The sequence below is a fragment of the Amycolatopsis sp. NPDC104819 genome (assembly GCF_055583145.1).
Map to the genome: position 1 here is coordinate 403,785 of NZ_JBVJON010000008.1, position 109,368 is coordinate 513,152.

Below are 109,368 nucleotides of genomic sequence, written 5' to 3' on the forward strand. Positions count from 1 at the left end.
CCTTTCTGCGCCCCCTCCCCCCCCTCCCCCTCCCCCCCCCCCCCCCCCCCCCCCCCCCCCCCCCCCCCCCCCCCCCCCCGCAACGTGGTCTCGATCAGTGCCGCGATGTCGTCTTCGGACATCCCGGCGGCTTCCGCGCGCCCCAGCCAGGCCACCAGCTCGTCCCGCAGCCGGCCCTGGTGGCCCAGCGACGGGCCGGCCAGGCTGCCGGTGACGAACGTGCCCACCCCCGGCCGGCCTTCGGCCAGCCCCTCCAGCACCAGTTCGCGGTAGGCCTTGAGCACGGTGTTCGGGTTGATCGCCAGCGACTGGGCCACGTCCCGCACCTTCGGCAGCTGGTCGCCGGGGCGCAGCAGGCCGACCCGCAGCGCCTGCTTCACCTGCACGACGAGCTGCATGTACGTGGCGACCCGGGAGCGGCCGTCCAGGACGAACTCGATCACCCCACACCCTCCTATTGTCCTACGACATTAAGACAACACCCGGAAACATCGTGCTGTCAAGGCGGACCCTCCGGGCATAGGGTTCCGGACGGGACGCACACCGGCACCGGGAGGCAGGCATGTCGTTGTTGGACGGGCTGAGCAAGGCGATCACGGACGGGTCGGTCGAGATCGTCGACCTCACCGCTCCCCTGAGCTCGAGCACGCCGATCCTGCAGCTGCCGGAGCCGTTCGCCAACACCATCCCGTTCCGCCTCGAGGAGATCAGCCGCTACGACGAGCGCGGCCCGCGGTGGTACTGGAACGACATCCACACCGGCGAGCACACCGGCACCCACCTCGACGCGCCCGTGCACTGGGTGTCCGGAAAGGACGGTCACGACGTCTCGGCGGTGCCGCTGAAGACGCTGGTCGCGCCCGCGGTCGTGCTGGACTTCTCCGCGAAGGCGGCGCAGGACCCCGACTTCCTGCTCTCGATCGACGACGTCCGCGCGTGGACGGCCGAGCACGGCCCGCTGCCCGACGGCGGCTGGCTGCTCTACCGCACCGGCTGGGACGCGCGCAGCGCCGACCAGGCCGAGTTCCTCAACGCCGACGAGGCCGGCTCGCACTCCCCCGGCGTCTCCCCCGAGTGCGCGCGGTGGCTCGCCGAAGAAACCCCGATCACCGGGCTCGGGGTCGAGACCGTCGGCACCGACGCGGGCCAGGCGCCCGGCCTCGACCCGATGTTCCCGTGCCACGAGCTGCTGCTGGGCGCCGGCAAGCACGGCCTCACACAGCTGCAGAACCTGGCTTCCCTGCCGCCGACCGGCGTGCTGCTGGTCGTCTCGCCGCTGCCGATCGTCGGCGGGTCCGGCAGCCCTGCCCGCGTGCTGGCCCTGGTGGAACGGTGAACGTCGCCGAGCTGGTCGGCCGGACCCTGGCCGGCCTCGGCGCCGGCACCGCGTTCGGGGTGGTCGGCAGCGGGAACTTCGAGGTGACGAACGCGCTGCGGGCGGCAGGCGTCCGGTTCGTCGCCGCCCGCCACGAGGGCGGCGCGGCGAGCATGGCCGACGCCTACGCCCGGATGAGCGGGAAGGTCTCGCTGCTGTCGCTGCACCAGGGCTGCGGGCTCACCAACGCGGTCACCGGGATCACCGAGGCGGCCAAGAGCCGGACGCCGATGATCGTGCTGACCGCCGACTCCGCGGGCGCGTCCGTGCTGTCCAACTTCCGCATCGACCAGGACGGCCTGGCCACGGCGGTCGGCGCGGTCCCGGAGCGGGTGCACTCCGCCGCGAGCGCCGTCGCCGACACCGTGCGGGCCTTCCGGACCGCGCGGCAGCAGCGCCGGACGGTGGTGCTGAACCTGCCGCTGGACGTCCAGGCCCAGCCCGCACCGGAGTCCCCGGAACGGTTGCCGGCGGTGGTCGGACCGGCCCCGATGCGCCCCGACATCGGCGCGGCCTCGGAGCTGGCCGACCTCCTGATGGCCGCCGAACGACCGGTGTTCATCGCCGGCCGGGGCGCCCGCGGCAGCCGGGAACCGTTGCGGGAGCTGGCTTCGCGCAGCGGCGCGCTCCTGGCGACATCCGCGGTCGCGCACGGGCTCTTCCACGGCGACGAGTTCGCGCTGGGCATCTCCGGCGGGTTCGCCTCGCCGACGGCCGCCGAGCTGATCGTCGGCGCGGACCTGGTGGTCGGGTGGGGCTGCGCGCTGAACATGTGGACCACGCGGCACGGCAAGCTGCTCAGCCCGCACGCGAAGCTCGTCCAGGTCGACCTCGAGCAGAGCGCGCTCGGAGCGCACCGCCCGATCGAGCTCGGGGTGGTCGGCGACGTCGGGTGCACGGCCGAAGACGTCCTGAGCGAGCTCGGTGACCACAAGGCGGTGGGGTACCGGACCGAAGAGGTCGCCACGCGGATCGCGTCCGGCCGCTGGACCGACGTCGAGCACGAGTCGCTGTCCCGCGGCGGCCGGATCGACCCGCGGACGCTCAGCCGGCTCCTGGACGAGATGCTGCCCGCCGAGCGGATCGTGTCGATCGACTCGGGCAACTTCATGGGGTACCCGAGCGCGTACCTCTCGGTGCCCGACGAGCAGGGGTTCTGCTTCACCCAGGCGTTCCAGAGCATCGGACTGGGCCTCGGCACGGCGATCGGCGCCGCGCTCGCCCACCCGGACCGGCTGCCGGTGCTGGGCACCGGCGACGGCGGGTTCCACATGGCGGTGTCCGAACTGGACACGGCGGTCCGGCTCGGCCTGCCCTTGGTGGTGATCGTCTACAACGACGCGGCGTACGGCGCGGAGGTCCACCACTTCGGCGACGCGGACATGACCACGGTCCGCTTCCCGGACTCCGACCTCGCCGCCATCGCCCGCGGCTTCGGCTGCGACGGCGTCACGGTGCGCTCGGCGGAGGATCTTTTCGCGGTGCGCGAGTGGCTCGCGGGCCCGCGGTCGGCGCCCCTGGTGATCGACGCGAAGATCGCCGACGACGGCGGCTCCTGGTGGCTCGCGGAGGCGTTCCGGCACTGACCCGTCCTTGACAGCGGACCGAGTGCGCTGGATCCTGGCCGAATTGTCTTACAGTCGTAAGACAGTAGGTATTTGCGCTGGGGAGCCATCATGCGCTTGTTCCGTTTTGTTCTGGCCGCGCTCGCGGCGGCGGCCCTGCTGGCCGCCCCCGCCGCCGCGGGCCAGTCCCGACCGTCCGACCCGGCCGGCGCCCTGCTGGCCGCGTTCGACTCGCACAAGATCGTCGCGAAGTCCAGCCCGGACGTCGGGGCGTTCCTGTTCGACCTGATCCGCGACCCGAGGTTCCCGGGCCGCGTGAACGACATCGCCGTGGAGTGCGGCAACTCGCGCCTCCAGCCCCTGCTGGACGCCTACATCGCGGGCGCCGACGTCCCGGACGTCAGCCGGGTGTGGCGTGACACAACGCAGCCGAGCTGCGGCTTCTCGACGTTCTACGAGCAGCTCTTCGCCCTGGTCCGGCAGGTCAACACCACACTGCCGGCAGCACGCAAGATCCGCGTGCTGGCCAGCGACCCCCCGGTCGACTGGAGCCGGATCCACAGCCCGGCGGACATGGAGCCGTTCCACGACCGGGACACGACGATCGTGTCGGTGGTGAAGACGCAGGTGCTGCAGAAGAATCGACATGCGTTGATGCTGTTCGGCCTGGGCCACCTGACCCACAACGGCGGCAGCGGAGCGGTGGCACAGCTGGAGCGCGAGTACCCGGGCGCGGCTTACGTCGTCGCCGATCACTTCGGGTTCACTTCGGACAACACGCGGCTGGAGCAGCGGCTGGGCGCGTGGCCTTCGTTGGTGCAGGTGCAGGGTTCGTGGCTGAGCACCCTCGACACGAAGTACTTCCCGACAAATCGCGAGTACCCGCCGGGCACGCGTGGTTATCCGGGCGTGGATGCGTACCTATATGAAGGTCCCGCTGATCTGTTGCTGCGAGAGCCGCTGTCGGCCAGGGCGGTGTTGGACACGGATTACCTGAACGAGCTGCGCCGGCGGGCGACTGTGTTGGAGACACCGCCGGGTGGGCTCGAGTGGCCGGAAACGTTCTTCGAGCGGGAGCGCCAGTCGGGGGTTCTGCTGCGCGGCAACTGAGAACGCGTGGGTGTAGGCCCGTAGCCGGTTGGCTGCGGGCCTTTCCCGTGTTCGGTTGTCTCAGGCCGCGAACGGCAAGGGTTGGTGGAGGTTGTTGCGCCGGGGTTTTCGGCGGTTGTCGAGGAAGGCGGGTGGGAGGAATTCCGGGAGGCCGTCGGCGGCCATGCGGACTTCCCAGCCCGAGCGGTGCAGCAGCCGGTGGTGGTGGGAACACAGCAGCACCAGGTTGTTCAGGTCCGTCGGGCCGCCCTCGGCCCAGTGGCGGACGTGGTGACCCTGGCAGTGGCGAGGTGGGCGGTGACAGCCGGGGAAGGCACACCCGCGGTCGCGGAGGTAAAGAGCCCGGCGCAGCCCCGCGGAGATCAGGCGGCGGAGCCGGCCCAGGTTCAGCGGTTCGCTTTTCTCACCCAGGACCGCGGGGATGATCATGCTGTCACAGGCATGGACGCGGGCCTCGGCAGCGCTCATGGTGCCGGTGTCGCCGAGGGTGGCCTTGCCGACACCGGACTTCAGGTCGGCCAGCGACACGGCGACCATGACGTGGGCCCGTTCACCCGCCTGCATCGGCAGGTCCGGGGAGTTGAGCGCAAGGTCGATCGCATCGGAAAGGGCATCACCGTAGCGTTCCTGCGGAGAGCGGAAGTCGTCCGCGGCGCGGCGTTCGGCCAGCGAGTCGAGTAATGCGCTGGCGCGGGTACCGGTTTCGTCGTCAAGACGGCCGGAGAGTTCCCAGACGCCGGATCTCTTGCGCCGCAGCGAAAGTTCCCGACGAGGAGTGCCAGGTTCGGCATCGTCGGGTTCGGCACCATCGGGGTCCAGGTGAGCAACGATCCGCGCCCCCAAGGCACCAACCTGCTTGTACCCGGCTTCGGCGGCAAAGGCGAGCAGGTCAGATTCGGCACCATCACGATGTTCGGACGGGACCTGCGCGAGCACCTCGACAATCGTATCGATCATCGGATTGCTCAAGGAACCCGCCGAAGCAGCAACCCCGGTGGCAGGAGCAAGAGCGGCAACCGAAGTGCCATCAAGAGCCCGACCAGGATTAAGAGCCCCGAGCCCGCTTCACAACACGCTCGGCAGCAGCCCGAGGAACATCAGCAAGGTGTTCAAAAAGCCGACCAACAGACCGATACCCAAAGAGCTCCTGAACACCACGCGCCTCAATCTCCACAAGAAGCGCACCGATCTCAGCCTCAGCAGACCGAACAACGCCGAGCAAGGCCCCAACACGCTCAGCCAGGGCCCCCGCATCAGCCCGCCGCACAAAGTTCCCGTCCACACATGAAGAATATCGAAGAACGAACAAGTGTTCATCACACAACGGGGTGGCAAGAGAGCAAGCTGTCCGCACCCCAGAACACCAACCACACGAAAACCCGGAGGAGGAGATCCGTAGCGTGGGGAATCGGCGCTACCGACCACAGCAGAAAGCAACCAGAGCAAGCGCCGATTCCCCACGCCCCGGCGAAGCCGAATCTTTAAACCCGCACCGACGGGGGAAACTCACCGAGCCCAGGATTCCAGAGCAATCAGAGTCTTGGTCCCAGTAACCTGATGATGCCGCCGAATCTCATCAATAGTGGTCTGCAGATGAGCCATATCCCGAACCCGCAGCCAAACAAGAGCATCCGGATCCCCGGCAATGGTGAAAACGGCTTGAGCCTCCGGCATCCGAGTGGTAGTCCGCAGGATCTCGGCAACCTTCGTATTCCCGACAAACCGCAACTCGGTGAACGCCTCGATCCCCCACCCGAGCTTCGCGTGGTCGACCTGAACGGTGAACCCCGTGATCACCCCGGTCTCCCGCAGCCGGTCGATCCGCCTCTTGACCGCGGCGGTCGAGAGGGTGACCCGCCCGGCGATGTCGGAGAGCGTACGGCGAGCGTCCTCGCGCAGCAGGCCGAGGATCTCGTGGTCGGTCGCGTCGAGCAGCTCGTCGGTCATGCGCCCGAGCCTAACTTCGCGCAAAAATCCGAGCCAGCCGACGCGGATGCCCGCCGAAATTTGCGTGTGAGACCTTGATCCGGCGACGCCTGTTGCGCAAGGGTGACGCGCGCCGCACTGTGCCCCGAAGCACACCCGGACGAGAGGACCGCGTCGTGGAGACGTTCACGCTGGAGGACCGCTATCTGCGGGAGGCGGGGACCGTGCACCTGACCGGGGTGCAGGCCCTGGTCCGGCTGCTGTTCGACCGCGTCCGCCACGACCGCGCCCACGGCGGCGACCCCGCCGTCTTCGTCTCCGGGTACGAGGGCTCGCCGCTGGCCGGCTACGACCTCGAGCTCGGCCGCCGCGCGAAGCTGCTCGAGAAGCACGACGTCGTCCACCGGCCAGGTCTCAACGAGGAGCTGGCCGCGACGTCGGTGATGGGCAGCCAGCTGGTCGCGGGCGCCGGCGGGCGGCGCGGGGTCACCGGGTTCTGGTACGGCAAGGCGCCCGGCCTCGACCGCGCCTCCGACGCCCTCCGTCATGCGAACCTCGCCGGCACCGACCCCCGCGGCGGCGCGGTCGCGCTGGTCGGTGACGACCCGAACGCCAAGTCGTCGACGGTCCCGTGCGCGTCCGAGCTCGCCCTCGCCGACCTGGCGATCCCGATCTTCTACCCGGTCGACTCCCAGGACGTCCTCGACCTCGGGATGCACGCGGTCGAGCTGTCGCGGGCCAGCGGGCTGTGGACGTCGCTCAAGGTCGTGGCCAACGTCGCCGACGCGTCCGGCACGGCGGTCGTGAGTCCACAGTGGACCGCACCGGAGATCGCCAAGGCCTACCGGCACGCGCCGACGTCCCGGCTGCTCGGCACCAGCCTCGCCGAGCTGGAGCGCAGCCTCTTCACCGTCCGGCTGCCACTCGCGCTGGAGTACCTGCGCGCGAGCGGGGTCAACCGGATCACGCACCGGGGACCGGCCGACCGGATCGGCATCGTGTCCGCCGGCAAGTCCTACCTGGACCTGCAGCAGGCGCTGCGCGCGCTGGGCCTCGACGAGGAAGGCCTGGCGAAGCACGGCATCCGTGTGCTCAAGCTCGGCGCGATCCACCCGCTCGAACCCGGGATCGTCCGCGAGTTCGCCGACGGCCTCGACGAGATCGTCGTGGTCGAGGAGAAGCGGGCATTCATCGAAACCGCGCTCAAGGAAGTCCTCTACGGCGTTCCCGGCGCGCCCGCCATCACCGGCAAGAAGGACCGCGACGGCCGGACGCTGTTCACCGAGCTCGGCGAGCTGGACCCGGACGGCGTCGCGACCGGCCTGGCCCGCCGGCTGCCCGACGGCATCCCGTCGGTGGACGCCTTCAAGGCGCGCCGTCGCCGTGAGCGCATCTCGGTGCCGCTGCTCGCCCGGACGCCGTACTTCTGCTCCGGCTGCCCGCACAACTCGTCGACGAAGGTCCCGGAAGGCACGCTGGTCGGTGGTGGCATCGGCTGCCACACGATGGCCCTGTTCATGGAACCCGACCAGGTCGGCACCGTCCTCGGCGTGACGCAGATGGGCGGCGAGGGCACGCAGTGGATCGGGATGGCGCCGTTCGTCGAGGCCGAGCACTTCGTGCAGAACATCGGCGACGGCACGTTCACCCACTCCGGCAGCCTCGCCGTGCGCGCGGCGGTCGCCGCCGGCGTGAACATCACCTACAAGCTGCTCTACAACTCCGCCGTGGCGATGACCGGCGGCCAGGACGCCGTCGGCGGGCTGCCCGTCGAGAAGGTCGCCGAGCTGCTGCTCGTCGAAGGCGCGAAGCGGGTCGTGATCACCAGTGACGCGCCGGGCAAGCTGCGCCGCCGCAAGCTGCCCGGTGGCGTCGACGTCCGCGACCGCACGGAACTGCTGGCCACCCAAGAGGAGCTGGCCGCCGTCAAGGGCGTCACCGTGCTCATCCACGAGCAGGAGTGCGCGGCCGAGAAGCGGCGGAAACGCCGTCGGGGCAAGCAGGAGACGCCCGCGACGCGCGTCGTCATCAACGAGCGCGTCTGCGAAGGCTGCGGCGACTGCGGCACCAAGTCGAACTGCCTGTCGGTGCAGCCGGTGGCGACCGAGTTCGGCCGCAAGACCACGATCCACCAGTCGTCGTGCAACGTCGACTACTCGTGCCTCGCCGGGGACTGCCCGTCGTTCGTCACCGTGGTGCCGACCGGGAAGAAGCAGCGCCGCAAGCTCGGTGAGCTGGCCGCCGACGCCGTCCCCGCGCCGGCGATGGCGGCCACGAAGGACTTCACGGTCCGGATCACCGGGATCGGCGGCACCGGTGTGGTCACGGTGACGCAGATCCTCGCCACCGCCGCGGTGCTCGACGGGCGGCACGTCCGCACGCTCGACCAGACCGGGCTCGCGCAGAAGGGCGGCGCGGTGGTGTCCGACCTGAAGGTGACGGCGGAGCCGGTCGAGCAGGCCCCGAAGCTGGCCACCGGCGAATGCGACCTCTACCTGGCGTGCGACGCGCTGGTCGGCGCCGACCAGACGAATCTCGGGGTCGCCGACCCGGCCCGCACGACCGCCGTCGTCTCCACCACGGAGGTCCCGACCGGCCGGATGGTCGTCGACACGACGGTGTCCTTCCCGGACCCCGGCAGTGTCCTGGCCCCCCTTGAGGCCGCGGCGGCGCGCACGGTTTCGCTCGACGCGCGCGGCCTGGCCGAGACGCTCTTCGACGACGACCAGTTCGCCAACGTGCTGCAGCTCGGCGCCGCCTACCAGACCGGCGTGATCCCGCTGCCCGCCACGGTGATCGAGCGCGCGATCGAGCTCAACGGAACCGCGGTCGCCGCGAACGTCCAGGCGTTCCGCCGCGGCCGCCAGCTGGTCGCCGACCCGGACGCGCTGACGACGTCGACTGCTCTCACCGTCACGGTCGCTCAGCCGGCGGCGCGGGCGCTGGTGCACGCGGCGCCCGGGTCCGAGCTGGCGCGGGTGCTCGACATCCGGGTCCCGGACCTGGTCGCCTACCAGGACGAGGCCTACGCCCGCGCGTACGCCGAGTTCGTCGAGCGGGTGCGGGTGCTGGAGGACGGGCCGACCGAGGTCACCGAAGCGGTCGCGAAGCACCTGTACAAGCTGATGGCCTACAAGGACGAGTACGAGGTCGCCCGGCTTTCGCTCGACCCGGCGTTCGCGACCGGGCTGGCCGAGCAGTTCGGCGAGGGCACGCGGTTCGCCTACCGGCTGCACCCGCCGGTGCTGCGCGCGCTCGGGATGAAGCGCAAGATCAGCCTGGGCCCGTGGTTCCGGCCGGCGTTCCGGCTGCTGCACGCGCTGCGGCGGCTGCGCGGCACCCGGTTCGACCCGTTCGGCCGCGCCGAGGTCCGGCGGGTGGAGCGCGAGCTGGTCGAGGACTACCGCGGCACCGTGCTGGAGGCGTTCCGGGCCGCCGACGTCGACCGGGCGCGGGTGCTGGCCCTGGCCGAGCTGCCGGACCTGGTCCGCGGGTACGAAGACGTCAAGCTCGCCAACGTCGCCCGCTACCGGGAGAAGAAGGCCGAGCTGCTCACGCTCGTAAGTAGCTGAGCATCGCCTGGGCCTCGTCGGGGACGCGCAGCTTCGCGCTGACGTCCCCGGCGTGCTGCCGGGCCGCCGCGGTGCCGATGCCGAGCAGCCGGCCGATCGCCGGCACCGAATGGCCTTCGGCCAGCAGCGCCACGACCTCGCGCTCACGGGCCGTCAACGACGTCACCGGGTCACCGGGGCGGCGGCGGGCCAGCTGGACGGCGACGACGTCGCGGTCCAGCACCGTGCCGCCCGCCGCGACCCGGCGCAGGGCGTCCAGGAACTCGCCGGGCCGGCCCACGCGCTCCTTGAGCAGGTACCCCGCGCCGCCGCCGTCCGCGGCCAGGAGGTCACCCGCGTAGCCGTCTTCGACGAAGGCGGACAGCGCGAGGATCGCCAGGCCCGGGGCGCGCCGCCGGGCTTCCAGCGCCGCGCGGAGCCCTTCGTCGGTGAACGTCGGCGGCAGCCGGACGTCGACGACCGCCAGGTCCGGGGCCTCCGTCTCGACCGACGCCACCAGGTCCTCCGGGTGGTCGACGGCCGCGACGACGGCAAAACCCTCGCTGCGCAGGAGCAGCACCAGCCCCTCGCGCAACAGGGCGTCGTCCTCCGCGATCACGATCCGCACGGCGGCTGCCTCCTCGCTCCACGCCTCTCCCTGCCTGGATGCACGGATGGGCGGGTGCGTCCGGTTCAGCCGACGCCGGTGGTCCGGAAGCGGGCCCGGTAGTCGCTCGGGGTCACGCCCAGGCCGCGCGCGAAGGCGCGACGCAGCGTCTCCGTGGATCCGAAGCCCGACCGCCGCGCCACGACGTCGAGCGGGTCGGTCGTGGTCTCCAGCTGCTGCTGGGCGAACTCCAGCCGCACCCGCTCGACGAACCGCGCCGGGGTCAGGCCGAGCTCCTCGTGGAACAGGCGGGTCAGGTGCCGCGTGCTGACCCCGGCGCGGGCCGCCAGGTCGTCGAGCGTGTGCGGGGCCGACGGGTCGGCCGCGACGGCGTCGAGCACCGCCCGCAGCAGCTCGGTGCGCGGGCGGCCGGTCTCCAGCCGGACGCTGAACTGCGACTGGCCGCCCGGCCGCTGCAGGAAGACGACCAGGTGCTTGGCCACCAGCCGGGCGGTCTCGGCGCCGAGGTCCGCCTCGACCAGCGCGAGCGCCAGGTCGATGCCGGAGGTGACGCCGGCCGAGGTGATGACCGGGCCGTCCTGGACGAAGATCGCGTCGGCGTCGACGCGGACGAGCGGGAAGCGGCGGGCGAGCTGGTCGGTGAGGTCCCAGTGGGTGGTGGCGCGCCGCCCGTCGAGGACCCCGGCGGCGGCCAGGGCGAACGCGCCCGCGCACACCGAGGCTGTGCGGCTCGCGCCGTCGGCGAGCCGGCGGATCTGCGCGACCAGCTCGGTGTCGGCGATCGTGCGGACCCATTCCGGGCCGCCGGGCACCAGGACGGTCGCGCCGCGCGGGTCGGCCGTCGTGAGGTCGAGGTCGGCGCCCAGCCGGGTGCCGGTGTTGGCGCGGACGTCCGCGCCGCCGGGCGACGCCGTCCGCAGCACGTACTGCCCGCCGTGCGCGTTGGCCTCGGCGAAGACCTCCAGCGGGCCCGAGACGTCGAGCAGGCGGACGCCGTCGTAGAGGACGACGAGGACGGTCCGGGCGCGCACCTCAGCCCGTGCCGGACCAGCCGCTCAGGCGGTTGAGCAGCCGCTCCAGCACCTCGGGGTCGGCGGCGACCGGAGCGCCGGTGACCGGCTCGTCGACGAGGGTCCGGCGGTCCTGGCGCCGCGGCAGGCGCACCTGCCGCGCGTTCATCCCGCCGGGCAGCTCGAGCTCGCACCACGTGGTGCGGGCCCCGCCCACGCCCGGGGTGACGCCGACGCGCTCGCCCGGTCCGGCGACCTTCGGCTCCGGCAGCCCGGGCACGTCGTCGTCGACCTCGACGGACAGCACTTCGGCGCGGAGCCGCAGCCGGAGCGTGACGAAGGCGGGCGACCGGGGGTCGCCGGCGTCGATCACGGTCTCGACCAGCCGTTTCGCGGTCGCGGTCACCTGCTCCAGCATCGGCAGCAGGGACCAGTCGGTGAGAATCAGGCGGACGAACAGTTCCGTGACCGGCAGCGCGCTGGGCTGCGCGACCAGCCGGATATCGTCCATCTGGGAGGTGTGCGCGCTCAAGCCTGACCTTCCTCGCCCAGGTCGACTGCCGGGTCCCGCATCTTGCCACCCGGCCTCCGGCGGCACGGTACCGGCTGTGCTCGCGTTGCTACCGTCGGGGCCATGGGTGAGCTGGTGGAGGACGAGGCGCAGCGCGCCGCACGGCTGCTGGACGCGCAGGCGAAGGCCGTCGAACTGTTCGCGGCCGTCGAGGAACGCGGGATCCTGGCGCCCGGCGTCCGGGAGACCGAGGCGAGCAACGCGATCCGCGACCTGGCCGGTGACCTGCTGGGGATCCACCGCTACTGGCACAAGCGGATCGTCCGCGCGGGCGTCAACACGCTGCGGCCCTACCGCGAGAACCCGCCGGACCGGGTGCTCGCGGAGGACGACATCGTGTTCGCCGACTTCGGCCCGATCTTCGAGGACTGGGAAGCGGACTTCGGCCGGACGTTCGTGCTGGGCGACGACCCGGTCAAGCACCGCCTCTGTGCCGCGCTGGGTCCGGTCTTCGACGCCGGACGCGCGTACTTCGCCGCCCGGCCGGACATCACCGGCGCGCAGCTGTACGCGCACATGGTCGAGCTGGCGCGGGAAGCGGGCTGGGAGTTCGGCGGCGCGATCGCGGGGCACCTGGTCGGCCAGTTCCCGCACGAGACGATCGACGGCGACCGCATCGACTCCTACATCGCGCCGGGCAGCGACGGCCCGATGCGGCGGCCGGACCGCAACGGGCAGACGTCGCACTGGATCCTGGAGGTCCACCTCGTGGACCGGGACCTGGGGATCGGCGGGTTCTTCGAGCAGCTGCTGACGCTGGGCCCGAGCGCCGCGGAGTCCTGAGCGCCCCGAGGTGGCCTCGGGGCGCTCGGGCCGGGCTTCAGACCCGCGCCGGGACCCACAGCTCGTCGATGAGCTTCTCCGCGGTCGCCAGGCTGGCGTCCGCCAGCGGGATGAGCTCCGCCATCGCCGGGTTCACCGGGGCCAGCGTCAGCTCCGCCGTGATGAACCGCGGCTCCAGGCCGGTCAGCGCGACGCCGTGCGGGAGCCACTGCTCGGCGTGGTCCCAGCCCTCGCGGGGCGTTCCCTCGCCGTACCCGCCGCCGCGGGAGGCCAGCACGATGAACTCGCGGCCGCCCAGCAGGCCCGTCATGGTCTCGTGGTCGACCGAGAGCCCGGGCGCGATGAGGTGGTCGACCCACGCCTTGACGCTGCTCGGCGCGCCGTAGTTGTAGACCGGCAGGCCCAGCAGCACGGTGTCGGCCGCCTTGATCTCGGCGATCAGCTCCTGGGTCAGCGCCCACGACGCGGCCTGGGCCGGCGTGTGCTGCTCGGGCGGGATCGCGCGGGCCGGCCCGCTCGCGGCGTCGAGGTGCGGGAGCGGGTGTTCGCCCAGGTCGCGGTAGGTGACCGTGCCGCCGGAGTGCGCGGCGCGCCACGCGGCCGCGGCCCGGGCGCTGAGCCGCCGGCTCACCGAGCGCTCACCCTGGATGCTCGAGTCGATGTGGAGGAGATGCGCCATGTCGTTAGCCGCCCATAGATCGTTGGTGTTGGACAAATCATTAATAGCACATGCACCATCGATGTGCCCATATACTGGACCGATGACCTCGTTGCCGGTCGTCAACCAGCCGCCCCACCGGTGCGGCGCGCTGCTCGACCACCTCTGGCGCCGGATCCGGCTGCGCAGCGAGTCGGTGCTGGCCCCGCTCGGCCTGCGGCCGCGGCACGTGCTCGCGCTCACCGTGCTGCGCGACCGCGGCGGCAGCTCACAGCAGGACCTGGCGAAGATCCTCGAGATGGACGGCACGAACATCGTCGGGCTGCTCAACGACCTCGAAGCCGAGAACCTGGTCGAACGCCGCCGCTCCCCCGTCGACCGGCGGCGCCACGTCGTCGAGCTCACCGACGTCGGCGCGAAGCTGCTGGCCCGCGCCGAGTTCGCGCTCGCGGCGGTCGAGGATGAGGTGTTCGGCGCGCTCAGCCACGACCAGCGCGAGACGCTCTACGAACTGCTCCACCAGGCCACGAGCCTGTCCGACACCGAAGCCTGCGCGGGCGGCGTCTCGGACTGCTGAGGCTCAGCCCCCGGCGATGTCGCGGGCCAGCTGCCGGGCCTCGGGCAGCGTGAACTTCCCGGTGATCTGCGTTTCGCCGCCGGTGATGGCGGACTGGACGGCCGGTGCGGTCAGCACCCGGCTCTTGAGCACCATGGCAACCTGCGAACCGACGTTCTGCCCGGTCCACTCGGCCCAGATCTTCGCGCCCTTGGTCGTGAAGCTGAGGTTGACGACCGAACCACCCGTCTGCGGATCCACGGTGGCGTCCACCCGGCTCACGTCCGCGCCGCCGAGGAAGCTGGGCCCGAGGACGTATTTCGTGCCCAGCGTGCGGTCGCAGCTGATCAGGGGCAACGCGGGATCGTCGCAACCGTCGAGCGGGTCGGGCTTCCCCTGGGCGCAGTCGAACCCCCGCGCGGCAGCCTGCTGGACGGCGGGATCGGTGCTCTGCCGCTCGGCGGCCGGGCCCGTCGGCGGCCCGGCCGGCACCTCGGTCAGGACCGGGCGGAACCGCAGCACCGTCCCGTCCTTGACGACGAACCCGGTGGGCCAGGCGTGCCCCGCGACCGGGGACTGGCACCCGGCGACCACAACGAGGGCGGCGACGGCCGCGAGCAGTTTCCGCACGCCGCCATTCTCGCGTGCGGGCCTACCCGGCCGCCAGGACCGCTTCGAGGCCGGACGCCTGGGTCCGCCAGTCGGTCACGTTCGGCGTGGTCCCGGTCCAGCGCTGGCCGATCCGGTTCAGCGGGTCCCGGTCGCCCGTCCACAGCGCGTCCGCCTGCCGCTGCGCGAAGGCGCGGTAGGTCGCCGAGCCCGTCGCCGCGGCAAGGTCGCCGAAGTACCGCATGAAGATGCCCTTGAACTGCTTCTGGTTGTCGTCACACGAGCCCGCGCCGGTGTCGCAGGACTCGACGAGCACCCCACCCGAGGTGAGCCGGGCCATCGCCGCGTCGGCCAGCCGCCGCGCGGCGTCCAAATAGGACCCGACACCGGTGGCGCGCCAGAGTTCGACCAGGCCGCCGATGCCGAGGCCCTGGTTGTAGGTCCAGACCGTCTGACCGTTGTTCGCGCAGGACCCCGTCAGGCCGTCGTTCACCAGTCCGGACGGGTTGACCAGACCACTGTTCAGGTACCAGTCGCCCGCGGTCCTGGCCCGCTGTCCCCACACGGTGTCACCCGCGACGCGCGTGTGCAGAGACGCCGTCAGCCGCAGGTACAACCCGGCCGTAACGGCGTTCTTGTAGGTCCGCTCGCGGTCCCACCAGACCCCGCCACCGCACGTGCCGGTGTCCCAGAACCCGTTGACGTAGCCGGCGATCGTCGTCGCTTCGGTCAGGTAGCGGGCGTCGTGGGTGCGGTCGTAGACGGCGATCCAGGCCAAGCCCCACCACGCGCTGTCGTCGATCGCCCGGCTGACGAAGTGCCCGTCGATCGGGTCGGAACTGCGGGCCCCGGCGGGGAACGCGGCCCGGTTGACGTCGAAGGTGCGGGCCAGCGCGCCGTCGAAACCACCGGCGTCCGCGACGGCCGTCACCGCGACCGCCGAGTTCCACCAGCTCGAAGGCCACCACGCGGTGTACGGGTCGTAGGACCACATCAGCGCGTCGAGCGCCCCGGCGGCGCGGGTCGTGGCCGGGCGCGCCCAAGCGGTGCAGCTTCCCTGCGCGTGCGCGGCTTCCCGGCCGCACGCCCGCACGGCGCCGCCGAACAGCCGGCCGCGGGGATCGCGCGTCGCGAACGCCGTGGTGCTGCGGCCGGTCGCGCCCGCGGCGACGCCGGCGCGGCCCAGCGACGAGCCGTCCGGCCAGCTCGCGCCCGCGTCCCAGGAGCGGTCGAGCCAGATCTCGTCCCCGGCGCCGCCCGCCTCGATGCTCCCCCACGCCAGGCCACGGCCGTCGAAGTGCAGGCGGATGGTGCGCCCGAACAGGGTTGTCGGCGCCACCGGCTGGCTGTCGCCGGCGCCGGGTGCGCTGCCGTCACAGGCGGCGTCGCACACCGCCGGGTAGATCCACGCGGTGCAGCCGACCCCCTGCGCGTCACCGCAGGCCCGGACCAGGCCACGGCGGTGGTGCGCCGGATCGGTGAGGTTGTACATGAGCGTGCGCGTGCCGGTCCACGAGCCGGGGACGGTCGCCTTGCCCAGCAGGCCTTCCCAGGTGGCGCCGCCGTCCCACGAGCGGTCGAGCCAGACACCGTCGCCGGCGACGCCGTTGTCGATGCTCGCCCAGGCCATGCCGTCCGGGTCGGAGGCGTGCAGCCGCAACACCCGGTTGTTGATCACCTTGTCCGGCAAGGGAAAGCTCTCCCGCGCGGCCTTCGACGGATCGAGCGTGTCACACGAGGTGACACACACCGCCGTCGCCGCCGCGGCGGGGATCGGGGTCAGGGAACCGAGGACGAGCAGCACCACGAGCAATGTCCGCATCGACATCCCTCTCCACGCACCGGGGGTGGCTCCAGGGTAGGGAACGGCGGCGCGAACCTGAAGGAATCCGCCCGGTTCTGGCTCGTTCCGGACAGTGTTTACCCGTTCAGGCGGGATTCTGGTACATCGCCAGGATTCGCCGCAGCTGGGACAGCTGGTCTTGCGCCTCCTTCAGCTGCCGTTCGAGGTCCTCCCGCTTCCGGCGCTCGTACTCAGCGCGCGTGAAGTGCAGCTCCATGAAGTCGATGACCCGGTTGAGCTGCAGCTCGTGCTCGCGTTCCCGTGCGTGGAGCGCGCGCAGCTCCTGCTCGTACTCGACGTCGCCGGGCGAGAGGACCGCTCCCCCGGCCGTGCAGCCGGCCCGCAGCCGCGCGAAGTCGTCTTCGAGCTGACGGCACTTGATCTCTTCGCGGGCCAGCCGGGCCGCGAGGTCCTGGGAGAAGTCGTTGAGGTCGTTCTTGATGACCAAGCCGAGCTCGGACGAAGCGGTGCTCGTCTCGAGCTGGTGTTCGCGCGGCAGCCGGGCCCCGGCGAACAGGGCGGTCATCGTCGAGCGGGCCAGGGACTTCGGCTGGTTGGCCGACGACTTGGCCAGCTCGTCGTAGGTCCTCCCGGCCGGTTCGCAGTTGTCCGGGCTCGTTCCGTTCGCTGGGAATCCCGCGCCGGAGACGGTCTCCTGGAGGCATGAAGACATCAAGAACGACGACGTCCGCCGAGCTGTTCACGTTCCTGCGGTGGGTGATGAGCTCCCGGGCCCGCGCGAGCCACATGCGCAGGCTGCTGTACGTCGTGGGTGGGATCACCACCCTGATCGTCGGTGAGCTCGTCCTCGTCTTCGCCACCGCCGGGGTGTCACCCGTCGCGGCCGGAGCGGCTTCGTGCGCCGCGGCCGGCTTCGGCTACCGGGCACGCCGCAGCCGGGCGCGCCGGTGCCGTTAGGTGCCCTCCGGCGGGAAGAGGCGCGGCATGAACGCCAGCATCAGCGCCGACCAGACGACGTGGGTCAGCAGCGGCGCCTGCACCCCGCCGGACCGGCTTCGCTGCACCGCGAAAAGCGTCCCCATGGCCGCCGATGCCAGTACCAGCGCGGGATTCCGGGTCGCCGTCGTGGACAGCACGTACACCGCCGTCGAGCCGCGCGCGCCGAACGCGTCGTAGACCGCGCCGCGGAAGAAGACCTCCTCGGCCGCGCCCGTCACCAAAGTCGTCACCGCCACCGAAGGGGTCGAGCCGCGATGCGCGTGGTCGAGCACGCCGGCGATCGCCCGGCGCAGCAGCGGGATGTGCCGGGCCACCAGGGCACCGCCGTAGAACACCGCGAACGCGGCCGCGCCCGCCAGGACCGGCTGGACGACGTCGGGGCGCCCGCGCCGGATCGGGCCGGCCGCCGCCGCGCCGCTCAGCCAGGTCGCGGCGACCGACGCCGTGAGCGTGTGGAAGCGGCGCGAACCCGAGCGGCTGGCCAGTGACGCGCCGAGCAGCCCGGACCCGCCGGCCGTCACCGCGGCCAGGAACCCCTTCGTCACGCCGGCCGCCGGTTCTTCGCCCGCTCGCCCAGCGCCTGCAGCACGGCTTCGTCGTAGCCCAGTGGCTCGAACTCGACGATCCGGCGGATCGCGTCGTCGCGGACGACCACCTCGTTGGTCATCGAGTCGATCAGCGCCCGCCCGGTCGTGACGTCGATGTCGGTCACCAGCGAAAGCCAGTACGAGGACAGCTTCGGCGACAGCAGCGGCACCGGCACGATCAGCAGCGGCCGGCCCTCGATCGCCGCCACCCGCTGCAGCATGTCGCGGTAGGCCAGCACCTCGGGGCCGCCGATGTCGAACGTCCGGCCCTCGGCCTCCGGGTGGTCGAGCACGCCGGCGAGGTAGCGGACGACGTCGGCGATCGCGATCGGCTGGGTGCGGGTGCCGACCCAGCGCGGGGTGACCATCGCCGGCAGGTGCTCCACCAGCTGGCGGGTCAGCTCCCACGACGTGCCGCCGTGCCCGATCACGATCCCGGCGCGCAGCACCGTCACCGGCACGCCGGTCTCCCCCAGCAGCCGCTCGACCTCACGCCGGCTGGCCAGGTGCTCGGACAGCGAGTCGTCGTCGTCCCCGAGCCCGCCGAGGTAGACGATCCGGCGCACGCCCGCGTCGGCCGCCGCGCGGGCGAAGGCGCGGGCCGCGTCGGCGTCCCGGCGCTGGAAGTCCGCGCTGTCGAGCGAGTGCACGAGGTAGTAGGCGGCGTCGGCGCCCTTCAGTGCGTCACGCAACGACCCGACGTCGGCGACGTCGCCGCGCACGGCCTTCCCGGCGCCTTCGTACTTCGCGGGGTGCCGCGTCATCGCGAGCACCTCGTGTCCCGCGTCTTCCAGCGCCGGGCACAACCGGCTGCCGACGAACCCCGAAGCCCCGGCCACCAGTACTCGCATGCCCGCGACGTTAACCGGGGTCCCGCCGGCCCGCAGAACGCCCGGTGCCGGCGAAGCAGACCGCGGCGACCACTCCCGCGCAGCCGACGAGCTGCAGCACCCCGGGCGACTCGCCGAGCAGGCCGATCCCCAGCAGCACCGCGCCGACCGGTTGCAGCAGCATGAGCGTCGCCCCGGCGGTGGCCGACATCCGCGGCAGCGCGGCCGAGATCAGCAGCCAGCCGACCAGCTGGCCGAGGACGGCGAGCGCGGCGAGCCACCCGAACGTGGGCCACCCGGGCGCGAAGTCGAGCGTGCCGGACGGGACGCCGAGCACCACCGCGACCACGCCGGCGGAGAGCGTCGCCAGCAGCAGGGACCACGACTGTGTCCCGTGGCCGCCGCTGAGCCGGATCAGGAAGAGGTACCCGGCGTACCCGGCCCCGGCCAGCAGCGCCGCGACCGCGCCGGTGACCGGATCCGGGCCGAACGCGCCGGTCCCGGCGAACCCGCCGGCCAGGACGACCCCGCCGAGCAGCACGGGCACGGCGACCAGAAACCGCTTCGCCGGCCGTTCGGACAGGAACACGAACGCCAGCACCGGCACGATGATCACCTGCACGGCGAGCAGCACCGTCGCGATGCCGGCGCCGACCCGCGGGATCGCCTCGCCCCAGAGCACGAAGTCCAGGCCGAGGCCGACCCCGGCCAGCAGCGGGAAGAGCACCCGGCGGCGGGTCCCCGGGGCGGCCTTCCGCCGTTCCCGCGCGGCCAGCGCGACCAGCACCGGCAGCGCGAGCAGGCACCGCCAGAACGCGCTCGTGGCGCCGCTGGCGTGCGAGACCTTGATGAAGACCGACGACAGCGAGATGCAGAAGCCGCCGAGCGCGGCGAGCAGGCGCGGGTCGATGCGCTGGGTCAGCGGCAGGGCGGGCGTGGGGCGGGTCGCGGTCGTGGTCACGTCCTCCAGCGTGCGGTCTTCGACTGTCAAGGACAAGCGAATGTTTCTGCGGAGAATCCGGTAGCATTTCTACTGTGTTCGGACTGGATCGGATGCGTGCGCTGCACGCCGTCGCCACCCAGGGCTCGGTCGCCTCGGCGGCCGCGTCGTTGCACGTCACGCCGTCCGGGGTGTCCCAGCAGCTGGCGAAGCTGGAGCGGGAGGCGGGCCAGCCGCTGCTGGAGCCGCGCGGCCGCGGGGTCCGGCTGACCAAGGCGGGCCAGGTGCTCGCCGGGCACGCCGAGCGGATCCTCGCGCAGGTCGCCGAGGCGAAGGCGGACCTGGAGCTGCTGCGCGAGGACGTCATCGGGCCGCTGCGGGTCGGCGCGATCCCGACGACGGTGCACGCGCTCCTGCCGCCCGCGCTGGCCACGCTCGCCGCGCAGCACCCGCGCCTCGCGGTGACGCTAAACGAGGGTGAGGCGGAGCAGACCATGCCGCGGGTGCTGGCCGGCGACCTCGACGTCGCGGTGGTGGAGAGCTGGACCGACCGCCCGACGGTGATCCCGCCGTCGACGACGCGGATCGAGCTGTTCGCCGACGTCGCCGACCTCGTGCTGCCCGCCGGGCACCGGCTGGCCCACCGCAAGGCCGTCGAACTGTCCGAAGTGGACGATCTGCCGTGGATCGGCTGGAGCGCCGGGTCCGGGTGCCACGAATGGCTCGTGCAGGTGCTGCGGAAGCAGCGGCTGGAGCCGCGGATCACCTGCACGGTCGGCAGTTACCCGACGCAGCTGGCCCTGGTGGCGGGCAACGTCGGCGCGGCGCTGGTCCCCCGGCTGGCCCGCGAGCGGCTGCCCGACGGCGTCCGCGTCCTGACCACGCGCCCGCCCCTGACCCGCACGATCTACGCGATCTGCCGCACGGGCGAGGAAGACCACGGCGCGGTGCGCGCCTGCCTGGACGCACTGCGCGCCGCCTCGGCTCGTTACGAAGGCCCGCGCTGAGACTGCGCCGGTTCGGCAGCCCAGCTAGCCAGCAGCCGCAACGCCTCCTCCGACGGTGAGCCCGGTTCGACCGTGTGCACCCCGAGCACCTGGTCCCGGTCGCCGGTCGGGGTCAGCGCCTCGTAGCCGAGGACCAGGTCGCCCACCACCGGGTGGCGGTAGTGCTTGGTGCCGTGGGTGCGCTGGTAGACGTCGTGCTCGGCCCACCAGCCGCGGAAGTCCTGGTCCCGCACCGAAAGCTCGCCGACCAGCGCGGCCAGCGCCGGGTCGTGCGGGTTGCGGCCCGCGTACAGGTGCAGGGTCGCCACCACGCTGCGGGCGGCCGACGCCCAGTCCGCGTACAGGTCGCGGGCGAGGGGGTCCAGGAAGACGAACCGGGCCATGTTCCGCTCCCGCGGCGGGAGCGCGTCGAAGTCCCGGTAGAGCGCCTTGGCCAGCGGGTTGCTGCCCAGGACGTCCAGCCGGCGCCCGGTGACGATCGCCGGGACGTCGGACAGGGTCTCCAGCACGCGCAGCAGCCCGGGCCGGATCCGCTGCGGCGGCAGGGGCCGCGGGCGGCGGCTCGGCTTGGCCACCGCGAACAGGTGGCGCCGCTCGGTCTCGTCGAGCCGCAGCGCCCGGGCGATCGCGTCCAGCACCGACTCCGAGACGTTCAGGTTCCGCCCGCGCTCGAGCCGGACGTAGTAGTCGACGCTCACCCCGGCCAGCCGCGCGACCTCCTCGCGCCGCAGGCCCGGGACGCGCCGGACCCCGGGTTCCGGGGCGAGCCCGGCGTCTTCGGGGGTGACCCGGGCCCGCCTCGCCCGCAGGAAGTCCCGCAGTTCGGAGTTGCCCTCGCTCATGTCCCCAGCCTAGGTCGGCGGCCGGGCTCGTGCGGGGGTCTGCTGGACCCCCGGTAGCAGCGGGCCTCCTTCGCGACCATCAACCGGCCGTGTCCGGCGGTTACCTGGGAGCAGACCAGTTCCCGAGACGAGGAAGAACCGAGATGGAACGCGAAATCCTGGGCGGCACCGGCATGTCCGTGAGCCGCTTCGCCTTCGGCGCCATGATGCTGGGCGCGCTGGGCAACACCGACCGCGCCGAGTCGGTGCGGATGATCCACGCGGCGCTCGACGCCGGGATCAACTTCGTCGACACCGCCGACGTCTACTCCCACGGCGAGTCCGAAGAGATCGTGGGCGAGGCCCTCAAGGGCCGCCGCGACGACGTGGTGCTCGCCACGAAGTTCTCCATGCCGATGGGCCCCGACGCCAACCAGGCCGGCGGCTCGCCGCGGTGGGTCAAGCGCGCCGTGGAAGCCAGCCTGCGCCGGCTCGGCACCGACCACCTCGACCTCTACCAGATGCACCGGCCGGACCACGCCACCGACATCGACGAGACGCTCGGCGCGCTGTCGGAGCTCGTCCGGGCGGGCAAGGTGCGCGCGATCGGGTCGTCGACGTTCCCGGCCGAGCTGATGGTCGAGGCGCAGTGGGCCGCCCGGCGGGCTGGGCACCACCGCTTCCGCACCGAGCAGCCGCGGTACTCGATCCTGACCCGGATCATCGAGAACGACGTCCTGCCGACGGCCCAGCGCCACGGCATGGGCGTGCTGACCTACGGCCCGCTCTCCAGCGGCTGGCTGACCGGCCGTGACCCGGCGCAAAGCCACCGCGCCGGGCTCATGCCCGAGGTGTTCGATCTGGCGATCCCGGAGAACCGGGCGCGGGTGGACGCCGTCGACCGGCTGGGGAAGCTCGCCGGCGAGGCCGGGATGCCGCTGACGCACCTGGCGGTGCGGTTCGTGCTGAGCCACCCGGCCGTGACGTCGGTGCTGATCGGCCCGCGCACGCCCGAGCAGCTCGACGACCTGCTGACCGCGGCGGGACCGCTGCCCGGTGACGTGCTGGACCGCATCGACGAGATCGTCCCGCCCGGCACCGAGGTCAACCGGCACGACAACTACCGGGCGGCGGCCCCGGCGATCGAGGACCCGCGGCTGCGGCGGCGCTGAGGCCCGGTGCTGGCGTGCCCGCGCGGCCACGCGCATGCTGGAGCCGTGATCAGCACTTCGGATGTCGAACGGGCGGCCGCGCGCATTCACGGCCGGGTCCGCCGCACGCCGGTCCTCGCGGGGGACGACGGCCTGTGGTTCAAGCTCGAGCAGCTCCAGCACACCGGGTCGTTCAAGGCCCGCGGCGCCTTCAACCGGATCCTCGCCGCGGGTGAGCTCGCGGCGGCCGGCGTGGTGGCGGCGTCCGGCGGGAACGCCGGGCTCGCCGTCGCCCACGCCGCGCGGGAGTTCGGGGTGGCCGCGCGGGTCTACGTCCCGGAGACGGCCCCCGCGGTGAAGGTCGCGAAGCTGCGGAAGCTGGGCGCGGCCGTCGAGCTGGTCGGCGACAAGTACGCGGACGCCTACGACGCGGCCGTGAAGCACGCGGCGGACTCCGGTGCGCTCTTCTGCCACGCCTACGACCAGCCCGAGATCTGCGCCGGGCAGGGCACCGTCGGGCTGGAGCTGCTGGAGCAGGTCGAGGGGCTCGACACGATCCTGGTCGCGGTCGGCGGCGGCGGGCTGCTGGCCGGCATCACCGCCGCGGTCGAGGGCCGGGCGCGGGTGGTCGGCGTCGAACCGCGCACGGCGCCGACGCTGAACGCGGCGCTGGCCGCCGGGGCGCCGGTCTCGGTCGAGGTGTCCGGCGTCGCCGCCGACTCCCTCGGCGCGACCCGCCTCGGTGACATCGCCTTCGCCGTCGCCACCCGCGCGAACGTGGGCTCGGTGCTCGTGGACGACACCACGATCCTCGACGCCCGGGCCGCGTTGTGGGACCAGTACCGCCTGGCCGTCGAGCCCGGCGGGGCGACGGCGTTCGCCGCGCTACTCGCCGGCGCCTACCGCCCGGCGCCCGGCGAGCGCGTCGCCGTCCTGCTCTGCGGGGCCAACACCGACCCCGCGACGCTCACTTCCCCGACAGCCGTGCCACCAGCGGCGCGAACTCTTCGATGAACGCGGAGTTGACGCTGACGTAGGAGACGCCCAGCTCTTCGCGACGCCGTTCGAGCTCCTCGGCCATGTCGTCGAGGCTGCCGCGGATCATGGTCAGCGAGTCGTGCTCGATGAGCGTTTCCGCGTCGACGCCGATGAACCCGCGGATCCACGGCGGCACCTGCTCGCCGACAACGAAGAGGTTGAGCGCCAGCTCGAGGTCGCGGTCGCCGGCCGCGGCGCGGATCTCCTCGACGTACCCGGCCATCTCCTCGCGGGTGGTCAGCACCCCGCCGGCGAGGGTGACGATGTCCGCTTTCGCCCCGGCGAGCCGACGCGCCTTCGGGCCGCCGGCGGCGACCATCACCGGCGTGTGCGCGTCGCCGTCGAGGCGCCGCACGTGGTCGATCGTCTCGGAGATCGAGTCGAGGCGCTCCTGGCCCGAGCCGTAGGGCAGGCCGAGCTCTTCGGCCTGCTGGCGCATCGTCGGCAGCCCGGTGCCGAGGCCGAGCTCGAACCGGCCGCCGGTCACCACATTGAGGCTGTGCGACTCCCACGCCGCGGCGCGGGCCGTGCGCAGCGGGCTGGCCAGCACGAACGAGCCGACGCGCAGCTCGGTCGTCACCGCGGCGGCGGCCGCGAGCGCGGCGGTCGGGGTGGGCAGGTTCAGGTTGTCCGGGCAGAGCAGGGTCGAGTACCCGAGCTCTTCGGCGCGCTTCGCGGTCGCGAGCCATTTCGCGCCGCCTTCGGTCGCGGCCGCGACCACACCGAACCGGAACGCCTTCTGCGGCATCGGAACACCCCCGTGGTTGTCAGGTACCCCGATCCAACCACCGGTGCGCCCGGCCGTGCCACCACGGCCGGGCGCGCCGGAGCGTCAGCCGCGCTGGTACTCCTCCCACGTCACCTTCGTGACCGCGGGGCCGTCGTCGGCGCCGCCGCCGGCGAGGCCGTTCTTGCCCAGGTAGTAGTCGCCCGTTTGGTGCTGCGCGCCCGAGGAAAGGTCCGGGTCGGAGATCGCCTCGGCGTGGACGTGGTAGGCGAACCCCTGCGCCGGCGTGCGGTACCAGGCCGCGAAGCCGACCTGGCGCAGCGCCTTGATGAAGTTCGTCCGGGTCGTCGACGACATGCCGGACACCGAGATGTCCATCGCGCCGCCGCCGTCGTGCGTCCCGGCCGAAGCGTCGACACCACCCGGGTTGTACGAACCCTGCGTCAGGCCGACCGTGGTGCCGGAAAGCCGTTCGGCCTCCAGCAGCATCGCCTTGGTGCGGGTGTTGATCGTGACCCCGCGGTAGGAGACGCGGCTGCCCGCCGAAACCGGTGAGGTCACCGTGTACCGGCCGTCGCCCAGCTTCTCCAGCGACGTCTTGCCCGGCAGGCCGGAGGCGTCGATCCCGGTGTAGCCCAACGACTTCTGGTACTGCGAGTACGCCGTGATCGTCGTGGTGCCGAAGTACCCGTCGACGTACTTGCTCTCGAGCAGGCCCTTCGCCTGCAGCGCCTGCTCGACGAGCAGGACGCTGTCGTGCGCGCCCGGCGTCTGGGTGTCGTCGGCGCGGCGCGGGTCGATCTGGGCCGCCTTCAGCACGGCCTCCATGTTCGCCGCGGGCAGCGCCGTCGTGACCGCGGGCGCGGCCTGAGCCGGTGCGGCCACGGCGAACGCCGCTCCGATCATCGCCGTCAGGACGGCGGCCTTCGTGAACATCCCTGTCCTCCACTGGTCGGATTCCGTTACCGCCCAGAGGATCACCCCACCGGATACAAGGGACGTACAAAACGGGCGGTCACCCCGCCCGGAACCCCCGCAGGCGCAGGCTGTTCGTGACGACGAAGACCGAGCTGACCGCCATTGCCGCGCCGGCGAGCATCGGGTTCAGCAGGCCGGCGGCGGCCAGCGGCAGCGCGGCGACGTTGTAGGCGAACGCCCAGAAAAGGTTGCCCTTGATCGTGGCCAGCGTCCGGCGGGAGAGCCGGATCGCGTCGGCCGCCGCGCGCAGGTCGCCGCGCACCAGCGTCAGGTCGGCCGCCTCGATCGCGACGTCGGTGCCGGTGCCCATGGCCAGGCCCAGGTCGGCCTGCGCGAGCGCGGCCGCGTCGTTGACGCCGTCCCCGGCCATCGCGACGACTTTGCCCTCTTCCTGCAGCCGCTTGACGACGTCGGCCTTGTCCTTCGGCAGCACCTCGGCGATCACGTGCTCGATCCCGACCTCGGCGGCCACGGCGTGGGCGACGGCGGCGCTGTCGCCGGTGAGCAGCACCGGGGTCAGCCCGAGCCCGCGCAGCCGCCGGACCGCCTCGGCGGACGTCGGCTTGACGGTGTCGGCCACCGCGAGCGTGCCGCGGACCTCGCCGTCCCACGTCACGGCGACCGTGGTCACCTCGGCTCCCGGGGCGTCCGCCCGGCCGACGCTCACCGTGCGGCCCTCCACCGTGCCGGTCACGCCGAGCCCGGGCGTGCTGCGGAAGTCCACAACGGACGGCAGCGTCCCGAAGCGTTCCCGGGCGGCGTCGGTGATCGCGCGGGCGATCGGGTGCTCGGACGCGGCCTCGACGGCGCCCGCGAGCCGCAGCACCTCGCCGTCCCCCTCGACCAGGGACATCCGGCCGGTGGTCACGGTGCCGGTCTTGTCGAGCACCACGGTGTCGACCCGGCGGGTCGACTCGAGCACCTCGGGGCCCTTGATCAGGATGCCGAGCTGCGCGCCGCGGCCGGTGCCGACCAGCAACGCAGTCGGCGTGGCCAGGCCCAGCGCGCACGGGCAGGCGATGATCAGCACGGCCACCGCGGCGGTGAACGCGGCCGAGGGCGAGCCGCCCGCGCCGAGCCAGAAGGCGAGCGTCGCCACGGCCAGCGCGATGACCGCCGGGACGAAGACCGCCGAGACGCGGTCCGCGAGCCGCTGGACCCGGGCTTTGCCCGTCTGCGCCTCCTCGACCAGCCGCGCGGTCTGCGCCAGCTGCGTGTCGGCGCCGACACGGGTGGCGCGGACGACGAGCCGCCCGCCGACGTTGACCGTCGCGCCGGCCACGGTGTCGCCCGGGGCGACCTCGACCGGCACGCTTTCGCCGGTGAGCAGGCTCGCGTCGATCGCGGACCCGCCGTCCTCGACGACACCGTCGGTCGCGACCTTCTCCCCCGGCCGCACCACGAACCGGTCGCCGACGGCCAGGTCGGCGACCGGGACCCGCAGCTCACGCCCGTCGCGCAGGACGGCGACGTCCTTGGCGCCGAGGTCGAGCAGCGCCCGCAAGGCGGCGCCGGCGCGACGCTTGGAGCGGGCCTCGAAGTAGCGCCCGGCCAGGATGAACGTTGTGACGCCGGCGGCGACCTCGAGGTAGATCGCGCCGTCGCCGGCCATCCGCTCGATGGTGAATTCGAACGGGTGCTTCAGGCCGGGAGTGCCCGCGGCGCCGAAGAACAGCGCGTACAGCGACCAGCCGAAGGCGGCAATCGTGCCGATCGAGATCAGCGTGTCCATCGTGGCGGCGCCGTGGCGGAGGTTGGCGAACGCGGCCCGGTGGAACGGCCACGCGCCCCACACCAGCACCGGCGCGGCCAGGGTCAGCGACAGCCACTGCCAGTACGTGAACTGCCACGCGGGCACCATCGTCAGGACCACGACCGGGACGCTGAGCACCGCGGAGCCGAGCAGCCGCTGCCGCAATACCCGGGTGGGGTTTTCCCCCGGGGCCTCCTCCGGTTCGGCGGCGGGCAGGGTCGCGCCGTAGCCCGCCGCTTCGACCTGCGCCACGAGATCCTGCGGGGTGACGTCTCCGCCGTAGGAGACCTTCGCCTTTTCGGTGGCGTAGTTGACCGTCGCGGTGACGCCGTCCAGCTTGCCGAGCTTGCGTTCGATCCGCGCGGCGCAGGACGCGCAGGTCATGCCGGTGATCGTGAGCTCGACGCTCTGGGCTTCCAGCTGCAGTGTCATGGCCGGTCCCCTTCCCCGGTGGCCGTGGTGAACTCGGCGGTGCGGACGACGCCGTTGTGGCGGAAGTCCAGGAACAGCCGGTAGGTCCCGGCCGAGGGCACCTCGGCGAAGAACGTCACCGCGGGCCCGGCCGGTGTCCTGCCGTCGCCGGGCTCGCCGTCCGGGTGGACGTGGAGGTACCCGAGGTCACCGCCGCGGAGCGCGACGAGGTGGCCGAACGCGCCGAGGTAGGGCTGCAGGTCGGTGACCGGGCGGCCGTCCCGGGTGACGGTCGCGGTGAGCCGGAACGAGCGGCCGGGGACGAGGTCGCCGTCGAGCCGGACGCGGTAGCCGTCGACGTCGGCGACCCGCGACTCGGGGTGCTCGACCGGCTGGAACAGCCCCGGCGCGACGAGGTCGACCCCGAGCGTCTGTCCCTGGCCGCCGGCGGGCGTGAAGTCGGCGAAGGCGCGGTAGCTGCCCGCCTCGGCGACCGTGACCGGCACCGTCCACGTGCCGCCGGCGCCGAGTTCGGGGTGCAGGTGCTGGTAACCGGTGGTGTCGCGGCGGACGACGATGAAGTGCATCCGCTTCTCGTGCTCGACGTCGTAGGCGGTCACGGCGGCGCCGTCGGGGCCGGTGATGGTGAAGGTGAACTTCGTGGTGGCGCCGGGGGTGAGCGTCGTGCCGGTGGGCGTGAGGGTGTACCCGCCCGCGGCCGAGGCCAGGCCGCCGGGCTGGTGGTCCGCGGCCGAAGTGGCGGTGCCGCCGTGGCCGTCGCCGTGCGCGGTGTCCTCGCCGCCGTGCGCCCCGGCCGGGCCGGGGAAGGGACCGATGGCCGTGCCGGCCGTCCAGCCGCCCCCGGCGACCAGGGCGAGAGCCGCGCCGTAGGCGGAGAGCTTCGCTGCGGTGTTCATGTCAGCCGGTATCCCGCTTCTTCGACGGCTTCGCGCACGGCCGAGACGGCGAGCGCACCGGTGCTGTGGACGGTCACCGAGCCGGTGACCGGGTCCACCGCGACGTCGGTGACGCCGCCGAGCTCGCGGATCTCCTCTTCGACCGACCGGGCGCAGTGGCCGCAGGTCATCCCGGTGACGGTGTACGTCGTGGCTGTCATGACTCCTGGATACCCTAGGGGGGTACTGTATGCAAGGGCGGTCACGGCTTGTAACCCACGCCACACTCGGTCCCCGCGCCGCTGGTCCAAGCGTGTTTCTTGTCGTCACGCACAGTTGCTTTCCCGCAGCCCTGGACGCTGCCGTGTTCTTTTCGTAACCTGTTCGAGATCTCGCGGCCCCCGGTCGTCGATGGACGGCGACGCGAGATCGCCGCCGATACCCCCTGCCGGGGACCGGACCCCATTCGCGGCTTCACCAGATGCGGTGAAGCGCGGCCGATGCCGGGTCAGCGCGGACGAGGCCCCCGACTCGCCCGCCCGGTGCCCGACGGCGGCCGAACAGCAAAGGAGACCCGCGCGAGAATGCGTTCGCATCCCGTCAAGCGCGTGGTGTCAGGTGCCCTCGCCGCCGCCGCGGTGATCACCGTGATCACCGTGGCCCAGCCGACGGCCACCGCCGCCCCCATCCCCACCCTCCAGGCTCCGCCCACCGGGTCGGAAGCACTGGCCAAGTACCGCGACCTCGCGGCGCAGGCCGAAAAGCTCAACGAAGACCTGCTCAAGGCCCAGGACGACCTGGCCGCGAAGCAGGGGCAGCTCGACAAGGCCAACGCCGACGTCACCGCCGCCAAGGACTCCGGCGCCCAGGCCATCGAGGCCAAGCAGAAGTACCAGTCCCAGGTGGACAAGTTCGCCGGCGCGTCGTTCACCAGCGGCGTCGCGATGAACAAGCTGTCGGCGCTGCTGGCCGGCACGTCGACGCAGGACTTCCTGGACCGCTCGGCGGCCCTCGAGGTCATCGCGACCGACAAGAACGCCGCGATGGACAACCTCAGCGGCGCCGCCGACAAGGCCGCGGCCGCCGAGAAGACGGCGACCGACGCGGCGAAGCGGGCGTCCGACGCCCGCGACGCGGCGGCGAAGCTGGCGTCGGACATCGAGGGCAAGAAGAAGGGCCTCCAGGCCCAGATCGACCAGCTCGAGGCGACCAGCCGGACGCTCAGCACGTCCGACAAGGCCGCGCAGAAGGACACGGGCGGCGCGGCGCCGACCGTGAAGGCCCCCACCGCGGCGGCGCAGAAGGCCGTCAACGCGGCGCTGAGCAAGCTCGGCAGCGCGTACGTCTGGGGCGCTACCGGGCCCTCCACGTTCGACTGCTCGGGCCTGATGCAGTGGGCGTACAAGCAGGCGGGCATCAACCTCCCGCGCACGTCCTCGGCGCAGGCCGGGTTCGGCACGCCGGTGTCGCGGGACCAGCTCCAGCCGGGTGACCTGGTCGCGTACTACTCCCCGGTGTCCCACATCGGGATGTACCTCGGCGACGGCAAGATGGTCCACGCGCCGACCAGCGGTGACGTCGTCAAGATCTCGCCGCTGCAGAGCCAGTACGCGGGCGCCACGCGGCCCACGGCCTGACGCGGATGCCCCGTTCGGGATGTGTAGAACTCCCGGAACGGGGCATCTTCCGCGCATGGTCGACGAACACGACGCCGCCAGTCACGACGCGATCGGCAAGGTCACCGAAGCCTTCGAGACGATCGAACGGGCGCACGGGCACCTCTATTCGTTCCACCAGCTCACCGGCTGGGCGGACCTCACGTTCGGCGACGCCGTCAAGCAGCTGGAAGAAGCCGGCCACGGCGAGTGGGCGCGGCGGAGCTCGGAAGAGCTCATCGGGCTCAACGTGCTCCCCGAAGCACGCCGGGTCGGCCGGGGCACGAGGCCGGTCCGCCGAGCACTCCCGCTCCGTGAGCGGTTGTCGGACCCTTGCGCTAAGGTCGAATCAAAACGAACAAGTGTTCGATAGGAGGCGTCATGACAGACGCAGTGGAGCCCAACCCGGAGAAGGACCCCAGCGACTGGACCACCGGCGACGAGCCGATGACCGGGCCGCAGAAGTCGTACCTGCAGACGCTGGCCCAGGAGGCCGGTGAAGAGGTTCCGGACGGTCTCACGAAGGCTGAGGCGTCGGAGCGGATCGACGCGCTGCAGCGGACCACCGGGCGGGGCGCCTGAGGCTGCTCGGTGGGCGGCGCCGGGGCGTGGGTACCACCCGAGGATGTCCCAGCCGAACGAACAGCCTGAGATCGCGCGGCCCGACCCCGCGCGGGCGGAGGATGACCGCTACGAGCCCGGTGAGGGTGCGCCGCCGGAGAGTGCCGAGGATGCCCGTGGTGTCGGGCAGAAGGTGATCGGCGAGCTTCGGGAGCGTCGCGGAGCACCGTGAGTTCCGGATGCTCAGGCGGCTTGCGCCAACGCCGCGCCGGACACGCGGAACAGGAACTCGGCGTTCGAGCCCGTCTTGCGGAGCTGGTCGAGCAGCTGCTCGATCGCGTGCGGTCCCGCCAACGCCCGCCGCACGTCGTGCATCGCGCGGAGTTCTTCCGGGGTGACCAGGAGTTCCTCGCGCCGGGTGCCGGAGGCGGCGATGTCGACCGCCGGGAACACGCGGCGCTCGGCGGTCTTGCGGTCGAGCTTGAGCTCGGCGTTGCCCGTGCTCTTCAGCTCTTCGAAGAACACCGTGTCGGCAAGAGAACTGGTTTCCACCAGCGCCGTCGCGATGATCGTGAGGGAGCCGCCGCCCTCGATATTCCTTGCCGCGCCGAGGATCCGCTTCATCGGCTGCAGCGCCGCCGCGTCGACACCGCCGGACAGCGTGCGGCCGGACGGGCGGGCCGAAAGGTTGTACGCCCGGCCGAGCCGGGTCAGCGAGTCGAGCAGCAGCACGACGTCTTCGCCCTGTTCCACCAAGCGTTTCGCGCGCTCGACGGTGAGTTCGGCGACCGCGACGTGCTCGGCGGGCGGCCGGTCGAAAGTGGACGCGATCACCTCGCCGCGCACCGTCCGGCTCAGCTCGGTGACCTCCTCCGGACGTTCGTCGGCGAGCAGCACCAGCAGCCGGCACTCCGGGTGGTTGACCGCGACGCCGTGGGCGATTTCGCGCAGCACCGTGGTTTTCCCGGCTTTCGGCGGCGAAACGACCAGGGCGCGCTGCCCCTTGCCGATCGGGGTGACGAGGTCGATGACGCGCGACAGCAGCCGCGTCGGGGTGGTTTCCAGCAGCAGGCGCTCGTCCGGGTGCACCGGGACGAGGTCCGCGAAGTGCGGCCGCGGCTCCCCCGGATCGGCGCCGTTGACGCTGGTGATCTTCTCGGTGGTGCCGGTGATCGTGTCACCGGGTCGCAGATTGTGCTTGCGCACCAAGGAAAGTGGCAAGGTGAGGTCGCCCGGGCCCGGCGCGTGGCCGGTGCGGACGTACGGGGTTTTCCCCGAGAGGTCGAGGATTCCGTGGAAGGACATGGTTGTCTCCTGACGAGAGGGCCGGCGCCGCACGTGAAGGCGGGCCGGAAAGATGAGGAAAGAGGCCGACTGGCCTGGATCCGGGAGCTTCCTCCGGGCGGCCGCGGGGCCGACATCCGTGAGGAGCACCCTCACTGTAGCGAGACCGGCGAGAAAGCACAACGGGTGAGATCCCGTGGCGGTGGGTAGCCCCTGGGAGAAGCAGCAATGAGGGGAGCGATCGTGCCTCGACACAGCCCGGAACCCGGGAGCCCGGCGCCGGTCGGCGCCGTGGCCGCCTGGACGTTCGAAGAACTCGCACCGGCCCTGCCCAACGAGATGGCCGACCTGCGCCGCAAGCTCACCCACTGGCTCGGCGGCTTCCCGCTGGGCCCGGACAGCAAGCACGACATCACACTGGCGACGTACGAAGCGCTGTCGAACGTCGCGGCGCACGCCTACCCCGGCGGCCACGGTTGGGCCCGCCTTCAGGCCACGCGCACCGGAGACGCGTTGACGGTCACGGTGACCGACACCGGCTGCGGAATCGAAGCGACCCGCCCGCGCCGGCCGGGCCTGCGCACTTCGGGCGGCCGCGGCCTGCTGCTGATCGAGAAGGTGACGGACCACTCCGACATCACCAGCAGCGACGAAGGAACGAGCATCCGCATGACCTGGCACGCGGCGGCGTTGGCGGAAGAATGCCGCAACTGACCGGCGGCCGGAAAAGACTCAACCGGAAACGCCGCAACTCCCAGCGTGCTCAACCCGGTTCACTCGCCTACAGCGATCCCCAGTCACAAACCTTCCCCCACCCCCCGGAAAGTGTCCTACCTCACAACCTCAGGCCGCGTTGGCCAGCCGCACCAAGCGGTTTCGTGGGTAAGAAACCAGCTCTCGTTCCTCGTCCGTCGTGAAGATCTCGACGGAATCTTCGAGCAGTTCCGCCGAATTCACCTGCAACTGCCACGCGGGCAGCCCCGGCGCGGGCTCGTGCCAGAACCACTGGCCCTTGGTGAGCTGGTGCGCCGGGACTGTCGCGTCGTCCGTGTTCATGAGAAGAGGCTAGCCGCCACCACCGACAGTTTTCGCACGGCCTCAGCCGTGGGTCGCGCCGATGGTGATCGTGAGCTCCTGCGGGTCGCCCGCGAACACCGCGCCGCTGAAGTCCGGGCCCGGGCTGACGTCGTCGTACGGGAACGCGTATCCCCGGTTGTCCGGCAGTTTCGCGTGCACGATCCGGGCGTAGTGGTTGGTCACGTCACCCTGGTAGAACTTCGCCGGGTCCTCCGCCGTGGGCTGGTTCGGGTTGTCCAGCAACGTCGTCCGGTTCAGTGCCGCCGCCAGGCGCGGGACGATGCTCTTGCGCGCGTCGCTCGCTCCCGCCGCCAGCGCGAACGGCCCGCTGTCGCAGCTCCACACGTCCGCCGTGGCGGGCTTGGCGAACGACTCGCCGCCGAACACCAGCTGCCCGCCGGAAACCCGGCCCGTGAACGTGCCGAGGCCCGGGTTCTGCGAGTCGACGACCAGGTCCGCGCCCTCGTACTTCTGCCACACCTGGTCGATGTACGCGTCGAGGTAACCCCCGAACTGCTCGGCGTGGTGGTGCGGGGACAGGACACGCAGGTTCCCTCCTCCGCCGGTCTGCACCAGGCCCGGCCATTCGCCGCCGAGCCCGGACAGCTCCGACGCGATCTGATCCATCGCGCCCGAAGGCAGGCCCGCGACGGACTTCGTGCCGGAACCGGCGGTGGTCAGCGACAGTCCCATCGGGATGCCGACGAAGTCGACGTAGCTGATGTTGGCGAACAGCTGCTGGTCGTTGAACGTGAACTCGCTGAACGACCAGTTCTTGCCGTAGTTGGCGTCCCCGGAGTTGAGGAAGCTGGGGTGCACCAGGTTCGGCCCCGGGTCGAGGAAGAAGTCGAGCTTCGCGTCCGTGACGACGTAGATGCGCGCACCGCCCATCTTGGGCACCGAAACCTGGGCGCCGGACCCGACCGGGATCGCGCAGTCCTCCGGCAGTGGTGTCGTCGACCCGGACGGCGAGTCCGGGTAGTACGGCGTGCCGTCGGCGCGCAGCAGCACCAGCCGCCCGTCCGGCGTCGTGCCGGTGACGTAGGCGTACACGGTGCCGGAGCCGGAGTTGTCGACCAGCTTGAGGCCGAACGTGTCCGGTGTCGCGGCGTAGGCGGACCGCGCGAGCGGCAGCGCGGTGGCCGTGGCGAGCGTCGCCGCCGTGAGACCGAGGAACGAGCGACGGGAGATCATGGCGTCCTCCACGTTGAGGATACGGCGGAGTCCATAATGGACATCCGAGGGCGGTTCGCAGGATTCGTTGTGGACGTCAACAAACTATGACTCCACTTTCGTTACCTGGCAACCCTGCGAAAGAAGGTCCAGACCACCGCATCAGCAGGCCCGCGCGCTGCCCCACTGGAGCGAATTCCAAACGCGATCCCTCCGGGACTGCCCACGGGTACCGCGTGCGGAGTACTTCCGGGCACATCCCTTGACGCGGGCACGAACCGGCGGTGACAGTGGGCGGCCTCGCAGGTCGTGGACGACCCCGTTCCCCTCAGGAAGCGAGACCTCCATGCGTACCGTCAAGCGGCTCACCGCTGCGCTGGCAACGTTGTCATTCCTCGCCACGGCTGCCCCGGCGCACGCCGAAGAGAACTGGACCACGGTCTTCGAAGACACCTTCGACGGCGCCGCCGGCACCGGCCTGAACACCCAGGACTGGCTCTACGACAAGGGAACCGGCTACCCGGGTGGCGCGGCGAACTGGGGCACCGGCGAGCTCGAGACGGCGACGGACTCGACCGCCAACGTCTACCACGACGGTGCCGGGCACCTCGCGATCAAGCCGCTGCGCGACGCCGCCGGCAACTGGACGTCCGGCCGGATCGAAACCCAGCGGACCGACTTCGCCGCCCCCGAAGGCGGCCGGCTCGAGATCAGCGCGTCGCTGAAGCAGCCGTCCCCGGCGAGCGGGCTCGGCTACTGGCCGGCGTTCTGGGCGATGGGCGCCGACGCGCGCCCGGTCGGCGCGACGAACTGGCCGAGCATCGGCGAGCTCGACATCATGGAGGACGTCAACGCGCTGAGCAAGCACTCCACCACGTTCCACTGTGGACAGTGGCAGGGCGAGTGCCACGACCCGGACGGCATCACCAGTGACCTCCAGGACTGCGCGGGCTGCCAGGAGGGCTACCACACCTACTCGGTGATCGTGGACCGCCGCAACACCGCGGCCGAAGAGCTGCGCTTCTACCTGGACGGCAACCAGACCTTCGCGGTGCAGCAGAACCAGGTCTCCGACGCCACCTGGAAGGCCGCCGTCGACCACGGGTTCTTCGTCATCTTCGACGTCGCGATCGGCGGCTCGTACCCGAACAAGGTCTGCGGCTGCACCAGCCCGTCCGCCGACATCACGCCCGGCGCCGAGATGAGCGTCGACTCGCTGTCGGTGAAGGTCAGCGCCGGCTGACCGGTAGGCTGGCGGCATGAGCGTCCGGCACACCGTCCTCGACTCGCCCATCGGGCCGCTGACCCTGGTCCGCGACGATGCCGGGCTCATCGGCCTGTACTTCGACGGCCACCTGCGGGCCCCGCGCGTCACCGATATCGGCCCCCGCGTCGAAGACGGCTTCGACGACGTGAAGCGCCAGCTCGGCGAGTACTTCGCGGGCACGCGGCGCGAGTTCGACCTCGAGCTCGCGCCGCGCGGCTCCACGTTCGAAAAGCAGGTCTGGGCGCTGCTGACGAAGATCCCGTACGGCGAAACCCGCACCTACGGGCAGCTGGCCGCGGAGCTGGGCGACCCCGGCGCCGCGCAGGCGGTCGGGAACGCCAACGGCTGGAACCCGATCAGCGTCATCGTGCCCTGCCACCGCGTGGTCGGCACGAGCGGCGGCCTGACCGGGTACGCCGGCGGCCTCACCCGCAAGCGGTTCCTCCTCAGCCTCGAGGAACCGCCCGCGGACGAGGTCGGCCGCCTGTTCTAGCCGGTCGTGCAGGTCACGGTCGGGTCCGTCAGGTTCCCGCCGTGCTGCACGGTGAACCCGATGACGTTCCCGCTCCCGTTCGGCCGGGCGGTCAGCACGTATCCCGTGCTGTCCCAGGTTCCCGTGTAGTTCCAGCTGCCGATGACCTTCTGCGGCGCGTGGAAGGTGATCGTGAGCACCCAGGTGTTCGTGCCCGACACCGAAACCTGCCCGTTGAAGCCGACGTTCCACTCCGCGGTCCTGGTGTAGGTCGCGGCGCAGTTCCCCGGCGGCGGGGTGGTCGTGGTGGTGGGCGGCGGCGGGGTGGTCGTCGTCGGGCCGCCGTCCGGCGGGGCGCCGTTGTTCAGCGCGTCGAGCACCGCGGTGTAGGCGGCCTTCTTCTGCCCGTTGCCGTCGAAGAGCAGCGGCGTGGCCGACGCGCGCCAGGAGTCGGTGTCCCGGATCCCCCACACCGTGATCCCGGTGCACCGCGCCACCGCGAGGCACGCCTGGGTCACCGTGCGGAAGTTGTTCGCCTGCGCGGTGCCTGAGCCTTCGATGTCCAGCTCGGTGATCTGCACGTCGACACCGAGGGCGGCGAAGTTCTGCAGGGTCGTCTGGTAGCTCGACGGCACCGGGCTGTTGGGGTTGAAGTGCGACTGGAAGCCGACGCAGTCGATCGGCACGCCGCGGGACTTGAAGTCCTGCACCATGCGGTACACGGCCTGGGCCTTCGCCTGGTTCCAGTCGTCGGTGTTGTAGTCGTTGTAACAGAGTTTGGCGCCCGGGTCGGCCGCCCGCGCGGCGCGGAACGCCGCCTCGATCCAGTCGTTGCCCGTGCGCTGCAGGTTCGAGTCGCGCCGGGCGCCCGAACTGCCGTCCGCGAACGCCTCGTTGACGACGTCCCAGGCGTAGATCTGGCCGCGGTAGTGGGTCGCGACCTGGGTGACGTGGTTCAGGATCGCCGACCGCAGCGCGGAGCCCTCCATGCTCTGCATCCAGCCGGGCTGCTGCGAGTGCCACGCCAGCGTGTGCCCGCGCATCCGGGCGCCCTGGGCGGTCGCCTGGCTGACGATCCGGTCGGCGTTGCCGTAGGAGAACTGGTTCTGCGCGGGCTCGGTGGCGTCGATCTTCATCTCGTTCTCCGGCGTGACCATGGAGAACTCGCGGCTCAGGATCCCGGTGTAGACGCTGTCCGAGAGCTTGCCCGCCGAGACCGCCGTGCCGAAGTAGCGGCCGGTCCGGTTCGCCGCGCCGCCGAGCGTGGTGCCGGCCGACGGTGACGTCGGCGTCGTGGTGGTCGTCGTCCCGCCGCTGTTCAGGCCGAGGAACACGATCGCGTACGCGACCATCCCGCTCTGCGGCAGCACGTGCCCGGCGCCCTGGACGCTGATGCCTTCGACCGGCGCCTGCGCACCGGTGCCGCCGTAGCGGGTGCGCGTCCAGCCGGACTGCGGCGCGTCACTCGACGACGGCGTCTGGCTCACCCCGGCGAGGTTGGTCCACTGCTTGACCTCCTCCCCGAAGTTCGGGTAGCGGAGGGTGTCGTCGGCGGTGCCGTGCCACAGCTGCATCCGCGGGAACGGGCCGCTGCGCCCGCCGCTCATCTGGCGGGCCTGGTCGCCCCACTGCTGCGCGGTCTTGATGAGCTGGCCGCCCGAGCACTGGCTGTTCCAGCTCGAGCCGTCGGCGGTGGCGAAGCAGCCGGCGGGCACGCCCATGAACGCCGAACCGGCGGCGAAGACGTCCGGGTACTCGGCGGCGAGCACGTTCGTCATCATCGCGCCGGAGGAGAAGCCGGTGACGAACACCCGGCCGGGATCGACGTTGTAGTGCTGCTTGGCGTAGTCGACCATCGACAGGATGCCGACCGGGTCGCTGCCGCCGCCGCGGGTGAGGGCTTGCGGCGAAGAGACGTCGAAGCACTGCCCGCTGCGCGTGGCTTCGGGGAACACGATGACGTAGCCGTACTGGTCGGCCGCGGTGACGTAGTCGTGCGCGTAGCCGTTGAAGACCGCCGAGGCCGAGCCGGTGCAGTAGTGGATCGCGACCAGCAGCGCCGGGCGGGCGGCGACCCGGTCCGGGACGTAGGTGTACATGTTCAGGTTGCTGGGGTTGGCGCCGAAACCGGTCACGCGGGTCAGCGTGGCCGCCGACGCGGGCTGCGCCGTGATCACCAGCACGATGGCGGCGGCGATCGACAAGACTGCGGCGAGGAGAGCGGTGAAGAGTCTTCGCACTCGACGTTCCTTTCCGGGAGCAGGGCGCAGCTGTGACGATCGTCGGTTCGCGGCCCGGGACCGGTCAACGATTTTCGGAATGTTTCGCCGCCCGCTCGAACTGCCGACAGGCCGGACTGCTGGGAGGATCCACGGATGACCGACCTCCTGCTGGGACCGCTGCTCCGGCACGTCGACGACACCTCGGCGACGATCTGGGTCGAGACCGGCGGTCCGTGTGAAGTCCTTGTCGCGGAAGCGAAAGCTCGGACGTTCGAAGTCTCCGGTCACCACTACGCGCTGGTGGTGCTGACCGGGCTCGAACCGGGGCGGAGCACGCCGTACGAGGTGCGGCTCGACGGTGAGCTCGTCTGGCCCGACCCGGACAGCGACCTGCCGCCGAGCCGGATCCGGACCCTGGCCCCGGGCGACCCGCGGTTCCGGCTGGTCTTCGGGTCCTGCCGCAAGCCGAGGGAGGAGGACGCGCTCGGCCCGGACGCGCTCGCCGCCTACGCCCACCGGATGGCCGGGCTCGACGAAGCCGAGTGGCCCGAGTCGCTGCTGCTGCTCGGCGACCAGGTCTACGCCGACGAGACCACCGACGAGACGCAGGAGTGGCTGGCCACCCGGCGTGACACGAGCAAACCGCCCGGCAAGGAGGTCGCCGACTTCGAGGAGTACTGCCACCTGTACTTCGAGGCCTGGTGCGAACCGGCCGTGCGCTGGCTGATGTCGACCGTGCCGACGTCGATGATCTTCGACGACCACGACGTCCGGGACGACTGGAACACCTCGCAGACCTGGCGCGAGGAGATGGCCGGCACCTCGTGGTGGCCGGAGCGGATCCGCGGCGCGCTCGTGTCGTACTGGGTCTACCAGCACCTGGGCAACCTCGGCCCGCGCGAGCTGGAGGGAGACGACCTCTACCAGCGGGTGAGCACCTCGGGGGTGGACAACGCGGAGCTGCTGCGCGAGTTCGCCGACCGGGCCGACCGCGAAGCCGACGGCGCCAAGGGCACCCGGTGGTCCTACCGGCGCGACTTCGGCCCGATCCGGCTGCTGGTCATCGACTCGCGGGCCGGGCGGATCCTCGCCGGCGGCGAACGCTCGATGATCGGCGAAGCGGAGTTCCGCTGGATCGAGGAGCAGAGCTCGGGCGAGTTCGACCACCTGCTGATCGGGACGTCGCTGCCATGGCTGATGCCCACGGCGCTGGCGGCCGCGCAGTCGGTCAACGAGCGCCTCTGCGCGCGGCCGGGGCGCGTCGGGCGGGTGTCCGAGTGGTTCCGGCAGCTCGCCGACCTCGAGCACTGGCCGGCCTTCCGCGAGTCGTTCGACCGGCTGACGCGGCTGATCGCGCGCGTCGCGGACGAGGGCACGGCGTCGGTGAGCGTGCTCTCGGGCGACGTCCACCACGCGTACGTCGCGCGGGCCGACCTCCCGGGCGCGCCGGTCCACCAGCTCACCTGCTCGCCGGTGCACAACACCGTCCCCTGGTACATGAACCGCCTGTTCCGCGCCGGCTGGGCGCGCGGGCTGACCCGGCTGAGCGAGGGGCTGGCGCGCCGCGTCGGCGTCCCGCCCGCGCCGCTGACCTGGGGTTGTGTGTCGGGGCCGCACTTCGGGAACGCCGTGATGACCTTCGACGTCGACGGGCGCGAAGCCACCGCGACCCTGCTGCAGCCGGAGCGGGACGGGGACCCGATCCCGCTCACCTGAGGGTGGGTGCGCCACGACCTCCCTGCGCGGTCCGCGCCGGGTTAGCCTCGGATCATGGCCGCGGAAAACGCTCTCGGGGAGTTCCTCCGGGCCCGCCGTGCACAGGTGGGCCCGGCAGAGTTCGGCCTGCCCGCGGGCGGGTCGCGCCGGGTCGCCGGGCTGCGCCGCGAGGAGGTCGCGGTGCTGGCCGGCGTCAGCACCGACTACTACGTCCGGCTCGAACAGGGCCGGGAGCGGCACCCGTCGGCGCAGGTCCTCGACGCGCTGGCCCGCGGGCTGGCCCTCGACGACGACACCACCGCCCACCTGCACCGGCTGGCCCGGCCGGCGCCGGGACGCCGTCGCCCGCGGCGGCGGGAGCAGGTCAGCCCGAACCTCCGGCGGCTGATGGACGGCTGGCCGGACACGCCCGCGCTGGTGCTCGGCCGCTGCCTCGAGGTGCTCGCGCACAACGCGCTGGGCGAGGCGCTGTTCGGCGGCCACACCCACAGCGGTGACCTGGTCCGGCTTGTGTTCCTCGACCCGGACGCGCGCGAGTTCTACCCGGACTGGGAGCGCGTCGCGGTGAACACCGTCGGCGCCCTGCGCGCGGCCGCGGGCCTCGACCCGGACGATCCCCGGCTGATCGAGACGGTCGGCGAGCTGTCGGTCAAGAGCGCGGACTTCCGCCGGTTGTGGGCGCGCCACGACATCCGGCAGAAGACGCACGAAACCAAGCGGTTCCACCACCCGCAGGTCGGCGAGCTCGTCCTGAGCTACGAAGCGCTGACCGTGAACAGCGCGCCCGGCCAGCAGCTGGTGGTCTACCAGGCCGAGCCCGGCAGCCCGTCGAAAGCCGGGCTCGCCCTGCTCGGCAGCCTCGCCGCCGGCTGAAGAATCCCTTTTTCCCGTCATTCCACAATGGATGGAGTAGTTCGTCGTGCCCGGAAAGATCGTGCTCATCACCGGCGCCAGCAGCGGCATCGGCCACGCCACCGCGCTGCGCCTGGCCCGCGAAGGCCACCACGTCGTGCTCGGCGCCCGCCGGGAAGACCGGCTCACCGCGCTGGCCAAGGAAATCCACGACGCCGGCGGCACCGCCGACGTGCATCGCCTCGACGTCACCGACCGCGCGGAGGTCGCCGGGTTCGCCGACGCCGCCGTGCGCGCGCACGGCCGGCTCGACGTGTTCGTCGCCAACGCCGGCGTGATGCCGTTGTCCCGCCTGGACTCCCTGCTCGTCGACGAGTGGGACCGGATGATCGACGTCAACGTCCGCGGGCTGCTCCACGGGATCGCGGCGGCCCTGCCGCACTTCCGGCGCGCGGGAAGCGGCCACTTCGTGACGATCGCCTCCACCGGCGCGCACGAGGTCGTGCCGACCGCCGCGGTCTACTGCGCCACGAAGTACGCGGCCCGCGCGATCACCGAAGGCCTGCGGCTGGAGGCCGAGCCCGGTATCCGCGTCACGACCGTGTCGCCGGGCGTCGTCGAGTCCGAACTGGCCGACACCATCACCGAACCCGGTGCGCGGGAAGCGATGCGGACCTACCGCGCGGTGACGCTGCCCCCGGACACGATCGCCGGGGCGATCTCCTACGCGATCGGGCAGCCGGCGGGCGTCGACGTCAACGAGATCATCGTGCGGCCGACCGCCCAGCGGTGACGCGCCGGGTCAGGAGAGCTGTCCGACCTCCTGGGCCAGCACCATGGTGAACCCGCCGTCGCGGTCGCGCTCCCAGGTCGTCACCGAGCCGTTGGGGATCCCGGTGACCGACTCCGCGCGCATCAGGTCGGGTTCCGGCAGGCCTTCGAGGAGGTAGCGCAGGCCGAAGATCGTCATCTCGTGCGCCGACAGCAGCACGCGCCCGCCCGGCTGCCCGGCGCTCAGCTCGGCCAGCAGCGACCGCAGCCGCAGCACGACGTCGGCCCAGGACTCGCCGCCGGGCGGCCGGTAGTAGAACTTGCCCAGCCGCCGCTTGCGCCGCAGCTCTTCGGGCCACCGCTCGCGGACGCCGTGCGAGGTCAGCAGGTCCAGGACACCGAGCTCGCGGTCGCGCAGCCGTTCGTCCGGGACGATCCGCACGCCGGCCGGCGCGGCCAGCCGGGCGGTCTCCCAGGCGCGGCGGTAGGTCGAGGTCACCACGAGGTCCGGCGGGCGCTCGGCGAACAGCCCGCCCGCCGCCCTGGCCTGCTCCTCGCCGAGCTCGGTCAGCGGGACGTCGGCGTCGCGTTCGGCGATGTCGATCACCTCGGCGCCGGCCGCCTCCGCCTCTTCGCGGGCCACGTTTCCGGTGCTCTGGCCGTGCCGCAGCACGCCCACCCACTCCAGGTCGACGCTCACGCCCGGCTGGTACCCGGGCGGACCCGCCGGCGAAACCCGGGACGGCTGGGCGCCCGGAGAGCCGGCGGCTAGATTCTGCACATGTCGCGGAGTCTCGACGCCCAGAAGCGGCTTCACCTGCTGGAGACGGTCATCGGCGCCCCGGCGGGGCGCCTCGGGCTGACCGACGTCCTCCGCGAGACCCTGCACCGCCTGCGCGAGGTGCTCGAGGTCGACACCGCGACCGTGCTGCGGTACCAGGCGGGCGGGCAGCAGCTGGTCGCCGTCGCGGCGGCGGGCATCGAAGAAGAGGTGCACCAGGGCGTCCGGGTTCCGGTCGGCAGCGGCTTCGCGGGCCAGGTGGCGCTCCGCCGGCAGCCCGTCGTCCTCGACCAGGTGGACGAGACCACCGTTGTCAACGCCCTGCTGTGGGAGCGGGGCCTGCACGCGATGCTCGGTGTGCCCATGGTCGCCGGCGACGACCTGGTCGGCGTGCTGCACATCGGCTCCGTCGAGCCCCGGGTGTTCACCGAAGCCGACATCAGCGTCCTGCAGCTGGTCGCCGACCGCCTCGCCATGGCGATCCAGGTGGAAGCGCTGGAGGAGAACCGCTCGGCGACCATGGCCCTGCAGCGCAGCCTGCTGCCGAGCCGCCTGCCCGCCGTGCCCGGCCTCGCGTTCGCCGCCCGGTACGTGCCCGGCGCCGAAACCGGCCTCGGCGGCGATTGGTACGACCTGTTCGTCCTGCCGGGCGACCGGGTCGGCGTCGTGATGGGCGACGTCTCCGGCCACGGCCTCGAGGCGGCCGTGATCATGGGACGGCTGCGCAGCGCCCTGCGCGCGTACGCCCTCGACTGCGAGAGCCCCTCCGAGGTGCTCGGCAAGCTCGACCGCAAGGCCAACCACTTCGAGCACGGCGCGATGGCCACGGTCGCCTACGGCGTGATCGGCCCGGACCGCAAGGCGATGACGCTTTCCCTCGCCGGGCACCTGCCACCCGTGCTGGTCCGCCCCGGCGAAGCCCCGGAACTGGTGGCGGCGCAGCCAGATCCCCCGATCGGGCTGACGATCGGCGTTCCCGAGCGGCGCGTCACCACGGTCGAGCTGCCGGTGGGCGCCGTGCCCACGTTCTACACCGACGGGCTCGTCGAACGGCGCGACCGGCCGGTGGACACCGGGATGGCCGAGCTGACCGAAGCCGTGCGGGCCGAGGACCCGGAACGGCTCTGCGCGCGGGTGATGGCCCGGATGATCGGCAACCAGCCGGCCCAGGACGACGTCGCCCTGCTCACGATCCGGCGCGTGGCCGTCCCGGCCGGCGGCTGACCGGCCGGGACACCGCGCACTACGCGGTTAGCGCCGCTTCGCGGGTCGGGAACAGCGAAAGGCTCTCTTCGAGCCCGGTCAGCTGGATCGGGCGCAGGGTCGCCCGGCCGGACGCGACGATCCGCACCGCGGTGCCGGAACCGGCGTTGCGATGGATGGTCAGCAGCGCGGTCAGCCCGGGCGAAGCGAGGAAGTCGACCCCGGTCAGGTCGACGACGAGCAGCCGCGGCGCGGCCGCCAGCGCCTCGTCCCCGGCCCGCACGAGAGCCGGCGCCGTGGTCGTGTCCACGTCCCCGGCGACCTCGAGGACGATCACCTCGTCCTGGTCCGATCGGGCGATCCGGAACGCGCCGAATGGCACAGCCGTGGCGGAGCCGTCATTGTGGGCCTGGTCAGTCATGGCGTTCTCCCGCCTCCGGCGCCGCCCCCGGGATTTCCGGTGGGCGCGCTTGATCACGAAGGCTGTCTGCTCAACCCCGCGCCCAATCATGCCAACACCCGGCGCCTGCCGCCGTGTCAGTACCCCCTCCACTTTGCGGCGGGCCCGCGAGCAGGCAGGATGAACGTCATGGCCGAAACGGACGCGATCGGGAATTCGCGCGGCGACGAGACGGGCAGCGTGGCGTTGGAGCACCGGAACGGCACGGCGGTGCTCCGGGTCGACGGGGCCCTGGACCTCGCACTGGCGCCCAAGCTCCGGCAGCTGGCCGAACGGGCGGTGCGGCTGCACCCCGAGGCCCTGGTCGTCGACCTCACCGACGTCACCTTCCTCGCCTCGGCCGGCATGGCCGAGCTCGTCCGGGCGCACCGCGGGCTGGCCACGTCCGCGCCGCTGCGGGTGGTCGCCCGTGACCGGATCACGTTGCGGCCGCTGCAGCTGACCCGGCTGGTCGACGAGTTCGCCGTCTACCCGTCACTGCCCGAAGCGCTGGCGCCCTGATGCCGGCCGGGTCCGACTTCGACGCCGTACTCGATGCCGTGCGCCGGGTCTTCGTCGACGGCACGGGCGCTCCCGTCACCACCGGCGTCCGTCCACTCGGGCCGGTCGAGGCGCAAGCGGTGCTGGGCGGCCGCGTGGTGGCGTCGGTGACCGACCCGGCGGTGCTCGCGGACCTGGTGCCGGGTCCGGTGGTCACCGCCGCGCTGGCCGTCGCGGACGACGGCGACCGGTCCGCGCTGGTCTACACCACCGTGGAAGACGGTGGGCTGCCGCCGATCGCCGCCGCGATCGAGGCCGTCACGACTCATCTCGCGGCGGCGGTGGGGCGGCTGCGCAACGAGGCCGCGGTGGTCGACGCGCTGCACTCCACCGGCCGCGAGCTGACCGCCCAGCTCGACATCGACCGGATCGTGCAGGACGCGACCGACGCGGCCACGAAGGCGACCGGCGCCGAGTTCGGCGCGTTCTTCTACAACCTGGTCAACGAGCTCGGCGAGTCGTACACGCTGTACACGATCTCGGGGGTGCCGCGGGAGGCGTTCGAGCGGTTCCCCATGCCGCGCAACACCGAGGTCTTCGGGCCGACCTTCGACGGCACCGGCACCGTCCGCAGCCCGGACATCACGCGCGACCCGCGCTTCGGCAAGAACGCGCCGTACCACGGGATGCCGGACGGACACCTGCCCGTGTGCAGCTACCTCGCCGTCTCGGTGCTCAGCCCGACCACCGGCGAGGTGCTGGGCGGGTTCTTCTTCGGACACTCCGAACCGGACCGGTTCACCGAGCGGCACGCCTACCTCGCCGAGGGCATCGCCGGGTACTCGGCGATCGCGCTGGACAACGCCCGGCTGTACGAGCGGGAGCGCACGCTCGCGACCGAGCTGTCGCGCAGCATGCTGCCGGTCGCCCCGGAAACGCCCGGGCTCGACGTGTTCACCCGGTACCTGCCCGCGGCCACCGGCGCCAAGGTGGGTGGCGACTGGTTCGACGTCATCCGGCTGCCCTCGGGCGCGACCGCGTTCGTGATCGGCGACGTCGTCGGCCACGGCGTCACCGCGGCGACGGTGATGGGCCAGGTCCGGACCGCCGTCCGCAGCTACGCGCTGCTGGAGCTGCCGCCGTCGGAGGTGCTGCGCAACGTCTCCGCGCTGACCGGCGGGCTGTTCGGCGAAGGCTTCGTCACCTGCTTCTACGCGGTCCACGAGCCGGACGGCACGCTGACCTACGCGAACGCCGGGCACCTGCCGGCGATCCTCGTCCGCCCGGACGGCGAGCCCGAGCAGATCGGTGAGGCGCTGGCGCAGCCGCTGGGCGTCGGGACGAACTTCCCGCAGCGCACCACCGCCTTCCCGCCCGGCTCGGACCTGGTGCTCTACACCGACGGGCTGGTCGAGAGCCGCACCCGCGACCTCACCCTGGGGATCGAGTGGCTGCTGTCCGGGATCCCGGCGCTGCTGACCGCGGCCGACCTCGACCCGGCCTGGGACAAGCTCGTCGACGAGCTGACGCACGGCCGCCACGACGACGACATCGCCGTGATCCACGTCCGCCACCGCGGAGAGGACGGCACATGACGGACCCCCTCCCCCCGGGCGCGCCCGCTCCCCCTGCGTCGTTCCACCGCCGCACGGTCGCACTGGCCCACCGGCTGCCGGAACTGCGCGAGGCGCTCGCCGAATGGCTGGGCACCCTCGGCCTCAGCACGGAAAAGCAGGAGGACGTCGTCCTCGCGGGCTACGAGGCGATGGCCAACTCGGCCGAGCACGCCTACCGCGCAGGCGAAGCGGGCCAGGTCGACGTCCGGGCGGAGGCGCTGGGCGGGCGGTTGACGGTGACGGTGACGGACTACGGGACGTGGCAGCCCCCGGCGGACACGAACGGCTTGCGGGGCCGGGGTTTGCTGCTGATCGACAGCCTCGCGGACCACAGCGCGAAGGTCCACCGCGAGGACGGCACGACGGTCACGATGACCTGGCTGAGCAACGGCGCGGGAGACTGAGCGCGCGTCCCGGACGCAATGAATGACCCATTCACTACCTCCGACGCAATGAATGAGTCACTCACAACACTCCCGTCGGCGCACCCAAACCCCGCCCACCACAGACCCGCACCAACCCCACGCCGCCCCCCCAATACCCACTCGCGACACCCGCCCCGGCCACCCCACCCCCTCCGGGCGTAATGAATGAGTCATTCACTACGCCTGACGCAGTGAATGAGTCATTCACAACGCTCCAGCCGGCGCGCCCGACCCCAGATCCGCGCCGACCCGCGCGCCGCCAATGACCCACTCGACACCCCCCAACGACCCATTCGCGACGCCCGCCCCCGTGGCCAGCGGGGAAACGCCCGGCCGAGTAGGCTCGTCCGCGACCGCGTGGACCCGGGAGTGTGATGAGCGTCGGCGAGGAATCCGGTCGGCGGGCCGTTTTTCCCGGGACCAGCCGGATGGCGGCGCGGATGCGGGAGTTCGACTGGACGTCGTCGCCGCTCGGTGAGCCTGCCGACTGGCCGGTCAGCCTGACCACCGCCGTGCGGATCTGCCTCACCTCGCGCTTCCCGATGATCGTCTGGTGGGGCCCGGAGCTCCGGTTCCTCTACAACGACGCGTACCTGCCGCTGCTCGGCACCAAGCACCCGGCGCTCGCCAAGCGCGGTGAGGACATCTGGGGCGAGATCTGGCACATCGTCGGCCCGATGCTCGAGGGCGTGCTGGCCACCGGCGAGGCGACCTGGTCGGAAGACCTGCTGCTGCCGATGAACCGGCACGGCTACTGGGAAGAAACCTACTGGACCTACTCCTACAGCCCGGTGCACGACGACGACGGCACCGTGCGGGCGGTGTTCACCGCGGTCACCGACACCACCGAGCGCGTGATCGGCGAACGCCGGCTGGCGACGCTGCGCGAGCTCGGGACCCAGGCCGGGATCGCCCGCACCGCGACCGAAGCCTGCGAGCTGGTCGCCGATGTGCTGAGCCGGGCGGGCGCAGATGTTCCGTACGCCGCGATCCACCTCCGCGACGACGCCGGGCGGCTCGTGCTCGCGGCCGTCACCCCCGGCGCGGAAGCCGGGAACTGGCCGCTCGAGCAGGTGCTCGCCGACGGTGTCGCCCGCACGGTCGAGACCGCCGGTGAGCTGCCGGCGGGCGGCTGGTCCAGCCCGCCCACCGAGGCGGTCGTGCTGCCGCTGCCCGGGGACGCCGGTGCCGCGGCTCCCGGGGTCATCGTGCTCGCGGCCAGTGCCGGGCACGCGCTCGACGAGTCCTACCGGACGTTCCTCGGGCTGGTCGCGCAGCAGACGACGGCGCTGGTCAACGGCGCGCTCGCCTACCAGGCCCAGCAGCAGCGCGCCGAGGACCTGGCCGCGCTGGACGCGGCGAAGACCACCTTCTTCGCCAACATCAGCCACGAGTTCCGGACCCCGCTCACCCTCATCCTCGGCCCGGTCGTGGAGCTGGAGAAGGCGCTCGGCGACGCCGACGAGCGGGTGCGCGAAGAGGTCGACGTCATCCACCGCAACGCGCTGCGGCTCGGGCGGCTGGTGAACAACCTGCTCGACTTCTCCCGGATCGAAGCCGGCCGGATGCAGGCGCGCTTCGAGCCGGTGGACCTCGCGGCGTTCACCGCGGAGCTGGCGAGTGTCTTCCGCGCCGCGGTCGAGCGGGCCGGGCTGGCGTTCGAGGTCGACTGCCCGCCGCTGGCCCGGCCGGTGCACGTCGACCGCGGGATGTGGGAGAAGGTCGTCCTCAACCTGCTGTCCAACGCCGTCAAGTACACCTTCGACGGCGCGATCCGGGTCAGCGCGGTCCTCGACGACGGGCACGCCGTCGTCGCGGTGTCCGACACCGGCATCGGGATCGACGCGGCCGAGCTGCCGCGGCTGTTCGAGCGGTTCCACCGGATCCCGTCGGTGCGGGCGCGCTCGAACGAAGGCAGCGGGATCGGCTTGGCGCTGGTGCGCGAGCTCGTCGGCATGCACGGCGGGGAGGTCGCCGTCGAGAGCTCCCCCGGCGCCGGCACGACGTTCCGGATCCGGCTGCCGCTGGGCACCGGGCACCTGCCGGCCGAGCACCTCGCCCCGGCGCCCTCGGGCGGCGGGATCGCCGCGGAGACCGTGGAGCCGTACGTGCAGGAGGCCCTGCGGTGGCTGCCCGGCGGCGGCCACGTCCCGCGGCCCGCGGCCGCGCCGGCCGGCAGCGCCCGGGTGCTGATCGCCGACGACAACGCCGACATGCGCGACTACCTCGGCCGGCTGCTGCGCGACGACTACACGCTCACCGCGGTGCGCGACGGCGTCGAGGCGTTCGCCGCCGCGTGCGCCGAGCCGCCCGACCTGATCATCAGCGACGTCATGATGCCGCGGATGGACGGCCTGAGCCTGCTCGCCGAGCTGCGGGCCGACCCGCGCACCGCCGCCGTGCCCGTGCTGCTGCTGTCGGCCCGGGCCGGGCAGGAGGCCGCCGTCGACGGGCTGGGCGCGGGGGCCGACGACTACCTCGTGAAGCCGTTCTCGGCGCGGGAGCTGGTGGCCCGCGTCCGCACGACCATCCGGCTGGCCCACCTGCGGACGCAGCACTCGCGGTGGCGCTCGGCGATGATCGACTCGCTGCAGGAGGGGTTCTTCGTCTGCGACGCCGCCGGGCGGGTCGTCGAGATCAACGCCGCCTGCGCCGAGCTGCTCGGGTTCGGTCCCGAGGGCCTGCCCTACGCACCGCCGTTCCCGTGGCTGCCGGGCCGGGACGCCGATCCCGTCGCCTACCGGGAGGTGGTCACCGCGCTGCGCCGGGCGCAGGCCGAGCCCGCCGGGAGCTTCGTGGTGCCGTTGCGGCACCGGGCCGGGCACCGGGTCTGGGCCGCGATCGCCTACAACGAGCTGCACGACGACGAGGGCCGCCGCCGGCTCGTCGGCACGATCCGCGACGTCACCGCGGAGCGCTACGCCGTGCAGCGGGAGTCCGCGCTCGCCTCGATGAACCAGCGCCTCGCCGGGGTCAGCGGGGTGCCGGAGGTGCTGCGCACCGCGCTGGACCTGCTGCGGGAGCTGTGGCACGCCGAGCGTGTCCTGGCGGTCACCTGGGCGCGGGACGGCGAGCCGGGTCTCCTGTCGACCGACCGCGGCGACCGGAGCTGGACCGACCTCGCCGCGCCGCTGCGCGAGACGCTCGGCCAGGTGCGTTCGCTGCCGGCGCTGCACGCGTCCCCGGCGGACGGCGGCGCGGGCGCCACCCTCGACCACCCCGGCGGCCGCCTGACGCTCTGGGTCGAAACCGCGCCGGACCGCCCGCTCGGCACCGAGGACCGGACGCTGCTGGCGCTCCTGACCGGGACGCTGGCGCACGCCCTGCGCCGCGCCCACCGCGACGACCGGCAGCGTGAGGTCGCCCTCGCGCTGCAGCGCTCGATCCTCGGCCCGGCCCGGCTCCCGGACGGCTTCGCGGTGCGCTACGAGCCGGCGAACCCGCCTCTCGAGGTCGGCGGGGACTGGTATGACGTCGTCGCGCTGGCCGGTGACCGGATCGGGATCGTCGTCGGCGACTGCGTCGGCCGCGGGCTCGCGGCGGCCGCGGTGATGGGCCAGCTGCGCAGCGCCTGCCGCGCGCTCCTGCTGGAGGCCAACAGCCCGGCGCACACGCTGACCGCGCTCGACCGCTTCGCCGGCCGGCTGCCGGGCGCCCTGTGCACGACCGTCTTCTGCGGTGTCCTCGACCCCGCGACCGGCGCGCTCACCTACAGCAGTGCCGGGCACCTGCCGGCCACCCTGGTGCACCGCGACGGCACGGCGGAGTTCCTCGACGCGGCCGGCAGCGTGCCGCTCGCCGTCCGCATCGCCGCCGCCCGGCCGGAGGCCACCGCGGTCGTCCCGATCGGCTCGTTGCTGATGCTCTACACCGACGGTCTCGTCGAGCGCCGCCGCGAACCGCTGGACGACGGCATCGACCGGGCCACCGCGGTCGCCCACGAAGCGCGCGGCGGCGGCCTGACCGGCCTGGCGTCCGCCCTGATGGACCGCCTGCGCCCGGCCGACGGGTACGAGGACGACGTCGCCCTGCTGCTCTACCGGCGCTCGCTGCCGCCGCTCGAACTGGACTTCCCCGCGCACCCGGACAGCCTCGCCGTGACCCGCCGCGGGCTGCGCGCGTGGCTGGCGAACGCGGCGCTCGACGAAGACCTCGCCCAGGACGTGCTGGTCGCCGTGGGCGAGGCCTGCGCCAACGCCGTCGAGCACGCCTACGCCGACGGCGGAGCCGGCGAGAACGGGCACCTGGCAGCCGACCTCACCGGCGCGCACCTGGTCGTCACCGTGACCGACCACGGCCGCTGGAGGCAGCCGCCGCCGGACAACCACGTGCTGCGCGGCCGCGGCGTGCCGATGATGGAGGCACTCGCCGACACCGTCACTGTCCGCCACGACGGGGGCGGCACCACCGTCACGCTGGAATGGAGGATCGGTTCGTGACGACGGCACTCACGCTGGTCGCCGGCCCGGGCCACCACGGGCACCGGGTCCTGACCGTCACGGGTGAGATCGACATGAGCAACGCCGCGGAGTTCGGGGCGGCGCTCGATCGCGAGCTGGCGGCCGGGACGGCGGTCACCGTCGACCTGACCGGGGTGGCCTACCTCGACAGCGCCGGGGTCGCGGTGCTGTTCGACCGGGCCGCCGAGCACGACCTGCGGCTGGTCGCGCCGCGGCTGCTCGACCGGGTGCTGCGGGTGTCCGGGCTGGCGCAGATCGTGAAAGTGACCCCCGGCTGAGGGGTTGGACCGGCGCCCACCGGGTATGCGACACCCAGCGACGGTCGCGGGGTGGGGTTGTGCCACCGGCCGTCGCCAGGTGGTTCCCGGCGCCAACCCACGGCCGTTCAGCAGTGAGCGCCGGGCCGGAGCCACCGCCCCCTCGGACCCGGTTGGTGCGGAGCGCGCATCGGCCGCGGGTAGGGTTTCGCCGCCGGCGTTGAGCAGCAGCGGTTCGGCACCTGCCGCAAGTCGTCCGGGACGGGAGATGGACCTTTTGACCGGTGAGCCGATCCTGCCCGAGCAGCTCGACGAGCTGACCGCCGCGATGGCGGACCTCACGGGCACGCTGGAAGCCGAACCCGCCGAAGCCGAGATCCTCGACGCCGTGTGCGCCGAAGCGGTGCGCGTGATCCCGGGCGCCGACATGGCCAGCATCACCGCGATCCGGGACGGCGAGCCGACCACGGCGGCCTCCACCGACGAGCGCGCCGTCGAGATCGACCGCGTCCAGTACGCGCAGGGTGAGGGACCGTGCCTGCGGGCGGCGGCGACCGGGGAGATCGTCCGGCTGCCGCTGGCGACGGCCGGGAAGCTGTGGCCGGAGTTCACCGAGCACGCCCGCGGCCTCGGGGTGGGCAGCTACCTCGCCGCGCCTCTGCAGGTGGACGAGCGCCTCTCCGGCGCGCTCAACCTCTTCGGGTACGGCGACCACGGGTTCGCCGAAACCGACTCCCGGCTGCTGGCGCTCTACACGACGATCGTCTCGTTCGGCCTGCGCACCACCCGGCGCTACCAGCAGGCCCGGCAGCGGGCCGCCGACCTCGAGACGGCGATGAGATCGCGGGCGGTGATCGAGCAGGCCAAGGGCATCCTGATGGCCGTGCACCGGATCACCGCCGATGACGCCATGAAGCGGCTCATCGAGGAATCGCAGCACTCGAACGTCAAGCTCCGGGACATCGCTGCCCGGTTCGTCGACGGGCTGTCCTCGGACGGCTGACGCGCCTCAGGCGGTGCGGCGGCGAGCGGGGAACGGCCAGGTCAGGGTCATCACCGTGCCGTCCGCGGTCGAGCGGAGGTCGAGCCCGTCGACGAGGTTCTGGATCAGGCGCAGGCCGCGCCCGCGTCCGCCGCTCTCTTCGAGCGACTCCCACCGGCCCTGGTCGGCTACGGTCACCACCAGCACGTCTTCGTCGATCCGCGCCCGGACGTCGATCAGCCCGGGCCGGCCCCGGTAGGCGTGGTCCAGCACGTTGGCCATCGCCTCCCAGCAGGCCAGCACCACGTCGTCGGCCTCGCTCCCGACCGCGTCTCCGGCCTGACGGCGCAGCCACGAAATCAGGTGCTTGCGCAGGCTCGGCAACGTGCGCGGCGAAATGGTGCCGCGGTACCGCCAGCCGTCCGATCCGTGCTCTTCCATGGTCACCTCCCTGGGGAACTGTCGGTTTGCTACCCACCGGTCCGGCTTCTCAATCATCGGTAACTTCTCCCGTGCTGCCGTTCGGGTCTGGTGCGCCGCGAACCGGCGTGATCGGATGTGCTGATGACTCGGTCGACGACGTCCGTGGTGCTGTGCGCGGTGCTGGCCGCGACCCTCCTGCCGGGGCCGGTGGCCGCCGCGGCGCCCGCGCCGGGACCGGGCGCGGTCTCGCACTTCGGCTTGGCCCGCAAGGACTGCCTGGGCACCGCGCGCTCCACCGCCAGCAAGGCCTGGTTCACGGTCGCGGGCGGCGTGCTCTCCGACGTCTACGCGCCGGTGATCGACAACACGAACGTCGAGACGCTGCAGTTCGCCGTCACCGACGGCCGCAGCTTCACCGACCTGCAGGCCCGCGACATGACCTACACCGTGCGGACCAGCGCGGGCGGGATGGCCTGCGAAGTGACGTCGACCCCGCGCAGCGGCAAGTACCGCCTGGTCACCGAGTACCTGACCGACCCGGCGCGGACCGGCGTCCTGATGCGGACGCGCCTGGAGCCGCTGCGCGGCTCGGGCCAGGACCTCAAGGTCTACGTGCGGTTCGACGCGAGCATCAACGGCAACGGCGGGGGCGGCCCGGCCAACGGCGGCGGGGACACCGCCAGCGTCGACGCGGGCACGAGCGCGCTGGTCAGCGCCGACACGAACACCGTCTCCAGCGCCCCGGCCCGCGACTACGGGACGCCGCTGGCGGCGGCGTTGCGCGCGGACCGCCGGTTCCTCAGCACCGCCAGCGGTTTTGCCGGTACGGCCGGCGACGGGCTGGCCCAGCTGGACCGCGACCACCGGCTGACCGACACGACACCGTCCGCGGTGAACGGCAACGTCGTCCAGACCGCGCAGCTGGACCTGCAGCCGCGCCGGCCGGCGGTGCTGGCGCTCGGGTTCGGCGCGGACGCGCGTGCCGCCGTCGCCACGGCCGGAGCGAGCCTGCGCACGCCGTTCGACCAGAGCTACCGCGACTACGCGCGCGGCTGGCGTGACTACGACAACGGGCTGACTCCGCTGCGGGGCAAGGATTCGGACGCCTACTTCCAGTCGGTCAACGTCCTGAAGGCCAGTGAGGACAAGACTTTCCCCGGCGCGGTCGTGGCCTCGCTCGGCAGCCCGTGGGGCCAGGCCGTCTCCGCGGGGGACGCGCCCGGCGGCAAACCCGTGTACTTCGGGTCCTACCGCGAGATCTTCGCGCGTGACCTCTACGAAAGCTTCTCCGGGCTGCTCGCCGCGGGCGACCGCGACACCGCGCGGGCGAGCGTGCGCTGGCTGTTCTCCCGCCAGCAGCAGCCGGACGGCCGGTTCCCGCGCAACTCGCTGCTCAACGGCAAGAAGGCGCCCGACTCCGGCGGTGACCAGCTCGACGAAAGCGCGTACCCGATCCTGATGGCGTTGCAGGCCGGGCTCGACCGCGACCGCACGCTCTACACCGGCCACATCCGCGCGGCGGCGGACTTCGTCGTCGCGCACGGGCCGTCGTTCGGTTCGGAGCGCTGGGAAGAACAGGGCGGCTACTCCCCTTCGACGATCGCCGCGGAGATCGCCGGGCTGGTCGCGGCCGGCGTGATCGCCGACCGCAACGGCGACCCGGCGCGCGCCCGCGTCTACCGGGCCACCGCGGACCACTTCCAGCGCAGCATCAAGGGCTGGACGGTGACGTCGAACGGGCCGTACGGCGGCCGGTACTTCCTGCGGCTGACCAAGAACGGCGATCCGAACTCGGAATACTTCTACAACCTGGGCAACGGTTCGGTCGACGCCGACCAGCGCGCGGTCGTCGACGCCGGGTTCCTCGAGCTGACGCGCCTCGGGGTGCTGCCCGCGAACGACCCCGACGTCACCGCATCCCTCGGGGTGGTGGACCGCGTGATCAAGCGGGACACCCCGGCCGGGCCGGGCTGGTACCGCTACGGCACTGCGGCGCCGGGCAGCGAGGACGGTTACGGCGACTGCTACGAACCGGATCCGACGAACTGCGCCCCGACCGGCGCGCCCTGGCCGACGACGAACACCGGGTCCGGGCACCTCTGGCCGGTGCTCGCGGGCGAACGCGGCGAGCAGGCCGTGCAGACCGGCGACCGCGCGGGTGCTTCGGCGCTGCTGCGCGCGATGCGGGCCCAGACCGGCGGCACCGGCCTGATTCCCGAGCAGGCGTGGGAAAACCCGGCAGTGCCGACCTCGCCCTACGGCACGGATCCCCGCACGGCGTCGATCGGGTTCACCCCCGGGCAGCCCGCCGGCTCGGTCGCACCGTTGAGCTGGGCGCAGTCCCAGTCGGTGCGGCTGGCCCGCGCGCTGGCCGACGGCCGCCTGCCCGAGCAGCCCGCCGACGTCCGCGAGCGGTACGTCTCGCACGCGCCGCCCGCGGCCTTGGCGGTCACGCTCGACGCGCCCGCGTCGGTGTCCACCGCGACCGCCGCGGTCACCGGCACCGCGCCCGCCGGCAGCCGGGTCGACCTCGCGGTGTCGGCCACCGACGCCGGGACGACTTCCGTGCTGTCGACCCGGGCTTCGGCGGCGGGCACGTTCAGCGCGACGGTGCCGACGCCGTTGGGCGCGAACGTCGTCACCGCGACCGCCACCACCGGCGCGGGCACGGGGTACGCGCAGAAGACGATCAGCTCGGACTTCGTCACCGGCACGGTGCTGCTCGACACGACCGACCCGGACGGCGACGACACCGGACCGGGCACATACACCTACCCGACGGCGGGCGACTTCCACGCCGGCGCGTTCGACCTGCAGCGGTTCCAGGTCATCGACTCGGGCACCAACCTCGTGTTCCGCGCGCAGGTCCGTGACCTGACCCCGACATTCGGCTCCCCGCTCGGCGCGCAGCTGCTGACGATCTACGCGCACGACCCGGCGGCAACGGCGACGTCCACCGCGCCGCCGTTCGCGAGCCGCGCGTACACGATCGCGGCGCAGGACGCGTGGAGCCGTCGCATCGAGGTCCAGGGCTTCGCCGAGCCGGCGCTGGTCGACGCTTCGGGCGCAACGCTCGCTTCGCCGTCGGTGCAGGCTTCGCAGGCGACGCGCTACATCACGGTCAGCGTGGCGAAGGCGGCGTTCGGGACCCCGGCCGCGGGCTGGACGTTCGCGGTGGTGCTGACCGGACAGGACGGCAACTCCCCCGACCAGGCACGGCCGTTCACGCCGACGGCGGGCCAGTACACGTTCGGGCTCTGCGCGGCGGGCGGCACGGCGCCGATCTGCGCCACGGACCCGGCCACGGCGCCGAAGGCGATGGACGTGCTCACGCCGGCGGGGGTGGATCAGGCGGCCGAGCTGGACCCGACCCGCGGGCCGGTCGCGGTGCGCGGAGTGCCGGTGGGCTGAGACGCACCCGGTCCCACCGGCGCCGGCGTCGCTCAGCCGACCAGCTGCTCCGCGACCGCGTCGCGGTGCGCGTGGAGCGGATCGCTGCACTTCGTCGGCCCGGGCAGGCAGATCTGGATCTTCACCCGGTCGAACCCGCCGACCACGTCCGTGCTGAGTGTGACGTCGTACGGCACCTCTTTGCCGGGACTGGCGGTCCGGGTGTCGCTGTCGACCTTCACGCTTCCGGCGTAGGCCTCGAAGTACACGGTGGTGCCGGTGCTGGTGCCGGAGCCGGGCAAGGACCGCACCTGCCCCTGCACGAGTGCCGAGCGGCTGCTCCAGATGATGCCGCCGTTCGTCTGGGCCGGGCAGGGCGCGACCGGGACGCACACGAGGAACGTGTCGTTCGGCCAGGTGGCGGCCGGGCTCGCGGTGGCGGGCGTGGTCATCGTCGCCACCGCGGCGGCGGCCACCGCGCCGATCGTCAGCAGTCGGGTCATGAGCCGGATCCCTCCCCCGGGGCCCCGGTCGGTCCGGAGCCGTCGGCGACGTACACGCTCGAACCCGCGAAGCGGTTTAGTCCGCACACGAATCATTCAGTAGACGTCCAAGATCACCCAGGGTTGCTTTTGTGCGGGCAATCGCACTTCGGAGCTAACCTGATCGTGTCGTGGGCATCTTTCCTAGTGAGCGCGGATTCCGGTGGGGAACTCACCGGACCGCCTGACACAGGAAGGGGTTCCGCTCATGTCCGTTCGTCCGAGCGTCCGCCGCACCGTGACCGCCCTCGCCGTGACCGGCGCCGCCGCGACCGCCGTCGTCGCCGCGGCCGGGACCGCGTCCGCGATGCCGACCGACTTCGCCTGCACCTCGTCGCAGGTCGACACCACGCTCGTCGCCGGCTCCCCCGGCGCGGGCCAGCGTTACGCGTCGGTCGAGTTCACCGCCAAGCCCGGCGAGTCCTGCACGCTGCAGGGCGCCCTGCCGGTCAGCCTGGCCGGCGCCGAGGGCATCACGGTGACCCCCGACCCGGCCGCGGCCGACGCTCCGCGTGTCACCGTCGCCGACGGCGCGCCCGCGTCGATGCTGCTGCACTGGACCGGCATCGAGGGCCCGGAGAACCAGGTCTCGCCGGCGACCGTCACAGTGACCGCGCCGCAGACGACCACCCCGCGCGGTGACACCAGCGACCCGGCGATCACCCTGCCGTGGAACCAGGGCCCGCTCGACAACTCCGCCGAGGCGCACGGACTGACCGTCGGCCCGGTCACCGCCGGCCCCGCCCAGCCGTAACCCACCGGCGGACGACACGCGTGTCGTCCATCCAGGCACGCGTGTCGTCCATTGTGGACCGGTCAGCGGCGGCCGCCGTGGTCGTCACCGGCCTCGTGGTGGCCGCCGTGGTCGTCGCCGCGCTCGTTCCCGCGGCCACCGTGGTCGTCACCCGGCTCGTTCCCGCGGCCACCGTGGTCGTCACCGAGGTCGTGGGTGCGGGTCGGGTACGTGCTCGGCGCGGACCGGGTCGGGTACGTGCTCGGCGACGCCGAGGTCTCCGGAGTGGCCGAGGTGGTCGAGGCTTCCGCGGACGTCGTGGCCGACGGCGTCGAGGTGGCCGGCGCCTGCGTGCCGTCGTCGGCTCCGGACTGCGCGAGCGCCGCTGTCGTACCTCCGACCGCGAGTGCCGCACCGGCCGCGGCGATCACCAGAATCTTGCGCATGTCTGCTCCTTTTGGTTCTCCGACAACAAAAAGAGCTTCCCGCGCCCGACGATAGCGGCGCACTGCGCGAGGATTAAGGCATCCCTAAAGCCTTCCCGAGCTCGAGCACGACCCGCGCCCCATGGGGCCGCACCCGCGTAACACTGAACGTCCCACCGGAAGCACGTGCGGTCTGACGCGCGATGTCGAGCCCGAGCCCGGTCGACCCGGCGCCGCTCGCACCCCGCTCGACGCCGCCGAGGTCGAACCCCGGCCCCTCGTCCACGACCTCCAGCCGGGCGCCGTCCGGCGTCGCCGTGAGCCGGATCGTGTACCCCGTCCCCTCTGGCGTGTGCGCGAAGATGTTGCCCAGCAACGCGTCCAGGCACGCGGCCAGCTCCGCCTCGCCGACCGCGACCGGCAGCGGCCCGGAATCGAGCGACACCGTCGCCGCCCGGTCCTGGTCCTGCGCGAGCACCGACCAGAACTCCGCTCGCGCGCCGACGACGGCAGCCGCGTCGCACGCCCCCGGCGCGGAGTCCCGGGCGCGCGCCTGGTCGATGAGCGCGGTGACCTGGCGCTCCAGGCTCTCGGCATGCCCGGTGATCCGCTCGGCCTCGGCGGGGTCGGCGAGCGACTCGGCGTCCAGCCGCAGCACGGTCAGCGGCGTCCGCAGCCGGTGCGAGATGTCGGCGACGGCCTCGCGCTCCTGCCGGACCAGGTCGCGGATCCGCGCGGCCAGCAAGTTGAGCGCGGCGGCGACCGACCGCACCTCCGCCGGCCCGCCCGGCCGCGCCCGCGCGTCGAGGTCCCCTTCGGCGAGCCGGCGCGACACCGCCGCGAGCTCGTGCACCGGCCGCACGATCGACCGGGCCAGCCGGTCGGCGACGAACACCCCGAGCGCCAGCAGCAGGACGCCCAGCGCGGCCAGCACCAGCCACGCCGCGCCGAGCCCCCGCGTCAGCTCCGCACGGTCGACGAAGGCCCGCACCACGGCCGTCCCCCGCGGCAGGCCCTGCACCGCGACGAGGATCTCCCGGCCGCCCGCGTCCTCGACGGTGAGGCTGCTGCCCTGCGCCGCGGCCAGCGCGACGCCGGGGGTGCGCGGACCCGGCGCGCCGAGCACGGTGCCGTCCGGCAGGAACACCGTGACCGGGTGCCCCGCGGTGGTATTGAGCTGATCGACCGCCGGCCGCAGTGCCGCCGTCTCGGCCGTCGCGACCAAGGAGGTGAGGGACTGCGCCTTCGCCGTCGCGGCGGTGACCGCACGATCCGCCGTGACCGACCGCAGCAGGATCGCCAGCGGCACGAGGAACGCGACGAGCACCAGGCTCATCGCGGCGGCGACCAGCAGCGCGAGCCGTTTCCTCACGGCTGCGTCCCCGGTTCGGCCAGCCGGACGCCGACGCGGCGCACGGTGTGCAGGTACCGGGGCTCCTGCGCGGTTTCGCCGAGCTTGCGCCGCAGCCACGACAGGTGCACGTCGACGGTCTTGTCCGCGCCGGCGTAGGGCAGCTTCCAGACGTCGGCGAGCAGTTCGCGTTTGCTCACCACGGTTCCCGCGCGGCCGGCGAGGTAGTGGAGCAGGTCGAACTCGCGCGGCGTGAGGTCCAGCGGCGCGCCGTCGAGGGACGCCTCCCGCGTCCGCGCGTCGACCGACAGGCCGCCGACGACCACCGGGCCCGTCGTCTCCTCCGGCTCGGCGCGCCGCAGCACCGCGCGGATCCGCGCGTCGAGCTGCGCGCCGCCGAACGGCTTGACCACGTAGTCGTCGGCGCCGGCGTCGAGCAGCCGGACGATCTCCTCCTCGGCGCCGCGCGCGGTGACCACGATGATCGGCACCGCGCTGACCGCGCGCACCATCCGCAGCACCTCGCGGCCGTCGAGGTCGGGCAGGCCCAGGTCGAGCAGGACGACGTCGGGCCGGTCGGTGACCGCCGCCTGCAGCCCGGACATCGCGGTCGGCGCCGAGGTCACGGTGTGCCCGCGCTCGCCCAGCGCGCGCAGCACGGCCGTGCGGATGGTCGGGTCGTCCTCGACGAGCAGCACGGTCGCCATTCCGGGGAGGCTACACAGGCGAAGCCGCTTCGCCGGGCTTCTGGCGAACGCTAAGGACGTCTTAGCCGCGCTTTAACCCGCCCGGATGGCACAGTGGACGGATGGGACGGCGCGGACTGCTGATGACGGCGGGCTGGCTGCTGGCCGCCGCGGCCACCGCCGGGGTCGGCACGGTGGCCCTCGACCTGGTCGGCGCGGGCATCCTCGGCCCGCAGAACCAGCCGCTGTCCGCCGGCGACGTCGCCCGCGCGCTGGAAACCGTGCCGACGAGCACCACCCCGGCGCCGTCAACCACGCCGGTCACCTCGAGCGCGCCGGCGCCGCGCGGCCTGACTGTCTCCGGCGGCAGCCTGGTCGCCACGTGCGAAGGCGGCCAAGTCACCCTGAAGTCGTGGAGCCCGGCCCCGGGCTACCGCGTCGACGACGTCGCGCGCGGCCCCGCCGCCACCGCGTCGGTGAAGTTCAAGAACGACGGGGCAGAGTACGTGACGGCCGTGTCGTGCCTCAACGGCGAGCCGCACGCCGAAACCGTCGCCGACGACAGCGGCGGCCACCGCGGCCGCGGTTAGGACGGCAAGCCGGCGTTGAGCCTGGCCAGGACACCGTGCGGGAACGGCAGTTCCGGCGCGCTGACCTCGGTCAGCCGGTCGAGCTGGACCTCGGTGAGGTCGAGGGTGAGTGCGCCGAGGGAGTCGGCAAGCTGCTCGGGTGACCGGGCGCCGATCAGCGGCGCGGGCATCGCGGCCCGGCGCGTCACCCAGTGCAGGGCGACCTGGGCCGGGGTCGCGCCCACCTCGGCGGCGACCTCGCGGACGACGTCCAGCACGACCCAGCGGCTCTCGGGCGTGGCCCGGGACGCCTCGGCGAGCCGTCCGTCGCCGCCGCCGTCGCGGGTGTACTTGCCGGACAGGAACCCGCCCCCGATCGCGCCCCACGGCTGGACCGCGATGCCGAACTCCCGCGCCAACGGCACGTGTTCGGCCTCGATGGCACGCTCGACCAGGGAGTATTCGAGCTGCAGCGCCGTCACCGGTGGCCCGCCGAGCATCGCGGCCTTCGTCGCGTACCAGGCCGGGACGTCGCTGAGCCCGACGGCGCGGATCTTCCCGGCGCGCACCAGGTCGCCGAAGGCCGCCATCACCTCCTCCGCCGGGGTGAAGCCGTCCCAGATGTGCAGCCAGTACAGGTCGACGTGGTCGACGCGCAGCCGCCGCAGCGACGCCTCCAGCGAGGCGACCATGTTCTTGCGGCCGTTGCTGCGCCGGCGCGGGTCCGACCGCGGTTCCCCGCCGCCGAAGTCGGGCCCGGAGTACTTGGTGGCGAGCACGACGTCGTCCCGGTCGACGTCGCGCAGGAACTCGCCGACGAGCTCTTCGCTGCGGCCCGCGCTGTAGTTGTCCGCGGTGTCGACGAAGTTGCCGCCGCCCTCGACGTAGGCGCGGAAGATCTTGCGCGCGGTGGTGTCGTCGGCGCAGAAGGACCCGGTGCCGAAGGTCATCGCGCCGAGGGCCAGCGGGGAAACCCGCAGGCCGGAGCGGCCCAGCGGCCGGTAGTCGTCCAGTTCGGTCATGGCCTCGATCCTGCAACCTGGAGCGCGGTCCGGGTCAAACCCGGCCGGTCACTCGTCCGAAAGGATCACCGCGCGCGAAGCGAGGTGCAGGGCCAGCCGTTCGTCCGGCCGGGACAGGTCCACTCCCAGCAGCTGCTCGATCCGCGCGACGCGGGCGGCCACGGTGTTGCGGTGCACGCCCAGCACCGTGGCCGTCTCGGCGATCGAGGACTCGGCGTCGAGGTAGGCGGCGAGCGTCCGGACGAGGTCGCCCGGCGCCGCGCGCAGCGGCGCGACCAGGGCTCGGGCCGCGGGCTCGAAGGTGTCCGTCCGGGTCCACTCGAGCAGCAGCTGGGCCATGCCGAGCTGGTCGACGTGCAGGAAGTGCCCGGTTTCCGGACGGGTCGCGGCCAGCCGCGCGGCGTCGAGGGCCTCCGCGACGGTTGCCGCCAGCCCTTCCGGACGCGGGTGCGGCCGTCCGACACCCATGTGCGCGCCGAGGCGCAGCGTCCGGTGCGCCGCCTGGAGCCGGGTGGCCAGGGCGCGCACGCGTTCCGCGGTGGGCTCGTGGTCGAAGGTGACCCAGCCGGTCCAGCCGTCGCCGTGCTCGACGACGGCCTCGACGTCCAGCGCCCGCATGACCTCCTGGGTGCGCGCGACGGTGTCGACCGCGGCCGGGACGCCGAGGTGCAACCCGACGTGCCAGCCGCCGAGCCGCCAGCCCGCGTCGGCGACCCGGCGGCGCAGGTCCGCGCCGGGCTCGGAGTCCAGCCGCAGCAGGTCGGCGAGCAGGGCCGTGCGGGAGCGCGCGTCCCGTTCGAGCTCCAGCCGGTTGGCCAGCAGCCAGCGTTGCAGCGCCCCGGCGGCCACGGCGAGCGCGGGCGGAACGACATCGGCGCGCGCGGCCTCGGTGCCGCGCAGTTCGACGGCCAGCCACATCGCCGGCCGCTCCAGCAGCACGGGATGTGCGAGCAGGACACCGTCGTCCAGCTCGGTCCGCTGCGGCACGGGTTCATCAAGCCGCACGCGCCCACCGACTTCCCCGGCGAGCGGCACACCGCCGTCATCGAGAACGGCGACGGGCGACCGAAGCAGCCGCCGAAGCACGGCAACAACTTCCTCGGGCGGCCGCAGCCGGTCCCCGAGCGCGCGGTGGGTGGCCAGCAGCAGGTCGGCCCGGTCGAGTCCGGGAGCGGCGAGCAGCAGCCGAGCCTCGACAAGCAGATCCAGCGGCGGCGCAGCGGTGGTCAGCAGCGGCACAGCCAGACGTTCGGCAAGAAGCCGCGACGCGGTGAGCGGGTCGGTGCCGGGCAGCAGCACACCGGCGCCCCCGGCATCGGCACACCGCCGCAACAGGGCATCGATCTGCCAGTCGGTCCCGGCGACAGTCCGGGCGACCACGGTGAGCTCCCCGGGCCCGGGAAGGTGCGATGCGTCCAAAGTGGCCTGAACGGTCGTGAGTGGACGGTCAAGTCCGGCGGCACCGGCGAGAAGACGGACGTGCTCGGCCCAACCGGGGAGGGCGAGCACCCGCCGGAGGCTCATGACGGCCCTGCCGCGGCCAAGTCAGTGTCCTGCCGAGGGTTCTCCGCAACCGCAACCGCAGGCGCAAACCCCACCGCGCCAACCCGCGCGCTCATCCCAGCCCCACCGAATCGCGACCGATGCCAACCCGCGAGCGCAAACCCCACCGCGGCCCAGCCGATCCCACCCCGCCCGCTCACCGCAACCCCACCGGATCGCAGTCGATGCCGTACGCCCGCGGCTCCAGCACCGGCAACCGCGCCGGGTCGAGCCAGAACTCCGCCGCCGCCAGGCGGACCACATCTACCTCCACTCCCGCTCGGAGTGCGTCGCACGGGACCGGGACTCCCGTGCGGTGGTCGAGCACCGACAGCACGTCCGGGGTCGAGGCCACCGGTTCGCCGTCGCGCAGCGCGAGCAGGTACTCGTTCTCCATCTCCAGGCGCAGCAGCTCGCCGCTGTGGTGGTCGGCCAGGGTCACGCTGCCGCGGCCGAAGCCCGGCCCCACGTGGCGCGCCACCTCCAGGACCCGGCCGCGGGCGAGCACCGACCCGTTGAGCGCCGTCTCCAGCCGGTCGCGCGGTGGGCTCTCCCCCGCCGCGCGCACCCGGCGGCCGAGGGCCAGCGCCGCGCTCGTCGAGCCGAGCACCGAACACGCGGCCAGCTCGCCCGCCGGGATCGGCGCCAGGGCCAGCGCCGCCCAGCCGCCCGAGCTGGCGACGAACGCCCGAGCCGCGCGCTCGACCATCGTGTCCGACCCGGCCGCCAGCAGCATGACCTGGCCGCTCTGCTCCGCCAGTGCCGCGGGCGCGACTCCGCGGCCGGTCGCCGCGACCGCCAGCTGGTCGAGCCGGGGCAGGCCGCGCCCGGACAGGTCGGCGTCGACGTACGCCCGGCCGAGCTCGAGCGCCACCACCAGCGGCATCAGCCCGTTCAGGCCGCCGATCTCGATCGACATCAGCGCGTCGGCGCGCTCGCCGGTCCAGCGCTCGATCGCCGCCACCGCGGACGCGAACTCGTCGCCGCCCGGCAGCTTCTCGGTGAACGCCGCCGTCGCGCCGACCACCCCGACCGGCACCACCCGCGCCGACGGCGGCAGCGTGTCCGCCGGCCGCACCACCGGCTCGTGGCCGCGTTCGAGCTGCCGCCGCAGCAGCACGGCCGCGGTGACGGTGTCGCCCCCGCCGCCGGAGCCGAGCAGGGCGGCGCCGCGTTCGAGGGCGGGCACGTCACCGGCCGTGATGCGCATGAACGACCACAGTAGACGAACTCAGCGCAGGGCGTACCCACCGTCGGGGTAGAGGGTCGACCCCGTGGTGTACGTGCTGCCGAACAGGTACAGCACCGCATCGGCCACTTCGGACTCCTTGCCGACGCGGTGCAGCAGCGTGTCCGCCCGGTACTGCGCGAAGCTCGCCTCCCGCACCGCCGCGGGCCGCCCGGCCCAGAGGGTGCCGTCGATCGTGCCGGGCGAGACGACGTTCACCCGCACCGGCGCCAGCTCCACCGCCAGCCCGCGCCCGAGGCCTTCGATCGCCGCGTTGCAGGCGACGTACGCGGGCGCCGCGCCGGGTGGCCGGACGCTCGCCGCTCCCGACATCAGCACGATCGACGCCTCGGGAGCCAGCCGCGGCACAGCGTGCTTGACGGCGTGGTACTGCCCCCAGAACTTCGTGACGAACGGGCTTGCCGCGTCCTCGTCGCTCAGCTCCCGCAGCGGCCCGACCGTGTAGGACGCGCCGGGCGTGAACAGGTGGTCGACGCGATCGAGCGCGCCGAAGAACGCGGCCAGCGACTCCTGGTCGGTGCTGTCGACGACCTGCCAGGTGGCCCCCAGCGGATCGGCCGCCGCGGCCAGCTTCTCCGGCGTCCGCCCGCCGAGGTGGACCGAAGCACCCGCGGCGGCGCAACGCCGGGCCACCGCCAGCCCGATACCCGACCCGCCGCCGATGATCACGACGTGCTTCCCGGTCAAGCTCACGCGATCTCCTCGACGGGCCGGAAGGGGTGCGGCAACCCGAACGCGGCCGGGCCGAACGTGTCCAGGGCCGCCGGCGTGCGCATCAGCGGCGGGGTCGAGATGCCGACCACCGTGACGCGCTGGCCGTACCGCAGGGTCTCGGTCGTGATCGGCTCGGCGGTGGCCGCCTCCAGCACGCAGATCAGGTCCGGCACCACACATCGCACGGAACCGTCCACAGTGGCCAGCAGGTTCTCGTTCTGGAACAGGATTTCGAGTTTGTGCGCGCCGTCGAACGACACCGCCTCGGCGCGGCCGCGAGCGAAGCCCTCTTCGGTCCGACGCTCCACATCGGACACCTTGCCGCGGAACAGCACCCGCAGGTGTGCGTACGGCGTCGAGCGCAACGCGGCCGCGAGCCGCTCGACCGGATCCTCGGTGCCTTCCCGCGCGGACCGGATCGTCCGGCCCACGGTCAACGCCAGCGAAAGCGTTTGCGGCACGGCCGTGCGCTTGACGTCGGCGCCGCTCATCGCGTACTCGGCGATGTGCGCGACGCCGCCGAGCCGGATCGTGATCCCGCGGGCCAGCCACTCCATCCGCCGGTTGTCCGCGCCGGTGTTGATCACCGTCGTCTCGCCGCGCTCACCGCCGATGGCCATGGGTGACCCCGGGATACCGTATACACCGAACGTCTCCATCTGCAGCTCCGGGAACGCCCGGCCCATCCCGTCCGCGTCGACCACGGGCAGCCCGAGCCGCGCGCCGACGAGCAGCGGGATCATCGAGTTGATGCCCCCGCACTCGATGGGCATGGTCGCGTCCGCGGATCGGCCGAGGTGCTTCTCCAGCGTCCGCAACGCCAGCACCGGCTCCGCGCCGTTGGGCAGCTTCTCGTGCACCACGGTCGGCGCGCCCATCTGCGCGGTCGGGATCACGAGCGCGGCGTCGTCCACTTCGGACGGATCCAGGATCGTGACCGGCCCGTGCTCGCGGATCGCCTCACGCACGAGCAGTCGGCCGACGTAGGGATCGCCGCCCCCGCCGGTGCCGAGCACCGCGGCGCCACGGGCGAGGTCGGGCAGGTCGTCCTCGGTCAGGGTCCAGCTCACCCGGCCACCCCGATCGGGTCGATGTCGTATCCGAAATACCGCGGCCCGGCGAGCGCGATGCCCTCCGGTGTGTGCCAGCGCGGGTCGGCAGGCGCGGCGATGACCGTGACGCGCTGGCCGTACCGCAGGCCTTCGGTGGTGACGGCCTCGCCCGACTCTCGCTCGAGCGTGCAGATCAGGTCCGGCACCGACGCCTCGACCACGCCGTCACGTTCGGCCACCAGGTGCTCGTTCTGGAACCGCAGCACCAGCTCCGCGCCGGTGTCACCGTCCATTCCGGACAGCCGGGCCTCGCCGCGGGCGAAGCCGGTGACCGTCCGCCGGGCGACGTCGACGACCTTGCCGCTGAACAGTCGCCGGCCACCGAGCCGTTCGACGACGCGGGATACAGGATCCACGTGCGCCTCCCGCGCCGCGCGGACCAGCGCGCCCAGCTCGGCGCACAGGCTGAGCGTGCCCGGCACCAGCGCTTCCCGGGCCTGCGCACCGGACATCGCGTAGTTGCTGATCATCGCCGAGCAGCCCATGTCGATGGTCGCCGACCGGGCCAGCCGCTCGGCCCAGTGATTGTCGACGGTATCCAATACTCCGCGGTTGCCCTTCTCGTCGGCAATCGACATCGGCGTCGCGCGGATTCCATACAGTGTGGGAAGGACCATCTGCAGCTCCGGGAACGCGCGGCCCATCCCGTCGGCGTCGACCAGCGGCAGGCCCAGCTGCGCCGCCGCGACGACCGGGATCAGCGAGTTGACCCCGCCCGCCTCGGCGCACGCGATGTGCGTCAGCTCCTTGCCGAGGTACCCAGCGAGCGTGCGCGCGGCCAGCCCCACCTGCTCGGCCGAGGGCAGCTTCTCCACCATCACGGTCGGCGCGCCCATCATCGCCACCGGCAGCACCACGGCGTCGTCGTCCAGGTCGGCCAACGGAACCAGCGGGACCGAGCCATGAGCACGGACCGCCGACGTCGCCAGCAGCCGGCCGATGTACGGGTCTCCCCCGCCACCGGTGCCGAGGATCGCCGCGCCACGCGCGATGTCGGCCAGGTCGGTGAGCGTGATCTCGCGCATCACGCCCCCAGCTGCAGGTCGCCGACGGCCTTCGCGCGGATGCGCGTGGCGTTGCCGGGCAGGTACGGGATGGGCACCTCGTCGAAGTCGACGATGGCCACGGACGCGGGTGACGCGCCGGCGGCGACCGCCCGGTCGATCGCCTCCTGCTTGGCTTCGTCCACAACGGACTCCCGGCGGCCCGGCTCGATCACGTAGACGCGGTCGACCTCGCCGCCGATCTGCGCGATGGCCGCGCCGATCGCGTTGGCCACGGCGTAGTTCTCCGGCCGGTGCACCTCGCCGCACCCGGCCAGCTCGTCCGGCAGCAGCACCGAACCACCGCCGACCGCCACGACCGGCAACGGCTCGGCGGACGTCCGCATCCGTTCGACCACATCGGACACGTCCGCGGCGATCTTGTCCAGCGCGGCCCGCACCAGCGAGCGGTCCAAATGCGACACCAGCGACGCGTCCCCGATGTCCGCGCGACCGGCGGCGACCGCGATGTCCGTCGCGGTCAGCGTGTCCCCGCCGAACACTAGGGCCTTCGACGTCAGCTCGTAGCCGACCGAATCCGGGCCCACGGTGACGTTACCCCGCACGCGACTCCCCCCGCCGAGGCCGATCGACAGCACGTCCGGCATCCGGAAGTTCGTGCGGATGCCCGCGACGCTGACGTCGGTGGTCGCCTCACGCGGAAAACCTTGCCGCAACACGCCGACGTCCGAAGTGGTGCCACCGACGTCGACCACCGCGCAGGTGTCCAAACCGGACAGCACGGCGGCGCCGCGCATCGAGTTCGTCGGCCCGGAAGCGAAGGTCGCCACCGGGTACCGGCGCGCGAAGTCGACGTCCATCAGCGTCCCGTCGTTCTGGCTCAGGTAGAGCGGCGCGGTGATGCCCGCACCGGTGACGGACGCGGCCAGGCCGTCGACGATGTGCGCGGCCAGCTCACGCAGCGCCGCGTTGATCACCGTCGCGTTTTCCCGCTCCAGCAAACCGATCCGGCCGATCTCGTGGGACAGCGAGATCGCGGCGTCCGGCAGCTGCGCGGCGATGATCTCCGCCGCGCGGGTCTCGAACTCGGCGTTGACCGGGGAGAAGACCGAGGTGATCGCAACGCTGCGCACCCCGGCCTCCCCCATGTCGTCGGCGGCCTTGCGCAGCTCGCTCTCGTCGAGCTCCGCGATGTGGCGGCCGTCGAACTCGTGTCCACCGTGGACCAGGTAGCTGCGCCCCGACACCGCGTCGACGAGCCGCTGCGGCCAGTCGACCATCGGCGGCAGCGACGCCCCGGCCGGCAGGCTCAGCCGCACGGCCGCGGTCGGCGCGAGCCGGTGGGCCTCGACGAGCGCGTTGATGAAGTGCGTGGTGCCGATCATCACCGCCCGGACGGCCGCCGGGTCGAACGCGCGCTGCCGTTGCAGGCCGTCGATCGCGGCGACGATGCCCGAGGTGACGTCCGCGGTCGTGCTGGTCTTGACCGAGGCGAGCACCTGACGGCCGTCGAGGAGGACGGCGTCGGTGTTGGTGCCGCCGACGTCGATGCCGATGCGCACAGGGATTCTCCTTAAGCGGACTGGACGACGGGAGCGGCCTCGGCGGTCCGGCTGCTGCCGATCCCGCGCACCAGGCCGAGCTTCCCGGCGACGACGTACAGGACGAAGGCCACGACGAGCGAGTTGATGCTCGGCAGGCCCCACTCGACGAACTCGCCGAAGAGCGCCGCGGCGACCCAGACGACGAGCGTCGCGGGCACCCACACCGGGGCGTCCTCGGGCACGGTGCCGCGCGAGCGAGCGCTTTCCAGCTCCCCGCGCCACTTCTTGACCACGAAGTACTCGGCGACCATGATCCCGGCGATCGGCGGGAACGCGACCCCCAGCACGGTGAGGAAGTCGGTGAACTTCGCCAGGATCCCGGCCGCGGCGAGGACACTGCCGGCCAGGCCGAGCACCGCCGTGACGAGCCCGCGGTGGGCGCGGCGGCCGGACACCGTGCCGATGAAGTTCACGACCCCGAGCCCCGAGGAGTACAGGTTCCAGTCGTTGATCTTGATCGTGCCGGCGATGACGATCAGCAGGCCGACCCAGCCGACCGACGACGTCACGATCGTGGTGATCCCGGCGCTGCCGACGGCGTGCGCGAGCAGCACGCCGGACAGGCCGATGACGTACTCCCCGAGGGTGATCCCGACGAGCGTCTGCTTGACGACGTCCGAAGTGGACCGGTTGAACCGGGTCATGTCCGGCGTGATCACGGCGCCGACGATGAACCCGCCCGCCACCAAAGTCGTGCCCTGCAACAAGCTCATCGACGGCCCGGGCGGGGCCGAGGAGACGAGCGCGCCGAGGTCGTGGCGGGTCAGCTCGGAGATCACCGACCAGCCGACGAGGATCAGGAACGCCGGGACGGTCAGGTACGCCGTCCAGGCCATGGAGTGGAACCCGCGCACCACGATCGCGGTGACGAGCAGGCCGAACAGCAGCGCCCAGGCCCACTCCGGCAGACCGCCGATGAGCGCGACGAGGCCTTGCGCGGATACTGCCGACTGGATACCGAACCAGCCGATGAGGCTGATCCCGATGGCGAGCCCGATGAGCGCCGAGCCGCCGCGGCCGAAGCCGGTCCAGCGGGCGATCATGGACGTCGAGAGGCCCTCGCGGACGCCGATGACGCCGACGAGGATGGTGATGAGCTCGAGGATGACCGAGCCGAGGGTGAACGCCAGTACCGCCGGCCAGAAGCCCATCCCGAAGCCGACGGTGGCGCCGAGGAGGAACTGGGACAGGGCGGAAACCTGGCCGAACCGCTGGACCGCGACCGACCACCACGAGTACCGGGCGTGGTCCGGCACTCTGGTCAGGGCATAGTCGTCGACACCGACTGCTGAGGCCACGTCGACCTCCTTCTCCGGGCTGGGGAACGGTTCCCCGCACCGTAAGCAGCGGTCCCGGCGGCGTCACGGTGCGATGTGCACAGTTCACGCGTCAGGACTGTGCAGTCAGCCCAGAGGGTCCACCCCGGTCAGCGTGACACTTTCCGTCCACACCCGCTCGGCGGCCGCGTCGTCGGTGAGGTTGGCCCAGCGCGGTTCGAGCCGCGGCCGGCCACGCAGGCCGAACACCCGCGGCCCCCACAGCTGGCCGCCGGCGACGTCCGGGCCGAGCACCGCGCGGACGGCGGGGCGCGCGCCCGCGTCCTTGCCCTGCAGCAGCGCGCGGGCGGGCAGGCCGCGCAGCCACTGGCCGGCGGTGCGGACGTGCACCGGCGGCCGCGACGGCGTCAGCGAGTCGAGCGCACCACCGGGATGGGCGATCACGCTCAGCCGCCTCGAACCGGCTTCGCGCAGCCGCCGGTCGAGTTCGAGGGCGAACAGCATCTGGGCCAGCTTGGACCGCTCGTACGCGCGCTTCGGCTGGTAGTCGCGTTCGCTCTGGAGGTCGGCGAAGTCGAGGCTCGACGACTTCGCCGCGAAGCTGCCGGTGGTGACGATGCGCGCTTCCGGGCTCAGCACCGGCATCAGCGCCGCGACCAGTGCGAAGTGGCCGAGGTGGTTGGTGCCGAACATCAGCTCGTGACCGGCGTCGGTCTCGCGCCGCGGCGCGTGGTCGAGCATGACGCCGGCGTTGCAGACGACCGCGTCGAGCACCCCGGTGTCGAGCGCCTTCAAGGACGTCAGGTCGGCGAGGTCGATCTTGACGTACCCCACCTTCGCGCCGGCGACCTGTGAACGGACCGAGGCCATCGCGGCCTCCGCCTTCGCCGCGTCACGGCTGCCGATCACCACTTCCGCCCCCGCCGAAGCCAGCTGTTCGACGGCGAAATAGCCGATCCCGGCGTTGCCCCCGGTCACCAGCACCCGCATGCCCGTCCCCTCCCCGTGCCAAGCTGTCCCGCATGGAGAACGCTACCGGCTACCGGCGCTCGGCCGGCTCGGCCCGCGGCGAAGCCCGGCGCCGGGAGCTGCTGACGAGGATCACCGACGACGTCGCCGAGAACGGTCTGGTCGACTTCTCGCTGCGGCGCGCGGCGAAGTCGGCCGGAACGACGCACAAGGTGCTGCTTTACCACTTCGAAGGCGCCGAAGACCTGCTCCGCCAAGTGGTCTTTTCGCTGCGCGAGCGGCGGATCGGCAACGCGCTGACCGCGGTCGCCGCCTCGTCGTCATCGCTGGCCGACCGGGTCCGCGCAGCCTGGGTGAGCCTGCGCGACGAGGAGTCGGAGCTGCGGCGGGTCCTCGACCAGGCCATGGGCCTGGCGATGTACGACCCGGGCCGGTACGCGGCGCTCGGCCGGGGCGCGTCCCAGCAGTACCTGCCGACGCTCATCTCCTTCTGCCCGCCGCAGTGGCCGGAGCAGCGGAAGTTCGAGGTGGCGTCGATGATCCTCGCGACGTTGCGCGGCTTCCTGGTCGACCTGCTGACCAGCGACGACGGTGACGGCTCGGCGGCCGGGTTCGAGGCGCTGCTGCGTGCGGTCGAGCGGGAGGAAGCCGCCGGCTGACGCTCGACAGTTTGCGAACCACGTGGTTCACTTCAGTCCAGGGGGACCACACTGGGAGGCTGTCATGCAGGTCGAGCTGTCCGCGGGCACCGTCGAGTACACCGATACCGGCGGCCCGGGCCCGGTGACGGTCTTCGTCCACGGCCTGCTGATGGACGGAACACTCTGGGACGCCCCCGTCGAGGACCTCGCCCGTGACCACCGGTGCGTCGTCCCGACCCTGCCGCTGGGCGCGCACCGGCAGCCGATGCGCGAAGACGCCGACCTGTCGATGAGCGGCATCGCCGCGCTGCTCACGGAGTTCCTCGAGCGCCTCGACCTGCGGGACGTCACGCTCGTCGGCGTCGACACCGGCGGCGCGCTGGTGCAGCTGCTGATGGCAGGCGGCGCGCCACGGGTGAGCGGCGTGGTGCTCGGCTCGTGCGACGCGTTCGACAACTTCCCGCCCGGGCTCACCGGCAAGACGCTGGTCGCCACCGGAAAGCTGTCCCCAGGCCTGTTCGGGGTGTTCATGCAGCAGATGCGGCTGCGCGCGGTGCGGCGCCTCCCGATCGCGTTCGGCTGGCTGACCAAGCGCGGCGACGCGGCGACGGCCCGCTGGATCCGCCCCCTGCTGGCCGACGCGGCGATCCGCCGCGACACGGTCCGCGTCCTGCGGGCGGCGGCCGCTTCGGCGGGCTTCCTGCTCGAGGCGGCCGAACGGCTGCCGAGCTTCGACCGGCCGGTGCTCCTCGTCTGGGCGAGCGAGGACCGCGTCATGCCGCTCGAGCACGGCCGGCGGCTGGAGGCGTTGCTACCGAAGGGAAAGCTTGTCGAGGTGGCTGACAGCTACACGCTGCTTCCGCTGGACCAGCCGGCGGAGTTCGCCCGGCTCGTCCGGGAGTTCACAGCCGGCTGAGACCGTGGAGGATGCGTTCCATCAGCTCGAGGCTGGGCCGGTTCCCCGAGCCCTTCCGCGCGGTGTGCACGGCGACGATCCCCCGGTCCGCCAGATCGGACAGCAGGACCCGCGCCACCCCCAGCGGGATCCGCCGCCGCGCGGCGACCTCGGCGACCGACTGCGAAGTGCGCAGCAGCGCGCAGATCTCCGTCTCCTCCGTCGTGCTCCCCCGCACCACGGCGCGCCCGCGCTGCGTGATCGACACGAGCGTCTCGATCGGGAGGTCCCGGGTCGGGCGGGTGCGGCCATGGGTGCGGAAGTACGGGCGGACCATCCCCGCCCCGCCTTCTTCGAGCACGGACCCCCAGTGCACAGCCAGCTCCTCACGGCGATTAATCCTTGTCGGCGATTATTTGACCTAAAGATCGAGTAGCCCGCAATCGACCGAACAGAGCAACGCCGGAAAAAGCGCTGGTCAGCGCCCTGAGGTCGGCGCGGTACTGCCCCGAAGGACTAGCCGGGTCCGGAGAATCGCCGGAGATGTCGCGATTTTTCCGCCGGACAACCTGGCCAGCAGGAGCCGGCCGGCCCGCTCGCCGAGCTCGGCCACGGGCTGCGCGACCGTGCTCAGCTCGAGCAGGCCGGCGAGGTCGTGGTCGTCGAACCCGAGCACCGAGACGTCCTCGGGCACCCGCAGCCCCGCCCGGCGCAACGTGCGCAGCGCCCCGAACGCCATTTCGTCCGACGCGGCGAACACCGCGGTCGGCCGGCGCGGCAGGCCGAGGAGGGTGCTCATCGCGCGTTCCCCGCCCGCGACGGAGAAGCCGCCCCCGGTCTCGAACCCGGGCTCCGGCTCGCGGCCGTCCTCGCGGCACACCTCGTGGTAGACCTCCCGGTAAGCGGCCAGCCGCCGCAGCGGAGTCGTGAACCCGAGCGGGATCGGGGCGCTCTCGCCGATGAAGGCGATTTCGCGGTGGCCCAGCTGGACGAGGTGGCGCATCGCGGTCACCGCGGCGCCGTGGTCGTCGATCCCGACGGAGTCGCCGCCGGGCTCTTCGGTCCCGATCGTGACGAGCGGGACGCCGAGCGCCAGCACCTGCTCGCGTTCGGCCCGCGTCAGCGGCAGGGAGAGCACGAGCACCGCGTCGACCCGGCGGCGCAGCGGCAGACCGGCGAAGAACCGTTCGCGGCCCGGCTCGTCGCCGAGGTTGTAGAGCAGGAGGCTGATCCCGGCGTCGCGCAGCACCCGCTCGACCCCGGAGATGATCCGCGAGAAGTACCAGCGGTCGACGTAGGGCACGATCACCCCGACGGTCCCGGTCCGGCCGGTGGCCAGGCTCGACGCGGCGGGCGAGACGGCGTACCCGAGCTCCTCGGCCGCCGCGAGCACCCGCACCCGCGTCCGGTCGGCAACACCGGGCACCCCGCGCAGCGCCCGCGAGACGGTGGCGGCCGAGACGCCCGCGAGCCGCGCGACGTCGTCGAGCTTTTCCGGCATCCCCACCCCCGTTCGTTGCAAGCGCTTGCAGCCATCCGAGCCCTTACCATTGACAGCTGCCCCAAACAAGGCTAATCATCGCTGCAAGCGCTTGCAATGGGCATTGCCTGCCCGGCAAGGAGGCCGAAATGCGCCTGCTCCTCCCCGTCACCGGCGCGGCCCTGCTGGCCGCCACCACGCTCAGCGCGTGCTCCTCCGCCGGCGGGCTGACGATCAACCTGTACATCTCGCCGGAGGACCACCTGCAGACGGTGGTCGACCGCTGCACGCAGGAGGCCGCGGGCCGCTACAAGATCGTCTACAACAAACTCCCCCGCGGCGCGGACGGCCAGCGCGAGCAGATGGTCCGCCGCCTCGCAGCGGGCGACACGTCGTTGGACGTCCTCGGCCTCGACGTCACCTGGGTGCCGGAGTTCGCCGAGGCGGGCTGGGCCGAGGAGTGGACGGGAGCCAACGCGGCGGCGGCCACCAAGGACGTGCTGCCAGGACCCCTGACCACCGCCAAGTGGAACGGAAAGCTCTACGGCGCAACGAAGAACACGAACGTCCAGCTGCTCTGGTACGACGACCGGATAACGCCATCCCCACCCAAGACGTTCGACGAGCTGATGACCCAGTCCCAGCAACTGAAGGCGGCGGGCAAGCCGTACCAGGTGGTGTTCACGGGCGCGCAGTACGAAGGCTTGGTGGTCTTCTACAACACGCTGGTCGCCTCAGCGGGCGGCCACATCCTGTCCGACGACGGCAAGTCGGTGGTCATGGACAACGGCGCGGTCCAAGCACTGGAGCTGCTGAAGAGGCTGACAACGGCAGGCATCACGGACCCGTCCTTGACGAACCAGAAGGAAGACGACATCCGCCAGGCATTCCAACGCGGCCAGGCGGCGACCGAGCTGAACTGGCCGTTCGTGTACGCGTCGTACGCGAAGGAGAAGCCCCAGGACCTGACCCACTTCAAGTGGACCCGCTACCCATCGGTGATCCCAGGCCGCACCAGCAGGGTGACCATCGGCGGCTTCAACCTGGCGGTCTCGACGTACTCCCAGCACAAGCCAGAGGCATTCGAAGCGGCCCTGTGCCTACGAAACGCAACATCACAGAAGTACCAGGCCCTGGTCGACGGAGTACCCCCAAGCCTGACATCGATCTACAGCGACAACACACCCTTGGATCCGGCAAAACCCGCGGACCCGAAGGAAAACCCGACAATGCAGGACCAGTACCCCATGAAGGGCGACATCCAGAAGGCCCTGACAGACGCAGCAGTCCGCCCCCTAACCCCGGCGTACCAGAACCTGTCAACGGTAATCTCAAAGGTACTGTCACCCCCAGCAGAGATAAACGTGGAAGCAACAGCAAAAGAACTAAGAGAGCGCCTGACAGACGCACTGAACTCACGAGGAATAATCCCGTAAGAAGGAGAGGGAGACAGTCCCCCCACCAGCCCCTCGTCCCAGCAGCGGTTAGCACCGGCTGGCCAGTGTCAAGGGTGGGCGCTTGCGCCCATCGCGAAGCGACGCCGAAGGCGCCCTTGACGCTGGTCAGCCGGTGTTAAACAATATCCGACGAGGGACAGGTCTCCCAAAACCAAAGTCACAACCGAATAGGCTTCTTGTTCATGAACTATCCAGGCGGTCAACGGGCCTGGGTACGTTCTTGGGCGTACCGCCTCTGACCTGCTCTTTTGCGTCTGTTGGGTCCGGTCGCGTCCGGGCCTGTCTGGACGTCTGACGGCCTGTAGACGGCCTGGCTCATCGCTGCCCCTGTGCCCGTCTGGCCTGGTGGCAGCCCTCCCCCGTCTTCCTCGTCCCTGCTGCCGTTAGCGCCGGAGGGCCGGTGTCAAGGGTGGGCGCTTGCGTCCATCGCGTAGCGACGCCGTAGGCGCCCTTGATGGCGGACAGCCGGTGTTAAACGATCGCTGACGAGGGAGCGGTTCACCCGATCGTGGCGCTGAACGGCGTAACACTGATCGACTCGACAACGTCTCTGGCCGTATGGGGACGAGTGGATCAACCAGCTCCCGGCGGCGCGCGTACGCAGCCGGCCCTCCGGCGGGCCGCCCGGCGACCGGCGGCCGGAGCGGAGCGGCAGGCCGTCCGTGTCGCATGAGGGCGAGCCCGCCGCACGGGTGGTGACGTGCGCGCCGCCGCTGGCGGCGTGCCTTGATCCTATAGAGCCAAGTTCTGCAATACAGTGACGACTGAGACCGAGCAGCTCTGTTCACGAGATCGCGAAAGATTGGCTAGGTAGCGTGCCCGACAGCTTGAAGTTTTCGAATCTAAAGCTTGAGAATTGGCGCCAATTTTCAAACGTTGAACTCGACCTGTCCGGCCAGCTCACAGTTATAACTGGAGCAAACGCGACAGGAAAGACTAGCATTCTCAACCTTCTTGCCGGTCATTTTAATTGGCACTACTCATTTCTTGCGGTTCCCACAAGGAAGCAGGCCGGCGGCATATCTTACCTGAGCGATCGCCACAACGAGATAGACTTAATAGACACGAGACAAGATAATTCAATAAGCGAAGAGATCATTGGAGAACTCCAGTATAGCAACGGTGAGTCGTCGGATATAGTAATTCAACATCACGGTGGGTCAATCTCCTATTCGGTATCCAGGAGCAATTATGTCGAGGTGAGTGGCCTATTCATTAATTCACATCGATCACAGAGCAGCTACAAGGCCGTGGATAATATACCGGCACAGTTCAACGAAGCTGCCCAGATTCTTGAGCAATACCTAACGGAGATTCGAGGTAGTGCAGGTCTAGATGTTTACGGCAGGACCGGAAAAAGTCTAACTCTCCTAATGAAGGAGGCGCTCCTTTCTGCCGCAATTTACGGCGAAGGCAATAGTTCGATCGAAAAAGATGAGAAAGCAAGGCAGGTCTGGGAAGGGTTCCAAGAAATTCTTCGCCTGGTTCTTCCGGAGGATTTCGGATTCCAGCGAATGGTTGCAATTCCTCCAGATATACTCATCGTAACCAACTCGGGTCGTTTTACAATTGACGCCGCCTCCGGTGGTATATCGGCAATATTTGAGCTCGCTTGGCAGATATTCCTGCGGTCACGAAACGAGACGTCGTTCACCGTATGCTTTGACGAGCCCGAGAATCACCTTCACCCCTCGCTCCAGCGAAGCATCCTTCCCAGCCTTGCACGGGCATTTCCCGAAATTCGGTTCATCGTCGCCACCCATAGTCCGTTTGTAGTTGCATCTTCGCCTGACGCAAACGTTTACGCTCTGGACTATGGCGATTCGGGCGTATTCTCGCGCAAACTCGACCTGATTAACGAGAGCGCAGCAGCCGAGGATGTACTTAAGGAGGTGCTCGGACTCGAAACAACATTGCCTATTTGGGCGGAAACGCGTTTTGAAGCGATCATGAATCGTCGCCTCAACTCGGGAATCTCCAGGCCCGAGGAGCTAGCAAACTTGCGTGACGAGCTCAAACGTGCCGGGCTTTACAGTCAGTTTCCAAATGCGATTGATGAGATTTCCCGATACGTGAACGACGATCGTGAGGAACGCGAGTGAGAGAGCTGCGCAAATCGGAGCAGCCGGAGAAGCTTGCAGCTGAAGCTCCGAAGCTCACGGAGGAGTACATTCAATCTGTCGCTAAGGGGAATCCGTCAACGCCTTGGAAGCGACCTTACATCCGCGAAGCGCTTAGACTAGAGACATCTTCGCGATGCGCATACTGCGACGCAGAAATCAGGTCTATCGCCTTTGATGAAATCGAACATATCTTGCCTAAGTCCAAGTTTCCTCGCCTAGTCGTTGCTTGGGAAAACCTCACTCTTTCGTGCCCGAAGTGCAATAACAAAAAACGCGAGTACCACGACAGTCAGCTTCCTTTGATCAATCCTTACAAAGACAACCCTCGCGCACATTTAATGTTTCTTGGCTCAACAATATTACCCAGAATTGGTGACGAAAGAGGGGTCGTTTCAGTCTTGAAGCTCGACCTGATGCGAGCAGAACTAGTCCGAGCGCGTGAGACTCGACTTCAAGCAGTGCATTCATTGCTAAATAACTGGCATAACGCAAAGGAACCCTTCAAGAAGGTTCTAGAGCAAGCAATTACAGAAGATTTGGAGCAAGGCGAGTTCTATCAGTCCGTTCAGAGCTTACTTGCGGAAGCGGGATTTCCTCTTACCATAAAAGGAGATGAAGAGTGCGCTTAGACCGCGACTAAGAGAAGAAAGGGTCGCCATGATCTCTTTGTAGTGCGTGGTTAATCCTCAGAAGGATAGACTTATGGATATTCAAACTTGTCAGGTTTTCGACTTCAATCCAAAGGACTTCTTTACTCTCGTCACTCGTCTTGAGTAAACCATGTTTAAATTCAGCCCGGAAGCAGATAGAAAATTCTTGTCGGACCTCGCCGTCGTCGTAAGCGATCACATGCTTGGGGTCAGAGTACAAACCGATCAAACCTGCGACCTCACACTCGACTCCCGTTTCTTCACGAACTTCTCGAACTGCCGTCTCGGCCAGCGTCTCGCCAAGCTCAAGCTGGCCACCTGGGATTGAGTATAGGTCGTTGTCCGTGCGCCTGATCATCAGGATCCGACCGTCATCGTCCTGAATGAACGCCGACACCGCTACCGCGATGCTGTTCGCCTTCGGGGCGTTCGGGTCATTGAAATAATCGACTCGGGTCATGCTGCCTCCTAAAAGGTGGCCGGCTTGGCGAGATTCCAGACTGACTCGAAGCTCTCCGAGTACGTCTCGAAGAGGTCCCCGGCGGAGAGCCGCCGCAAGTGGAGCGACGGGGCGTGGGCTCCCTGGAACCCGTACACATGCGTATTGATGATCATCTCATCGTCGAAGCGGAAGATCGAGTTGTAGAGCGTCGTGTTGTGGAAGCGCATCTCGACCCCATCGACGCCGACCAGCGGGCGGTAGGACGCGAGAGCGTTGCGGATGCGAGCCGCAAGCGTTCCGTCCCCAAGCTGCTCTTCCTCGCCGCGTAGCGCCACGCTGTCGCCTTCGGGGTCTCCAAAGACGAGTCGGATCTTCGCGCCGGCCGCTGCCTTGGCTGTCAGGTCCTTGATGAACCGCGGACGCTCGACCAGGAAGAGCGCGGCGTGCACCAGGACTTCAACGGTCTCCGACGCCTCCTTGATCAGCCGGTCCCATAGCTCGACCGGGATGGCGTTGCGGTGCGGGAACACCCGCACGACTTCGGCGGCCGCCGTCTCGGCCTTGCGCTCCGGTGCGATCGAGTCCGGCCACAGGTAGGTCTCTGACTCGCGCGCCATCGCGGCGATCTTGTGCCGGTGCTTCGGGTACGGCAGGCGTCCCTTGGTGATCCAGCGTTCAACGGTCTTGTGATCGACGCCGACGGCGTTGGCGACCTGTTCCAACGTCAGACCGTTGCGCAGCAGCGCGTCACGCAGGCGTTCGTTCGGCATCAGCACCCCCTTGGGACTTTTAGGGACGTCTTTGACCGTACCAGGGACGTCCCGAGATGTCCCGCCACGTGGTGATCATGTCCCGCCTTTTGCCGGAGATTGGAAGTCAGATTGCCGGGATACGCCCGGCGGCTGAATCGAAAGGAAGGCAGGCATGACGACTCGAAGCGCGGGGTCCGTACTCGACGGCCGGTCACGCGATGCGGGAACACGGGCGCTCCGCCGACTCGCGGCGTAGGCGCGACCGACATGCGCGACACGGTCCAGATCCACGTCACGGCAGACCTTCCCATCCGGGTCCGCGCCCTTGCCTACGCGAACCGGGCGGAAATCCGGTTCGGCAAGGCGTTCCCGGTGGTCCTGCTCGTGGATTCGGACGCCATTGCGGTGCTGAGCAGAGAACTCGAAGAGGTACGAGCCGTCCTGAACTCGACAACGGCACAAGTCGACGGTGGCGACGAGACGCCAGAAGTTACTGACTGAGAACGACATCTAGGGGCTAATGAAATGGCTATCACCAAGGGTTTCAGGTTCGAAATCGCGTTTGACCAGGCGTTCCCTCAGGGGCTCGTCATGGTGGGAGAAGTTACGGCGGACACGGAGTACCAGTCTCGCGAGGACCGAACGGCAGGCCGCCCGACCCGGCAGCGGGTCGACGAGGTGACCGGCAAGCGGCAGTGGAAGGCGACGGTGACCGACCCGGACGAGACGAAGGCGAAGCGCGCTTCGTTCGAGATCACGCTGCTGGCTGACGTCCAGCCGGTCCCCTCGACCTCGGAAGCCCTGCCCGGCATGCGCCCGATCGAGCTGGAGGGGCTGACGGCTGAGCCGAAGGTGGCTGGCCAGGGCGAGTTCAAGTTCCAGTCCTACGCCTTCCGCGCGACCGGCTTCAAGGCGGCCGGGAGTGGTTCGGGCTCCAAGTCGGCGCGCTCCGCCACGGCTGGCGAAGCCGCGACCAAGGCGGCGTGAGCGGGATGAACGCGTCCGGTCCGGTTCGCGATGCTGCGGCGTTCAGCGAGCTGGTCCGGGCGTGGGAATCGGCCTACCGCGACTACATGGCGGCGTGGGAGCACGGCTCGCGAGTCTTCTCGCCCACGTCGTCACTCAACACGTCGAATGCGGCGCGGCGGGTGTCGCGGGCGTGGCATGAGCTGGCGCGGACGCGTGGTCTGCCGTGGTGGTGCGTTGCGGCTCTGGAGTCGGCAGCCGAGGGGTTCGCCGAGCTGGCACGGGATTGGGCGAGTAAGGCAGATGGTGATGGTGGTTCGGGTCGACGGGTTCGGCGTGACGTGGAGGGTCGAGTCTCGGGATTCGGTGACGGTGGAGGAGACCGGGCCGCATCCGGCCAGTCCCCCGATGCTGGTCGTGACCGGCGCGACATCGGTGGTCTCTCTCACGGTCCCGGAGGACCTGGAGCAGTGGCCGGCCTGCGTGGCGTTCCTTCTCCGGCTCCGCGACGGGGTGGACGACTTGGCGGCGCTGCTGATGGCTCGCGCGGCGGCACCGGTCGGGCCTGATGGAGTCGGTGACGGTGGTCCAGGCGCATGACGAGGTCGTGACGCTGGCTGACGCCCGGGAGGCGGTGTTCGTGCTGCGTCCCGAGGTCGATGCGAAGACGGCGGAGTGGGTGGCGTTCCACCGGGCGAACGCGGCGATGTATGAGCGGGTCGCGGAGACCGACCGGCGTCACCACTGGGAGGCGCTGTACTGGGTCGGTTACGAAATGCGTCAGGTCGAGAAGCTGACGAGAAAACCGGAATGGCGATCGAGTTTCGGAGAGGAGGGATGACCAGCGAGATCGATCCGGCAGTCGTAGGCGAGCTGGTCACGCGTTATTACGGCGGTGAGACGATCGAGTCTCTGGTGGCTGAGTATCCGTTCAGCTATCGAAAGGTGCGGACCATCCTGATTGACGCCGGAGTTGTGCTGCGGCCGCCGAGGATCCGCCTGCCGCCGACTCCGCCGGGTCTGGTCAACGCGTACGAGCACGGACGGACGATCCGGCAAGTCGCTGCCACGTATGACATGAGCTACAACCAAACCCGCAACATCCTACTCGCCGAGGGGGTCCAGCTCCGCTCACGAGGACAGTACCGGCAAGTCTGAGACGAACTGAAGATCGGAAATTTCGCACGTGGGGACGTGTGGCGGATAAACGCGTCCCCACGTGCCCGCAAGTGTCCCTTTTAGAACGCAGAACCGGCCCTTGGCTACCAACCTGTTCCGGTTCTGCGTCTGTCCACTGGAAAAGTGAACAATGCGAACGATAAATGATGACAACCAACGCCAGTCAACCGGGGTCACCCGGATGCGCTGCGCGGAATGCAAGAAGTTCGCGCGCCTGCTGCCCGGGGAGACCAAGTGCGCCCCGTGCCTGGGGATGCTTCCGCTGGTGCTCCGCACGGCTGATGTGCGGGGTGGTCGCTGATGGACGCGCACAGCGTGATGACGCTGATGGCGGTCGGCGGTGGCCTGGCGGTGCTGCTGTGGGTGCTGGCGAAGATCGGGCGTGCGCTGGCGGGCCTGGCGGAGATGCTGGCCGCGCTCGCTGTCGTCGGGATGGTGCTCTGGGGCCTGGCGCGCGCGGTCGGCTGGGTTGTTCGGCAACTCGTGACGCACTGGCGGACCTGCCTCGTCCTCGTCGCGGCGTGGGCTTGGTGCCGGTGGCTGGGCGGGCTCTCGCTCCTGGTCACCGTCGTCGTGCTCGGCCTGGTCCAGCTCGTGTGGTGGCGGCTGGACGCGGTGAGCTATGACCAGTGGTGCGGCCGGTGGCTGCGCTCGTGGTGGCTGCGCTGGGCGCTCTACGGCCGGAAGCTGGCCGGCTGGCTGACCGCGTGTGGCCTGGTGGTCCGGGACGCGTCGGTGCCGGTCGACGTCACGGTGTCCCTGGTCGGGCGTCGACGGGGCCGGAACACGGTCGCCCGCAGTCAGGACCGCTCGGTCGCGGTTCCTGCGCTGTTGTCGGTCCGGTCCGGGGCGTCGTGGGATGAGGTCCGGGTGCGGCTGGTGCCGGGGCAGAAGCCGGAGGACTTCGACGACGGTGCCCGCGCGCTGGCGGTCGCCAGGAAGGTCACCCGCTGCCAGATCCGGGAGCTCGAGCCCGACGTCGTGTCGATCGACTTCATGCGCCGGGATCTCCTCGCGTCGCCGGTGACGTGCCTGCCGGTGCCGGAGATGGTCTCCGTGGACGGCACCGGGGTGGACTTGCGGGCGGTGTTTGCCGGGTCGACCGAGTACGGCAAGCCCTGGCGGCTCCCGCTGGTCGGTACCGGCGCGCACGCCCTGGTCGCAGGGGCCACTGGCTCGGGGAAGAACTCGGTGATGTGGTGCCCGCTGGTTGCGGCGGCATCGGCGATCCGGGCCGGTCTGGTGCGGGTCTCCGGGATCGATCCGAAGGCGATGGAGCTGTCCTACGGGCGCGGGATCTTCGCCCGCTACGGCCAGAGCGGGCAGGAAGCGGTCCAGGTCCTTGACGCGCTCCTGGACGAGCTGGACAGGCGCAAGCGTGAGTTCGCCGGGCACACCCGGCAGGTCCCGATCTCCACCGACTACCCGGTGGAGCTGCTGGAGTTCGACGAGATCGGCGCGCTGACCAAGTACACCGACCGCAAGACCCGCGACGCCATCGTCGAGAAGGTGGCGATCCTGACCACCCAAGGCCGCGCTCTCGGCTTCACCGTCCGGGGCTACGTGCAGGAGCCGACCAAGGACACGGTGCCGGTGCGGGAGCTGCTGCCCCGGCGAATCGCGATGCGGCTGACCTCGAAGACGCAGGTCCCGATGGTCCTCGGCGACGGCGCGTACGAGCGTGGCGCGTGGGCCAACCGCATCCCGGAATCGGCGGCCGGGGTCGGCTACGTCTGGGGCGAAGGCATCCGCGAACCGCTGCGCGTGCGGGCCGGATGGGTGCCCGATCACACGATCAAGCAACTGGAGCACTACGTCACCAACGGCGGCGCCCAGGTGATCAGCCTGGCCGATCGACGCACGGGCGAAGGGAGGTCGGCATGACCACCACCAGCGAAGACACGCAGGCCCAGGCGGTGCCGGCCACCCCGATCGAGCGAATCCGCGGCGCCCTCTCCGCCGACGTCGTCAAGGCCACGGCGGAGAAGCACGGAGTGTGTACCCGGCCGTTCACGATGGAGGTCGGTGACACCGAAACCGGCGAAGTCCGCTACGTCCCCGTCCCGTGCGGCTCCACGGTGGAGTCGGTGTGCCTGCCGTGCGCTCGGAAGGCGAAGGCGCTGCGACAGGCACAGTGCCGCGAGGGGTGGCACCTGACCGAAGAGCCGGTGATCACCCGGGAGAAGCCCTCGGAGACGCAAACCGAGCTCCTGACTTATCGGGCCGACTTGGCCGCGCACTACCGGGACGTGATGGCCGCCGGGGACGGGGCAGAGGCAGAGGAGCTGCGGGCCGAGGTTGCGGGCGTGGACGCAGAGCTGCGGGCCTCGGGCATGACCGGTCGGCTGCCCGCCCTGGACGTGCCGAAGCGCAAGGCGGTGAAGCGGTCGACCAAGCGGCGGCAGGATGCTCCGAACCTGCCTCGGCGCAAGGTCGCGAAGACGACGGTGGGGCGGGAGTTCGCGGGGAAGTTCCGGCCGTCGATGTTCGTCACGCTGACCTGCGACACCTACGGCCGTGTCCGGTCTGACGGGTCCCCGGTCGACCCGTCGTCGTATGACTACCGGCGGGCGGCTCGGGATGCGGTGCACTTCGCGGCGCTGCTAGATCGGTGGTGGCAGAACCTCCGGCGCGTTGTCGGTTGGGAGGTGCAGTACTTCGCCACGGTCGAACCGCAGAAGCGGGCCGCTCCGCACCTGCACGCGGCGTTGCGCGGGGCGATCTCGCACGACACCATCCGGCTGGTCACCGAGGCCACCTATCACCAGGTGTGGTGGCCTGCACATGACGAGATGGTCTACACAGATCGGAAACCGTTGTGGGATCCCGATTCGCGTTCCTTTGTGGACCCGGAAACGCGGGAGCCGCTGACGGCGTGGGATGACGCGGTGGAGGCCGTAGAAGAGCCCTCGCACGTCGTGACCTTTGGTGCCCAGGTGCATTCCAAGGGTCTGCTTGGCGGGACGGAAGAGGCTGGCCGTCACATCGGCTACCTGACCAAGTACCTGACGAAGTCCACGGGTGAAGTCGTGGAGGCCGACACCACCGGGCAGCAAGACCACCACGACATGCTGCACGCCCACCTGGCCGTGACGCCGTGCTCGCCGCGCTGCGCGGTCTGGCTGCTGTACGGGATCAACCCGAAGGGAGCCAACGGGAAGACCATTCCGGGGCACTGCAAGGGACGCGCTCACCGCCGGGCCACGCTCGGGCTTCCGGGGCGGCGGGTGCTGGTGTCGCGCAAGTGGTCCGGCAAGACCGTGGCCGATCACAAGGCCGATCGTCGGGGCTTCGTTCTCTCGGCGTTGGCGGCGGTCGGGATCAGCAAGCCGGAACCGGCCCCTGATCGGTTCGTGTGGCGCAAAGTCGAGCCCGGCGACACCCACTGCCCGCCACGGGACCAGCTCGTCATGCGGGCCATCTCGGAACGGATCACGTGGAAGGCCGAGTACGACCTAGCACTACTCGCGGCCGGGCCGCCGGGCGAAGTTACTTCGGCAACTCCATCTCTGGCGGCTTGAGGGGGCAGACATGAGTGCACGGATCAAGGTGGTGAGCATCGAAGGCTTGTGGACGCCTGAGGACCTGGCCACTTTCCTCGGGATACCCGAGAAGACCCTGCGGGACTGGCGTTTCAAGAGCTACGGCCCCGCGTGGGTTCGAATGGGAAAACACGTGCGGTACTCGCCAGACACGGTACGAGCCTGGATCGACCAGCTCAGCCACGACGGTGCCGCGTAAGAAGTCCGGCCACGACACCCCATGCCCGGTCAACCTCGGGCATGGGGTGAAGCCGTATCGAACACAACCAAGATAGGAGAGCCGATGAAAGGCCACGTCCAGGATCGCTGGTGGCGGCAGAAGAAGGACGAGCACGACAAGCCGGTCTTCAACGCCAAGGGTCACCCGGTCCGCGAGAAGACCGAACTGTTCGGCAAAGGCGATCGGTACAAGGCCCGCTACTACGACCCCGAGGGCAACGAGCGGAGCAAGTCCTTTCCGGACAAGCAACTCACGAAGGCCAAGACCTTCCTGACCAAGATGCAACACGATGTGCTCGCCGGTGAGTACATCTCGGCCGAGTCCGGCGAAGAGAAGTTCCGCGACTACACGGCCCAGTGGCGCAAGGGCCAGTCCGCCGACGCGGGGACTCGGCAGACCGTGAGCAACCATCTCAAGACCGGGATCTTCCCTTTCCTCGGCGACAAGCCGCTCAAGGTCGCTGCGAAGACCGACACCATTCGTGACTGGCTCGACTGGTTGGAACGGCCGAAGAGCGAAGGCGGGCGCGGCCTGATGGCGTCCACCCGCGCGGTGCTCTTCGACACCGTGTCTGCCATCCTCCAGGCGGCATACGACGACAAGAAGATCCGGGCGAACCCGTGCCGGGCGAAGAGCGTCAAGCGGCCCAAGCCCGTCCAGCGGAAGGTCATCCCGTGGCCGGACAGCCGGGTCCGCGCCGTCCGGCTCGCCCTGCCCGCCGAGTACACCGTCACGGTGCCGCTCGGGGCCGGCCTCGGGCTACGGCAGATGGAGATCTTCGGGTTCAGCCCTGACGACATCGACCGCGACGGGATGATCGTCAACGTTCAGCGTCAGATCCGATGGATCGGTACTCAGCCGGTGTTCTCGCCGCCCAAGGGTGGAAAGACGCGTGTGGTGCCGCTCGGGCAAGGCGTGCTCGACGACATCGACGACTACATGGCCACCTTCGAGCCGGTCACGCTGACGCTCCCTTGGCTCGAACCGGGCGGCAGGCCGGAGACCGTGCGCGTGCTGATCGGCCGGGTGATCAAGCGCAGCGCCTACGCCGGACAGCCGATCGGGAATGTGATCAAGGGTTCGAACTTCGCGTACCACGCTTGGCGGCCGGCCTTTGCAAGTGCGGGGCTCGACTACGTCGAACGCCGGGACGGGATGCACGCCATGAGGCACTTCTTCGCGTCCACGATGCTCGCCAACGGCGTGTCGATCAAGGAAGTCGCCGAGTACCTCGGTCACCACGACCCCGGATACACGCTCCGGATCTACACCCACCTCGTCCCGTCGAGCCACAAGCGGGCTCGCGCGGCGACCAACCGCGTGTTCAAGCCCCGCCGGGCACCCCAGACAGCCCAGGATTCCGTGACGGCCTGACGGCGGCCTGGCGGGACCAAACGCAACAAAACAGCAGGTCAGAGGCGTATCGGCTTCTTGTTCATAAACTCTTCAATCCCCAAAACCCCCAACTCCCGCCCAATCCCCGAACGCTTGATCCCCCCAAAGGGAAGATCAGCCTCAGACCCCCCAGACTTGTTGAGATAAACCATCCCAGCCTCAACCCGCCGAGCAACCCGCAAGCACCGCGCCCGATCAGTACCAAAAACACTCGCCCCAAGCCCAAACGGCGTGTCATTGGCAAGCAAAACAGCCTCATCCTCATCTTCAGCCCGAAAAACAATCACCACAGGCCCAAAAATCTCCTCATGATAAGCCGCCATCCCCGACGTCACATCGGTGAGCACGGTAGCCTCAAGAAAAGCCCCAGGCCCAGGAACCCGCCGCCCCCCAGCCCGCAGCGTCGCCCCCTCTCGAACAGCCCTCTCAACCTGCCCAGCCACCTCATCAGCAGCGGCAACAGAAGCCAACGGCGGCAGAGTAGTACCCGGATCGGCCGGGTCGCCCGGCACGTAGTACTCGGCAACCCGCTTAGCCAACCGATCAACAAACTCGTCGTAAAGCTCCCCAAGAACAATCATCCGCTTCGGCGCATTACAGGACTGCCCACAGTTCCGCATCCGAGCGGTGGCAACAACCTTCACAGTCTCATCAAGATCATCAGTATCCAAAACGATCAACGGATCAGACCCACCCAGCTCGAGAACACACTTCTTGAGATTCCGCCCAGCCTCAGCGGCAACAGAAATCCCAGCCCCCTCACTACCGGTCAACGAGACCCCCACCAACCGCGGATCGGCCAGCATCCAAGGAACCTGCCGACTGGACGCAAAAACGTTCACATAAACATCCGAAGGCACCCCAGCCTCCCGCAACACCTCTTCGATAGCCACAGCCGAACGCGGGCAGATCGAAGCGTGCTTGAGCAAGATCGTGTTCCCAAGCACGAGATTCGGCGCGACGAACCGAGCAACCTGATAGGCCGGGAAGTTCCACGGCATGACGCCGAGCAGCGCGCCGATCGGCTCCTTCGTCAGCACGGCCTCGCCGGCACGGATCGGCATCGGCTCGTCCGCCAGCAGCTCCGGGCCGCGCTCGCCGTAGTAGCGGAAGATGTCGACGACCACGCCGACCTCGCCGCGGCCTTCGTTGATCCGCTTCCCCATCTCCAGGGTCATGATCGCGGCCAGCTCGTCGGCGCGTTCGGCGAACAGCTCGGCCGCGCGCAGCACGACCGCGGCCCGCTCGGCGACCGGCCGGGCGCGCCAGGCCGCGAACCCGCCGTGCACCCGCTCGATCGCGGCGCGGACCTCGTCGTCGGTCGCGTTCGGGACCTCCGCCACCCGTTCACCGGTGGCGGGGTTGGTGACTGAGTACATGGTGGCCTCCTGTGCCCACGGTAGCCTACTGCATACTGTATACACCATGGGATCACTGATCGACACCCGCGCGGCGGTACCCGTCGGCGCGTGATCGACTATCGTTCCCCCATGACGCTGGAGATCACCGGCGGATCCTCTTTTTCCGCCCTGGCAAGGGAACCCGGTCGCTGGACCCGTCGTTACACCGCAAGCTCGGTCAGCTTCGGCTGCCCCGCGCGCACGTACGAAAGGGCGCCGCGGGTCTGGAGCGGTCGCGGCCTGGGCCTGCCGGAAGGCGAGCTGACGGCCTTCGCCGGGCAGCTCAAACGCGTCATGAAGCACGAGGCGTACTGGCTGGCGCGGGCCGGAAACTCGGCCAACGCTGCACGGTGGTCACCGGGCCGCTACGACGACGAAGACGGCTTCGTCTACTTCGCCGGGCCGTGCACCCACGCCGATCCCTGGCCCGGCTACCGACCGGCGCGCACGTTCACGATCGAGCTCCCCCAGATCCGTGGCCTGCGGATCCGGGTGGCCGCCTACCTCGCGGCGAGCTGATGACCTCGGGCGACACCAGGCGGGCCGTCCGCGCCGGAGCCGTCGCCGCCGTCGTGAGCGGCCTTCCCTCCACCGCCCACGCGCTGTTCACCGGCCGGGACGTCCTGGCCGCGACCCGCGCGGCCGGCACCCTGCTCCCCGGCCGGCGCGACCGGCCCGGCGTCGCCGCCGGGCTGATCGCGCACGTGCTGGTCTCCGCGACGTGGACCGTCGTCCTCGCCGCGGCCGCCCGCCGGGTTCGCCTCGGGCTCACCCGGGGCGCGGCGGCCGGACTGGTCATCGCCGCACTCGACCTCGGGGTCGCGGCACGCGCTTATCCCGCCGTGCGGGCATTACCGCGCGTGCCGCAGATCCTCGACCACCTGGTCTTCGGCGCCGTCACCGCCGTGCTCCTGCACCGTCCACATCGGACGGGTCAGGACACGACCTCGACGACGTCACCGGGGTGCAGCGAGTTGTAGAACATCACCGCGGCCGCGTGCGAAAGGTGCACGCACCCGTGGGACTTGACCTTCAGGCTGCCCTGGTGGAACGCCACGCCGGTGGTCGTGAAGAACACCGAGTACGGCATCGGCCCGTTGAACTGCTTGCTGTAGTGGTCGATGTCCTTGTACTGCACGTGGAACTTCCCGAGCGGGGTCGGGTACTTCGGCAGCCCGACCGTGATCGGGACCCCGCCGTAGGTGACGTTGCCGGCGCCGTCCGTCAGCCACGCCGTATTCGAACTGCGCTGGACACAGGCCTTCGCTTCGGCACTGCACGGCGTCGACGCCGCCTCGGCCGTTCCCGCGAAGCCCAAGGTCCCCGCCATCGCGGCGACCCCGCCCAGTAGTGCGATCATCCTCCGGTTCATCGCGTGCCTCCCGTTGTCGATCGGCTACACGGGGTAGGGTTCCCCGTTTTGCGATCTTCGAACCGGGAAGATCAGTTCTGCGGCTGGGACAGCTGGAGGAACTCGTTCTGCTCACGGTCGTAGCGCTGGGTCAGCCCGTTGCCGTAGCGGTCCCACCAGTTCTGCGTGTGCCCGCCCTGGCGGGTGGTCGTGTCGCCGTAGACCTGGCGGTCGTACTCGATGCGCGCGTCGTGGAACTCCTGCTGGAACTGCTGGGGCGTGAGGCCCTGCGCGTGCTGGACCGCCGCGTCGTTGATCGTGCGCGAGCTCTGGACGATGTCGTCGCCCGCCATGTGGTTGATGATCGCGCGGACCCCGCCGGCGCCGCGCATGTGCGCGCCGGACATGACCGCGGCCTGCGCGCCGGGGTCGGTGAAGTTGAGCGCGCCCGCCGTCCGGGCGTTCGCGGTCATCAGGTCGGACACGACGGCGCGCTCCTCGGCGCTGCCGATGCCGTACTGCTCGCGCGCGGCGATGATCCGGTCGTAGCCGTTGTGCATGTTCTGCCGGAAGCCGTAGGCTTCGGGCACGCCGCCCTGCTCGCCGGTCGCGCCTTCGGAGCGCATGATCGAGTCGACGACCCGCGGGTCCAGCTGCGGTGGCGCCGCCGCGGCCGCCGCTCCCCCGCCGCCCTGCGCGGTGGTGGCGGTCTGGCCGCCGCCGTAGGCCTGCGCGACGTCGGTGTCGGCGGCGTTGTACCCGTTCGCGGCCGTCTGGACGTTCTGGTTCACGTTCGTGATGAGGCTGAGGAACTTCTGCAGCGCGCTGCCGAGCGAGGAGTGCAGCGCCGAGTTCGCGGCGGCGACCCCGCTGCCGATGCCGGCGAACGACAGCGCGTCCAGCACCAGGCCTTCCAGGTCGCGGGTCGTCGACAGGAAGGACGACCCGACGTCCTCGACCGCCTTGACGACCGTCCCCATTTCCGCCGTCTCGGCGTGGTAGGCCCCGGCACCCATGGTCTGCTCCCTCCGGACTCCGGCGTGACGGGACCGAGAATTCCCCACGGCGGCGCGGCGCTCCACGGCCGAATTACCCACTGCGGTCAAATCACCTGCCGTTAATCTTGAGTTCACCCCGGAGACATCTGCGGTGGCATTAACCCAGGCATGACTACGCAGACGCTCGACACGATCGCGTCCGAACAGCTCGACCTCCAGCTGCACGTGGTCGAGGACCGCCTGAACGCGGACTACACGAGCCTGGACCGCCCGTCGGTGCACGCCCTCGTCGAACGGGAGCGGCAGCGGTTCGACGAGGCGCGGATCCACGCGTTCGTCCCGATCCTCGTCGAGCGGGCCGTCCGTGACTCGCTGCGGGAGCCGAGCGGCAAGCACCGGCGCTAAAGTCGGGAGATGGACAAACCGCAGGACGATCCGAACGTCGTGGACGGCGAGATCGTCGACGAGACACCGACCGCCGCCCTCGCGGTGCCTTCGCCGGCGCTGCCGGACCCGGACTACAGCGAGGGCGGCGTGCCCAGCTTCGACTTCGTCCGCGACAAGATCGAAAACCGCTACACGACGTCGGTCGGGGCGAGCGAAGTGGCCGGCCTGGGCACGGACAACACGGTCGAGACGCTGGACAAGCAGATCGCCGACCGTGACCAGGCCGCCAAGGACCGGCTGGCCGAGATCCGCCGGTCGATGCGGGGCGAATAACCGCGCCTCAGCCGAAGATGGCGACCGGATCACCGGTGTACCAGGCGTTGGTGATGACGACCCGCCGCAGCACCCAGCGGTCGCCGTCGCGGACCAGGTCGGCCTTGTAGCGGTTCTTCAGCAGGGCGTGCGTGCCGTGGTCGGCGCTCAGCAGATGCTGGGCCTCGACCATCGCGGTCAGCCGGGCGGTGTCGCCGGTGACGCGGACGCGCTCGTTCGTCACCTGGTGGGTCGTGTCGACCCGGCCCTCGAACAGCGCCAGGATGGTGTCGACGATCGTGTCCCGGCCGGTCATCGGCGTCGGCTCGGCACCCCAGCGGGCGGCCGCCGGCCGGAAGTCGACCTCGGCGTCGGCGGCGAAGGACGACGCGAAGAGCTCGCGGTCCTTGAGGTCCTGGCCGAGGCCGAAGCGGTACAGGGCGTCGATGATCTCGACGCGGTCGTGCAAGTCGGTGTTCATGGCCTCCAGCCTCGGGCGGTCCGGCAAGTCGATCAACGTGGTCCTGTGTCACGATCGTCAAGCAGGACTTGACGATGGGGGTCGGCCGTGCCGGAGTCGCGGGAACTGGAGGCGTTCCTGGTGCTGGCCGAGGAGCTGCACTTCGGCCGCACGGCGGAGCGGCTGCACGTGTCGACCGCGCAGGTCAGCCTGACGATCCGGAAGCTGGAACGGCGGATCGGCGTGCCGCTGTTCACCCGGACCAGCCGCCGCGTCGAGCTGACGCCGGTGGGGCGGCAGCTGCTCGCCGACCTCGGGCCGGCCTGGGCGGCGGTCGAAACGGCCGTGGCCAAGGCGGTCGAAGCCGGCCGCGGGGTCACGGGCACGCTGCGCGTGGCGTTCGGCGACGCGGCGGGCGGGCAGCTCCTGGCGGGCGTCGCGGAGCTGTTCCGGAAGCGGGAGCCGGGGTGCCGAGTCGAGTTCCGCGAGGTGCGACCGGCGGAGGTCCTGCCGTGGCTGCGCGACGGCGAGGTGGACGTCGTGCTGGCCGGGCTCCCGCTCGACGGTCCCGATCTGGTCACCGGCCCGGTCCTGGTGCGCGAGCTGCGTTTCCTGGCCGTCGCGGCCGGACATCCGTTCGCGCGCCGGGAGTCCGTGCCGGTCGCGGACCTGGCGCGGGTGCCGGTGCTGCGGTGCGCGCTGCCGGACCCGTGGCTCGACGAACACGCGCCGGACGCGGAGATCCGGCCGTCGGCGGGCCTGCAGGAGCTGCTGACCCTGGCGGGCGCCGGCGAGGGTGTGCTCCCGGTGGGCGCGCACCTCCGGCGGTACTACCCGCGGCCGGACGTCGTGTACGTGCCGCTGAGCGACGCACCACGGCTGGAGTGGGGACTCGTGTGGCGGGCCGGGGCGGCGACCGCGCGAGTACGCGCTTTCACGGCGGCTGCGGTGGAGTTGGTGCGCGAGCCCGCCTGAGTCAGGATGGGGGCAACGAGGTCAAGCCCGCAGCGAGCCAGCCTGAGTCAGCGGCCGATCGGTCAAGCCGGTAGCCAGCGCATCTCCTCCGGCTGGCTCGCGGCGATCGCCTCCAGCCGGTTCGGGTAGACCGGCACCACACCCGCGAACCCCGCCCGCCGCACCACTCGCTCGACCACTCCGCCCGGCGGCACGACCAGGCATCCCGCGACCCCGCGCACCTGACAGCGCCGCACCCCCTCGAACAGCGACCACGCCCCGCGAGCCGAGAGGAACGTGAGCGCGGTCAGGTCGACGGCCAGCAGGTGCGGGCTCGGCAGCGCGCAGATGGCGGTGTCGAGCACCGTCGTCCAGCGCAGCACCGACGTGATGTCCAGCTCACCGCGCACCTCGACGACCAGCACTCCCGCGGCCCGTTCCGCACAGGTTCCGTCCTGGTCGCGCATCGCGCGCCTCCTCGAGGGCAGGGTCGGGGCCACCGCGGACCATGGTCCCACCCCGGGACTCCGGGCACCCGCTGTGCCGCGAGGAGCCACGCGGACGGCTCAGCCGGCGCGGCCGTCCGGCTCAGCGTCCACTGTGGACACCCAGGCGCCCCAGCCACTCCTGCAGCAACGTCGCTTCACCCGGCGAAAGGTCCGCCGGCGGGGCCTCCCGCAGCCGGGCGGCGAGCGCCGTCGCCGTCGCCGCGACGTCGTCGGCCGGCCGGGCCGGCTCGTCGGCGAAGACGCCGGACAGCACGCCCTCCCGGACGCGGACCGAGAACTCCTGGTCCGGGTAGAGCTCCGGCCGGGTGATCATCGACAGCGCGACGCCGGCGTTGGCCGCCATCACCATCTGCGCGGCGAGCGCCGGCGGCAGCTTGAGCAGGCCCGCGGCCGCGCAACGCTCCAGGACCGCCAGCAGCAGGCTGTGCGCCTCCGCGGCCGCGCCGGGCGGGGTCGACAGGCCCGAGTACATCAGCCGGTAGTAGTTGGGGTTGTCGAGCGCGAACGCGACGTGGTTGTCCCAGCCGTCGCGCAGGTCACGCGCCGGGTCGTCCGACGGCTTCGCGGCCCGCTTGCCGGCGAGGTACTTCTCGAACCCGCGGTCGACGACGGCCGCCATCAGCCCCTCTTTGTCACCGAACTGCCGGTACAACGCCGGCGCGCCGACCCCGGCGGCCTCGCAGACGGCGCGCGTCGAGAAGTCGGCCTCGGCCGAGCGGGAGAGCAGGTCGGCCGCCGCCTCCAGGATCCGCGTTCTCAAGTCCACAGTAACGACGCTACCAGGCGTTACCGTCGATATCAACCAGACGGTAGCGCCGATCCGCGAAGCGTGTTAGCGTCGATCCCGAAATCCGTTAACACCGATACGCAGAGGACACACCATGCCGTTCGCCAACTTCAAGGTCCCCGCCGGCACGCTCACCGCCGAGCAGAAGGAGCTCATCGTCACCCGCACGACCGACCTCTACGCCGAGCTGTACGGCGACCGCGCCCGCGGGAACACGATGGTGCTGGTCGAGGAGGTCGCCGACGGCGGCTGGGGCATCGGCGGCGACGTGCTCACCCTCGCGAAGCTCCAGGCCGGCTGACGTCAGGCCTTCGTAATCTCCGCGTGGAATCATCGGCTGACCACCGAAGTTGTACAGGTGGCAGCACCACACGAGGAGAAGGAGTGACGCCGTGACCACGTCAACCGAGAGGGCCGTCCTGGCCGGCGGCTGCTTCTGGGGGATGCAGGAGCTGTTCCGCCGTCAGCCCGGGGTGATCTCGACCCGGGTCGGCTACAGCGGCGGCGACGTCAAGAACGCCACCTACCGCAACCACGGCACGCACGCCGAGGCGATCGAGGTGGTCTACGACCCGTCGCGGACGACGTTCCGCGACCTGCTGGAGTTCTTCTTCCAGGTGCACGACCCCACGACGAAGAACCGTCAGGGCAACGACATCGGGCTGAGCTACCGGTCGGCGATCTACTTCGAGAACGACGAGCAGAAGCGGATCGCCGAGGACACGATCGCCGACGTCGACGCGTCCGGGCTGTGGCCGGGCAAGGTCGTCACCGAAGTCGCCCCCGTCGGCGACTTCTGGGAGGCCGAGCCGGAGCACCAGGACTACCTGCAGCGCATTCCGAACGGGTACACGTGCCACTTCGTGCGCCCGGGCTGGAAGCTGCCGAAGCGCGAGACGACCGCCTGATACATCCGCACCACGTAAGGCCCCTTCGCCGATCCCCGGCGAAGGGGCCTTCGTCGTTTCGGCGGCGACAAAGATCACCCGAACGGCGGTGATCCCCGCCGAGTCCACAAGGGACGGTCAGCTGATTGAATCCCAATGGTGGCGAATGTCCTTTTTGGGAAGTATTGCGTCCGGTAGATAAGACCGTACGTTAGTCGGTTGTTCACGAGGCTCCGGAACCGGATTCTGATTTCCGTTCCGCTGCACCACCTCTCGTCCCCTTTGAGCCGGCCCGGCCTCGAACCCGGGCCTGGTTCACCCTGCCCGGAGGAGTTTCCTCGATGGAACTGAGACGTCCTGTCGTCTTGGCAGCAACCGGCGTCCTCGTCGGCGCGCTGTGCATCACCGGTACCGCCCAGGCGCAACCCACCCCGAACGCCGCCCCCAGCGCCCAGGCCCAGGCCGCCACCGCGGCCGCCGGCCTGGTCGCGAGCCGCCCGGCCGCGCTGCACGCCAGCTCGGACGACGTTTTCCTGGCCCAGAAAGCGATTTCCGCCACCAACGGGCTCCAGTACATCCCCTACGAGCGGTCCTACAAGGGCCTGCCCGTGGTGGGCGGCGACTTCGTCGTGGCGACCAACTCGACGGGCCAGGTGCTCGGCACCTCCGTCGCGCAGGACCAGACCATCAACCTCGCCACGACCGCCGGGAAGGTGACCGGGGCCGCCGCCGAGGCTACCGCGCGGCAGCAGCTGTCCGCCGTGGACAGCGTCAGCCCCGCGCAGCAGGTCGTCTACGCGCTCGGCACGCCCACCCTCGCGTGGAAGAGCACCGTCGTCGGCCGCGACGCCGAGGGCCCGAGCCGGCTCGACGTCATCGTCGACGCCGCCTCCGGCAAGGTGCTCCACACGCAGGAGCACGTCATGAACGGTGACGGCAACAGCGCGTACAACAAGCCGAACCCGGTGCACCTCGACACCACGCACTCGGGCAGCACGTACACGATGAAGGACCCGGCCATCACCAACACGTCCTGCCAGGACGCGGCCAACAACACCACCTTCAGCGGCCCGGACGACAGCTGGGGCAACGGCAACGCCACCAGCCGCGAGACCGGCTGCGTCGACGCGCTGTTCGCCGCCCAGACCGAGAACAAGATGCTCTCGCAGTGGCTGGGCCGCAACAGCTTCGACGGCAACGGCGGCGGCTGGCCGATCCGCGTGGGCCTGAACGACGAGAACGCCTACTACGACGGCACCCAGGTCCAGATCGGCCACAACACGCAGAACCAGTGGATCGGCTCGATCGACGTCGTCGCGCACGAGCACGGCCACGGCATCGACGACCACACCCCGGGTGGCATCTCGGGCGCGGGCACGCAGGAGTTCGTCGCGGATGTCTTCGGCGCCTCCACCGAGTGGTTCGCGAACGAACCCGCGGGCGGTGACACGCCGGACTTCCTCGTCGGCGAGTCGGTGAACCTGGTCGGCAACGGCCCGATCCGCAACATGTACAACCCGTCGGCGCTGGGCGACAAGAACTGCTACGACAGCTCGGTCCCCAACGGTGAGGTGCACGCGGCCGCCGGCCCCGGCAACCACTGGTTCTACCTGCTGGCCGAAGGCACCAACCCGACCAACGGGCAGCCGACCAGCACCACCTGCAACAGCTCGTCGATCACCGGCATCGGTGTCCAGAACGCGGTGAAGATCTTCTACAACGCGATGCTGCTCAAGACCTCCGGCAGCTCCTACCTGAAGTACCGCACCTGGACGCTGACCGCGGCGAAGAACCTGTTCCCGGGCAGCTGCACCGAGTTCAACACCGTCAAGGCGGCGTGGGACGCGATCTCCGTCCCGGCGCAGTCGGCCGACCCGACCTGCTCGGCGACCGGCACCGTCACGGTTTCGAACCCGGGTAACCAGTCGACCGTGACCGGCGCTTCGGTCAACCTGCCGCTGTCGGCTTCGGGCGGCACCGCGCCGTACAGCTGGACCGCCACCGGCCTCCCGGCCGGCCTGTCCATCAACGCCTCCACCGGCACGATCTCGGGCACCGCGACCACCGCGGGCACCTCGAACGTCACGGTGACGGCGAAGGACGCGGCCAACAAGACCGGCACGGCGTCGTTCACCTGGACCGTCGGCACCACCGGCGGCTGCTCCGGCCAGAAGATCGTCAACGGCGGCTTCGAATCCGGCAGCGGCAGCTGGACCGGCACCACCGGCGCCATCGGCCAGTGGGCTTCGCAGGGTCAGCCCGCGCACGGCGGCACCTACTCCGCCTACCTCGACGGCTACGGCTCGACCCACACCGAGTCCGTCGCGCAGTCGGTGAGCATCCCGGCGGGCTGCCACGCCAGCCTGACGTTCTTCCTGCACATCGACACCGCGGAGACCACCACCACGACCGCCTACGACAAGCTGACCGTCACCAACGGCAGCGCGACGCTGGGCAGCTACTCCAACCTGAACAAGGGCACCGGGTACGCGCAGAAGACGATCGACGTCTCGTCGGCCGCCGGCGGCACCCTCGCGCTGAAGTTCAGCGGCACCGAGGACAGCTCGCTGCAGACCTCGTTCGTCATCGACGACGTGGCTGTGACCCTGAGCTGAAGCTAGACCGTTGAAACGGGGAGGCCGGGAAACCGGTCTCCCCGTTTCTCCGTTTTCCGGGGCACAATCGCGCCATGGACGCCGAAACGCTGCGCGCGACCCAAGGCCCGCTGAAGGACCAGTACCGCGAACACCCCGAGAGCGCGCTCATCACCTTGCACGCCGATGCCGAGCTGGCCGGGCTCGGCATCTCCTGCAAGGTCGAGACCGGCCGCGCGGTGGTCGAAGCCGGCCTGCATCCCGCCACTGGTGGCGACGGCACTCTCGCCTGTTCGGGTGACATGCTGCTCGAAGCGCTCGTCGCGTGCGCCGGGGTGACGCTGCGGGCGGTCGCGACGTCGCTGGGCCTCGAGGTCCGCGGCGGACGGGTGCGCGCCGAAGGTGACCTCGACTTCCGCGGCACCCTCGCCGTCGCGAAGGACGCCCCGGTCGGCTTCCGCGCGATCCGGCTTTCGTTCGCCCTGGACACCGACGCGTCCGAAGAGCAGCTCGCCACGCTCAAGAAGCTGACCGAGCGCTACTGCGTCGTTTTCCAGTCGCTGCGGACGCCGCCGGAGTTCGCCGTCACCCTGTCGGCGGCTCAGGGATAAACCCGGAGGACAACGGGGACGCCCGTGGCCTAGCTTGTCGGGGGTCACCGAGAGGGGAAACCGCCATGCCGGAACCGGAGAGCGCCGTCCAAGTGCGCGGGCTCGTCAAGACCTACGGTTCGACCCGCGCGCTCGACGGTGTCGACCTGGATATCCCGGCCGGCCAGGTGCTCGGGCTGCTCGGCCCGAACGGCGCCGGGAAGACCACCACCGTCCGCATCCTGACGACCCTGCTGCGGCCGGACTCGGGTTCGGCGCGGGTGGCCGGGCACGACGTCCTGGCCGAGCCGGACGAGGTGCGGCGCCGGATCGGGCTGTCCGGCCAGTACGCGGCCGTCGACGAGAACCTGACCGGCTTCGAGAACCTCTACATGGTGGGGCGGTTCTACGGCAGGCGGAAGGCCTCGGCGCGGGCCCGGGCGCGCGAGCTGCTCGCGCGGTTCCGGCTGGAGGACGCCGCCGACCGCCCGGCGAAGGGGTACTCCGGCGGCATGCGCCGGCGCCTCGACCTGGCCGGCGCGCTCGTCGGCGAGCCGACCGTCGTCGTGCTGGACGAGCCCACCACCGGCCTCGACCCGGGCGGCCGCCTCGACACGTGGGAAGTGATCAAGGAGCTCGTCGCCGACGGCACGACCGTGCTGCTGACCACCCAGTACCTCGAAGAGGCCGACCAGCTCGCCGACTCCATCGTGGTGATCGACCACGGCAAGGTGATCGCGCGCGGCACGGCCGACGAGCTCAAGGCCCAGATCGGCGGCGAACGCCTCGAGCTGGTCGTCGCCTCGGCCGCGGACCTGCCGGCCACCCTGGCGGTGCTGCGCGAGGTCGGGACCGGCGACCCGTCGGGTGACGACCACACGCGCCGCGCCGAGATCTTCGTCGACACCGGCCCGAAGGCGCTCATCGAAGCCCTGCGCCGGCTCGACGGCCAAGGCATCACCGTCCAGGACGTCGCCCTGCACCGGCCGACGCTGGACGACGTTTTCCTGTCCCTGACCGGCCACGGCGCCGAGTCCGCCGAGGAGGCCGCCAAGTGAACGCGCTCGCGAAGGGCATTTCCGACGGCGGCATCATCACGTGGCGCAACCTGATGAACGTCCGCCGCAACCCGGACTGGCTGATGGCCGCGACGCTGCAGCCGATCATGTTCGTGCTGCTGTTCGCCTACGTCTTCGGCAACGCGATCGGCGGCGAAGCGGGCGGCGCGGCGTACCGCGAGTTCCTCATCGCGGGGATCTTCGCCCAGACGGTGGCGTTCAACTCGGCGTTCACGGTCATCGGCTTCGCCAACGACCTGCAGAAGGGCATCATCGACCGGTTCCGTTCGCTGCCGATGTCCCGCATCGCGGTGGTGCTCGGGCGTACGACGTCCGACCTGGTCGTCAGCGTGGTCGCGCTGGTGGTGATGTCGGCGTGCGGGCTCCTGGTCGGCTGGCGCATCCGCGGCAGCTTCTGGGACGCGCTCCTCGGCTACCTGGTGATGCTGATGTTCGCCTGGGCCCTATCCTGGGTGGGCGCGCTGATCGGCCTGGCCGCGCGCAGCGTCGAAGTCGCACAGAGCCTGGGGCTGGTCTGGATGTTCCCGCTGAGCTTCATCTCCTCGGCGTTCGTCCCGACCGACACGCTGCCCGCGTTCCTCAAGGCGATCGCGAACTGGAACCCGTTCACGGCGGTGATCAACGCAACCCGCGATCTGTTCGGCAACCGGTTCGGCCCGGCGCCGACGGGCTGGCCGGCGGAGAACGCGGCGCTGTACGCGATCCTGTGCTGCGTGGCGATCATCGCGGTGTTCGCCCCTCTCGCGACGGCGCGCTACCGCCGCGTGGCGAGCAAGTAGTCCGAAGTGGACCTCAGCCGAGGTCCTCTTCGGACAGCTCCACGATCGGGATGACCCGCTTGGCTTCCCTGGCCTTCGCCTGGTGGTCGGCAAGGAACGGGTAGTGCTTCTCCAGCTCCGCCCACGTCCGCACGTAGTCGGCCCCCAGCAGCGGCAGCGCCTCCCCGTCGAACTCGTGGCCGTCCACCTCCACCTTGACCCGGGAATCGGCGATCAGGTTCAGGTACCAGCCCGGGTGCTTCGGCGCCCCGATGTTGGACGCCACCACCAGTAGCCGGGCGCCGTCGCGGTGGTACATCATCGGGACCGTCCGCGGTTTCCCGGAGTTCCGGCCCGTCGTCGTGAGCAGCACCAGCCGCTCGCGGTGCATGCCTTCGACCTCGCCGCCCGCGCGGAACTGGCGGATCACGCGGCGGTTCGTCTCCTGCACGTCCATGGTCACTGGTCGTAGTAGCGCGTCGTCGGGGGCTGCTGTTGTTGCTGCGGGTACTGGCGCGTCGGCGCGGGCGGCTGACTGCGGCGCCGGTGCAGCGTCCGGGCGCTGGCCGCCATGCTGTTGACGACCGCGGCGATGACGAGCCCGATGACGAGGTTGATCGCCGCCGTGGCGATCTTCGCGCTCGGGGCGACCGTGAGGGTCAGCGGCAGCACCACCGCGATCAACGTGACGAGCACCATGATCCAGCCGAAGAACTGGGACGGCGCCGGCGTCGCGACGCTCAGCAGGTGCATCAGCCCGGTGGCGAGCAGCGCCACCGCGGCGGCGACCAGTGCGTACGTCGTGGTGCTCGCGTTGCCCCAGACGCCTTCGCCTTTTGGGGCCAGCACTTCGACCTCGAAGACGCCGCGCGCGATCAGCAGCCCGACCACCGCGAGCAGGGCCGCGATCACCGCCGTCGCGACGCCGCCCGCCCACAACCGGCGCGCGTCGATCCCCGGGCGGACGTCCTGGGGCTGGTTCCCGTAGTAGTCGGCCATCAGAGCCTTCCTAGGTCGGCGGCGCCTCTCGCCGTCGATTGTCCCCCGTTTCGGCCCCGGCCGCGATTTACGCTGGAGTGCACTCCAGCTCGTACCGTCGGCGTCATGACCACCGCACAGCACAAGCTCGGCTCCGGCTTCGGCGCCACCACCACGGCCGCCGAAGCCGTCGCGGGCGTCGACCTCACGGGGAAGCTCGCCGTCGTCACCGGCGGTTACTCCGGGATCGGCCTCGAAACCACCCGCGCGCTCACCGGCGCCGACGCCCACGTCGTCGTCCCGGCCCGCCGTCGCGCGGCCGCCGAGGAGGCGCTGGCCGGCCTCGGGAATGTCGAGGTCGACGAGCTGGACCTGGGCGACCTCGAGAGCGTCCGCGGCTTCGCCGACCGGTTCCTGGCCTCCGGACGGCGGATCGACCTGCTCATCGGCAACGCCGGTGTCATGGCCTGCCCCGAGACCCGCGTCGGCCCGGGCTGGGAGGCCCAGTTCGCCACCAACCACCTCGGCCACTTCGCGCTGGCCAACCGGCTGTGGCCGGCGATCGCCGACGGCGCCCGCGTCGTCTCGCTGTCCTCGCGCGGCCACCACAACTCGCCGATCCGCTGGGACGACGTCCAGTTCACCCACGGCTACGACAAGTGGGCGGCCTACGGCCAGGCCAAGACGGCCAACGTGCTCTTCGCCGTCCACCTCGACGAACTGGCCCGTTCGCGCGGTGTCCGCGCGTTCGCGCTGCACCCCGGCGGCATCATGACGCCTCTGCAGCGGCACCTGTCGCGCGCGGAGATGGTCGAGCGCGGCTGGATGGACGAAGCCGGGACGATGCTGATGGAGTTCAAGACGCCGGAGCAGGGCGCGGCGACGACGGTCTGGGCCGCGACGTCACCGCAGCTGGCCGGGCTCGGCGGGCTGTACCTGGAGGACTGCGACGTCGCCGAGCTGTCCGACGCCGAGGGCCTGACGGCCTCGGGCGTGCGCTCGTACGCCGTCGACCGGGAGCAGGCCGCGCGCTTGTGGACGCTCTCGGCGGAACTGACCGGAGTGGACGCCTTCGGGGCCGCCTGACGTTTGCGCTTCACGGGATCGGGGTACAACGCGGCCGTGGCCGACGACGCGGAAGACGTGACGTGTGCTCGCTTCGCGCTCAGCGAGTTCGGCTCGGCGCCGCACCCGGTCCTCGGGGACGTCCGGCCGCCCGAGCTGCTGGCCGGGCGGTACGAGGTCGGCCGGCTGATCGGCAGCGGCGGCACAGCCCGCGTCTACCGCGCCTTCGACTCGCGGCTCACGCGCGAGGTCGCCGTCAAGATCTACGACCGCGAGGTCGTGGCGCTCGACCAGCGGCGGCGGCTGCGCGAGATGGACATCCAGGCGAGCATCACGCACCCGGGTGTGGTGGCGCTGCTGGACAGCGGTTCCGAGAGCGGCCGGACGTTCCTGGTGATGCAGCTCGTCGAAGGCGACAACCTGGCGGAGCGCCTGCTCGGCGGCCCGATGCCGGCGGCCGAGGTGACGGCGCTGGCGGCCGGCCTCGCCGAAGCGCTGGCGCACGTCCACGCGCGGCGGATCGTCCACCGGGACCTGAAGCCCGCCAACGTGTTCCTGTCCCAGGACGGCCCGCTGATCGGCGACTTCGGCATCGCCCACGCACTCGACACGACGCACATAACGGGCACGGGCGTGGTCCCGGGCACGGCGGCGTACCTGGCCCCGGAACAGGTCGGCGGCGAGCCGGCAGGACCACCGGCGGACGTGTACGCGCTGGGGCTGATCCTGCTGGAGTGCGTGACGGGCCAGCGCGAGTATTCGGGCACGATGATCGAGGCGGCGATGGCCCGCCTGACGCGGCCACCGCGGATCCCGGAGGGCTTGCCGCCATCGTTGGCCCACACGTTGAAGCGGATGACAAGGCGCGAGCCCACCGACCGCCCGACGGCGGCGGAGGTGCTGGAGCTGCTGCACGCGCCGGTGCCGGTGGCGTCCTGGCCGAGCACACGTTCCTGGTGGCGCCGCGGGGTGGCCGCCGGGTTGACGGCGATCGGGCGGCGGCAGGGGGCGGATGACGGAGTGCTCGCGCCGACCGAGCCGCATGCGATGAGTGCCGGTTCCGCGGTGGGTTCGGAGATCGCGAACGCTGCGGCCCAGCCCGGGATTGCCGGAGCCGAGTCGGCCTCGCCGGGCATCGCGGCAGCAGCCTCGCGCCAAGTCTCCCCGGCCAGCGCCGACCACCCGGAAGCCGCCGGAGCCGGGTCGGCCTCGCCGGGCATCGCGGCAGCTGCCGCAGCCCACCCAGCTGCCGCCGAAGCAGCTCCGCAGGGCGACACGCCGGCCCCATCGTGGCCGGAAGCAGCCGAGCAGTCTCCTCACCCCGGCACCGCCGCCGCCCCCAGCAACCGCGCCCTCCCCCGCACCCGCCCCGCCCAGCACATCGGGCCTCCCCCGGCCCGCCCCCGTCGGCTCGCCCTGGCCGTCGGGATCGCCGCCGTTGCCGCTGCCGCCCTCGCGGCCGTGCTGCTCACCATCCCCGGCACCGGGACCACCACCCCCGCTCAACAACCGGCCCCCCACTCCTCCGCGCCCGCAACCGCGCCGCCCTCCTCGGCCCCGCTGGCCGAGTCCGGGAACCCCGCTCCCGCGCCGAGGGTCACCGAAGCCGCTGATCTCGAACCCGCCGCCGTCACCCGTTCGAGTGCAGTGCATCCGCCGAAAGGGCCAAAGCCGCCCAAGCCGCCGAAGCCGCCGAAGGCCGGGAACAGTGGCAAGGGCAAAGGCAAGGGACCCGGCCACGACGAGTCCTGAGGACCTCCGGCCGCACGAACCGGGCCCATCGGCCCTAGTGCCGGAACCGCCGTGAAACAGACCATGATGCGCGCCGAATTCGATTCCTCGGATTCGGACTCGAAGCAATAACGACCGGTAACCGCAACCGGCTCGGCCCCGACACCTCCACCGTGTCCGCCGCGCCGAACGCGGTGCCGGTACCCACCGCCGGGAATCCCCGTCCCGGCCGGTTCGTCGACTTTCCGGAGGTCGGAATGAGTGTCCACGCTGCCCTGGTGCGGCCGGTTCTGCGTACGTCGCGTGGCCGGCACGCCAAGCCCCGTCCCGCGTGGCCGCGGGTCGCCGGCCGGGCAGTCTTCCTGGTCATGGCCATCTTCTCGGTGGTCGCGGTGGTCGGCGCCGGGTGGCCGCCGGTGCTGCTCGTGGTGCCCGCCGCGGCCGTCCTGCTGTTCGTCGCGAGTGTCGCGAAACTGCGGACCGCGTCGCGGAAGATCGACACGATCTTCGCCGAAGAACTGACCGGGCCGGAAACGCTTTCCGAAGCCGCGTGATCAATTCCGGCGTACCCCCTTTCGCGTGACACCCCGAAGGGTGCAGGCTGATCAGGCCGCACAGCGAAAGGACGGCCCATGCTCCCCCGGTTTTCCCTGCTGATCGACGGCAAGGCCGTCGGCGCTCGCTCGGGCCGCACGTTCGAGTCGCAGAACCCCTACACCGGACAGCCGTGGGCGGTCGTCCCGGACGGCGGCCCGGAGGACGTCGACGACGCCGTCGCCGCGGCCCGCGCGGCGCTCGAGGGTGAGTGGGGCGCGACGACCGGGTTCGCCCGCGCCGCCCTGCTGCGCCGGTTCGGCGACCTCATCGGCGACCACGCCGAGCGCCTCGCCCGGCTCGAGGTCAACGACTCCGGCAAGCTCTACCGCGAGATGATCGGCCAGCTCACCGGGCTCGGCGGCTGGTACCACTACTTCGCGGGCCTGGCCGACAAGATCGAGGGCCGCCAGATCCCGGCGCCGAACCCGGACTACCTCGTCTACACCCGCCGCGAGCCGGCCGGCGTGGTCGCGGCCATCACGCCGTGGAACTCGCCGTTGCTGCTGCTCACCTGGAAGCTCGCGCCCGCGCTGGCCGCCGGGTGCACGGTCGTCGTGAAGCCGTCGGAACATTCGCCCGTCTCGACGCTCGGGCTGGCCGAACTGGTCACCGTAGCCGGGTTCCCGCCCGGCGTGGTCAACGTCGTCACCGGGCTTTCGCGCGAGACGGGCGCGGCGCTGGCCGGGCACCCGGGGGTCGACAAGGTCGCGTTCACCGGGTCGACCGCCACCGGCCGCGCGGTCGCCGTGGCCGCCGCCGGGAACCTCAACAAGGTGACGCTGGAGCTGGGCGGCAAGTCGCCGCAGGTGGTGTTCCCCGACGCCGACCTCGCCGCGGCCGCGAACGGGGTTGTCGCCGGCGTCTTCGCCGCCACCGGCCAGACGTGCATGGCCGGGTCCCGGCTGATCGTGCACGCCGACGTCCACGACGAGCTGGTGCGGCTCATCGCCGAGCGCGCCGAGGCGATCCGGCTGGGCGACCCGAACGAGCGCGGCACCGAAATGGGCCCGGTCGCCAACACGCCGCAGTACGAAAAGGTGCTGCACTACCTCGAAACGGCGAAGGCCGAAGGCGCGACGGTCGTCTGCGGCGGCGAGGCGGAACCCGCGCTGGGCGGGCTGTTCGTGCGGCCGACCGTGCTGACCGGGGTGACGCCGGAGTCGACGGTCGTGCGCGAGGAGGTCTTCGGGCCGGTGCTGGCCGCGCTGACGTTCACCGACGAAGCCGAGGCGATCCGGCTGGCCAACAACACGCCGTACGGGCTCGCCGGCGCCGTCTGGACGAAGGACGTGCACCGCGCGCACCGCGTCGCGGCGAAGCTGAAGGCCGGGACGGTGTGGGTGAACGCCTACCGCGTCGTGGCGCCGTCGGTGCCGTTCGGCGGGGTCAAGAGCTCGGGCCTCGGCCGCGAGAACGGCGTGCACGCGATCGACGAGTACCTGGTCGACAAGGCGGTGTGGGTCGAGCTGACCGGCGGGACGCGGGATCCGTTCACCCTCGGCTGATTCCGGGCGACCTCGACCGCGGCGGGATTCCCTCTCCCCACTTCAACATATAGCCGACCCCGGGGCTTGTGGCAAGACCCCGGTGCGGGTCCACAATTCGGGCTCACCTTTTCCAGCGGAGGGGATTCCGTCATGCGTGTGCTGCTGTCCACGATCGGCTCGCGGGGCGAGGTGCAGCCGGTCGTGGCGCTGGCCTCGGAGCTGAGAGCGCTCGGGCAGGACGTCCGCCTGTGCGTGCCCCCGGACTTCCGGGACTGGCTCGACGAGCTCGGGTTCGACGTCGTGCCGATCGGCCCTGAGCTGCGCGGGACCGCCACGGGGAACCGTCCGACACCCGAAGAGATGCGCAAGGCGGTCGAAGACACCGTCACGACGCAGTTCGAGACGATCGCTGTGGCGGCGAAGGGATGTGACGTCCTCCTCGCCGCGGGCGCGCTGCAGTTCGCCACCCGTTCGATCGCCGAGCGGACCGGCGCCGCCTACGTTTATGCGAGTTTCTGCCCGATCACCCTGCCGTCGGATCTGCACGCGCCGCCACCGATGCCGTGGCGGACGCCCGGAAAGGCGGAGAACCGAGTCCTTTGGGACGAGGACGCGCAGCGCTGGAACGCGCTTTTCGGCGGGCACGTGAACGCCTGCCGCGCGGCGGCCGGCCAGGATCCGGTCGACGACCTGCAGGCGCACGTGTTCTCCGATCGGCCGTGGCTCGCCGCCGACGCGGCGCTGGCGCCGTGGCCCGAGCCGGGCGACGCGCGCGTCGTCCAGACGGGCGCGTGGGTCTGGCCGGACGAGCGGCCGCTACCGGACGACCTGCTCGAGTTCCTCGACGCGGGTGAGCCGCCGGTGTACTTCGGGTTCGGCAGCATGCGCGCGCCGGGCGAGCTCGCCGAAGTGATGCTCGCGTCGGCGCGCGCGCACGGCCGGCGGGCCATCATCGCCCGCGGCTGGGCCGGGCTGGCCGCGGTGGCCGGACAGCCGGACTGCCTCGGCATCGACGAGATCAACCAGCAGGCGCTGTTCAAGCGGGTCGGCGCGGTGGTCCACCACGGCGGCGCGGGCACCACGACGACGGCGGCCCGTGCGGGCGCGCCGCAGGTCGTCGTGCCGCAGATGTACGACCAGCACTACTTCGCGGGCCGGGTCCGCGAGCTGGGCCTCGGCGCGGCGACCGAGCCGGGGGTGCCGACGGCCGAAGCGCTGACGGCGGCTCTCGATGTGGCGCTGAACCCGTCCGTGGCCGGGACGGCCCGGCGGTTCGCGGCCCGGGTCCGCGCGGACGGCGCCGGCATCGCGGCGCACCACTTGCTGGCGACGGCGCCGCTGACGTCGGCTTGAGGTCGGTTTCCCGGGGTGCCGGCGACCGGCACCCCGGGGCGGCGCGCTAGCGGTTGGCCGGGGTGTACTCCAGGCGGCCGTCGACCGGCAGCAGGTAGCCGGCCCACCGCTCCTCCGGCACCACCCCGCCGACCTCGGCCGCCGTCAGGGGGTCCAGCTCGAAGCCGATCAGGCCGAGGCGGAAACCGACCTCGCGGAACGCCTTCGCCGCCACCCCGGCCAGCCACGAGTCCAGCGCCGCCCGCCACGCCAGCGACCCGGGGCCGCCCGAGGAGCCGAACGGGAAACCGCCGATCCGGTGTTCGAGCAGCGACAGCGCGGTGAGCGGGAGGTAGAACGTCACGCAGTCCGGGCCGTCGTCGTAGCGGGTGACAAAACTGCCGCAGACCACCGGGCCGCCGAAGGTCACCGTGCCCCGCAGGTGGCCGGACGACGTCTCCAGCGCGGGCACCGCGCCCGCCGCTCGCCACACCGCGCTCACCGCGGCGTCGAAGCGCTCGTCGTCGAGTTCGAGGGAAAGCTCGTAGAAGCCGCCGGTCCAGTTCTCCGGATCCGTGAGCGACGCGGGATCGTGCACCACCGCAGTCTGCCAGCCAGGGAGACTGGAGGGTATGGAGTTCTTCTGCCACCACCGCGACCGCCCCGGCTCCCGGCCGCTGCGCGAGGCCACGCTGGAGGCGCACTGGTCCTATATGGACGGCTACGCGGACCGGATGATCGCCCGCGGCCCGACCTTCGACGGTGACGTCCTCACCGGCAGTGTGCACATTGTCGACCTGCCGGACCCCGCCGCCGCGCGGGCGTTCGCCTTCGACGAGCCCGCCTACCAGGCCGGCGCCTACCGGGACGTGCTGATCCGCCGGTGGCGCAACAGCCTCGGCCGCACGATGTGGGAGTCGCCCGGGGAGCCGTCCGGCTACCTGGTGCTCGGCCTCGGCGAAGGACCCGCCGACACCACGGTCCCGGCCGGGCACGACCTCATCGCCTACGGACCGCTCCTGTCCGACGACGGCGCCGCCTGGCTCGGCACCGCCGCGCTCCTCCGGGCGCCGGACGCCCGAGCCGCCCGCGAAGTGCTGACGCCGGAGCGGTACGCCGCCGTCGAAGTGCACTCCTGGCAGTTCGGCGGACGCCGTTAACGCAGGTCCAACCACATGATGCGCAGCCCGACGTCACCCAGGCCGGGATGGCGGAACGCGCCGGGCGCGGTGCCGAGCGTGACGAACCCGAGGCTTTCGTAGAGCCGGACGGCGGCTGTGTTGACGTCGACGACGGCGTTGAACTGGATCGCCGCGAAGCCGCTGCGCCGCGCCCAGGCGATCAGGTCGGTCGTGAGGGCGCGGCCCACCCCTTCGCCCCGCGCCGCCTTCGCGACCATCAGGCTGCCGGAAGCGACGTGGCTGCCGGGCCCGGGCCGGTTGGCGTACATGTTCGCGGTGCCGGTCACGCGGTCCCCGTCGACGGCGACGACCACCCGGGCCGGCGGAGCCACCAGCCAGCTCCGCCGGGCCTCGGGTTCGGTCATCGCGGGGTCGTAGGGGAACGTCCGCTGCTCGGTGACGACGTCGCTGATGATCGGCCAGATCCGCGGCCAGTCCTCGTCGCGGGCCTCGCGGATCACGCGGCCGCCACGGCGTCGCACAGTTCCGGGACGACGGTCTCGATGTCTTCCCGCACCACAAAATCGGCGTCTGCGTCGTAGGGCGTCGGGTCGCGGTTGACGATCACCAGCGTCGCCCGGGACTGCACGGCCACGGTGCACAGCGACGCGACCGGCTCCACCTGCAGCGAGCTGCCGACGGCGAGGAAGAGCCCGCTCGCCGCGGCGATGTTCCGCGCGTGCCCGAGGACGTCGCCGTCCAGCCTCTGTCCGAAGAGGACGACGTCGAGCTTCAGGATCCCGCCGCAGTCCGGGCATCGCGGATCGCCGCCGTCGAAGCGCGCCAGCACCTCGGCCGTCGGCAGCCGCACCGGGCACGCCGTGCAGCGCGTGGTGTGCATGGTGCCGTGCAGTTCGAGCACCTTGCGGGCGGCGAGGCCGGCCCGCTGGTGCAGCCCGTCGACGTTCTGGGTGAGGACCCGGACGGCGACCCCCGCTTCGTCGAGCTTCGCGAGCGCACGGTGGGCGGCGTTCGGCTCGGCGCGCCAGGCGGCGTGCCCGGCGTAACCGCGCCAGAACTCGCGCCGCACGTCGGCGTCGGCCATGAAGTCCTTGAGCGTGAAGGCGTTCGCGGCGCTCGGCGTGCGTGTCCAGACGCCGTCGGGGCCGCGGTAGTCGGGAATCCCGGACGCGGTGGAGACACCCGCACCGGTCAGCACGGCGATCCGCCGGGCGCCGCGGATCCGGGTGAGGAGCTTCTCGTCCATGGCACGGAGGTTAACGAGCCGGCCGCGTCCGGACGACCGGTTATCGGGCCGGGTCGGTGACCAGCAAGGGGTTGTCCGCCCGGATCGCCGTCAGCACCTCGGCCGTGGTCGTCTCCTGGGCGGCGCGCAGCTCGTCTTCGGTGATGCCGAAGACGGTCAGGAACGTGACCGCGCCGTGCGGTGTGGTGATCTCGCCGAGCACCGGGTCCACGTCGAACGCGAGCGCGGTGAGGCGCGTGCCGGCCGAGCCGGTGATCGGGCCGCCCGGGCTCATGCGGTGGCCCGGCGCGAACACCCGGCCGGTCGAACAGACGTATCCGCCGAGCTTCCGCAGGAGCTCGAGCGACCACGGCGCGGGCGACTCGCCGGGCA

113 protein-coding genes and 2 pseudogenes (1 of these 115 cut by a window edge) are annotated in these 109,368 nt (G+C 71.2%); 60 read left to right on the plus strand and 55 right to left on the minus strand.

Annotation, left to right across the window (positions count from 1 at the left end):
• Positions 1-74 precede the first annotated feature (74 nt).
• Positions 75-443, minus strand: a pseudogene (locus ACZ63E_RS27025) (GntR family transcriptional regulator); the annotation flags it as partial.
• Positions 444-562: 119 nt separating this feature from the next.
• Here ACZ63E_RS27025 and ACZ63E_RS27030 point away from each other — a divergent pair.
• The 3 genes from ACZ63E_RS27030 (at position 563) to ACZ63E_RS27040 (ending at position 4,050) form a co-directional block, all read left to right on the plus strand.
• Positions 563-1,336: a cyclase family protein gene (locus ACZ63E_RS27030; protein ID WP_465338899.1), complete on the plus strand. Its 774-nt coding sequence runs from the start codon at positions 563-565 to the stop codon at positions 1,334-1,336.
• Positions 1,333-2,961 carry a thiamine pyrophosphate-binding protein gene (locus ACZ63E_RS27035; protein ID WP_465338900.1) on the plus strand — a complete coding sequence of 543 codons (1,629 nt, stop codon included), beginning with the start codon at positions 1,333-1,335 and terminating at the stop codon, positions 2,959-2,961. The genes ACZ63E_RS27030 and ACZ63E_RS27035 overlap by 4 nt, the downstream gene beginning before the upstream one ends.
• Positions 2,962-3,051: 90 nt before the next feature.
• The gene (locus ACZ63E_RS27040; protein WP_465338901.1) at positions 3,052-4,050 is read left to right on the plus strand and encodes a hypothetical protein; all 999 of its coding nucleotides are present in this window, start codon (positions 3,052-3,054) and stop codon (positions 4,048-4,050) included.
• A 60-nt stretch (positions 4,051-4,110) separates the two neighbouring features.
• On the opposite strand, the pseudogene ACZ63E_RS27045 reads toward ACZ63E_RS27040, so the two are convergent.
• Both ACZ63E_RS27045 and ACZ63E_RS27050 read right to left on the minus strand, forming a co-directional pair.
• Positions 4,111-5,332 (minus strand): annotated as a pseudogene (locus ACZ63E_RS27045) (HNH endonuclease signature motif containing protein).
• Positions 5,333-5,556: 224 nt separating this feature from the next.
• The gene (locus tag ACZ63E_RS27050; protein WP_465313633.1) at positions 5,557-5,997 is read right to left on the minus strand and encodes an Lrp/AsnC family transcriptional regulator; all 441 of its coding nucleotides are present in this window, start codon (positions 5,995-5,997) and stop codon (positions 5,557-5,559) included.
• Between the two features lie 155 nt (positions 5,998-6,152).
• On the opposite strand from ACZ63E_RS27050, the gene ACZ63E_RS27055 reads away from it, so the two are divergent.
• Positions 6,153-9,548 carry an indolepyruvate ferredoxin oxidoreductase family protein gene (locus ACZ63E_RS27055; RefSeq protein WP_465338902.1) on the plus strand — a complete coding sequence of 1,132 codons (3,396 nt, stop codon included), beginning with the start codon at positions 6,153-6,155 and terminating at the stop codon, positions 9,546-9,548.
• Here ACZ63E_RS27055 and ACZ63E_RS27060 read toward each other — a convergent pair.
• From ACZ63E_RS27060 to ACZ63E_RS27070, 3 genes are all read right to left on the minus strand, one after another.
• A complete protein-coding gene (locus tag ACZ63E_RS27060; RefSeq protein ID WP_465338904.1) occupies positions 9,529-10,155 on the minus strand; it encodes a response regulator in 627 nt (208 codons plus the stop codon). The genes ACZ63E_RS27055 and ACZ63E_RS27060 overlap by 20 nt on opposite strands.
• 65 nt (positions 10,156-10,220) lie before the next feature.
• Positions 10,221-11,186, minus strand: coding sequence for a GlxA family transcriptional regulator (locus ACZ63E_RS27065; protein WP_465338905.1), 966 nt, complete (start codon positions 11,184-11,186; stop codon positions 10,221-10,223).
• A 1-nt stretch (position 11,187) separates the two neighbouring features.
• On the minus strand, positions 11,188-11,697 hold the full coding sequence (locus ACZ63E_RS27070; protein ID WP_465338906.1) for an ATP-binding protein: 510 nt from the start codon (positions 11,695-11,697) through the stop codon (positions 11,188-11,190).
• A 102-nt stretch (positions 11,698-11,799) separates the two neighbouring features.
• Between ACZ63E_RS27070 and ACZ63E_RS27075 the strand changes: the two genes are divergently transcribed.
• Positions 11,800-12,519 carry a M24 family metallopeptidase gene (locus ACZ63E_RS27075; protein WP_465338907.1) on the plus strand — a complete coding sequence of 240 codons (720 nt, stop codon included), beginning with the start codon at positions 11,800-11,802 and terminating at the stop codon, positions 12,517-12,519.
• 37 nt (positions 12,520-12,556) lie between these two features.
• Here ACZ63E_RS27075 and ACZ63E_RS27080 read toward each other — a convergent pair whose 3' ends face one another.
• Positions 12,557-13,198, minus strand: coding sequence for an FMN-dependent NADH-azoreductase (locus tag ACZ63E_RS27080; RefSeq protein ID WP_465338908.1), 642 nt, complete (start codon positions 13,196-13,198; stop codon positions 12,557-12,559).
• Positions 13,199-13,280: 82 nt separating this feature from the next.
• On the opposite strand from ACZ63E_RS27080, the gene ACZ63E_RS27085 reads away from it, so the two are divergent.
• Positions 13,281-13,754, plus strand: a complete 474-nt coding sequence (locus ACZ63E_RS27085; RefSeq protein ID WP_465338909.1) for a MarR family winged helix-turn-helix transcriptional regulator — start codon at positions 13,281-13,283, stop codon at positions 13,752-13,754.
• Between the two features lie 3 nt (positions 13,755-13,757).
• Here ACZ63E_RS27085 and ACZ63E_RS27090 read toward each other — a convergent pair whose 3' ends face one another.
• The 3 genes from ACZ63E_RS27090 to ACZ63E_RS27100 all read right to left on the minus strand — a co-directional run bounded on the left by ACZ63E_RS27090 (position 13,758) and on the right by ACZ63E_RS27100 (position 16,858).
• Positions 13,758-14,363: a SecDF P1 head subdomain-containing protein gene (locus ACZ63E_RS27090; RefSeq protein ID WP_465338910.1), complete on the minus strand. Its 606-nt coding sequence runs from the start codon at positions 14,361-14,363 to the stop codon at positions 13,758-13,760.
• 22 nt (positions 14,364-14,385) lie between these two features.
• Entirely contained in the window at positions 14,386-16,164 is a 1,779-nt protein-coding gene (locus tag ACZ63E_RS27095; RefSeq protein ID WP_465338911.1) for a glycoside hydrolase family 76 protein, read from the minus strand.
• A gap of 106 nt (positions 16,165-16,270) precedes the next feature.
• Positions 16,271-16,858: a hypothetical protein gene (locus ACZ63E_RS27100; RefSeq protein WP_465338912.1), complete on the minus strand. Its 588-nt coding sequence runs from the start codon at positions 16,856-16,858 to the stop codon at positions 16,271-16,273.
• Between ACZ63E_RS27100 and ACZ63E_RS27105 the strand changes: the two genes are divergently transcribed.
• Positions 16,849-17,103: a hypothetical protein gene (locus ACZ63E_RS27105; protein ID WP_465338913.1), complete on the plus strand. Its 255-nt coding sequence runs from the start codon at positions 16,849-16,851 to the stop codon at positions 17,101-17,103. The genes ACZ63E_RS27100 and ACZ63E_RS27105 overlap by 10 nt on opposite strands.
• Here ACZ63E_RS27105 and ACZ63E_RS27110 read toward each other — a convergent pair.
• From ACZ63E_RS27110 to ACZ63E_RS27120, 3 genes are read right to left on the minus strand one after another with little or no spacing between them, the layout of a single operon-like run.
• Positions 17,100-17,690 carry a lysostaphin resistance A-like protein gene (locus tag ACZ63E_RS27110; protein WP_465338914.1) on the minus strand — a complete coding sequence of 197 codons (591 nt, stop codon included), beginning with the start codon at positions 17,688-17,690 and terminating at the stop codon, positions 17,100-17,102. The genes ACZ63E_RS27105 and ACZ63E_RS27110 overlap by 4 nt on opposite strands.
• Positions 17,687-18,583 (minus strand): NAD(P)H-binding protein, encoded by an 897-nt coding sequence (locus ACZ63E_RS27115; RefSeq protein ID WP_465338915.1) that lies wholly within the window; start codon positions 18,581-18,583, stop codon positions 17,687-17,689. The genes ACZ63E_RS27110 and ACZ63E_RS27115 overlap by 4 nt, the downstream gene beginning before the upstream one ends.
• Positions 18,584-18,593: 10 nt before the next feature.
• Entirely contained in the window at positions 18,594-19,523 is a 930-nt protein-coding gene (locus ACZ63E_RS27120) for a DMT family transporter (protein ID WP_465313620.1), read from the minus strand.
• 74 nt (positions 19,524-19,597) lie between these two features.
• On the opposite strand from ACZ63E_RS27120, the gene ACZ63E_RS27125 reads away from it, so the two are divergent.
• Positions 19,598-20,509 carry a LysR substrate-binding domain-containing protein gene (locus tag ACZ63E_RS27125; RefSeq protein ID WP_465338916.1) on the plus strand — a complete coding sequence of 304 codons (912 nt, stop codon included), beginning with the start codon at positions 19,598-19,600 and terminating at the stop codon, positions 20,507-20,509.
• On the opposite strand, the gene ACZ63E_RS27130 is transcribed toward ACZ63E_RS27125, so the two are convergent.
• Positions 20,491-21,351 (minus strand): helix-turn-helix transcriptional regulator, encoded by an 861-nt coding sequence (locus ACZ63E_RS27130; RefSeq protein WP_465338917.1) that lies wholly within the window; start codon positions 21,349-21,351, stop codon positions 20,491-20,493. The genes ACZ63E_RS27125 and ACZ63E_RS27130 overlap by 19 nt on opposite strands.
• Before the next feature lie 143 nt (positions 21,352-21,494).
• Between ACZ63E_RS27130 and ACZ63E_RS27135 the strand changes: the two genes are divergently transcribed.
• Positions 21,495-22,502, plus strand: coding sequence for an aldo/keto reductase (locus tag ACZ63E_RS27135; protein ID WP_465338918.1), 1,008 nt, complete (start codon positions 21,495-21,497; stop codon positions 22,500-22,502).
• 45 nt (positions 22,503-22,547) lie between these two features.
• On the plus strand, positions 22,548-23,495 hold the full coding sequence (locus ACZ63E_RS27140) for a threonine/serine dehydratase (protein ID WP_465338919.1): 948 nt from the start codon (positions 22,548-22,550) through the stop codon (positions 23,493-23,495).
• Here ACZ63E_RS27140 and ACZ63E_RS27145 read toward each other — a convergent pair.
• From ACZ63E_RS27145 to ACZ63E_RS27165, 5 genes are all read right to left on the minus strand, one after another.
• Positions 23,449-24,267: an LLM class flavin-dependent oxidoreductase gene (locus tag ACZ63E_RS27145; protein ID WP_465338920.1), complete on the minus strand. Its 819-nt coding sequence runs from the start codon at positions 24,265-24,267 to the stop codon at positions 23,449-23,451. The genes ACZ63E_RS27140 and ACZ63E_RS27145 overlap by 47 nt on opposite strands.
• Positions 24,268-24,351: 84 nt before the next feature.
• Positions 24,352-25,182 (minus strand): peptidoglycan-binding protein, encoded by an 831-nt coding sequence (locus tag ACZ63E_RS27150; protein WP_465338921.1) that lies wholly within the window; start codon positions 25,180-25,182, stop codon positions 24,352-24,354.
• Between the two features lie 79 nt (positions 25,183-25,261).
• The gene (locus ACZ63E_RS27155; protein WP_465338922.1) at positions 25,262-27,409 is read right to left on the minus strand and encodes a heavy metal translocating P-type ATPase; all 2,148 of its coding nucleotides are present in this window, start codon (positions 27,407-27,409) and stop codon (positions 25,262-25,264) included.
• A complete protein-coding gene (locus ACZ63E_RS27160) occupies positions 27,406-28,305 on the minus strand; it encodes a hypothetical protein (RefSeq protein ID WP_465338923.1) in 900 nt (299 codons plus the stop codon). The genes ACZ63E_RS27155 and ACZ63E_RS27160 overlap by 4 nt, the downstream gene beginning before the upstream one ends.
• A complete protein-coding gene (locus ACZ63E_RS27165; RefSeq protein ID WP_465338924.1) occupies positions 28,302-28,505 on the minus strand; it encodes a heavy-metal-associated domain-containing protein in 204 nt (67 codons plus the stop codon). Before ACZ63E_RS27165 ends, ACZ63E_RS27160 begins: the two co-directional genes overlap by 4 nt.
• Positions 28,506-28,868: 363 nt before the next feature.
• On the opposite strand from ACZ63E_RS27165, the gene ACZ63E_RS27170 reads away from it, so the two are divergent.
• From ACZ63E_RS27170 to ACZ63E_RS27185, 4 genes are read left to right on the plus strand one after another with little or no spacing between them, the layout of a single operon-like run.
• On the plus strand, positions 28,869-29,921 hold the full coding sequence (locus tag ACZ63E_RS27170) for a C40 family peptidase (RefSeq protein ID WP_465338925.1): 1,053 nt from the start codon (positions 28,869-28,871) through the stop codon (positions 29,919-29,921).
• A 55-nt stretch (positions 29,922-29,976) separates the two neighbouring features.
• Positions 29,977-30,312 carry a hypothetical protein gene (locus ACZ63E_RS27175; RefSeq protein WP_465338926.1) on the plus strand — a complete coding sequence of 112 codons (336 nt, stop codon included), beginning with the start codon at positions 29,977-29,979 and terminating at the stop codon, positions 30,310-30,312.
• Positions 30,313-30,320: 8 nt separating this feature from the next.
• A complete protein-coding gene (locus ACZ63E_RS27180; RefSeq protein WP_465338927.1) occupies positions 30,321-30,521 on the plus strand; it encodes a DUF3072 domain-containing protein in 201 nt (66 codons plus the stop codon).
• A 43-nt stretch (positions 30,522-30,564) separates the two neighbouring features.
• The gene (locus ACZ63E_RS27185) at positions 30,565-30,732 is read left to right on the plus strand and encodes a hypothetical protein (RefSeq protein WP_465338928.1); all 168 of its coding nucleotides are present in this window, start codon (positions 30,565-30,567) and stop codon (positions 30,730-30,732) included.
• An 11-nt stretch (positions 30,733-30,743) separates the two neighbouring features.
• Here ACZ63E_RS27185 and rho read toward each other — a convergent pair whose 3' ends face one another.
• Positions 30,744-31,838, minus strand: a complete 1,095-nt coding sequence (gene rho / locus ACZ63E_RS27190) for a transcription termination factor Rho (protein WP_465338929.1) — start codon at positions 31,836-31,838, stop codon at positions 30,744-30,746.
• A gap of 189 nt (positions 31,839-32,027) precedes the next feature.
• Here rho and ACZ63E_RS27195 point away from each other — a divergent pair, with 189 nt between their 5' ends.
• Positions 32,028-32,498 carry an ATP-binding protein gene (locus ACZ63E_RS27195; protein WP_465338930.1) on the plus strand — a complete coding sequence of 157 codons (471 nt, stop codon included), beginning with the start codon at positions 32,028-32,030 and terminating at the stop codon, positions 32,496-32,498.
• A 129-nt stretch (positions 32,499-32,627) separates the two neighbouring features.
• Here the strand turns inward: ACZ63E_RS27195 and ACZ63E_RS27200 are convergent, their stop codons facing one another.
• Both ACZ63E_RS27200 and ACZ63E_RS27205 read right to left on the minus strand, forming a co-directional pair.
• A complete protein-coding gene (locus ACZ63E_RS27200; RefSeq protein WP_465338931.1) occupies positions 32,628-32,840 on the minus strand; it encodes a hypothetical protein in 213 nt (70 codons plus the stop codon).
• A gap of 42 nt (positions 32,841-32,882) precedes the next feature.
• Positions 32,883-34,055: a glycoside hydrolase family 64 protein gene (locus tag ACZ63E_RS27205; RefSeq protein WP_465338932.1), complete on the minus strand. Its 1,173-nt coding sequence runs from the start codon at positions 34,053-34,055 to the stop codon at positions 32,883-32,885.
• Positions 34,056-34,380: 325 nt separating this feature from the next.
• Here ACZ63E_RS27205 and ACZ63E_RS27210 point away from each other — a divergent pair, with 325 nt between their 5' ends.
• Positions 34,381-35,277: a glycoside hydrolase family 16 protein gene (locus ACZ63E_RS27210; protein ID WP_465338933.1), complete on the plus strand. Its 897-nt coding sequence runs from the start codon at positions 34,381-34,383 to the stop codon at positions 35,275-35,277.
• A 16-nt stretch (positions 35,278-35,293) separates the two neighbouring features.
• Positions 35,294-35,794, plus strand: coding sequence for a methylated-DNA--[protein]-cysteine S-methyltransferase (locus ACZ63E_RS27215; RefSeq protein ID WP_465338934.1), 501 nt, complete (start codon positions 35,294-35,296; stop codon positions 35,792-35,794).
• Here the strand turns inward: ACZ63E_RS27215 and ACZ63E_RS27220 are convergent.
• On the minus strand, positions 35,791-38,013 hold the full coding sequence (locus tag ACZ63E_RS27220; RefSeq protein WP_465338935.1) for an extracellular catalytic domain type 1 short-chain-length polyhydroxyalkanoate depolymerase: 2,223 nt from the start codon (positions 38,011-38,013) through the stop codon (positions 35,791-35,793). The two genes, ACZ63E_RS27215 and ACZ63E_RS27220, sit on opposite strands and share 4 nt — an antisense overlap.
• A 135-nt stretch (positions 38,014-38,148) precedes the next feature.
• On the opposite strand from ACZ63E_RS27220, the gene ACZ63E_RS27225 reads away from it, so the two are divergent.
• From ACZ63E_RS27225 to ACZ63E_RS27235, 3 genes are read left to right on the plus strand one after another with little or no spacing between them, the layout of a single operon-like run.
• Positions 38,149-39,711 carry an alkaline phosphatase D family protein gene (locus ACZ63E_RS27225; RefSeq protein WP_465338936.1) on the plus strand — a complete coding sequence of 521 codons (1,563 nt, stop codon included), beginning with the start codon at positions 38,149-38,151 and terminating at the stop codon, positions 39,709-39,711.
• 54 nt (positions 39,712-39,765) lie between these two features.
• The gene (locus ACZ63E_RS27230) at positions 39,766-40,584 is read left to right on the plus strand and encodes a helix-turn-helix transcriptional regulator (protein ID WP_465338937.1); all 819 of its coding nucleotides are present in this window, start codon (positions 39,766-39,768) and stop codon (positions 40,582-40,584) included.
• A gap of 46 nt (positions 40,585-40,630) precedes the next feature.
• Positions 40,631-41,356: an SDR family oxidoreductase gene (locus tag ACZ63E_RS27235; protein WP_465338938.1), complete on the plus strand. Its 726-nt coding sequence runs from the start codon at positions 40,631-40,633 to the stop codon at positions 41,354-41,356.
• Positions 41,357-41,365: 9 nt separating this feature from the next.
• Here the strand turns inward: ACZ63E_RS27235 and ACZ63E_RS27240 are convergent, their stop codons facing one another.
• The gene (locus ACZ63E_RS27240; RefSeq protein ID WP_465338939.1) at positions 41,366-42,034 is read right to left on the minus strand and encodes a histidine phosphatase family protein; all 669 of its coding nucleotides are present in this window, start codon (positions 42,032-42,034) and stop codon (positions 41,366-41,368) included.
• A gap of 81 nt (positions 42,035-42,115) precedes the next feature.
• On the opposite strand from ACZ63E_RS27240, the gene ACZ63E_RS27245 reads away from it, so the two are divergent.
• Complete coding sequence (locus ACZ63E_RS27245) at positions 42,116-43,339, plus strand: PP2C family protein-serine/threonine phosphatase (protein ID WP_465338940.1); 1,224 nt, start codon at positions 42,116-42,118, stop codon at positions 43,337-43,339.
• A 19-nt stretch (positions 43,340-43,358) separates the two neighbouring features.
• On the opposite strand, the gene ACZ63E_RS27250 is transcribed toward ACZ63E_RS27245, so the two are convergent.
• Positions 43,359-43,739, minus strand: coding sequence for an STAS domain-containing protein (locus ACZ63E_RS27250; RefSeq protein ID WP_465338941.1), 381 nt, complete (start codon positions 43,737-43,739; stop codon positions 43,359-43,361).
• A 168-nt stretch (positions 43,740-43,907) separates the two neighbouring features.
• Between ACZ63E_RS27250 and ACZ63E_RS27255 the strand changes: the two genes are divergently transcribed.
• From ACZ63E_RS27255 to ACZ63E_RS27280, 6 genes are all read left to right on the plus strand, one after another.
• On the plus strand, positions 43,908-44,279 hold the full coding sequence (locus ACZ63E_RS27255; RefSeq protein ID WP_465313595.1) for an STAS domain-containing protein: 372 nt from the start codon (positions 43,908-43,910) through the stop codon (positions 44,277-44,279).
• Positions 44,279-45,853 (plus strand): PP2C family protein-serine/threonine phosphatase, encoded by a 1,575-nt coding sequence (locus ACZ63E_RS27260; RefSeq protein WP_465338942.1) that lies wholly within the window; start codon positions 44,279-44,281, stop codon positions 45,851-45,853. The genes ACZ63E_RS27255 and ACZ63E_RS27260 overlap by 1 nt, the downstream gene beginning before the upstream one ends.
• Positions 45,850-46,278 carry an ATP-binding protein gene (locus tag ACZ63E_RS27265; RefSeq protein WP_465338943.1) on the plus strand — a complete coding sequence of 143 codons (429 nt, stop codon included), beginning with the start codon at positions 45,850-45,852 and terminating at the stop codon, positions 46,276-46,278. The genes ACZ63E_RS27260 and ACZ63E_RS27265 overlap by 4 nt, the downstream gene beginning before the upstream one ends.
• Positions 46,279-46,673: 395 nt before the next feature.
• A complete protein-coding gene (locus tag ACZ63E_RS27270) occupies positions 46,674-50,738 on the plus strand; it encodes a SpoIIE family protein phosphatase (protein ID WP_465338944.1) in 4,065 nt (1,354 codons plus the stop codon).
• Entirely contained in the window at positions 50,735-51,037 is a 303-nt protein-coding gene (locus ACZ63E_RS27275) for an STAS domain-containing protein (protein ID WP_465338945.1), read from the plus strand. The genes ACZ63E_RS27270 and ACZ63E_RS27275 overlap by 4 nt, the downstream gene beginning before the upstream one ends.
• Positions 51,038-51,293: 256 nt before the next feature.
• Positions 51,294-52,019, plus strand: a complete 726-nt coding sequence (locus tag ACZ63E_RS27280) for an ANTAR domain-containing protein (RefSeq protein WP_465339101.1) — start codon at positions 51,294-51,296, stop codon at positions 52,017-52,019.
• Positions 52,020-52,025: 6 nt separating this feature from the next.
• On the opposite strand, the gene ACZ63E_RS27285 is transcribed toward ACZ63E_RS27280, so the two are convergent.
• Entirely contained in the window at positions 52,026-52,439 is a 414-nt protein-coding gene (locus ACZ63E_RS27285; protein WP_465338946.1) for an ATP-binding protein, read from the minus strand.
• 123 nt (positions 52,440-52,562) lie between these two features.
• On the opposite strand from ACZ63E_RS27285, the gene ACZ63E_RS27290 reads away from it, so the two are divergent.
• Positions 52,563-55,832, plus strand: a complete 3,270-nt coding sequence (locus ACZ63E_RS27290) for a glucodextranase DOMON-like domain-containing protein (RefSeq protein WP_465338947.1) — start codon at positions 52,563-52,565, stop codon at positions 55,830-55,832.
• A 32-nt stretch (positions 55,833-55,864) separates the two neighbouring features.
• Here the strand turns inward: ACZ63E_RS27290 and ACZ63E_RS27295 are convergent, their stop codons facing one another.
• Entirely contained in the window at positions 55,865-56,314 is a 450-nt protein-coding gene (locus tag ACZ63E_RS27295) for a hypothetical protein (protein WP_465338948.1), read from the minus strand.
• A gap of 247 nt (positions 56,315-56,561) precedes the next feature.
• Here ACZ63E_RS27295 and ACZ63E_RS27300 point away from each other — a divergent pair, with 247 nt between their 5' ends.
• Entirely contained in the window at positions 56,562-57,107 is a 546-nt protein-coding gene (locus ACZ63E_RS27300; protein WP_465338949.1) for a DUF4232 domain-containing protein, read from the plus strand.
• Between the two features lie 62 nt (positions 57,108-57,169).
• Here ACZ63E_RS27300 and ACZ63E_RS27305 read toward each other — a convergent pair whose 3' ends face one another.
• The 3 genes from ACZ63E_RS27305 to ACZ63E_RS27315 all read right to left on the minus strand — a co-directional run bounded on the left by ACZ63E_RS27305 (position 57,170) and on the right by ACZ63E_RS27315 (position 59,569).
• Positions 57,170-57,532, minus strand: a complete 363-nt coding sequence (locus ACZ63E_RS27305; protein ID WP_465338950.1) for a hypothetical protein — start codon at positions 57,530-57,532, stop codon at positions 57,170-57,172.
• Between the two features lie 73 nt (positions 57,533-57,605).
• Positions 57,606-58,883, minus strand: coding sequence for a HAMP domain-containing sensor histidine kinase (locus ACZ63E_RS27310; RefSeq protein WP_465338951.1), 1,278 nt, complete (start codon positions 58,881-58,883; stop codon positions 57,606-57,608).
• On the minus strand, positions 58,880-59,569 hold the full coding sequence (locus ACZ63E_RS27315) for a response regulator transcription factor (protein ID WP_465338952.1): 690 nt from the start codon (positions 59,567-59,569) through the stop codon (positions 58,880-58,882). The genes ACZ63E_RS27310 and ACZ63E_RS27315 overlap by 4 nt, the downstream gene beginning before the upstream one ends.
• Positions 59,570-59,670: 101 nt before the next feature.
• On the opposite strand from ACZ63E_RS27315, the gene ACZ63E_RS27320 reads away from it, so the two are divergent.
• Positions 59,671-60,138 (plus strand): hypothetical protein, encoded by a 468-nt coding sequence (locus tag ACZ63E_RS27320; protein WP_465338953.1) that lies wholly within the window; start codon positions 59,671-59,673, stop codon positions 60,136-60,138.
• Here the strand turns inward: ACZ63E_RS27320 and ACZ63E_RS27325 are convergent.
• From ACZ63E_RS27325 to ACZ63E_RS27365, 9 genes are all read right to left on the minus strand, one after another.
• Positions 60,135-61,139, minus strand: a complete 1,005-nt coding sequence (locus tag ACZ63E_RS27325; protein ID WP_465338954.1) for an aldo/keto reductase — start codon at positions 61,137-61,139, stop codon at positions 60,135-60,137. The two genes, ACZ63E_RS27320 and ACZ63E_RS27325, sit on opposite strands and share 4 nt — an antisense overlap.
• 48 nt (positions 61,140-61,187) lie before the next feature.
• A complete protein-coding gene (locus ACZ63E_RS27330; RefSeq protein WP_465338955.1) occupies positions 61,188-62,519 on the minus strand; it encodes a PucR family transcriptional regulator in 1,332 nt (443 codons plus the stop codon).
• Between the two features lie 319 nt (positions 62,520-62,838).
• Positions 62,839-63,891, minus strand: coding sequence for a DUF917 domain-containing protein (locus ACZ63E_RS27335; protein ID WP_465338956.1), 1,053 nt, complete (start codon positions 63,889-63,891; stop codon positions 62,839-62,841).
• Positions 63,892-63,912: 21 nt separating this feature from the next.
• Positions 63,913-64,623: an SDR family oxidoreductase gene (locus ACZ63E_RS27340; protein WP_465338957.1), complete on the minus strand. Its 711-nt coding sequence runs from the start codon at positions 64,621-64,623 to the stop codon at positions 63,913-63,915.
• On the minus strand, positions 64,620-65,714 hold the full coding sequence (locus ACZ63E_RS27345; RefSeq protein ID WP_465338958.1) for a DUF917 domain-containing protein: 1,095 nt from the start codon (positions 65,712-65,714) through the stop codon (positions 64,620-64,622). Before ACZ63E_RS27345 ends, ACZ63E_RS27340 begins: the two co-directional genes overlap by 4 nt.
• Complete coding sequence (locus ACZ63E_RS27350) at positions 65,711-66,781, minus strand: DUF917 domain-containing protein (protein WP_465339102.1); 1,071 nt, start codon at positions 66,779-66,781, stop codon at positions 65,711-65,713. The genes ACZ63E_RS27345 and ACZ63E_RS27350 overlap by 4 nt, the downstream gene beginning before the upstream one ends.
• Complete coding sequence (locus ACZ63E_RS27355; RefSeq protein WP_465338959.1) at positions 66,781-68,322, minus strand: hydantoinase/oxoprolinase N-terminal domain-containing protein; 1,542 nt, start codon at positions 68,320-68,322, stop codon at positions 66,781-66,783. The genes ACZ63E_RS27350 and ACZ63E_RS27355 overlap by 1 nt, the downstream gene beginning before the upstream one ends.
• Before the next feature lie 11 nt (positions 68,323-68,333).
• Entirely contained in the window at positions 68,334-69,662 is a 1,329-nt protein-coding gene (locus tag ACZ63E_RS27360; protein ID WP_465338960.1) for a purine-cytosine permease family protein, read from the minus strand.
• A gap of 105 nt (positions 69,663-69,767) precedes the next feature.
• Positions 69,768-70,631, minus strand: a complete 864-nt coding sequence (locus ACZ63E_RS27365) for an SDR family NAD(P)-dependent oxidoreductase (protein WP_465338961.1) — start codon at positions 70,629-70,631, stop codon at positions 69,768-69,770.
• Between the two features lie 32 nt (positions 70,632-70,663).
• Between ACZ63E_RS27365 and ACZ63E_RS27370 the strand changes: the two genes are divergently transcribed.
• Both ACZ63E_RS27370 and ACZ63E_RS27375 read left to right on the plus strand, forming a co-directional pair.
• Entirely contained in the window at positions 70,664-71,269 is a 606-nt protein-coding gene (locus ACZ63E_RS27370; RefSeq protein WP_465338962.1) for a TetR/AcrR family transcriptional regulator, read from the plus strand.
• A gap of 64 nt (positions 71,270-71,333) precedes the next feature.
• On the plus strand, positions 71,334-72,167 hold the full coding sequence (locus ACZ63E_RS27375; protein ID WP_465338963.1) for an alpha/beta fold hydrolase: 834 nt from the start codon (positions 71,334-71,336) through the stop codon (positions 72,165-72,167).
• Here ACZ63E_RS27375 and ACZ63E_RS27380 read toward each other — a convergent pair.
• Together ACZ63E_RS27380 and ACZ63E_RS27385 are read right to left on the minus strand one after the other, a co-directional pair.
• Entirely contained in the window at positions 72,154-72,522 is a 369-nt protein-coding gene (locus ACZ63E_RS27380) for a DUF742 domain-containing protein (protein WP_465313577.1), read from the minus strand. The genes ACZ63E_RS27375 and ACZ63E_RS27380 overlap by 14 nt on opposite strands.
• A gap of 102 nt (positions 72,523-72,624) precedes the next feature.
• Entirely contained in the window at positions 72,625-73,647 is a 1,023-nt protein-coding gene (locus ACZ63E_RS27385) for a LacI family DNA-binding transcriptional regulator (RefSeq protein WP_465338964.1), read from the minus strand.
• A gap of 128 nt (positions 73,648-73,775) precedes the next feature.
• Between ACZ63E_RS27385 and ACZ63E_RS27390 the strand changes: the two genes are divergently transcribed.
• The 3 genes from ACZ63E_RS27390 (at position 73,776) to ACZ63E_RS27400 (ending at position 77,835) form a co-directional block, all read left to right on the plus strand.
• A complete protein-coding gene (locus ACZ63E_RS27390) occupies positions 73,776-75,062 on the plus strand; it encodes an ABC transporter substrate-binding protein (protein ID WP_465338965.1) in 1,287 nt (428 codons plus the stop codon).
• A gap of 836 nt (positions 75,063-75,898) precedes the next feature.
• Complete coding sequence (locus ACZ63E_RS27395) at positions 75,899-77,185, plus strand: AAA family ATPase (RefSeq protein WP_465338966.1); 1,287 nt, start codon at positions 75,899-75,901, stop codon at positions 77,183-77,185.
• Positions 77,182-77,835 carry an HNH endonuclease gene (locus ACZ63E_RS27400; protein ID WP_465338967.1) on the plus strand — a complete coding sequence of 218 codons (654 nt, stop codon included), beginning with the start codon at positions 77,182-77,184 and terminating at the stop codon, positions 77,833-77,835. Before ACZ63E_RS27395 ends, ACZ63E_RS27400 begins: the two co-directional genes overlap by 4 nt.
• A gap of 7 nt (positions 77,836-77,842) precedes the next feature.
• Here ACZ63E_RS27400 and ACZ63E_RS27405 read toward each other — a convergent pair whose 3' ends face one another.
• Positions 77,843-78,316, minus strand: a complete 474-nt coding sequence (locus tag ACZ63E_RS27405) for an NUDIX hydrolase (RefSeq protein ID WP_465338968.1) — start codon at positions 78,314-78,316, stop codon at positions 77,843-77,845.
• Between the two features lie 8 nt (positions 78,317-78,324).
• On the minus strand, positions 78,325-79,068 hold the full coding sequence (locus ACZ63E_RS27410) for a DUF5919 domain-containing protein (protein ID WP_465338969.1): 744 nt from the start codon (positions 79,066-79,068) through the stop codon (positions 78,325-78,327).
• Between the two features lie 249 nt (positions 79,069-79,317).
• Between ACZ63E_RS27410 and ACZ63E_RS27415 the strand changes: the two genes are divergently transcribed.
• The 8 genes from ACZ63E_RS27415 to ACZ63E_RS27450 all read left to right on the plus strand — a co-directional run bounded on the left by ACZ63E_RS27415 (position 79,318) and on the right by ACZ63E_RS27450 (position 86,331).
• Complete coding sequence (locus tag ACZ63E_RS27415; RefSeq protein ID WP_465338970.1) at positions 79,318-79,551, plus strand: hypothetical protein; 234 nt, start codon at positions 79,318-79,320, stop codon at positions 79,549-79,551.
• Between the two features lie 24 nt (positions 79,552-79,575).
• Positions 79,576-80,037, plus strand: coding sequence for a hypothetical protein (locus ACZ63E_RS27420; RefSeq protein ID WP_465338971.1), 462 nt, complete (start codon positions 79,576-79,578; stop codon positions 80,035-80,037).
• Positions 80,038-80,584: 547 nt separating this feature from the next.
• A complete protein-coding gene (locus ACZ63E_RS27425) occupies positions 80,585-80,857 on the plus strand; it encodes an AMED_5909 family protein (RefSeq protein WP_465338972.1) in 273 nt (90 codons plus the stop codon).
• Complete coding sequence (locus ACZ63E_RS27430) at positions 80,854-81,174, plus strand: helix-turn-helix domain-containing protein (protein ID WP_465338973.1); 321 nt, start codon at positions 80,854-80,856, stop codon at positions 81,172-81,174. The genes ACZ63E_RS27425 and ACZ63E_RS27430 overlap by 4 nt, the downstream gene beginning before the upstream one ends.
• 321 nt (positions 81,175-81,495) lie before the next feature.
• On the plus strand, positions 81,496-83,079 hold the full coding sequence (locus ACZ63E_RS27435; protein ID WP_465338974.1) for an FtsK/SpoIIIE domain-containing protein: 1,584 nt from the start codon (positions 81,496-81,498) through the stop codon (positions 83,077-83,079).
• A complete protein-coding gene (locus tag ACZ63E_RS27440) occupies positions 83,076-84,716 on the plus strand; it encodes a replication initiator (RefSeq protein WP_465338975.1) in 1,641 nt (546 codons plus the stop codon). Before ACZ63E_RS27435 ends, ACZ63E_RS27440 begins: the two co-directional genes overlap by 4 nt.
• A 10-nt stretch (positions 84,717-84,726) precedes the next feature.
• A complete protein-coding gene (locus ACZ63E_RS27445) occupies positions 84,727-84,936 on the plus strand; it encodes a helix-turn-helix domain-containing protein (protein ID WP_465338976.1) in 210 nt (69 codons plus the stop codon).
• An 84-nt stretch (positions 84,937-85,020) separates the two neighbouring features.
• Positions 85,021-86,331: a tyrosine-type recombinase/integrase gene (locus tag ACZ63E_RS27450; RefSeq protein ID WP_465338977.1), complete on the plus strand. Its 1,311-nt coding sequence runs from the start codon at positions 85,021-85,023 to the stop codon at positions 86,329-86,331.
• A gap of 38 nt (positions 86,332-86,369) precedes the next feature.
• Here the strand turns inward: ACZ63E_RS27450 and ACZ63E_RS27455 are convergent, their stop codons facing one another.
• Positions 86,370-87,731 (minus strand): NAD-dependent succinate-semialdehyde dehydrogenase, encoded by a 1,362-nt coding sequence (locus tag ACZ63E_RS27455; protein ID WP_465338978.1) that lies wholly within the window; start codon positions 87,729-87,731, stop codon positions 86,370-86,372.
• A 111-nt stretch (positions 87,732-87,842) separates the two neighbouring features.
• On the opposite strand from ACZ63E_RS27455, the gene ACZ63E_RS27460 reads away from it, so the two are divergent.
• Together ACZ63E_RS27460 and ACZ63E_RS27465 are read left to right on the plus strand one after the other, a co-directional pair.
• Entirely contained in the window at positions 87,843-88,271 is a 429-nt protein-coding gene (locus ACZ63E_RS27460) for a hypothetical protein (RefSeq protein WP_465338979.1), read from the plus strand.
• A complete protein-coding gene (locus ACZ63E_RS27465; protein ID WP_465338980.1) occupies positions 88,271-88,732 on the plus strand; it encodes a hypothetical protein in 462 nt (153 codons plus the stop codon). The genes ACZ63E_RS27460 and ACZ63E_RS27465 overlap by 1 nt, the downstream gene beginning before the upstream one ends.
• Here ACZ63E_RS27465 and ACZ63E_RS27470 read toward each other — a convergent pair.
• The gene (locus ACZ63E_RS27470) at positions 88,687-89,124 is read right to left on the minus strand and encodes a L,D-transpeptidase (RefSeq protein WP_465338981.1); all 438 of its coding nucleotides are present in this window, start codon (positions 89,122-89,124) and stop codon (positions 88,687-88,689) included. The two genes, ACZ63E_RS27465 and ACZ63E_RS27470, sit on opposite strands and share 46 nt — an antisense overlap.
• 71 nt (positions 89,125-89,195) lie before the next feature.
• Positions 89,196-90,119: a hypothetical protein gene (locus tag ACZ63E_RS27475; protein ID WP_465338982.1), complete on the minus strand. Its 924-nt coding sequence runs from the start codon at positions 90,117-90,119 to the stop codon at positions 89,196-89,198.
• A gap of 150 nt (positions 90,120-90,269) precedes the next feature.
• Between ACZ63E_RS27475 and ACZ63E_RS27480 the strand changes: the two genes are divergently transcribed.
• Together ACZ63E_RS27480 and ACZ63E_RS27485 are read left to right on the plus strand one after the other, a co-directional pair.
• Positions 90,270-90,506 (plus strand): three-helix bundle dimerization domain-containing protein, encoded by a 237-nt coding sequence (locus tag ACZ63E_RS27480; protein ID WP_465338983.1) that lies wholly within the window; start codon positions 90,270-90,272, stop codon positions 90,504-90,506.
• 9 nt (positions 90,507-90,515) lie between these two features.
• Positions 90,516-90,821 (plus strand): hypothetical protein, encoded by a 306-nt coding sequence (locus ACZ63E_RS27485; protein ID WP_465338984.1) that lies wholly within the window; start codon positions 90,516-90,518, stop codon positions 90,819-90,821.
• A 7-nt stretch (positions 90,822-90,828) separates the two neighbouring features.
• On the opposite strand, the gene ACZ63E_RS27490 is transcribed toward ACZ63E_RS27485, so the two are convergent.
• Positions 90,829-91,281, minus strand: coding sequence for a nuclear transport factor 2 family protein (locus tag ACZ63E_RS27490; protein WP_465338985.1), 453 nt, complete (start codon positions 91,279-91,281; stop codon positions 90,829-90,831).
• Positions 91,282-91,368: 87 nt separating this feature from the next.
• Between ACZ63E_RS27490 and ACZ63E_RS27495 the strand changes: the two genes are divergently transcribed.
• Complete coding sequence (locus ACZ63E_RS27495) at positions 91,369-92,235, plus strand: LysR family transcriptional regulator (protein WP_465338986.1); 867 nt, start codon at positions 91,369-91,371, stop codon at positions 92,233-92,235.
• A 62-nt stretch (positions 92,236-92,297) separates the two neighbouring features.
• On the opposite strand, the gene ACZ63E_RS27500 is transcribed toward ACZ63E_RS27495, so the two are convergent.
• A complete protein-coding gene (locus ACZ63E_RS27500) occupies positions 92,298-92,681 on the minus strand; it encodes an STAS domain-containing protein (protein ID WP_465338987.1) in 384 nt (127 codons plus the stop codon).
• Positions 92,682-92,802: 121 nt separating this feature from the next.
• Positions 92,803-93,489: a TetR/AcrR family transcriptional regulator gene (locus tag ACZ63E_RS27505; RefSeq protein ID WP_465338988.1), complete on the minus strand. Its 687-nt coding sequence runs from the start codon at positions 93,487-93,489 to the stop codon at positions 92,803-92,805.
• Positions 93,490-93,604: 115 nt separating this feature from the next.
• Between ACZ63E_RS27505 and ACZ63E_RS27510 the strand changes: the two genes are divergently transcribed.
• The 6 genes from ACZ63E_RS27510 to ACZ63E_RS27535 all read left to right on the plus strand — a co-directional run bounded on the left by ACZ63E_RS27510 (position 93,605) and on the right by ACZ63E_RS27535 (position 99,439).
• A complete protein-coding gene (locus ACZ63E_RS27510) occupies positions 93,605-93,811 on the plus strand; it encodes a tautomerase family protein (protein WP_465338989.1) in 207 nt (68 codons plus the stop codon).
• A 91-nt stretch (positions 93,812-93,902) separates the two neighbouring features.
• Positions 93,903-94,418: a peptide-methionine (S)-S-oxide reductase MsrA gene (msrA, locus tag ACZ63E_RS27515; RefSeq protein ID WP_465338990.1), complete on the plus strand. Its 516-nt coding sequence runs from the start codon at positions 93,903-93,905 to the stop codon at positions 94,416-94,418.
• A gap of 320 nt (positions 94,419-94,738) precedes the next feature.
• The gene (locus tag ACZ63E_RS27520) at positions 94,739-97,012 is read left to right on the plus strand and encodes a M4 family metallopeptidase (protein WP_465338991.1); all 2,274 of its coding nucleotides are present in this window, start codon (positions 94,739-94,741) and stop codon (positions 97,010-97,012) included.
• A 74-nt stretch (positions 97,013-97,086) separates the two neighbouring features.
• Complete coding sequence (locus tag ACZ63E_RS27525) at positions 97,087-97,602, plus strand: OsmC family protein (protein WP_465338992.1); 516 nt, start codon at positions 97,087-97,089, stop codon at positions 97,600-97,602.
• Positions 97,603-97,667: 65 nt separating this feature from the next.
• Positions 97,668-98,639: an ATP-binding cassette domain-containing protein gene (locus tag ACZ63E_RS27530; protein ID WP_465313557.1), complete on the plus strand. Its 972-nt coding sequence runs from the start codon at positions 97,668-97,670 to the stop codon at positions 98,637-98,639.
• Positions 98,636-99,439: an ABC transporter permease gene (locus tag ACZ63E_RS27535; RefSeq protein WP_465313556.1), complete on the plus strand. Its 804-nt coding sequence runs from the start codon at positions 98,636-98,638 to the stop codon at positions 99,437-99,439. The genes ACZ63E_RS27530 and ACZ63E_RS27535 overlap by 4 nt, the downstream gene beginning before the upstream one ends.
• Positions 99,440-99,452: 13 nt before the next feature.
• Here ACZ63E_RS27535 and ACZ63E_RS27540 read toward each other — a convergent pair whose 3' ends face one another.
• Together ACZ63E_RS27540 and ACZ63E_RS27545 are read right to left on the minus strand one after the other, a co-directional pair.
• Complete coding sequence (locus ACZ63E_RS27540) at positions 99,453-99,875, minus strand: nitroreductase/quinone reductase family protein (protein WP_465338993.1); 423 nt, start codon at positions 99,873-99,875, stop codon at positions 99,453-99,455.
• A 2-nt stretch (positions 99,876-99,877) separates the two neighbouring features.
• On the minus strand, positions 99,878-100,417 hold the full coding sequence (locus ACZ63E_RS27545) for a DUF6069 family protein (RefSeq protein ID WP_465313553.1): 540 nt from the start codon (positions 100,415-100,417) through the stop codon (positions 99,878-99,880).
• A gap of 105 nt (positions 100,418-100,522) precedes the next feature.
• Here ACZ63E_RS27545 and ACZ63E_RS27550 point away from each other — a divergent pair, with 105 nt between their 5' ends.
• The 5 genes from ACZ63E_RS27550 to ACZ63E_RS27570 all read left to right on the plus strand — a co-directional run bounded on the left by ACZ63E_RS27550 (position 100,523) and on the right by ACZ63E_RS27570 (position 106,629).
• The gene (locus ACZ63E_RS27550; RefSeq protein WP_465338994.1) at positions 100,523-101,482 is read left to right on the plus strand and encodes an SDR family NAD(P)-dependent oxidoreductase; all 960 of its coding nucleotides are present in this window, start codon (positions 100,523-100,525) and stop codon (positions 101,480-101,482) included.
• Positions 101,483-101,518: 36 nt separating this feature from the next.
• Positions 101,519-103,213, plus strand: a complete 1,695-nt coding sequence (locus ACZ63E_RS27555; protein ID WP_465338995.1) for a serine/threonine-protein kinase — start codon at positions 101,519-101,521, stop codon at positions 103,211-103,213.
• 236 nt (positions 103,214-103,449) lie between these two features.
• Positions 103,450-103,746, plus strand: a complete 297-nt coding sequence (locus ACZ63E_RS27560; protein WP_465338996.1) for a hypothetical protein — start codon at positions 103,450-103,452, stop codon at positions 103,744-103,746.
• Positions 103,747-103,824: 78 nt separating this feature from the next.
• Positions 103,825-105,294 carry an aldehyde dehydrogenase gene (locus ACZ63E_RS27565; protein ID WP_465338997.1) on the plus strand — a complete coding sequence of 490 codons (1,470 nt, stop codon included), beginning with the start codon at positions 103,825-103,827 and terminating at the stop codon, positions 105,292-105,294.
• A 132-nt stretch (positions 105,295-105,426) separates the two neighbouring features.
• Positions 105,427-106,629 (plus strand): glycosyltransferase, encoded by a 1,203-nt coding sequence (locus tag ACZ63E_RS27570; RefSeq protein ID WP_465338998.1) that lies wholly within the window; start codon positions 105,427-105,429, stop codon positions 106,627-106,629.
• Positions 106,630-106,675: 46 nt separating this feature from the next.
• Here ACZ63E_RS27570 and ACZ63E_RS27575 read toward each other — a convergent pair whose 3' ends face one another.
• Positions 106,676-107,206: a hypothetical protein gene (locus ACZ63E_RS27575; RefSeq protein ID WP_465338999.1), complete on the minus strand. Its 531-nt coding sequence runs from the start codon at positions 107,204-107,206 to the stop codon at positions 106,676-106,678.
• 34 nt (positions 107,207-107,240) lie between these two features.
• Between ACZ63E_RS27575 and ACZ63E_RS27580 the strand changes: the two genes are divergently transcribed.
• A complete protein-coding gene (locus ACZ63E_RS27580; RefSeq protein WP_465339000.1) occupies positions 107,241-107,768 on the plus strand; it encodes a YciI family protein in 528 nt (175 codons plus the stop codon).
• Here ACZ63E_RS27580 and ACZ63E_RS27585 read toward each other — a convergent pair.
• The 3 genes in view from ACZ63E_RS27585 to ACZ63E_RS27595 are tightly spaced (at most 40 nt apart) and all read right to left on the minus strand, a layout consistent with a single transcriptional unit that may run on beyond the window.
• Complete coding sequence (locus ACZ63E_RS27585; RefSeq protein WP_465339001.1) at positions 107,765-108,250, minus strand: GNAT family N-acetyltransferase; 486 nt, start codon at positions 108,248-108,250, stop codon at positions 107,765-107,767. The two genes, ACZ63E_RS27580 and ACZ63E_RS27585, sit on opposite strands and share 4 nt — an antisense overlap.
• The gene (locus ACZ63E_RS27590; RefSeq protein ID WP_465339002.1) at positions 108,247-108,996 is read right to left on the minus strand and encodes an SIR2 family NAD-dependent protein deacylase; all 750 of its coding nucleotides are present in this window, start codon (positions 108,994-108,996) and stop codon (positions 108,247-108,249) included. Before ACZ63E_RS27590 ends, ACZ63E_RS27585 begins: the two co-directional genes overlap by 4 nt.
• Before the next feature lie 40 nt (positions 108,997-109,036).
• A protein-coding gene (locus ACZ63E_RS27595; protein ID WP_465339003.1) for a suppressor of fused domain protein crosses the window boundary here: on the minus strand, positions 109,037-109,368 show its 3' portion. It continues 241 nt past the right edge of the window; only the last 332 of its 573 coding nucleotides appear in the window; its start codon lies off the right edge, out of view — the gene reads right to left on this strand; the stop codon is at positions 109,037-109,039.

What these genes read in the sequence shown, in the direction of transcription:
- ACZ63E_RS27210 (WP_465338933.1), top strand. Translation starts at nt 34,381, where the DNA reads ATGCGTACCGTCAAGCGGCTCACCGCTGCGCTGGCAACGTTGTCATTC.
- ACZ63E_RS27155 (WP_465338922.1), bottom strand. Translation starts at nt 27,409, where the DNA reads ATGACACTGCAGCTGGAAGCCCAGAGCGTCGAGCTCACGATCACCGGC.
- ACZ63E_RS27475 (WP_465338982.1), bottom strand. Translation starts at nt 90,119, where the DNA reads ATGGGTGCCGGGGCCTACCACGCCGAGACGGCGGAAATGGGGACGGTC.
- ACZ63E_RS27165 (WP_465338924.1), bottom strand. Translation starts at nt 28,505, where the DNA reads ATGACAGCCACGACGTACACCGTCACCGGGATGACCTGCGGCCACTGC.
- ACZ63E_RS27295 (WP_465338948.1), bottom strand. Translation starts at nt 56,314, where the DNA reads ATGACCCGACTGCTGACGATCGGCGCGGTGGCCGCCGCCGCGGTGGCG.
- ACZ63E_RS27200 (WP_465338931.1), bottom strand. Translation starts at nt 32,840, where the DNA reads ATGAACACGGACGACGCGACAGTCCCGGCGCACCAGCTCACCAAGGGC.
- ACZ63E_RS27385 (WP_465338964.1), bottom strand. Translation starts at nt 73,647, where the DNA reads ATGCCGGAAAAGCTCGACGACGTCGCGCGGCTCGCGGGCGTCTCGGCC.
- ACZ63E_RS27245 (WP_465338940.1), top strand. Translation starts at nt 42,116, where the DNA reads ATGTCGCGGAGTCTCGACGCCCAGAAGCGGCTTCACCTGCTGGAGACG.
- ACZ63E_RS27410 (WP_465338969.1), bottom strand. Translation starts at nt 79,068, where the DNA reads ATGCCGAACGAACGCCTGCGTGACGCGCTGCTGCGCAACGGTCTGACG.
- ACZ63E_RS27260 (WP_465338942.1), top strand. Translation starts at nt 44,279, where the DNA reads ATGCCGGCCGGGTCCGACTTCGACGCCGTACTCGATGCCGTGCGCCGG.
- ACZ63E_RS27215 (WP_465338934.1), top strand. Translation starts at nt 35,294, where the DNA reads ATGAGCGTCCGGCACACCGTCCTCGACTCGCCCATCGGGCCGCTGACC.
- ACZ63E_RS27205 (WP_465338932.1), bottom strand. Translation starts at nt 34,055, where the DNA reads ATGATCTCCCGTCGCTCGTTCCTCGGTCTCACGGCGGCGACGCTCGCC.
- ACZ63E_RS27550 (WP_465338994.1), top strand. Translation starts at nt 100,523, where the DNA reads ATGACCACCGCACAGCACAAGCTCGGCTCCGGCTTCGGCGCCACCACC.
- ACZ63E_RS27270 (WP_465338944.1), top strand. Translation starts at nt 46,674, where the DNA reads ATGAGCGTCGGCGAGGAATCCGGTCGGCGGGCCGTTTTTCCCGGGACC.
- ACZ63E_RS27510 (WP_465338989.1), top strand. Translation starts at nt 93,605, where the DNA reads ATGCCGTTCGCCAACTTCAAGGTCCCCGCCGGCACGCTCACCGCCGAG.
- ACZ63E_RS27490 (WP_465338985.1), bottom strand. Translation starts at nt 91,281, where the DNA reads ATGAACACCGACTTGCACGACCGCGTCGAGATCATCGACGCCCTGTAC.
- ACZ63E_RS27300 (WP_465338949.1), top strand. Translation starts at nt 56,562, where the DNA reads ATGTCCGTTCGTCCGAGCGTCCGCCGCACCGTGACCGCCCTCGCCGTG.
- ACZ63E_RS27130 (WP_465338917.1), bottom strand. Translation starts at nt 21,351, where the DNA reads ATGAGCGAGGGCAACTCCGAACTGCGGGACTTCCTGCGGGCGAGGCGG.
- ACZ63E_RS27545 (WP_465313553.1), bottom strand. Translation starts at nt 100,417, where the DNA reads ATGGCCGACTACTACGGGAACCAGCCCCAGGACGTCCGCCCGGGGATC.
- ACZ63E_RS27085 (WP_465338909.1), top strand. Translation starts at nt 13,281, where the DNA reads ATGACCTCGTTGCCGGTCGTCAACCAGCCGCCCCACCGGTGCGGCGCG.
- ACZ63E_RS27135 (WP_465338918.1), top strand. Translation starts at nt 21,495, where the DNA reads ATGGAACGCGAAATCCTGGGCGGCACCGGCATGTCCGTGAGCCGCTTC.
- ACZ63E_RS27040 (WP_465338901.1), top strand. Translation starts at nt 3,052, where the DNA reads ATGCGCTTGTTCCGTTTTGTTCTGGCCGCGCTCGCGGCGGCGGCCCTG.
- ACZ63E_RS27375 (WP_465338963.1), top strand. Translation starts at nt 71,334, where the DNA reads ATGCAGGTCGAGCTGTCCGCGGGCACCGTCGAGTACACCGATACCGGC.
- ACZ63E_RS27425 (WP_465338972.1), top strand. Translation starts at nt 80,585, where the DNA reads ATGGAGTCGGTGACGGTGGTCCAGGCGCATGACGAGGTCGTGACGCTG.
- ACZ63E_RS27470 (WP_465338981.1), bottom strand. Translation starts at nt 89,124, where the DNA reads ATGAACCGGAGGATGATCGCACTACTGGGCGGGGTCGCCGCGATGGCG.
- ACZ63E_RS27030 (WP_465338899.1), top strand. Translation starts at nt 563, where the DNA reads ATGTCGTTGTTGGACGGGCTGAGCAAGGCGATCACGGACGGGTCGGTC.
- ACZ63E_RS27465 (WP_465338980.1), top strand. Translation starts at nt 88,271, where the DNA reads ATGACCTCGGGCGACACCAGGCGGGCCGTCCGCGCCGGAGCCGTCGCC.
- ACZ63E_RS27450 (WP_465338977.1), top strand. Translation starts at nt 85,021, where the DNA reads ATGAAAGGCCACGTCCAGGATCGCTGGTGGCGGCAGAAGAAGGACGAG.
- ACZ63E_RS27250 (WP_465338941.1), bottom strand. Translation starts at nt 43,739, where the DNA reads ATGACTGACCAGGCCCACAATGACGGCTCCGCCACGGCTGTGCCATTC.
- ACZ63E_RS27285 (WP_465338946.1), bottom strand. Translation starts at nt 52,439, where the DNA reads ATGGAAGAGCACGGATCGGACGGCTGGCGGTACCGCGGCACCATTTCG.
- ACZ63E_RS27580 (WP_465339000.1), top strand. Translation starts at nt 107,241, where the DNA reads ATGGAGTTCTTCTGCCACCACCGCGACCGCCCCGGCTCCCGGCCGCTG.
- ACZ63E_RS27455 (WP_465338978.1), bottom strand. Translation starts at nt 87,731, where the DNA reads ATGTACTCAGTCACCAACCCCGCCACCGGTGAACGGGTGGCGGAGGTC.
- ACZ63E_RS27265 (WP_465338943.1), top strand. Translation starts at nt 45,850, where the DNA reads ATGACGGACCCCCTCCCCCCGGGCGCGCCCGCTCCCCCTGCGTCGTTC.
- ACZ63E_RS27225 (WP_465338936.1), top strand. Translation starts at nt 38,149, where the DNA reads ATGACCGACCTCCTGCTGGGACCGCTGCTCCGGCACGTCGACGACACC.
- ACZ63E_RS27105 (WP_465338913.1), top strand. Translation starts at nt 16,849, where the DNA reads ATGAAGACATCAAGAACGACGACGTCCGCCGAGCTGTTCACGTTCCTG.
- ACZ63E_RS27335 (WP_465338956.1), bottom strand. Translation starts at nt 63,891, where the DNA reads ATGCGCATCACGGCCGGTGACGTGCCCGCCCTCGAACGCGGCGCCGCC.
- ACZ63E_RS27420 (WP_465338971.1), top strand. Translation starts at nt 79,576, where the DNA reads ATGGCTATCACCAAGGGTTTCAGGTTCGAAATCGCGTTTGACCAGGCG.
- ACZ63E_RS27540 (WP_465338993.1), bottom strand. Translation starts at nt 99,875, where the DNA reads ATGGACGTGCAGGAGACGAACCGCCGCGTGATCCGCCAGTTCCGCGCG.
- ACZ63E_RS27560 (WP_465338996.1), top strand. Translation starts at nt 103,450, where the DNA reads ATGAGTGTCCACGCTGCCCTGGTGCGGCCGGTTCTGCGTACGTCGCGT.
- ACZ63E_RS27230 (WP_465338937.1), top strand. Translation starts at nt 39,766, where the DNA reads ATGGCCGCGGAAAACGCTCTCGGGGAGTTCCTCCGGGCCCGCCGTGCA.
- ACZ63E_RS27150 (WP_465338921.1), bottom strand. Translation starts at nt 25,182, where the DNA reads ATGTTCACGAAGGCCGCCGTCCTGACGGCGATGATCGGAGCGGCGTTC.
- ACZ63E_RS27175 (WP_465338926.1), top strand. Translation starts at nt 29,977, where the DNA reads ATGGTCGACGAACACGACGCCGCCAGTCACGACGCGATCGGCAAGGTC.
- ACZ63E_RS27570 (WP_465338998.1), top strand. Translation starts at nt 105,427, where the DNA reads ATGCGTGTGCTGCTGTCCACGATCGGCTCGCGGGGCGAGGTGCAGCCG.
- ACZ63E_RS27435 (WP_465338974.1), top strand. Translation starts at nt 81,496, where the DNA reads ATGGACGCGCACAGCGTGATGACGCTGATGGCGGTCGGCGGTGGCCTG.
- ACZ63E_RS27520 (WP_465338991.1), top strand. Translation starts at nt 94,739, where the DNA reads ATGGAACTGAGACGTCCTGTCGTCTTGGCAGCAACCGGCGTCCTCGTC.
- ACZ63E_RS27415 (WP_465338970.1), top strand. Translation starts at nt 79,318, where the DNA reads ATGCGCGACACGGTCCAGATCCACGTCACGGCAGACCTTCCCATCCGG.
- ACZ63E_RS27325 (WP_465338954.1), bottom strand. Translation starts at nt 61,139, where the DNA reads ATGACCGAACTGGACGACTACCGGCCGCTGGGCCGCTCCGGCCTGCGG.
- ACZ63E_RS27525 (WP_465338992.1), top strand. Translation starts at nt 97,087, where the DNA reads ATGGACGCCGAAACGCTGCGCGCGACCCAAGGCCCGCTGAAGGACCAG.
- ACZ63E_RS27100 (WP_465338912.1), bottom strand. Translation starts at nt 16,858, where the DNA reads ATGTCTTCATGCCTCCAGGAGACCGTCTCCGGCGCGGGATTCCCAGCG.
- ACZ63E_RS27290 (WP_465338947.1), top strand. Translation starts at nt 52,563, where the DNA reads ATGACTCGGTCGACGACGTCCGTGGTGCTGTGCGCGGTGCTGGCCGCG.
- ACZ63E_RS27160 (WP_465338923.1), bottom strand. Translation starts at nt 28,305, where the DNA reads ATGAACACCGCAGCGAAGCTCTCCGCCTACGGCGCGGCTCTCGCCCTG.
- ACZ63E_RS27390 (WP_465338965.1), top strand. Translation starts at nt 73,776, where the DNA reads ATGCGCCTGCTCCTCCCCGTCACCGGCGCGGCCCTGCTGGCCGCCACC.
- ACZ63E_RS27530 (WP_465313557.1), top strand. Translation starts at nt 97,668, where the DNA reads ATGCCGGAACCGGAGAGCGCCGTCCAAGTGCGCGGGCTCGTCAAGACC.
- ACZ63E_RS27590 (WP_465339002.1), bottom strand. Translation starts at nt 108,996, where the DNA reads ATGGACGAGAAGCTCCTCACCCGGATCCGCGGCGCCCGGCGGATCGCC.
- ACZ63E_RS27320 (WP_465338953.1), top strand. Translation starts at nt 59,671, where the DNA reads ATGGGACGGCGCGGACTGCTGATGACGGCGGGCTGGCTGCTGGCCGCC.
- ACZ63E_RS27115 (WP_465338915.1), bottom strand. Translation starts at nt 18,583, where the DNA reads ATGCGAGTACTGGTGGCCGGGGCTTCGGGGTTCGTCGGCAGCCGGTTG.
- ACZ63E_RS27485 (WP_465338984.1), top strand. Translation starts at nt 90,516, where the DNA reads ATGGACAAACCGCAGGACGATCCGAACGTCGTGGACGGCGAGATCGTC.
- ACZ63E_RS27305 (WP_465338950.1), bottom strand. Translation starts at nt 57,532, where the DNA reads ATGCGCAAGATTCTGGTGATCGCCGCGGCCGGTGCGGCACTCGCGGTC.
- ACZ63E_RS27255 (WP_465313595.1), top strand. Translation starts at nt 43,908, where the DNA reads ATGGCCGAAACGGACGCGATCGGGAATTCGCGCGGCGACGAGACGGGC.
- ACZ63E_RS27365 (WP_465338961.1), bottom strand. Translation starts at nt 70,631, where the DNA reads ATGCGGGTGCTGGTGACCGGGGGCAACGCCGGGATCGGCTATTTCGCC.
- ACZ63E_RS27500 (WP_465338987.1), bottom strand. Translation starts at nt 92,681, where the DNA reads ATGCGCGACCAGGACGGAACCTGTGCGGAACGGGCCGCGGGAGTGCTG.
- ACZ63E_RS27185 (WP_465338928.1), top strand. Translation starts at nt 30,565, where the DNA reads ATGTCCCAGCCGAACGAACAGCCTGAGATCGCGCGGCCCGACCCCGCG.
- ACZ63E_RS27370 (WP_465338962.1), top strand. Translation starts at nt 70,664, where the DNA reads ATGGAGAACGCTACCGGCTACCGGCGCTCGGCCGGCTCGGCCCGCGGC.
- ACZ63E_RS27075 (WP_465338907.1), top strand. Translation starts at nt 11,800, where the DNA reads ATGGGTGAGCTGGTGGAGGACGAGGCGCAGCGCGCCGCACGGCTGCTG.
- ACZ63E_RS27170 (WP_465338925.1), top strand. Translation starts at nt 28,869, where the DNA reads ATGCGTTCGCATCCCGTCAAGCGCGTGGTGTCAGGTGCCCTCGCCGCC.
- ACZ63E_RS27180 (WP_465338927.1), top strand. Translation starts at nt 30,321, where the DNA reads ATGACAGACGCAGTGGAGCCCAACCCGGAGAAGGACCCCAGCGACTGG.
- ACZ63E_RS27460 (WP_465338979.1), top strand. Translation starts at nt 87,843, where the DNA reads ATGACGCTGGAGATCACCGGCGGATCCTCTTTTTCCGCCCTGGCAAGG.
- ACZ63E_RS27080 (WP_465338908.1), bottom strand. Translation starts at nt 13,198, where the DNA reads ATGGCGCATCTCCTCCACATCGACTCGAGCATCCAGGGTGAGCGCTCG.
- ACZ63E_RS27430 (WP_465338973.1), top strand. Translation starts at nt 80,854, where the DNA reads ATGACCAGCGAGATCGATCCGGCAGTCGTAGGCGAGCTGGTCACGCGT.
- ACZ63E_RS27445 (WP_465338976.1), top strand. Translation starts at nt 84,727, where the DNA reads ATGAGTGCACGGATCAAGGTGGTGAGCATCGAAGGCTTGTGGACGCCT.
- ACZ63E_RS27145 (WP_465338920.1), bottom strand. Translation starts at nt 24,267, where the DNA reads ATGCCGCAGAAGGCGTTCCGGTTCGGTGTGGTCGCGGCCGCGACCGAA.
- ACZ63E_RS27350 (WP_465339102.1), bottom strand. Translation starts at nt 66,781, where the DNA reads ATGCGCGAGATCACGCTCACCGACCTGGCCGACATCGCGCGTGGCGCG.
- ACZ63E_RS27440 (WP_465338975.1), top strand. Translation starts at nt 83,076, where the DNA reads ATGACCACCACCAGCGAAGACACGCAGGCCCAGGCGGTGCCGGCCACC.
- ACZ63E_RS27050 (WP_465313633.1), bottom strand. Translation starts at nt 5,997, where the DNA reads ATGACCGACGAGCTGCTCGACGCGACCGACCACGAGATCCTCGGCCTG.
- ACZ63E_RS27315 (WP_465338952.1), bottom strand. Translation starts at nt 59,569, where the DNA reads ATGGCGACCGTGCTGCTCGTCGAGGACGACCCGACCATCCGCACGGCC.
- ACZ63E_RS27480 (WP_465338983.1), top strand. Translation starts at nt 90,270, where the DNA reads ATGACTACGCAGACGCTCGACACGATCGCGTCCGAACAGCTCGACCTC.
- ACZ63E_RS27405 (WP_465338968.1), bottom strand. Translation starts at nt 78,316, where the DNA reads ATGACCCGAGTCGATTATTTCAATGACCCGAACGCCCCGAAGGCGAAC.
- ACZ63E_RS27565 (WP_465338997.1), top strand. Translation starts at nt 103,825, where the DNA reads ATGCTCCCCCGGTTTTCCCTGCTGATCGACGGCAAGGCCGTCGGCGCT.
- ACZ63E_RS27095 (WP_465338911.1), bottom strand. Translation starts at nt 16,164, where the DNA reads ATGCGGACATTGCTCGTGGTGCTGCTCGTCCTCGGTTCCCTGACCCCG.